98 protein-coding genes and 1 pseudogene (1 of these 99 running past the window's edge) are annotated in these 115343 nt (G+C 42.3%); 53 read left to right on the plus strand and 46 right to left on the minus strand.

Going from position 1 to position 115343, the window contains the following annotated elements; translation table 11 throughout:
- Both JWG45_RS03785 and JWG45_RS03790 read left to right on the plus strand, forming a co-directional pair.
- Nucleotides 1–1005, plus strand: a 1005-nt coding sequence (locus JWG45_RS03785) for a GAF domain-containing SpoIIE family protein phosphatase (protein WP_205278457.1), incomplete at its 5' end; no start/stop codon positions are given.
- A gap of 134 nt (nucleotides 1006–1139) precedes the next feature.
- Nucleotides 1140–1811 (plus strand): response regulator, encoded by a 672-nt coding sequence (locus tag JWG45_RS03790; protein WP_205278458.1) that lies wholly within the window; start codon nucleotides 1140–1142, stop codon nucleotides 1809–1811.
- A 13-nt stretch (nucleotides 1812–1824) separates the two neighbouring features.
- Here the strand turns inward: JWG45_RS03790 and JWG45_RS03795 are convergent, their stop codons facing one another.
- Nucleotides 1825–2295 carry a MarR family winged helix-turn-helix transcriptional regulator gene (locus JWG45_RS03795; protein ID WP_205278459.1) on the minus strand — a complete coding sequence of 157 codons (471 nt, stop codon included), beginning with the start codon at nucleotides 2293–2295 and terminating at the stop codon, nucleotides 1825–1827.
- Between the two features lie 107 nt (nucleotides 2296–2402).
- On the opposite strand from JWG45_RS03795, the gene JWG45_RS03800 reads away from it, so the two are divergent.
- From JWG45_RS03800 to JWG45_RS03815, 4 genes are read left to right on the plus strand one after another with little or no spacing between them, the layout of a single operon-like run.
- Nucleotides 2403–3242 carry a sterol desaturase family protein gene (locus JWG45_RS03800; protein WP_205278460.1) on the plus strand — a complete coding sequence of 280 codons (840 nt, stop codon included), beginning with the start codon at nucleotides 2403–2405 and terminating at the stop codon, nucleotides 3240–3242.
- Nucleotides 3243–3300: 58 nt separating this feature from the next.
- Nucleotides 3301–3738, plus strand: coding sequence for a Spy/CpxP family protein refolding chaperone (locus JWG45_RS03805; protein WP_205278461.1), 438 nt, complete (start codon nucleotides 3301–3303; stop codon nucleotides 3736–3738).
- On the plus strand, nucleotides 3728–4279 hold the full coding sequence (locus JWG45_RS03810; RefSeq protein WP_205278462.1) for an RNA polymerase sigma factor: 552 nt from the start codon (nucleotides 3728–3730) through the stop codon (nucleotides 4277–4279). Before JWG45_RS03805 ends, JWG45_RS03810 begins: the two co-directional genes overlap by 11 nt.
- Nucleotides 4272–4541 carry a hypothetical protein gene (locus tag JWG45_RS03815; RefSeq protein ID WP_232380507.1) on the plus strand — a complete coding sequence of 90 codons (270 nt, stop codon included), beginning with the start codon at nucleotides 4272–4274 and terminating at the stop codon, nucleotides 4539–4541. The genes JWG45_RS03810 and JWG45_RS03815 overlap by 8 nt, the downstream gene beginning before the upstream one ends.
- A gap of 748 nt (nucleotides 4542–5289) precedes the next feature.
- On the opposite strand, the gene JWG45_RS03820 is transcribed toward JWG45_RS03815, so the two are convergent.
- From JWG45_RS03820 to JWG45_RS03830, 3 genes are read right to left on the minus strand one after another with little or no spacing between them, the layout of a single operon-like run.
- Nucleotides 5290–6162 (minus strand): efflux RND transporter periplasmic adaptor subunit, encoded by an 873-nt coding sequence (locus JWG45_RS03820; RefSeq protein ID WP_205278463.1) that lies wholly within the window; start codon nucleotides 6160–6162, stop codon nucleotides 5290–5292.
- 2 nt (nucleotides 6163–6164) lie between these two features.
- Nucleotides 6165–8471: an ABC transporter permease gene (locus tag JWG45_RS03825; protein WP_232380508.1), complete on the minus strand. Its 2307-nt coding sequence runs from the start codon at nucleotides 8469–8471 to the stop codon at nucleotides 6165–6167.
- A gap of 29 nt (nucleotides 8472–8500) precedes the next feature.
- Nucleotides 8501–9229 (minus strand): ABC transporter ATP-binding protein, encoded by a 729-nt coding sequence (locus tag JWG45_RS03830; RefSeq protein ID WP_205278464.1) that lies wholly within the window; start codon nucleotides 9227–9229, stop codon nucleotides 8501–8503.
- Nucleotides 9230–9365: 136 nt separating this feature from the next.
- On the opposite strand from JWG45_RS03830, the gene JWG45_RS03835 reads away from it, so the two are divergent.
- The 5 genes from JWG45_RS03835 to JWG45_RS03855 all read left to right on the plus strand — a co-directional run bounded on the left by JWG45_RS03835 (nucleotide 9366) and on the right by JWG45_RS03855 (nucleotide 13567).
- On the plus strand, nucleotides 9366–10499 hold the full coding sequence (locus JWG45_RS03835; protein ID WP_205278465.1) for a helix-turn-helix domain-containing protein: 1134 nt from the start codon (nucleotides 9366–9368) through the stop codon (nucleotides 10497–10499).
- 93 nt (nucleotides 10500–10592) lie between these two features.
- The gene (locus tag JWG45_RS03840) at nucleotides 10593–11483 is read left to right on the plus strand and encodes a YHYH protein (protein ID WP_205278466.1); all 891 of its coding nucleotides are present in this window, start codon (nucleotides 10593–10595) and stop codon (nucleotides 11481–11483) included.
- Entirely contained in the window at nucleotides 11470–12027 is a 558-nt protein-coding gene (locus JWG45_RS03845) for a toxin-antitoxin system YwqK family antitoxin (RefSeq protein WP_205278467.1), read from the plus strand. Before JWG45_RS03840 ends, JWG45_RS03845 begins: the two co-directional genes overlap by 14 nt.
- An 11-nt stretch (nucleotides 12028–12038) precedes the next feature.
- Nucleotides 12039–12752, plus strand: coding sequence for an SCO family protein (locus tag JWG45_RS03850; RefSeq protein WP_205278554.1), 714 nt, complete (start codon nucleotides 12039–12041; stop codon nucleotides 12750–12752).
- 461 nt (nucleotides 12753–13213) lie between these two features.
- Entirely contained in the window at nucleotides 13214–13567 is a 354-nt protein-coding gene (locus tag JWG45_RS03855; protein ID WP_205275763.1) for a single-stranded DNA-binding protein, read from the plus strand.
- A gap of 145 nt (nucleotides 13568–13712) precedes the next feature.
- Here the strand turns inward: JWG45_RS03855 and JWG45_RS03860 are convergent, their stop codons facing one another.
- Complete coding sequence (locus tag JWG45_RS03860; RefSeq protein ID WP_205278468.1) at nucleotides 13713–14552, minus strand: bile acid:sodium symporter family protein; 840 nt, start codon at nucleotides 14550–14552, stop codon at nucleotides 13713–13715.
- Between the two features lie 214 nt (nucleotides 14553–14766).
- Here JWG45_RS03860 and JWG45_RS03865 point away from each other — a divergent pair, with 214 nt between their 5' ends.
- The 8 genes from JWG45_RS03865 to JWG45_RS03900 all read left to right on the plus strand — a co-directional run bounded on the left by JWG45_RS03865 (nucleotide 14767) and on the right by JWG45_RS03900 (nucleotide 22142).
- On the plus strand, nucleotides 14767–15330 hold the full coding sequence (locus tag JWG45_RS03865; RefSeq protein ID WP_205278469.1) for a phosphoribosyl-AMP cyclohydrolase: 564 nt from the start codon (nucleotides 14767–14769) through the stop codon (nucleotides 15328–15330).
- Nucleotides 15331–15387: 57 nt separating this feature from the next.
- The gene (mltG, locus tag JWG45_RS03870; RefSeq protein ID WP_205278470.1) at nucleotides 15388–16404 is read left to right on the plus strand and encodes an endolytic transglycosylase MltG; all 1017 of its coding nucleotides are present in this window, start codon (nucleotides 15388–15390) and stop codon (nucleotides 16402–16404) included.
- 327 nt (nucleotides 16405–16731) lie between these two features.
- Nucleotides 16732–16989, plus strand: a complete 258-nt coding sequence (locus JWG45_RS03875) for a hypothetical protein (RefSeq protein ID WP_205278471.1) — start codon at nucleotides 16732–16734, stop codon at nucleotides 16987–16989.
- 333 nt (nucleotides 16990–17322) lie between these two features.
- Complete coding sequence (locus tag JWG45_RS03880; protein WP_205278472.1) at nucleotides 17323–17637, plus strand: hypothetical protein; 315 nt, start codon at nucleotides 17323–17325, stop codon at nucleotides 17635–17637.
- Nucleotides 17638–17716: 79 nt separating this feature from the next.
- Nucleotides 17717–19162, plus strand: coding sequence for a sugar phosphate nucleotidyltransferase (locus tag JWG45_RS03885; RefSeq protein WP_332476239.1), 1446 nt, complete (start codon nucleotides 17717–17719; stop codon nucleotides 19160–19162).
- A gap of 41 nt (nucleotides 19163–19203) precedes the next feature.
- Nucleotides 19204–20241 (plus strand): NAD-dependent epimerase/dehydratase family protein, encoded by a 1038-nt coding sequence (locus JWG45_RS03890; RefSeq protein WP_205278474.1) that lies wholly within the window; start codon nucleotides 19204–19206, stop codon nucleotides 20239–20241.
- Nucleotides 20238–20942, plus strand: a complete 705-nt coding sequence (locus JWG45_RS03895; RefSeq protein ID WP_205278475.1) for a glycosyltransferase family 2 protein — start codon at nucleotides 20238–20240, stop codon at nucleotides 20940–20942. Before JWG45_RS03890 ends, JWG45_RS03895 begins: the two co-directional genes overlap by 4 nt.
- Nucleotides 20943–20945: 3 nt before the next feature.
- Complete coding sequence (locus JWG45_RS03900; RefSeq protein WP_205278476.1) at nucleotides 20946–22142, plus strand: AZOBR_p60025 family cell surface glycopolymer formation protein; 1197 nt, start codon at nucleotides 20946–20948, stop codon at nucleotides 22140–22142.
- 683 nt (nucleotides 22143–22825) lie between these two features.
- Here the strand turns inward: JWG45_RS03900 and JWG45_RS03905 are convergent.
- Nucleotides 22826–25816 (minus strand): DUF2339 domain-containing protein, encoded by a 2991-nt coding sequence (locus JWG45_RS03905; protein ID WP_205278477.1) that lies wholly within the window; start codon nucleotides 25814–25816, stop codon nucleotides 22826–22828.
- 222 nt (nucleotides 25817–26038) lie between these two features.
- Between JWG45_RS03905 and JWG45_RS03910 the strand changes: the two genes are divergently transcribed.
- Nucleotides 26039–27715 (plus strand): acyl-CoA dehydrogenase family protein, encoded by a 1677-nt coding sequence (locus JWG45_RS03910; RefSeq protein ID WP_205278478.1) that lies wholly within the window; start codon nucleotides 26039–26041, stop codon nucleotides 27713–27715.
- A gap of 598 nt (nucleotides 27716–28313) precedes the next feature.
- Nucleotides 28314–28850 (plus strand): hypothetical protein, encoded by a 537-nt coding sequence (locus JWG45_RS03915; RefSeq protein ID WP_205278479.1) that lies wholly within the window; start codon nucleotides 28314–28316, stop codon nucleotides 28848–28850.
- 92 nt (nucleotides 28851–28942) lie between these two features.
- Here the strand turns inward: JWG45_RS03915 and JWG45_RS03920 are convergent, their stop codons facing one another.
- Together JWG45_RS03920 and JWG45_RS03925 are read right to left on the minus strand one after the other, a co-directional pair.
- Complete coding sequence (locus JWG45_RS03920) at nucleotides 28943–30091, minus strand: adenylate/guanylate cyclase domain-containing protein (RefSeq protein WP_205278480.1); 1149 nt, start codon at nucleotides 30089–30091, stop codon at nucleotides 28943–28945.
- 239 nt (nucleotides 30092–30330) lie between these two features.
- Nucleotides 30331–30645 carry a hypothetical protein gene (locus JWG45_RS03925; protein ID WP_408611596.1) on the minus strand — a complete coding sequence of 105 codons (315 nt, stop codon included), beginning with the start codon at nucleotides 30643–30645 and terminating at the stop codon, nucleotides 30331–30333.
- A gap of 94 nt (nucleotides 30646–30739) precedes the next feature.
- On the opposite strand from JWG45_RS03925, the gene JWG45_RS03930 reads away from it, so the two are divergent.
- A complete protein-coding gene (locus tag JWG45_RS03930) occupies nucleotides 30740–31150 on the plus strand; it encodes a DUF5360 family protein (RefSeq protein WP_205278482.1) in 411 nt (136 codons plus the stop codon).
- A 128-nt stretch (nucleotides 31151–31278) separates the two neighbouring features.
- Nucleotides 31279–32838, plus strand: coding sequence for an SDR family NAD(P)-dependent oxidoreductase (locus tag JWG45_RS03935; protein WP_205278483.1), 1560 nt, complete (start codon nucleotides 31279–31281; stop codon nucleotides 32836–32838).
- A gap of 471 nt (nucleotides 32839–33309) precedes the next feature.
- Here JWG45_RS03935 and JWG45_RS03940 read toward each other — a convergent pair whose 3' ends face one another.
- Entirely contained in the window at nucleotides 33310–34611 is a 1302-nt protein-coding gene (locus tag JWG45_RS03940) for a UvrD-helicase domain-containing protein (protein ID WP_205278484.1), read from the minus strand.
- Nucleotides 34612–35029: 418 nt separating this feature from the next.
- On the opposite strand from JWG45_RS03940, the gene JWG45_RS03945 reads away from it, so the two are divergent.
- The 3 genes from JWG45_RS03945 (at nucleotide 35030) to JWG45_RS03955 (ending at nucleotide 37178) form a co-directional block, all read left to right on the plus strand.
- Entirely contained in the window at nucleotides 35030–35362 is a 333-nt protein-coding gene (locus tag JWG45_RS03945) for a hypothetical protein (protein ID WP_205278485.1), read from the plus strand.
- A 96-nt stretch (nucleotides 35363–35458) separates the two neighbouring features.
- Nucleotides 35459–36103, plus strand: coding sequence for a DedA family protein (locus JWG45_RS03950; protein ID WP_205278486.1), 645 nt, complete (start codon nucleotides 35459–35461; stop codon nucleotides 36101–36103).
- A gap of 46 nt (nucleotides 36104–36149) precedes the next feature.
- Nucleotides 36150–37178: a hypothetical protein gene (locus JWG45_RS03955; protein ID WP_205278487.1), complete on the plus strand. Its 1029-nt coding sequence runs from the start codon at nucleotides 36150–36152 to the stop codon at nucleotides 37176–37178.
- Nucleotides 37179–37226: 48 nt separating this feature from the next.
- Here the strand turns inward: JWG45_RS03955 and JWG45_RS03960 are convergent, their stop codons facing one another.
- Complete coding sequence (locus tag JWG45_RS03960) at nucleotides 37227–38372, minus strand: DUF1577 domain-containing protein (protein ID WP_205278488.1); 1146 nt, start codon at nucleotides 38370–38372, stop codon at nucleotides 37227–37229.
- A gap of 662 nt (nucleotides 38373–39034) precedes the next feature.
- Here JWG45_RS03960 and JWG45_RS03965 point away from each other — a divergent pair.
- The 5 genes from JWG45_RS03965 (at nucleotide 39035) to JWG45_RS03985 (ending at nucleotide 46685) form a co-directional block, all read left to right on the plus strand.
- Nucleotides 39035–39364, plus strand: coding sequence for a hypothetical protein (locus JWG45_RS03965; protein ID WP_205278489.1), 330 nt, complete (start codon nucleotides 39035–39037; stop codon nucleotides 39362–39364).
- A 40-nt stretch (nucleotides 39365–39404) separates the two neighbouring features.
- The gene (locus tag JWG45_RS03970; RefSeq protein WP_205278490.1) at nucleotides 39405–41633 is read left to right on the plus strand and encodes a carbonic anhydrase; all 2229 of its coding nucleotides are present in this window, start codon (nucleotides 39405–39407) and stop codon (nucleotides 41631–41633) included.
- A gap of 127 nt (nucleotides 41634–41760) precedes the next feature.
- The gene (locus JWG45_RS03975; RefSeq protein WP_205278491.1) at nucleotides 41761–42144 is read left to right on the plus strand and encodes a hypothetical protein; all 384 of its coding nucleotides are present in this window, start codon (nucleotides 41761–41763) and stop codon (nucleotides 42142–42144) included.
- A 103-nt stretch (nucleotides 42145–42247) separates the two neighbouring features.
- On the plus strand, nucleotides 42248–43603 hold the full coding sequence (locus JWG45_RS03980; RefSeq protein WP_205278492.1) for a TolC family protein: 1356 nt from the start codon (nucleotides 42248–42250) through the stop codon (nucleotides 43601–43603).
- Entirely contained in the window at nucleotides 43569–46685 is a 3117-nt protein-coding gene (locus tag JWG45_RS03985) for an efflux RND transporter permease subunit (RefSeq protein WP_205278493.1), read from the plus strand. Before JWG45_RS03980 ends, JWG45_RS03985 begins: the two co-directional genes overlap by 35 nt.
- A gap of 83 nt (nucleotides 46686–46768) precedes the next feature.
- Here JWG45_RS03985 and JWG45_RS03990 read toward each other — a convergent pair whose 3' ends face one another.
- Nucleotides 46769–47689 (minus strand): lipase family alpha/beta hydrolase, encoded by a 921-nt coding sequence (locus tag JWG45_RS03990; RefSeq protein WP_205278494.1) that lies wholly within the window; start codon nucleotides 47687–47689, stop codon nucleotides 46769–46771.
- 1041 nt (nucleotides 47690–48730) lie between these two features.
- Between JWG45_RS03990 and JWG45_RS03995 the strand changes: the two genes are divergently transcribed.
- Nucleotides 48731–49249, plus strand: a complete 519-nt coding sequence (locus JWG45_RS03995) for a hypothetical protein (RefSeq protein WP_205278495.1) — start codon at nucleotides 48731–48733, stop codon at nucleotides 49247–49249.
- 66 nt (nucleotides 49250–49315) lie between these two features.
- On the opposite strand, the gene JWG45_RS04000 is transcribed toward JWG45_RS03995, so the two are convergent.
- The gene (locus JWG45_RS04000) at nucleotides 49316–50209 is read right to left on the minus strand and encodes a hypothetical protein (protein ID WP_205278496.1); all 894 of its coding nucleotides are present in this window, start codon (nucleotides 50207–50209) and stop codon (nucleotides 49316–49318) included.
- 99 nt (nucleotides 50210–50308) lie between these two features.
- Entirely contained in the window at nucleotides 50309–51133 is an 825-nt protein-coding gene (locus tag JWG45_RS04005) for a hypothetical protein (RefSeq protein ID WP_205278497.1), read from the minus strand.
- A 262-nt stretch (nucleotides 51134–51395) separates the two neighbouring features.
- On the opposite strand from JWG45_RS04005, the gene JWG45_RS04010 reads away from it, so the two are divergent.
- A complete protein-coding gene (locus tag JWG45_RS04010; protein ID WP_205278498.1) occupies nucleotides 51396–52619 on the plus strand; it encodes a hypothetical protein in 1224 nt (407 codons plus the stop codon).
- 283 nt (nucleotides 52620–52902) lie between these two features.
- Here the strand turns inward: JWG45_RS04010 and JWG45_RS04015 are convergent, their stop codons facing one another.
- Both JWG45_RS04015 and JWG45_RS04020 read right to left on the minus strand, forming a co-directional pair.
- Nucleotides 52903–53724 (minus strand): hypothetical protein, encoded by an 822-nt coding sequence (locus JWG45_RS04015; protein ID WP_205278499.1) that lies wholly within the window; start codon nucleotides 53722–53724, stop codon nucleotides 52903–52905.
- Between the two features lie 395 nt (nucleotides 53725–54119).
- The gene (locus tag JWG45_RS04020) at nucleotides 54120–55193 is read right to left on the minus strand and encodes a PA0069 family radical SAM protein (protein WP_205278500.1); all 1074 of its coding nucleotides are present in this window, start codon (nucleotides 55191–55193) and stop codon (nucleotides 54120–54122) included.
- Nucleotides 55194–55633: 440 nt separating this feature from the next.
- Here JWG45_RS04020 and JWG45_RS04025 point away from each other — a divergent pair, with 440 nt between their 5' ends.
- From JWG45_RS04025 to JWG45_RS04035, 3 genes are read left to right on the plus strand one after another with little or no spacing between them, the layout of a single operon-like run.
- Nucleotides 55634–55921 carry a metal-sensitive transcriptional regulator gene (locus JWG45_RS04025; protein WP_205278501.1) on the plus strand — a complete coding sequence of 96 codons (288 nt, stop codon included), beginning with the start codon at nucleotides 55634–55636 and terminating at the stop codon, nucleotides 55919–55921.
- Nucleotides 55922–55936: 15 nt separating this feature from the next.
- On the plus strand, nucleotides 55937–56146 hold the full coding sequence (locus JWG45_RS04030) for a heavy-metal-associated domain-containing protein (protein WP_205278502.1): 210 nt from the start codon (nucleotides 55937–55939) through the stop codon (nucleotides 56144–56146).
- Nucleotides 56143–58377 (plus strand): heavy metal translocating P-type ATPase, encoded by a 2235-nt coding sequence (locus tag JWG45_RS04035; protein ID WP_205278503.1) that lies wholly within the window; start codon nucleotides 56143–56145, stop codon nucleotides 58375–58377. The genes JWG45_RS04030 and JWG45_RS04035 overlap by 4 nt, the downstream gene beginning before the upstream one ends.
- A gap of 104 nt (nucleotides 58378–58481) precedes the next feature.
- Here the strand turns inward: JWG45_RS04035 and JWG45_RS04040 are convergent, their stop codons facing one another.
- Nucleotides 58482–59102 (minus strand): glutathione S-transferase family protein, encoded by a 621-nt coding sequence (locus tag JWG45_RS04040; RefSeq protein ID WP_205278504.1) that lies wholly within the window; start codon nucleotides 59100–59102, stop codon nucleotides 58482–58484.
- 256 nt (nucleotides 59103–59358) lie between these two features.
- Nucleotides 59359–60678 (minus strand): hybrid sensor histidine kinase/response regulator, encoded by a 1320-nt coding sequence (locus tag JWG45_RS04045; RefSeq protein WP_205278505.1) that lies wholly within the window; start codon nucleotides 60676–60678, stop codon nucleotides 59359–59361.
- Between the two features lie 168 nt (nucleotides 60679–60846).
- Here JWG45_RS04045 and JWG45_RS04050 point away from each other — a divergent pair.
- A pseudogene (locus JWG45_RS04050) lies at nucleotides 60847–61558 on the plus strand (PAS domain-containing protein).
- 206 nt (nucleotides 61559–61764) lie between these two features.
- Nucleotides 61765–64029, plus strand: coding sequence for a PAS domain-containing protein (locus JWG45_RS04055; protein ID WP_205278507.1), 2265 nt, complete (start codon nucleotides 61765–61767; stop codon nucleotides 64027–64029).
- A 21-nt stretch (nucleotides 64030–64050) separates the two neighbouring features.
- Here JWG45_RS04055 and msrA read toward each other — a convergent pair whose 3' ends face one another.
- Nucleotides 64051–64644, minus strand: a complete 594-nt coding sequence (msrA, locus tag JWG45_RS04060; protein WP_205278508.1) for a peptide-methionine (S)-S-oxide reductase MsrA — start codon at nucleotides 64642–64644, stop codon at nucleotides 64051–64053.
- A gap of 147 nt (nucleotides 64645–64791) precedes the next feature.
- Between msrA and JWG45_RS04065 the strand changes: the two genes are divergently transcribed.
- Nucleotides 64792–66048 (plus strand): NAD(P)-binding protein, encoded by a 1257-nt coding sequence (locus JWG45_RS04065; protein WP_205278509.1) that lies wholly within the window; start codon nucleotides 64792–64794, stop codon nucleotides 66046–66048.
- Between the two features lie 459 nt (nucleotides 66049–66507).
- Here the strand turns inward: JWG45_RS04065 and JWG45_RS04070 are convergent, their stop codons facing one another.
- Entirely contained in the window at nucleotides 66508–67350 is an 843-nt protein-coding gene (locus JWG45_RS04070) for a class I SAM-dependent methyltransferase (RefSeq protein WP_205278510.1), read from the minus strand.
- A gap of 276 nt (nucleotides 67351–67626) precedes the next feature.
- Here JWG45_RS04070 and JWG45_RS04075 point away from each other — a divergent pair, with 276 nt between their 5' ends.
- A complete protein-coding gene (locus JWG45_RS04075; RefSeq protein ID WP_205278511.1) occupies nucleotides 67627–68199 on the plus strand; it encodes a hypothetical protein in 573 nt (190 codons plus the stop codon).
- A gap of 162 nt (nucleotides 68200–68361) precedes the next feature.
- Nucleotides 68362–68892, plus strand: a complete 531-nt coding sequence (locus tag JWG45_RS04080) for an SET domain-containing protein (RefSeq protein ID WP_205278512.1) — start codon at nucleotides 68362–68364, stop codon at nucleotides 68890–68892.
- A 25-nt stretch (nucleotides 68893–68917) separates the two neighbouring features.
- Here the strand turns inward: JWG45_RS04080 and JWG45_RS04085 are convergent, their stop codons facing one another.
- Together JWG45_RS04085 and JWG45_RS04090 are read right to left on the minus strand one after the other, a co-directional pair.
- Nucleotides 68918–69517, minus strand: a complete 600-nt coding sequence (locus JWG45_RS04085; RefSeq protein ID WP_205278513.1) for a DUF2179 domain-containing protein — start codon at nucleotides 69515–69517, stop codon at nucleotides 68918–68920.
- Between the two features lie 197 nt (nucleotides 69518–69714).
- Nucleotides 69715–69909 (minus strand): hypothetical protein, encoded by a 195-nt coding sequence (locus JWG45_RS04090; RefSeq protein ID WP_205278514.1) that lies wholly within the window; start codon nucleotides 69907–69909, stop codon nucleotides 69715–69717.
- Between the two features lie 580 nt (nucleotides 69910–70489).
- On the opposite strand from JWG45_RS04090, the gene JWG45_RS04095 reads away from it, so the two are divergent.
- Nucleotides 70490–71680 (plus strand): serine hydrolase domain-containing protein, encoded by a 1191-nt coding sequence (locus JWG45_RS04095; protein WP_205278515.1) that lies wholly within the window; start codon nucleotides 70490–70492, stop codon nucleotides 71678–71680.
- Between the two features lie 232 nt (nucleotides 71681–71912).
- Here JWG45_RS04095 and crcB read toward each other — a convergent pair whose 3' ends face one another.
- The 14 genes from crcB to JWG45_RS04165 form a co-directional block, all read right to left on the minus strand.
- Nucleotides 71913–72296 carry a fluoride efflux transporter CrcB gene (gene crcB / locus JWG45_RS04100; protein WP_205278516.1) on the minus strand — a complete coding sequence of 128 codons (384 nt, stop codon included), beginning with the start codon at nucleotides 72294–72296 and terminating at the stop codon, nucleotides 71913–71915.
- Nucleotides 72297–72309: 13 nt separating this feature from the next.
- Complete coding sequence (locus JWG45_RS04105) at nucleotides 72310–72735, minus strand: hypothetical protein (RefSeq protein ID WP_232380520.1); 426 nt, start codon at nucleotides 72733–72735, stop codon at nucleotides 72310–72312.
- Nucleotides 72736–72996: 261 nt separating this feature from the next.
- Complete coding sequence (gene prfB, locus JWG45_RS04110) at nucleotides 72997–74100, minus strand: peptide chain release factor 2 (RefSeq protein ID WP_205277097.1); 1104 nt, start codon at nucleotides 74098–74100, stop codon at nucleotides 72997–72999.
- 53 nt (nucleotides 74101–74153) lie between these two features.
- Complete coding sequence (locus JWG45_RS04115; RefSeq protein WP_205278517.1) at nucleotides 74154–74999, minus strand: hypothetical protein; 846 nt, start codon at nucleotides 74997–74999, stop codon at nucleotides 74154–74156.
- Between the two features lie 3 nt (nucleotides 75000–75002).
- Complete coding sequence (gene purD, locus JWG45_RS04120; RefSeq protein ID WP_205278518.1) at nucleotides 75003–76283, minus strand: phosphoribosylamine--glycine ligase; 1281 nt, start codon at nucleotides 76281–76283, stop codon at nucleotides 75003–75005.
- Entirely contained in the window at nucleotides 76273–78921 is a 2649-nt protein-coding gene (locus tag JWG45_RS04125) for a valine--tRNA ligase (RefSeq protein WP_205278555.1), read from the minus strand. The genes purD and JWG45_RS04125 overlap by 11 nt, the downstream gene beginning before the upstream one ends.
- Before the next feature lie 89 nt (nucleotides 78922–79010).
- Nucleotides 79011–79442 carry a DUF1801 domain-containing protein gene (locus JWG45_RS04130; RefSeq protein WP_232380509.1) on the minus strand — a complete coding sequence of 144 codons (432 nt, stop codon included), beginning with the start codon at nucleotides 79440–79442 and terminating at the stop codon, nucleotides 79011–79013.
- A gap of 74 nt (nucleotides 79443–79516) precedes the next feature.
- Nucleotides 79517–80299, minus strand: a complete 783-nt coding sequence (locus JWG45_RS04135; RefSeq protein WP_205278519.1) for a TetR/AcrR family transcriptional regulator — start codon at nucleotides 80297–80299, stop codon at nucleotides 79517–79519.
- Between the two features lie 426 nt (nucleotides 80300–80725).
- Nucleotides 80726–81052 (minus strand): hypothetical protein, encoded by a 327-nt coding sequence (locus JWG45_RS04140; RefSeq protein WP_205278520.1) that lies wholly within the window; start codon nucleotides 81050–81052, stop codon nucleotides 80726–80728.
- Between the two features lie 57 nt (nucleotides 81053–81109).
- Nucleotides 81110–82687 carry a cytidylyltransferase domain-containing protein gene (locus tag JWG45_RS04145; RefSeq protein WP_205278521.1) on the minus strand — a complete coding sequence of 526 codons (1578 nt, stop codon included), beginning with the start codon at nucleotides 82685–82687 and terminating at the stop codon, nucleotides 81110–81112.
- Nucleotides 82662–84200 (minus strand): spiro-SPASM protein, encoded by a 1539-nt coding sequence (locus JWG45_RS04150; RefSeq protein ID WP_205278522.1) that lies wholly within the window; start codon nucleotides 84198–84200, stop codon nucleotides 82662–82664. Before JWG45_RS04150 ends, JWG45_RS04145 begins: the two co-directional genes overlap by 26 nt.
- Nucleotides 84201–84249: 49 nt before the next feature.
- A complete protein-coding gene (locus tag JWG45_RS04155) occupies nucleotides 84250–85284 on the minus strand; it encodes a putative peptidyl-prolyl cis-trans isomerase (RefSeq protein WP_205278557.1) in 1035 nt (344 codons plus the stop codon).
- 83 nt (nucleotides 85285–85367) lie between these two features.
- Nucleotides 85368–87446 carry a methyl-accepting chemotaxis protein gene (locus JWG45_RS04160; protein ID WP_205278523.1) on the minus strand — a complete coding sequence of 693 codons (2079 nt, stop codon included), beginning with the start codon at nucleotides 87444–87446 and terminating at the stop codon, nucleotides 85368–85370.
- Between the two features lie 573 nt (nucleotides 87447–88019).
- Nucleotides 88020–89237 (minus strand): aspartate kinase, encoded by a 1218-nt coding sequence (locus JWG45_RS04165; protein ID WP_205278524.1) that lies wholly within the window; start codon nucleotides 89235–89237, stop codon nucleotides 88020–88022.
- A gap of 179 nt (nucleotides 89238–89416) precedes the next feature.
- On the opposite strand from JWG45_RS04165, the gene JWG45_RS04170 reads away from it, so the two are divergent.
- A complete protein-coding gene (locus JWG45_RS04170) occupies nucleotides 89417–91222 on the plus strand; it encodes a sodium:solute symporter family protein (RefSeq protein ID WP_205278525.1) in 1806 nt (601 codons plus the stop codon).
- A gap of 174 nt (nucleotides 91223–91396) precedes the next feature.
- On the opposite strand, the gene JWG45_RS04175 is transcribed toward JWG45_RS04170, so the two are convergent.
- Nucleotides 91397–91885: a DUF4442 domain-containing protein gene (locus JWG45_RS04175; RefSeq protein WP_205278526.1), complete on the minus strand. Its 489-nt coding sequence runs from the start codon at nucleotides 91883–91885 to the stop codon at nucleotides 91397–91399.
- Nucleotides 91886–92512: 627 nt separating this feature from the next.
- Here JWG45_RS04175 and JWG45_RS04180 point away from each other — a divergent pair.
- Nucleotides 92513–95314 (plus strand): TonB-dependent receptor plug domain-containing protein, encoded by a 2802-nt coding sequence (locus tag JWG45_RS04180; protein ID WP_205278527.1) that lies wholly within the window; start codon nucleotides 92513–92515, stop codon nucleotides 95312–95314.
- A 112-nt stretch (nucleotides 95315–95426) separates the two neighbouring features.
- Here the strand turns inward: JWG45_RS04180 and JWG45_RS04185 are convergent, their stop codons facing one another.
- A complete protein-coding gene (locus JWG45_RS04185; protein ID WP_205278528.1) occupies nucleotides 95427–96038 on the minus strand; it encodes a Tll0287-like domain-containing protein in 612 nt (203 codons plus the stop codon).
- Between the two features lie 179 nt (nucleotides 96039–96217).
- Here JWG45_RS04185 and JWG45_RS04190 point away from each other — a divergent pair, with 179 nt between their 5' ends.
- Nucleotides 96218–96967, plus strand: coding sequence for a YebC/PmpR family DNA-binding transcriptional regulator (locus tag JWG45_RS04190; protein WP_118970549.1), 750 nt, complete (start codon nucleotides 96218–96220; stop codon nucleotides 96965–96967).
- Nucleotides 96968–97069: 102 nt separating this feature from the next.
- Nucleotides 97070–97564, plus strand: a complete 495-nt coding sequence (locus JWG45_RS04195; protein ID WP_205278529.1) for a crossover junction endodeoxyribonuclease RuvC — start codon at nucleotides 97070–97072, stop codon at nucleotides 97562–97564.
- A gap of 546 nt (nucleotides 97565–98110) precedes the next feature.
- Here the strand turns inward: JWG45_RS04195 and JWG45_RS04200 are convergent.
- A complete protein-coding gene (locus tag JWG45_RS04200; RefSeq protein WP_408611597.1) occupies nucleotides 98111–98596 on the minus strand; it encodes a rhodanese-like domain-containing protein in 486 nt (161 codons plus the stop codon).
- A 335-nt stretch (nucleotides 98597–98931) separates the two neighbouring features.
- Here JWG45_RS04200 and JWG45_RS04205 point away from each other — a divergent pair, with 335 nt between their 5' ends.
- Nucleotides 98932–99798, plus strand: coding sequence for an alpha/beta fold hydrolase (locus JWG45_RS04205; protein ID WP_205278531.1), 867 nt, complete (start codon nucleotides 98932–98934; stop codon nucleotides 99796–99798).
- A gap of 463 nt (nucleotides 99799–100261) precedes the next feature.
- Here JWG45_RS04205 and JWG45_RS04210 read toward each other — a convergent pair whose 3' ends face one another.
- The 3 genes from JWG45_RS04210 to JWG45_RS04220 all read right to left on the minus strand — a co-directional run bounded on the left by JWG45_RS04210 (nucleotide 100262) and on the right by JWG45_RS04220 (nucleotide 102607).
- Nucleotides 100262–100798: a hypothetical protein gene (locus tag JWG45_RS04210; protein WP_205278532.1), complete on the minus strand. Its 537-nt coding sequence runs from the start codon at nucleotides 100796–100798 to the stop codon at nucleotides 100262–100264.
- A 275-nt stretch (nucleotides 100799–101073) separates the two neighbouring features.
- Nucleotides 101074–101847, minus strand: a complete 774-nt coding sequence (locus JWG45_RS04215; RefSeq protein WP_205278533.1) for a type III pantothenate kinase — start codon at nucleotides 101845–101847, stop codon at nucleotides 101074–101076.
- A gap of 1 nt (nucleotide 101848) precedes the next feature.
- Complete coding sequence (locus tag JWG45_RS04220) at nucleotides 101849–102607, minus strand: biotin--[acetyl-CoA-carboxylase] ligase (RefSeq protein ID WP_205278558.1); 759 nt, start codon at nucleotides 102605–102607, stop codon at nucleotides 101849–101851.
- Nucleotides 102608–102886: 279 nt separating this feature from the next.
- Between JWG45_RS04220 and JWG45_RS04225 the strand changes: the two genes are divergently transcribed.
- On the plus strand, nucleotides 102887–103606 hold the full coding sequence (locus tag JWG45_RS04225; protein WP_205278534.1) for a DUF1554 domain-containing protein: 720 nt from the start codon (nucleotides 102887–102889) through the stop codon (nucleotides 103604–103606).
- 543 nt (nucleotides 103607–104149) lie between these two features.
- Here the strand turns inward: JWG45_RS04225 and JWG45_RS04230 are convergent.
- Both JWG45_RS04230 and JWG45_RS04235 read right to left on the minus strand, forming a co-directional pair.
- Nucleotides 104150–105475 (minus strand): thiolase family protein, encoded by a 1326-nt coding sequence (locus JWG45_RS04230; RefSeq protein ID WP_205278535.1) that lies wholly within the window; start codon nucleotides 105473–105475, stop codon nucleotides 104150–104152.
- Nucleotides 105476–105519: 44 nt separating this feature from the next.
- A complete protein-coding gene (locus JWG45_RS04235) occupies nucleotides 105520–106380 on the minus strand; it encodes an acyl-CoA thioesterase (protein ID WP_205278536.1) in 861 nt (286 codons plus the stop codon).
- 250 nt (nucleotides 106381–106630) lie between these two features.
- Between JWG45_RS04235 and JWG45_RS04240 the strand changes: the two genes are divergently transcribed.
- From JWG45_RS04240 to JWG45_RS04255, 5 genes are all read left to right on the plus strand, one after another.
- Complete coding sequence (locus JWG45_RS04240; protein ID WP_205278537.1) at nucleotides 106631–107245, plus strand: TetR/AcrR family transcriptional regulator; 615 nt, start codon at nucleotides 106631–106633, stop codon at nucleotides 107243–107245.
- A 177-nt stretch (nucleotides 107246–107422) separates the two neighbouring features.
- Nucleotides 107423–107818, plus strand: a complete 396-nt coding sequence (gene msrB, locus JWG45_RS04245; RefSeq protein WP_205278559.1) for a peptide-methionine (R)-S-oxide reductase MsrB — start codon at nucleotides 107423–107425, stop codon at nucleotides 107816–107818.
- 117 nt (nucleotides 107819–107935) lie between these two features.
- On the plus strand, nucleotides 107936–108832 hold the full coding sequence (locus JWG45_RS04250; protein WP_205278538.1) for an esterase/lipase family protein: 897 nt from the start codon (nucleotides 107936–107938) through the stop codon (nucleotides 108830–108832).
- Nucleotides 108833–109460: 628 nt separating this feature from the next.
- Complete coding sequence (locus JWG45_RS22105; protein ID WP_232380511.1) at nucleotides 109461–109754, plus strand: membrane-binding protein; 294 nt, start codon at nucleotides 109461–109463, stop codon at nucleotides 109752–109754.
- Between the two features lie 18 nt (nucleotides 109755–109772).
- Complete coding sequence (locus JWG45_RS04255) at nucleotides 109773–110351, plus strand: tetratricopeptide repeat protein (protein WP_205278539.1); 579 nt, start codon at nucleotides 109773–109775, stop codon at nucleotides 110349–110351.
- On the opposite strand, the gene JWG45_RS04260 is transcribed toward JWG45_RS04255, so the two are convergent.
- The 3 genes in view from JWG45_RS04260 to JWG45_RS04270 are tightly spaced (each overlapping or abutting the next) and all read right to left on the minus strand, a layout consistent with a single transcriptional unit that may run on beyond the window.
- Nucleotides 110348–111037 (minus strand): hypothetical protein, encoded by a 690-nt coding sequence (locus JWG45_RS04260; RefSeq protein ID WP_205278540.1) that lies wholly within the window; start codon nucleotides 111035–111037, stop codon nucleotides 110348–110350. The genes JWG45_RS04255 and JWG45_RS04260 overlap by 4 nt on opposite strands.
- Nucleotides 111034–114168 (minus strand): efflux RND transporter permease subunit, encoded by a 3135-nt coding sequence (locus tag JWG45_RS04265; protein ID WP_205278541.1) that lies wholly within the window; start codon nucleotides 114166–114168, stop codon nucleotides 111034–111036. Before JWG45_RS04265 ends, JWG45_RS04260 begins: the two co-directional genes overlap by 4 nt.
- Nucleotides 114126–115343 carry the 3' portion of an efflux RND transporter permease subunit gene (locus JWG45_RS04270; protein ID WP_205278542.1) on the minus strand. It continues 1896 nt past the right edge of the window, so 1218 of the gene's 3114 nt are visible here — the last part of the coding sequence; the start codon falls outside the window, past its right edge — the gene reads right to left on this strand; it ends in the stop codon at nucleotides 114126–114128. The genes JWG45_RS04265 and JWG45_RS04270 overlap by 43 nt, the downstream gene beginning before the upstream one ends.

A 115343-nucleotide genomic window follows, 5' to 3' on the forward strand; every position in this document is an offset into this window, starting at 1 on the left:
AATTATCTACTCCCTTTGAACATTCTTTCGATGTTGGACGCGCCGATTCTTATGGATGGAAAACTTCTCGGAATCATCTGTAACGAACACGTAGGCAAACGGCACTCTTGGACGTTAGAAGAACAAACATTTGTCGGTTCCCTCTCGGATATGATTCCGAGAATTTTTCAAGCGGTGGAAAGAAAAAAGGCCGAGGAAGAATTAAAAAAAGCGAATGAACGTTTGGAAAACACGGTGCGGACGAGAACCAAAATTATTATGAGTCAAAAGGAAGAGCTTGAACATCAGATCAAGATGGCCAAAAAAATACAGGGCGCTCTTTTGCCGGCTACTCTTCCAAAGTCCAAATATTTGGATCTACAATATCTTTACGAACCCATGATGGAACTCGGCGGAGATTTTGTGGACTTTCTCTACGACGAGGAACGTCTGACTCTCGGTTTTTTTATTTGTGACGTTTCGGGTCACGGAGTTTCTGCGGCATTGCTCGCTTCGATGGTGAAGATGTCTTATTCGAATTGGGGATCGTTTATTCAAAATCCGGAGTACGGTGTGGCTCATATTTATGAATCTCTCGCCGGAAAATTTGCGGGTCATTTTATTACCGCGATTCTCGGAACTCTAAACGTCAAAACCGGAGAAGGAAGAATGACCAACGCCGGTCATTGTCCACCCGTTCTTCTGAGCAGGGGAAAAAGGCCTCGCGTTTTTAATCAAACCGGCGCTTTGCTTACCGACTTGATTCCGCTCAAATTGGAAACGGTGCCGTTCCATTTGAATCCCGGCGATCGTCTGGTTCTTTATACGGACGGAATTATTGAAGCTTTCAATTTGAACCGGGAGATGTTTACCGAGGAACGTCTTCTTTCGAATTTGGATTCTTCCGAAAACGAAACTCTGGAAGGATTGTGTAAGAAAGTTTTTTCCGAGGTGGATCGTTTTATGGGAGTCGGTCACGAAGGTTTTTCGGACGATCTCACGCTTCTTGCACTGGAAAGAAAATAGAATTATAGTTAGGCGCCTTGATATTATTTTGAAACGAGTTTTCAAAGATGATACAAGGTTTTATCAAAATCAATGTCAAAAAGAAAAAGTAAGCGAAGAATGTAAGTTTACTCTTTATCGGAGATTAGAAAGGAATGAAAATCGTACCGAACTATTCGATTCTTCTTGCTGAAGACGACGAAAATAACGCCGAACTTCTTATTCGTCATCTGGAAAGATATAATTTCGAAGTGGATCATGTCGTCGACGGCTTTGCAGCGGAAATCAAACTTAGGAAACGGCGTTACGATTTGATTCTTACCGATAATAGAATGCCGAAACAAAGCGGTCTTAGTCTTTTAGAAAGAATTCCGGAAATCAACCGCACGACTCCAATTATTTTTTTAACCGTTAGCAATGAAAAGGAAACGATCATTCAAGCGGCACATAACAAAAGACTTGTCGCTTATCTTTTGAAACCGGTCGATACACAAGTCCTGCTGGAAAAAATCTGTCAAGGCTTGGGGATTCGTACGGATTCTCTCATCGATAAAAAAGCGTATCCTTTCGAGATGCATCCTTTGGACAAATCCGGTCACGGAACAGGGGTCGAGTTGAAGGGTTGTCCTTACGGAAAAAGTGTCGAAAAGTTAGTGCAAGAAATTTCATTTTTTCTAAAAGAACTTCCGAGTCTACGAAGTATTGTCATCAAAGTGAACCCGGAGTTTTATTATATCAAGAATGGTGAACAGTTGCTTTCCACTCTTGTGGATCGCCTCGCTATCAAATATGAAATCAAAAAGGAAGATATCAGCATTCTTAACTGACGGTGAATATCGCTTACTTGTTTTTAGTCCTTGTTCTATCGGTGTGTTTTTGAATCAAATTTTCCCGCATCCGGTGGAGGATCCGAAAAAGTTCGGATCTATCCTTCGTCGTCGTTCCGGAAAAAAGCCAGAGGTGTACCTTGCGGGAAAGACGTAGGATCTCCTTTCTTGCGAGGACTCCCGATTCGGTTAGATTTACCAAAGTGATACGCAGGTCTTTTTCCGAAGGGGTTCTGGCTATAAGTTTTAGATTTTCAAGACTTTGTATGATCGGAGTAATCGAAGATTGGTTACGGAGAATTTTTGCCGAGATGTCGCGCATGCTCTGTTTTCTTTTCGACAAAGCGCATAAAACGGCGCCCTGAGCCGGTAGAAGTGGCTGAACCGGAGATTTTTTATATTCGATTTCGATTTCGTTCAGGATCGAATCACGGAGTCCGGTGATCAAAAAAAGGATCAAGGACGAATCTATTCCTTCCCGCATTCGTATACCTCTCAAAAAAAGTTGACATTTTGAACGAACTTAGCCTGCGTATGGGAGGAAGGCAAGATTTTCCTTTGGCCCCAAAGTATTTAAGAAAGGTGGCTTATATGGAAATTAATTTCCTATTTTTGGGTGATTTGACTTCTACGCAGAGAAGTTTAATTTTGATCGCAGGTTTTGTCTTCGCTTGGTTCTTGGAACTCGTCTTTGGACTTCCTAAAAGTCTGAAAAATAAATTGTATCACTCGCGGATCAATCTAATCTTTTGGCTTACGACTTTTGTGATAAATCTGATTCTGGCCGGATTGATCGTAACGATCGTATCGTTTTCGATCTCAAGGGGCTACGGAATTCTCCAGATTTTCGGAATACAAGGATGGAGCGCTGTGTTTTTTTCGATTTTATTTTTGGACTTTTTCGCGGTTTATCTCACTCACCTTTTGGAGCATAAGATTCCTTTTTTATGGCGCTTTCACATAGTGCATCATTCCGATGTTTCGGTTGACGTGAGCACCGCGCTCCGTCATCATCCGGGCGAAGCACTTTTGAGAGCGTTTACAACCGCTTTGGGAGTGGGAATTTTAGGAGCGTCGATCGAGATTCTAATTTTATATCAGACTCTTTCCGGTTTATTCGCTCAACTCACACATATCGATACACGTCTGCCGAAACGTTTAGAGCGTTTTTTTTCCTTGGTCCTGATTACCCCGGGTTTACATAAGATACATCATCATTTTAAACAGCCCTATTCGGATCGAAATTATGGAAATATATTTTCTTTTTGGGATCGTATGTTCGGAACTTTTTCCATTCACGAAATCCAGGAGGTCGTCTACGGAATCGATATTTTGAAAAAGTCTGAAACTCGAGAAAAAAGTATCATGAGCCTTCTGAAATTACCTTTCGTTTACGAGAATGAAATTCAAAACGATCCTAGTTCTCTTTAAAAAAATGGAACCTGAGTTTGGAGATTTGGTCAGAGGATTAGAAAATGGGAGGAATCCAATGAAAGGATTTTTTAAAGTTTCCGGTCTGATTCTTGTGGTAGCTGCGTTGTTTGCGGGCGGATGTAGATTTTATAAGTCTCCTGAAAAAAGAGCAGAGTTTGTAGTAAAAAAGATCAGCTCCGAATTGGATCTAAACGATTCTCAAAAGAAAGAACTTAATCGTATCAAAGACGAGATTCTGTCTAAGAGAAAGGAACTAAAACTCGAGGGGCCTCGTATTCCTGCGGAAGCTCTCGCAGAGTTTCGTCAGCCAACCTTGGATGAAAAAAAGATAAACAAATCGTTTGAATTGGAGATGAGTAAAATGACGGAGATGAGACAATTTATGACAAAAAAAGCTGTTGAATTTCATACGATTCTCACTCCGGATCAAAGAAATAAATTTGTGGATTTGATTACAGAGTTTCAAAAGAAACATCATCACCATGATGACTGAATCTGAATTTACGGATATCGTCAGTTCCACTAGGGACATTGTCCTCTCTGCGATCGAAAAAAACCTCGCAGAGAGGTTTTCTTACGCGATCGATGATGTGGCGCAAGAAACTTATTTCCGTGCATACAAAGCCTTAAAAAAAGATCAATTCCGCAAGGAATCAAAAATGAGCACTTGGCTGTACGCGATCGCCAGAAACGAATCCCTGAGAATGAACGATAAACTGAAAAGAGAAGAAGAACGCGCCGATAAGTTAGCCCGCTCGAAAAAACCGGAAGACTTTATCACTGGAAATTCCAACATGAATGGAAAGTCGGGTGATGCCGAAAATAATTCTCTGGAAGTGATTGGATTACTCCGTTCCCTTTTAGTCAAAATCCCAGATAAATACAGAAGGGTTTTGGAATTCTATCTGGCGGGTTATACCGAAAAACAAATCGCCGAAACCATGGGCGTAAAACCGGGAACGGTAAAGTCCAGGGCCGCGCGAGGAAAAGAGATGATGAAACGGGTCGGAACAAAGGAGAAATTTTATGAATAACCGTAATTCCTCTCCTATGAAGGGAGAAATTTTAAAAAGAAAACAGGATCAAGATTGGGTGAAACATATTTCGTCTAACGTGGTTCGAAGAGATAAAAAAGAGACGAGAAACAAAAGAATCCTCGGCGCTTCGCTGGTTCTTTTTTTGAGTTTGAGCTCTTATGTTGGGTTTTGGGTTCAGGATTCTTTTTTGGATTCTCGAGATCAGGACTTATTAAGTATTGGTGTTTTTGAGGAATTGGAAGAGGCTTTCAGTCGTTGAGGTCGGAAGCATTGTTTCGGTTTCCGTGACTGTTTTGCGCAAGGAAAGGTCTTTCCGGCGTTTGATTTCTTTTCGGAGATCCGAAATCCTGTTTCAAAACAGAATTATTGTATTCAAATTTATGAATGTGTTTTGATTCTTTGGATTTACTTTTTTCTTGGGGTGCGATGATTCCGGACTTTCCGAGCATGCTGCAGGTTTTGCGGCCGCATTTGTAAGAAAATACGGTTTCGATCTTATGCGGGAGCCGACTGACTTTACGCTCCCGTGTCCACAACCTTTTTTTCAGGAGAAGCTCTGTAGGAACAAATGAAGGGTTGTCTTAGATCATTCTCGGATTCTTTGCCCTTCCGATTCTTTGGTGTAAAAAAGTCCAGGGATTGAATTTTACTTATGTCTTTCTTTTTATAGGAGAATTTGGGGAAAGGGCGAGGGCGCTCCAACTCATTCAAGGGTTGAGGAGATTTTCTTGGGACTGCCCTCTTCAGAATGATCTTGTCGTAGCTCCGACGAGAGGAATTTTAGTTGCAGAAAGTGTGCTTTTCTGATAGAGAAAAGCCTGCCGAGGTTTTTCCCGCCACCGCTCCCCTCCACCCAAGTTCAGGGCGGGGCGCGCGCCTTTTACAGTTGAATTGTCGTAGTTCCGACAGATTTTTTTTAATTTTATCTTTAATCTTCCTTTTTTTGATTCGAGAGTTGTATCAAAAATTATAATTTACTAATGTATGGTTTATATCTTTTTGATTTTTTATCGAATTTTCGCCCCTTCTTGAATCCCTTCGCCCGGATATAAGATCACTTCGTCTCCTTCTTTGAGGCCGCCGACGATCAATGCGTTTTCCCCGCTTCTGGCTTCCATTGTAACTTTTGTTTTTCTCGCTTTGTTTTTCAAAACTTGAAAGACGAACCAATCGTCTCCTTCCCGAAACAAAGCCGCGGTAGGAGCGATTGTCTGGTTTTCTTTTTTATCGCTTATGATCTTACAACGAACTTGAAATCCTTCTCCCATCGTAGAAGGAGGATCAAAATCGACAATCGCTCTTACTCTTTGTTCTTCCACCCCCAAGGATGAAATTTTTGTAAAGGCGGCCGGTTCCACCATTCTCAATTTGCCTTCCAATTTTCCGCCGCCCCAACCTTCGATTTCCACCGGATTTCCGGAATGAAGATGAACCGCTTCTTGTGTAAGAACTTCCACAGAAATTTCCAAACGATCCGTGTTTCCGACTTCGAGAAGAGGGGCCCCCATTTCGATTGGACCTTCGCTTTCTCGTATCACTTTGAGCACCTTACCGCTGATAGGCGACTTTACGGACCGATCGATGTCCCATCTTACGATCGCAAGGGTTTCCCCTTTGTTTACCGATTCTCCTGCGTTCTTATGAATCCTTTTGAGAACTCCGCTTACTGGAGAATAGATCGTAAACTTTTCCTGAACTCTCGTGATTCCTTCCTCTTCGATGATCTGCTGATAAGTTCCCTTTACGATCTTTGCAGTCTCGGATACCACCGGTTTTGGTTTTAATAAAAACCATAAAAGTAAAACGAGAATCCCGATTCCGATTGCAACTTTGAATTTTTGATTCGAAACGATCGCCTTCCAATCTTCCTTCCAATTCATATCTATTCCCTTATCTTTAGGATCGATAAAAGATCCATGGTTTTGATTTTTGAATACAAAATAAAATAACTCAGCACGGAAGTCGCTAATGTCATAAGAATTGCGACAGCGTAGGTTTTATACGAGATAATCAGCGGAATTTTGAATCCTTCGGTTTCTACGGTCGTCATCAATAGATACGCGAACGCATATCCAAGTACACAACCGATCGGAAGAGAGGCTAGGATCTCGAATCCCAATTCTCCCGCTAAAATTCTAAATACTTCGTCCCTTGTAAAACCGAGAATCCTTAGGCTTCCCAGCTCGAAAATCCTTTCGGATAAGGAAATCATCGCCGTATTATAAACGACACCTATCGAAATGACGGAAGCGAATATAAAAAGAATCACCGTTGTCGCGAGTGTGCTCCGGGACATTGTATCCGTAAATACTTTGAGACTTCCGGCACGTGTGGAAATTCCCGAAATTTTCGGTACATCCTTCAATCTCGATAAAAGTCCGGCTTCTTCCTTTGCGTCAGTTCTGAGCGCGATAAGATTCACACTTTCACCTTCGCCTAACAATTGATTTACGGAGTTCAGATCCATATAGGCGCCTTGGCCGAGAAGTTCTTCCACAAGCCCGTCCACTCTCACCGTTGTCTTCTTGCGATTTCCTTCCAAGACTTCCATCTGAATTTGAGAGCCGGTTTTGATTTTTAACTTTTCAGCGACTCCTGAATTCAAAAAAATTCCGGAACTTGGAGGAGTGAGAATATTTCTTTTTTTTCCCACGAGTCTTCTCAGTTCCGCATCGTTTGGAATTCCTTGAAGCGCCATTTCCTTGGAAAGATGCCCCGTACGGATCCGGATCGGAATCATTCTGTAACCTTCTGCGGAAAGGACGGCGGGATCTTTTTGAAGATTGTTCACAGCCGTTTTGGAAACCGGTCCTAAAAAGGAAACCGTGATCGATTCTCTTTGTAGAAGATCGAATTGGATTTCGATCATCGCGTTTACGGCGTCCCTTGAAAACATCCCTAGAACCATAATCATTACGGAAGTCGAAATTCCTAAAATCGCTATCAAAGTTCTCACCGGTCTTCTCGTTAGGTTTCTAAGAATCATTCGGGTTTGTGTTGAAAGGGACTTTGTATAAGACTCGATCCAGTTTTTTTTAAAACTCATCGGAACCGGTGGACGCATCGCCTGAGCAGGATCCAATTTTAGAACTCTTAGGATCGAGTAGGTGGTTCCTAACGCACCCGAAAGAACTCCGATAAAAACTCCCAGAAGTCCGAGGGAAGGATTGAAAATAAAAACGAGGTCTGGAAATCGATAAAACTCGGCGTATAAATTTTTCATCGCATCTCCGAGCCAGATTCCGACCATAACCCCAAAAACGGATCCAAGACCGCTGATCACGGAAATGATTTTGAGATAATGCAGAGCGATTTCTAGATTCGAATATCCTAATGCTTTCAGGGTGGCGATCTGCTCCCGTTCTTTTGCGATGATCCTCGTGGAGACGATATGAAGTAAGAATGCGGCGACCCCGAGAAAAATCATCGGCAAAGAATAGGCCATCGTTCTGAGTTGTTTGAATTCGTCTCTGAGAAAAGAATGGGAAGGAAGTTTGTCCCGGTCGTAAGAGCCGTATCCCCCGTAGGGTTCCAAAATTTGATCCATTCTTTTGAGAACCGAGGTCTTTTGGGCCCCGGGTGCGAACGTGAACACCGCGTCGTTGAACGCACCGACCATTCCAAAGGCGTCCTCCATTCCCTTTCGATCCATCCATAGAATTCCGAAATGTTTATCATCGGGAAGAGGATTGGTTCCTCGGAATATATAAACGTATTCCGGAGACAACGCGACTCCGGTAACCTTAAGAATTTTTTTTTCACCTTGCAGAATCCCGACGATCCGATTTCCGGGAACGAGTTTGTTTGCGATCGCAAAGGCTTCGCTTAACAAAACTTCGTTGTTCCCTCTGGGAAGCCGACCCAAGCGGAGATGAGGAACGTTGATTCCTTCGGATAAGGAAACGAATCTTCCGGACGTCGGAAGGGTTTCATTCGGAATATCTAATACGGCTTCTTGGACGATTCGAGAACGGATCGTTCCGATTCCGGGAACGTCGACAAGATTTTGAAGAACGGATTCGGGGGCCCTTTTTAAGGAGACAAATCCCTGTGCGAAGTATGAGGAAGAATAGAATTTTTCGCGCGCCGAAAAAAGAGAATCGTATGCGCTTCTCGAAGCTACAAAAACCCCCACTCCTGCGGCGACGACTAAGGCGATCGTGATCCCCTGAGCTTTGAGAGATTTCATTTCTCGAAAAACTTTTCGATCGAGGGTTTTCACCAGTTCAATTCTCGGGTCGTTTTTTTACGGGAATTCTTTTTGTTGGAAACGATGGTTCCGTCCCTCATCTCTACGATTCGATCGGCCATCTGCGCGATTGTCGCGTTGTGCGTAATTACAACAGTTGTTGTTCCCAATTCCAGATTTACCTTTGAGATCGCGTCCAAGACGACTCTGCCGGTTTTGAAGTCCAGAGCACCGGTCGGTTCGTCGCAGAGAAGAACGTCCGGCCGTTTGGCGATGGCTCTTGCGATCGCGACCCTTTGTTGTTCTCCACCGGACATCTGTGCGGGGAAGTGATCCTTTCTTTCGATCAGTCCGACGAGTTCGAGCGCTTCCTCGGAGGTCATCGGATGAGAGCTAAGTTCGGTCACCAGGGAAACATTTTCAAGCGCAGTAAGACTCGGAATTAAATTATAAAATTGGAATACGAATCCTACGTGGTCCCTTCGATAAAGGGTAAGACTTTGATCGTCGCTCGAGAATAGGTCGTGATCTTGGAATCGCACTTCGCCGGAGGTGGGAGTGTCGAGTCCCCCTAAAATGTTCAGAAGAGTGGATTTGCCCGAACCGGACGGCCCTAAAAGAACCACAAACTCTCCGGATATGAGTTCCAAATCTACGTCGTGAAGCGCGGGAACTTCGATTTCTCCCATCTTGTAGATCTTACCGATTTTTTTGGCTTCGAATACGATCTCGTTTTTTTTTCGATTCTTTTGGATCATCGCAGGAGGCCATGTTGCTTTTTTTAAGAACTTCAGAAAAGAAAAATAATTTTCTTAGGACTTGATTTACATCATCGAAATTTTATCCTTTCCTTAATTCATTTTGCAATCTTTACAAAAAGGAAATTTTTCATTCATGCCTCCTGTTGGTCCGTCGCATCCTCCCGGTTTTCCAATTCCGGCGATTTCATTGACAATCACCTTTTTTGCGATTTTTGTTCTTTGGTTCAAAAGGCATCGATTTTCCTTTGATCGATGGTTCGTCTTTTTCCTGTTAGGTCTTAGCTGTCTTCACTTCGCTCATCTATTGAGAAGAGGTTTTGGAAGATCGTATTTCGATTTTTTTCATATTCCTCAGCTCCTCTTGGGGCCATTATTCTTTCTTTATTTAAAGGATATCACCGGTATCGGAGTCAGGAGAAAAGATTGGTTTCATTTTCTGCCGTATCTTGTTTTTGTTTTTTTATTCTTTCTATTTAGAATCCAAGAAGAATCGCGTTGGTTGTCGGACTTTTTTTTCGGTCCGGCGGGATGGGTTTTAAAAAGGACAACTTTTGTTTCTTTGCTTTTCTATTCTATCTTTAGCTATTGTAGAATTTACAAATTGGAAAAAGAGCCGATCAATCCGGCGATCGAGTCGTTGCAGTTTGGATGGTTGAAACTGCTGATCGTTCTCGTTTTTCTAATTTTGATCTATCAAACCGTATTCTTTTTTTGGAATGAACTTTCGGATTCTTCTTTGGAAGGAAATCTGCCTCCGATTCGAGGATACGATATTCTGATCTTTACGATTTTATTTTCTTTATTCGGGGTTCGTCAGAGTATGATTCATTCCGCCTGGCTTCTCGGACAAAACGATTCTGTCCCCGCCGTTAAAAAGAGAAAATACGAACGATCCGGTTTGGAATTCGGAAAGTTAAACGAATACGCGGTCTCTATAAAAGAATTTATGGATCTGAAAAAACCTTATCTCGACTGCGAATTCTCCTTAGATCAATTGGCCGAAAGTTTGAAAGTTCCGAGGGCGCACGTCACACAGGCGTTAAACGAGGTCCTGGAAACGAATTTTTACAATTTTATAAACGAATATCGAGTTCGGGAATTCATTCGACTCTTGGATACGATTCCGGAGGAAAAAGCCGGGGTTCTCAATTTGGCCTTCGACGCGGGGTTCAATTCCAAATCCACGTTCAATCAGGCGTTTAAGAGGATTATGGGAACTACTCCTTCGCTCTACATCTCCGAAAAAAGAGAAAAAAACGAGTCTTAGCCGATTGGTTCGGTCGACGATTTTCGTCCACTGCCTTATACTCAAGTGTCAATGGAACAATGCGCCAAGGCGCTTGACAAAAAAGGAGAAAATATGATTCAAAAAACGATTCTTATTCTTATATTGAGCCTTTCCTTTCTACTTTGTAAAAAGGAAGAATCGAACGACGATTTGACGATCGCAACTTTGGGAGTGATCGCGGCCAGCGGGTTTTGTAACGGAACTCTCGCGACTACGGGAGTTACGGTTTCCAAAACGACCGCTACGATCGATTCATCCTCCGGTTGTGTGACTGGCGTGACTACTTGTATGGACTCGGCTCTTCCGGCTTGGATCAAAGATAATTTTAAATGTTCTACGGCTTATGTTTCAGGAAATTCTTACATCTTTAAATCTCAAAACGTTCCGAACACCAAGAGTTACTATTACGGTTCCACTTCTCCTTTGTTTGAAGCGCTTCCCGGCGGTAACACACCCGCGGGAAATAATTCCGTTTCCAGTCAAAAAATAACCTATTCGATCCCGTCGACCCCGACCCAAGGAACTGGAAAAGTCGGAACTCAGAGCGGTTATGTTTCCATAGGAATCACCGTGAACGGGCTTGCAATTTTCAACAACGCGGCCAATCCACCGGATACTTTAGCCGTGGAAGCGCTTACCTTTGATAACTTCGGAGGACATCCTCAAAACACCGGAGTGTATCATCATCATGCAAGCGTTTCGAAGGTGAGTAACAACGACGCGAATCTAATCGGAATCATCTTGGATGGATACGCGCTTTACGGAAAAAAATGCGACTCGGGTACCGCCGCGACCGGAGACGATTTTACTCCTGTTTTGGATTCCTTACACGGTCATACCGCCGTTACGGTTCATTTTTCCACTCCTACCTATCATTACCATTTTGCTCCGGACGCAACTGCGGGTATCGATACTTTGATGGGATCCTTCTTTTACGGTACCGTGGGAAGTGTTTCGAACTAATTTTCCTTTTGTCCTTGGGATTCTTTTGACGTTCGTCTTTTCGAGTTGTCAAAAAAGTTCGACGGTTGATTTCTCCGATCCGGGTCTTGTGCGGGCTCAGGATCGGGTTTTCTATTTGAACAAACCTTTTGAAGGAATCATTCGAACGGAGATTCCGGCCTTAGGGGAAACACAATTCGCACATTACAAAAATGGAATGGAGGACGGAGAATTTATTTCCCGGAATCAAAGCGGTCAAGTATTGGAAAGAAGAAGATTCGAAAAAGGACAAAAGGTGGGGATTCATAGGGCTTGGTTTCCGAACGGAAACAACCGTTTCTATTCCGAATTCAAAAACGGAAAATACACAAACGATCGGTGGGAATGGCACGATAACGGCAAACCCTTTCTCTATGAAAAATACGACGAGGACGGGAAAATCCTCGTTTCAAAAAAATGGAATCGAAACGGTCAGATTTATATGAATACGGTGATAGCAACCGACGGAAGTTCATTCGGACTCCCGGGAAGCAAAATCTGCGAACCTATCAAAAAATCGGAATGAAAAATAATATGATGAGAATCTTATGTACTATTTTGATTTTTTTCTTTTCGATCGGTTGTGACGAAAAGAAGGAAACATTCTACCCCGAACTTACTTATTCTTCTTCTCCAAAGGACGGAATTCTCCCGTATTTTAAAGGTGATGTGATGGATCCTTTTTGGCCGGAAGAGAACGGAGTATTCCCTTCTGATCTCAAAAAGCTTCCAGAGTTCTCTCTTGTTTCGCACGAGAATCAGGAATTCAATCTCAAAAATCTTGGACAAAAATACACGTTAGTCGTCTTCTTTTATGCGAAGTGTAAGGGGATTTGTCCGATGATCACTCGGAACATGTTGACTTTTTTTCCTAAGATCGCGGATCAAAAGGACGTGCAGATAGTATCCATTTCGGTCAATCCCGAAATCGATACCGTGGATGTTTTAAAAAAATTCCGTTCTCTGTATAAAATTTCTCAGAGTCAATGGATTTTTTTGACGGGTTCTAAGAAGACAATTTTCAATCTTGCAAGAAATCAGTTTGGCGCTGATATCAAAGTAATCCAAGGAAAGGACGATCTGAACGATTTCGTTCATACGGAAAATGTTTATCTCATCGATCGAAAGAATTTTCTTCGCGGAGTTTATCGCGCTAAAGGATCCGGCGATTTGGAGAGACTTCGGATCGAATTGAATACCCTAAAAGAAGAAGACCGAAAAAATTCTTCCATTGCGATTTCCAAAAAATAGAATCCGAGAAAGTTTTTCCGGCGTAAAAGATTCCGAATTTTATCGAGTTTTAGACCTTGTCGCAAAACCAAAGAATTCCACTTTTGTAAGACCTGGAAAGTTGGAAAGTTCGTGGTAAGAAAACAGGAGTTCCGACAGATTGTTTCTCGAAGCGACTTCGGAGCTTTTGAAAAGGCTTCTTGTGATCCCAATTCCTATGGGAGTTCCTACATTTGAGTTTTTGGGAAAACTCCGCATTCAGACGTTTCAAAGCCCGGTTTTGAATTTTTTTTCGAGACGATACTTTGTCGGAGGAAGAATTCCAAAATTCTAATATTTCTAAGGGAGAAAATCCCAAAAGGACGAACCTCAAAAAAAAAGAATTCTTTCTAAAAAAAATTCTAAAATTCGCTCCGCGTTGATCGGCTCAGGAACCGTAAGAGGCGAGGGGGAAAAACTCCCTCGATTTGAGGAGAAAAACAATGAAAAACCTATCGCATATCATTCTGGACGGAAATCTTACAGCAGATCCGGAACTCAAAACTCTCAACAGCGGAAAAAGCGTTGCAACGTTTACTCTTGCAGTGAACCACGATTACAGATCGACTCCGGATCATCCGAGCGAGGTTTCTTACATCGACGTGGAAGCATGGGAGAAGCAGGCGGAGAACTGCCACGAATATCTCAAGAAGGGGAAAAAAGCGACCGTGATCGGAGAGCTCAGGCAGGATCGTTGGAAAGCACAGGACGGAGGCAATCGAAGTAAGATGAAGGTCGTCGTTCATACGGTTCGTTTTGACGGCTTACCGGGAAGAAGAGAAAAAGAGGCGGCTTAAAATTCTGAAGGGGGAGAATCGAAAGATTCTCCCCTGCGATTCGAAAAGATTCAAAATTAAAAATTCTACGATCTTTGATCGCGACAAAAATTCACATCCTTCTCTCGAAACCTTTTGTATTTAAGAATCGCACTTTTCAATCTGATCAAACATTCTTCCAGCGTCTCCAAAAAAAAGAAGCGGGAAACGCAGCTAAATACATAATAAAACCGTAAAGTAGAATCGTGATCAAAACCCGAGGATCTCCCGTCTGTTCATTCGCTAAAAAAAGGGCGAGAGAAAGATTTCTGATTCCGCTTACGATTCCGATGCTCCTTCTATCTTCTGCTTTTTCTCTAAACAAAAAAATTCCACTCGTAAAGGAAAAAACCGAGACAAGAAAAATCGTCGTCCAGACGAAGGGGCCGAATTCTAAAATTTGTTCCCAATATTTGAAAGCGAGATAGAGAATGGAAAATCCGAGCGCCAGGTTGCTAATTCGGACAAGATAGGGGGAAACTCGAAACGCAATGTTTTCTTTTGTCTTCCGAATCCAAAATCCGATTCCTAAAGGAAGGCCGAAGAAGATAAATCCGATCGCCAATAATTTGGGAAGAACCCGGAGCGCTTTTTCGAGTTCAAAGAGGGAACTTCCGGCATAAAGCGTTATGAGAACGGGAGCCGTAAAAAGACTCATAAAATTCAAAAGACTCAACATGGCCGCGCCGGTTCCGGGAGCTCCCTTTGCTTTTAAGATAAAAAGTCCCGCGGAGGCGCCTCCGCCCGAAGAAGCGCAGAGAAAGATTCCCAAGCTGATCGCCGAAGAGAGTTGAAAAACTTTGCAGAGGATAAATGCAAGGAGAGGAAGAAGGAAGAGATTGATAAAACAAACTCCAATTCCGATCTTAAACATTTTCTTTGTGGAATTCAATTGCTCTGAAGTGAGTTCGAGCCCGAGAGAACTCATCGAAGATAAGGCCAGAAGAATGAGTGCGGCTTCTAACATGGATTCTCCGTAGTATTTTTTCTTTCTATAAATTGCAATCAAAGATGCGGAAGTAGATTCTCCCGAAGTCCAAGAAAAGAGGGAGTTCCTACTTTTCTAGAAACTACGATCGGATTTCGGTCTTTGCCGGAAGGAGAATCTAAAAATTTCTGTAAAGCTGGACTGGAACCGAATTCCAAAAATCCTGGTTCAGAGTCGATTCTCCAAAAAATATATGAGTTCCCGCAAAATAACAGTCCTCCGAGTGCAAGCTCCGAAAAGAACAATTTCTTCTTTAACTCGTTTTCAAGAAGAAGAATTGAATGATTATAGAAAAACCCTTCCTTCCGGAACTCGGGAAGAAGTGGATTGCGACGAGGATACGATTCTTTTTCTTCATTCCAGTTTTGATCCTCTGGAATTTCTGAAAACGAAGGAGGTCCTACATCTTCCGGATGGAGAAATGATTCCCGTCGTTGCGATCGATCCGAACGGAGAAATTTTGATGCAGGCTTTCGGGAACGAGGAAAGTCAGAGATTGACCTTGGAAACCGGATTCGCCCATTATTTCAGCCGTTCTCGGAATCAGCTCTGGAAAAAAGGCGATACCTCCGGACATACTCAGAAAATTCTTCAGATTCTTTCCCCAAAGGACCGTTCCTTTTTGGTCTATCAAGTGGAGCAGAAAGTGGCGGCCTGTCACGAAGGATACTACAGTTGTTTTTTTAGAGAAAGAATGTCAGGAGGAGAATGGAATCCGCTTCCTGTCCCAAGAAATTTTCTTCCAGAAAAGAGCTAAAATTGCATTCTGACCTTGAACTCTCTTAAAAACCGGTCGAAGGAAATATAAGAACTTATGAATTTTAAAAAACTTTTGATTTTCGCGGGACTCTTTGTAGGAGCTCTTCTTTTGATCGCGGTTACGACTTTTTTTGTCGTGGATGAACTCAAGGGAGGAGCCGTAGGTTCCGGCCAAACAAAGTTGGATCTCCTCATCGAATCCGGAGATACTCCGGGAAAAATCGTAGAAACTCTCTCCACTCACGGGATGATCAAGTCCTCGAAATACTTTCTCTATCTCGTTCGTTTTACAAGAAGCGCAGGAAAGATCAAACAAGGTCTCTATGAGATCAACGATGGAATGGATTCTCGAAAGATTCTCCAAGTGATCACCGAGGGAAAGGTAAAACTCGTAAACTTTACGATTCCGGAAGGTTATAACAATCGTCAGATCGGAGATCTTCTTACTTCTAAAAAGCTCATCTCGAAACGTCAGGATTTTTTACTCGCTGCGAGCGAACCCGAACTCTTGAGAGAATTTAAAATTCCGGCAACTTCTGCGGAGGGATATCTATTCCCGGAAACATACAGTATTCCTATCAACTTTCCGGTGGATAAGATCGTAAGAATGATGATCAAAAGATTCTACGTTCGTATTCAAAAAATCGAAAAAGCTAAGAATCTTTCTCCCGCAGAACTTCATAAATTTGTAATATTGGCTTCGGTAGTCGAGAGGGAAGCTAAGAGAAACGAAGAAAGACCTCTGATGGCGGGAGTTTTTAACAATCGTCTGAAAAGAGATATGCCTCTCGAATCCTGTGCGACGATTCAATATCTTTTTGACAAACCTCACAGTAGAATCTTTGAAAAAGATCTAAAGATAGTTTCTCCCTACAATACCTATTTGAACAAAGGTTTTCCGCCAGGTCCGATTTCAAACCCAGGTTTTTCCGCGCTCGAAGCCGCGTTTTATCCAAAAGAATCCGAATATCTTTTCTTTCTCTTAAAAGGGGACGGTTATCATTACTTCGCTAAGACCTTGAAAGAACATTTGGAAGCGAAGAAAAAATACATAGACGTTCTTTACGACTGAGTAAAGAAGAATCATTCTTCAAGGCTTTCGATCGGGCTTGAAGAATGATTTTTGAGAAGTATAAGAATCATCCTAAGAATTTTTGGAAACCGTTCTCCATTTCAGAAGCCGAAATTCTTTTTCTATGAATTCGTAAAAATAGGTTTTTTCCGAGATCGAATCTCAAACGGACTTGAAGTCCGTTTGCAACCTCTTTTGGGAAGGAATGTTTTGTAGGAACAATCAGTGTAGGAACTCCCAATTTTAAGAGATTTGAGTTCGGACTCTAAAATTCTTCTGTACAGAAAAGGAATTCTCAGGCCGAATTCAAAAGTAGGGAATTCAAAAATGACCACTCCTGATTTAGAAATCAAAACAGTCACGCAAGAGTTGATGGAAGTTCAGAAGGCTCTGAATGTATTCCGAGAAAAACAGAAGAATCGCGAATCCGTAGACGACGCGGCGATTGAGTTCGTTACAAAGGCGGACCTTGTCATTCAGAGGGCTGAAAGAAAAGAAATCCTTTTGACGGAAGACCAAAAGAGAAAGATCAAGAACAATCTTCTTCGTATTCGGGCTTCTCTCGTTCGGAATCAGGCATCGTAGGAGTTTTTCTTTCTAGAATTCTTCTCAGACATTTCTTTCTCTGAAACAAAAGTTTGGAAAGAATCGCGAGATCCTTCTGAAGAGGAACGTTTTTAGGAGTTCATACAAAGCCCCTTCGAATGTTTCCTTTTCAATGGAGAATTTCCGTGTTTCGGAAAAAAAAATCTCCAACATTTCCCAGCGAACCTCCGTCAAGATCGGAAAAACTTCAGCACCCAGCTTTCCTTGATTCGAGATGTCCGGTTGGTCCACCAATTTTCAAAGGAAGGTTGTCGGAGTTCCGACGAAACACTTCTGATTTTATCCTTACCCGGAGCTTATTTGAATTTCCAGATGAATTTGTCGGAACTACGACAAATTTCCGTAAAAGTCGTGCGCCCCGCCCAAATTTCGGGTGGAGGGGAGCGGTGGCGGGAAAAATCCGGAAACTTTCCTCTATCACAAAATTCTAATTTTGCAAGCAGAAATCCCCGCGTAGGAACTCCTACAAAACCCTTGTCTCGGGACGATTCCCGTTGCAGCCCCTTTCAACTTCTGAGTAAGGTGATGACTCCGATGAGGGCGGGGACCGCGGCTTTCACAGAAATGGTGTCCTTGTTCCTACCGCTTCTTCGAAAGAATGAGTTCATTTTTAAATACGCTTCCTAATTTTCTGACTTCCATTCTCCCGGAAGCTTCCTCCAAATCCTTTTTGACACCGCAAGCCTGTAAAAATAGCCTATCTCCAGTGGAAAAGATTGAAGTTGGAGTCATCGCCGCGGCGGGTAAGGGGACCAGGGCCTATCCTAGGACATCCTACATTCCGAAGCCTTTATTTGAATTTCAGGGAAAGACGATCCTGGAAAGAAACGTGGAACTCATGCAGACCACCTTCAAGGTCAAAAAGATTTATGTCCTCGTCGGACATCTCAAAGAAATGGTTGTCTCTGAAATCGAAAAGATTCAAAAGAATCACCGCAACGTAGAAATCATTCCTTCCCCTTGGACGACCAAGGGACTCGCGAGCGATATCGCTAGTTTAGAATCTCAGATCCATTCTCCTTTTATCACGATCTTGGGAGACGAGTTTTACTTTCATCCCGATCATAAAAAATTCTTAAATACGCTTCAAAAACATCCGAAGCTAATCGCTTCCATCGGGGTTCAACAGACTTCTCTTCTTTCTCGAATCCGTAAAAACTATTCCGTGGAACTCAAAGGTGATCGGATTCTCGAACTCGTCGAAAAACCTTCCGATCCTCCGAACGATCTTCTTGGCCTCGGAAGTTATCTCTTTACACCCGCGTTTTTTGAATACTTCAAAAAAACTCCTCCTTCTCCTAAGAGTGGCGTCATCGAAATCACGGACGTCATCGACTTTATGGCGAAGGACAGCGGAAAGGTTTTTGCGACCGAGTTGGACGTGGAATATTTCAATATCAATTCCATGCAGGATTACCACCACGCCGTTTACGAAATTCGTAATGAAGAATTTGCTCGTTTTAAAACGACATTGATCATTCCCACAAAAAACAACGAACGTTCCATCGCGGACGTCATCGTCGATTTTAGGGGGAAGGTGGACGAGGTTCTTGTCGTAGACGCCGGGTCCACTGATAGAACATTAGAAATTTCTAAAAAAGAAAAAGCTAAAGTTCTTCACTGCGACGCGGAAGGCGCCTCCGACGTTTTCGGAAAACAAATTCAAATGGGAATTCACTCCGCATCCGGGGATATAACGATTATCGTAACTCCGGACGGTTCTTATCGTTCCAAAGATTATCCTAAGTTATTGGAATATCTAAAAGATTCCGATATGGTCATCGGAACTCGTACGACTCGGCAGATGATCGAGCAAGGTTCCAATCTTTTACCCGGAGTTCGTGTCGTAAATCTGATTCTCGGAAAACTCATCGAAGTGTTTTGGTGGGGAATGGAGCCGCGTTTTACGGACGCGATGTGTTCTTACTTTGCGATCTGGAAGGATTCCTATTTTAAAATCGAAGAACGTCTGGAAATGAAAGATCAGAGAATCATTCCCGAACTTATGATGGAAACCGTGAGATCGTATATGCGTTGTATCGAAATCCCGATTTCTTATTATCGCCCGATCGAATCCGTAAAAAAGAAAATGACGCAAGAGTTTCTATCTATCGTTCGGCTTATGATCCGTAAAAAATGGTTCGGCAACTAATTTAGAATTTTGTAATTATAGAATATGGAAAAGGGATGTTTATGGCAAAGAAAGTTTTAGTAACCGGCGGATGCGGATTTTTGGGTTCTCACGTTTGTGAATTGTTTCGTAAACAAGGCTGGGACGTGATCAGCTATGATAGTATGACCAAATACGAATTGAAAAGAACCGGTTACGGCACCGAAGCCACGAGAGAATACAACTGGAACTATTTACAAGCGCTCGGAGTTACGATGGTAAAAGGGGATATCCGAAATCTCGAACATCTTCTCGACCGAACCACCGGTTGCGATTTTATCGTTCATACCGCGGCTCAACCCGCGATGACGATCTCTTGGGAAGATCCCGAATTAGATATGACGACTAACGTTGTAGGAACTTTTAACGTCCTCGAAGTCGCACGCAAAAGAAATATTCCCGTAGTCAATACGAGTTCGATTCACGTTTACGGAAACTCGATCAACGATTCTCTCAAAGAAGGAGCGACTTCTTACGAAAGAACTCCCGTTGCAATCGGTGAAGAACAGCCGGTGATGGTGGGAGAAATTTCTCCTCTTCACGCTTCTAAGATGAGCGCCGAACACTACGTGAGAACTTACGTGGACATGTATAAAATCAAAGCCGCTTCCTTTCGTTTTACCGGAATCTACGGCGAGCGACAGTTTGGCGGAGAAGATCACGGCTGGGTCGCGAATTTCGCGATTCGTTCCGTCTTTGGTTGGCCCTTGAGAATTTTCGGAACCGGAAAACAGGCTCGCGACATTCTCTACGCGGCTGACGGAGCGGAGAGTTATCTTCGCTGGTTTGAAAATCCGACTCCGGGCGTTTTTAACATCGGCGGCGGACCGGATCATAAAATTTCTTTATTAGAATGTATTCATCTGATCGGAGATATCTTGGGTAAAAAACAAGAGATCCAATTCGACGTGGAAAGACCCGGCGATATGCGTTATTTTATCTGTGATATCACAAACGCAAAAAAATTCGGATTCAACCCGAAATTCAAACCGAAAGAAGGTGTGGAAAGATTGATTCGCTGGATCGAAGAAGACAAGTCCGTATTCGAAGTTAAAAAATGAAAAACCTGGTCGTAATCCCGGCCTACAACGAGGAAGAAACCATCCGAGAAGTCGTAGAGCGCGCTCTCGCTTATTCGGATGTTCTCGTCGTAGACGACGCTTCGAAAGATAGAACTCCCGAGATTCTCAAAGAACTCATCAAAAAGAATCCGAAAAAACTTTTTACGATCCGTCACGAGAAGAATACTCACATTCCCGGCGGGATTCAGGACGGGATGAAGTTTGCCGTCGAAAAAAAATACGATTCCGTGGTCACGATGGACGCGGGTCTTTCCCACGACCCGGATAAACTTCCGGAATTCATTCAGGCGGACGCGGACCTTGTGATTGGAAGCCGCGTGACTTCGGACGGTGTTCCACTTTACAGAAAACTAATATCCTTTATCGCCGCGAAGGTCATGAATTACTGCATCTCTCCGGGAATTTTCGATCTTTTTGGATATCGTTTGAAAGATTGTACTTCCGGTTATCGAAAGTATTCCAAAAGAGCCTTTACTTGGATTGCGGAAGCCAAGTTGGAATCGATCGCCTTCGACTTTCACATGGAAGCTCTTTCCATCGTCGCAAAAAATCGAGGAACGATTTCCGAGATCGGAATTCACTACGTCTTCTCGAATTCTTCTTTCAATCGAAGAGTATTGAAACAAGCGATTCGATTCGCATTAAAACTTCTCAGAAGAAAATTAGGTCTGGTTGGTTAGAATATGAAATTGGAAACCTGGCTTCAAAAACTCGATTCTCCCTTAAAGGGACTTTTGATTCTTATTTTTCTCTATGGACTTGTGACGCTCGCGCTCTGGTCTCGTTACGAATGGAATCCTTCTTCGATGGTTAATTTCGGAGAAGAGTTTATCAAGAAGAATGAAGCGGAATCTCCGAGTGGGGTTGTGGCTTTCAAAGGAAAAGAAGGCGACCTAGGCGCCGGTTACGACGGACAAATCTTTTACTATTATTCCAGATCGATTTCCAATTTGAGTTTCGAATGGCCGGTCGGTTTCGACGCAACTTACAGAGCCCCGAGAATCGGTTATCCTCTGCTTCTTTCCGTCTGGGGAATTTTTGGAAAGTGGGGAAACATCGCGGGAATGTATATCCTCAGTCTTTCGCTTCTTTATCTTTCTTATCTATCGTTACGCGTTCTTTTAAAAGAAAAATCACACTGGGCGATTTTGTATCTGATATCCCCTTTTACCTTAGCGAGTTATTCGGTTCTTGTGAGCGATACGATCATGGTTTCCTTGCTCGTCCTTGCGATTTATTTTTATCAAAAGGAATGTTATATTCCTTTTTACATTCTTTCCGGCCTCGCCTTGGTGACTAAAGAACCCGCGTTATTCTACCTTTTCTCCTTGGGACTTGCGGCATTATCTAAAAAAGACATTAAGAAAATGTTAATCGTTGGTTCAACTTTGCTCGTTCCCGTTCTCTGGCAAGTGTATCTGAAATATACGCTTCCGAATTGGACTCCGACGAGGCTCGCGGTCTTTATGATTCCTTTTGAGGGGATTTTTAAATATCTTTTGGAGTTGGCGGGAAGTTTTACGAGCGGCGGCGGATTGAAACAGATCGTTCGATCTTTTTCCAAATTCCCTCTCGTCCTTCAATTTCTGACGATGTTTTTGATCCCGCTGACGGGATCTTGGAAGAAGGGGATTTTTTACAAGGTCGGATTTTCTTTGGTGATATTGATGATCGCGATTGCGAACCACTATCACTTCTGGTCCGAGTATATCAACACGATCCGTCTTTTTACGTTTGCGATTCCATTCTATCTTTTTATCAAAGCCGAAGACGAGAAGATTGTCGATCGACCATTCTTGATCTTATTCTTTATCAACCTGGCTTTGATCCTCGCGCGACTGACGATTCTTTATAAGGTTCAAGACTACGGAATTCGATAATTCTTTTCATTTTGGGAATTCTTTTTCGACAAGAAATTCTGAAGATGAAAATTGAGATTCAAAATTCTAACGGATTGAAAAATCCGAGTTCGCCCGAATTCGGTGAAAAGAAATTTGCTTGTGATAGGAACTTTCGAGGGCGAGATTTCGAATTGTCGCTGCAATCGGTTTAGTTTTGATTCTCCCTAAAACCGTTTCAAATACCGTTCCACAAGAATGCCACTAAAAGGTGAATCCGTGTGTTGACCTCAACAGTCGAAGACAATTTGAAAAAACGTCGAAGCCGGCGATAAGGTCGTTGAATCCAATTCGAACTGGGTGGAAATCTATCCGGTGCGCGGAATTGTATTTATCAAAACGAGTAAATTAAGAAATTCTTATAAATACTTTGATAAAGTGATAAAGATTGAACTCAAGAATGGGATTTTTTTCAACCGAGGGATCGGTTTCGTTTCGGTTGAAAATCCGGAATGGAAGAAGAAAGGATGTGTAATGATTTCTATCAAGCGCCTAACCAGGGTTAAGAAAACACGCTCAAGCCTCGGATCCTTTTGCACGGAGTTTAGGGAAAACGATCCAGTTCAAGTTTTGGGTCCTCATTTTTGCAAGGAAAGAATTCCTGTGAAATTTATTTTAAACAAGAACGCGGATTTTAATCCCGCGTTCGAACTCGTTTAGGCAGCTTAGACTTTTTGTTTAAAAACCCTGTAAGTCAAAAAGATCAAAACGGCGATTCCTAAGAAAAAAAGAAGTCGGATGATCCAAGTGGAAACGGGAGGTTCTCCGATCGAATATCCGAAATTTTCATTCACTCTTTCCTCTTTGATCGCAACTTCGTTTGGAACGGAAGTTTCCGTAAACGTTTTTGCAAAGTCGAATTCCGGTCCTTGTGCGTAAGGGTTTCCGTAAAAAATTCTAAGATTTTGGGAATCCGGATTTCCATTTTCGTCCGTATCCAAGGGAAAAACGATTTCCTCTTGAAGAATATAAATTTCAATTCTTTCCAAGGTTAGGGAAGGGTCGTCTCCGTCGAAAATTTCGAATTTGAGTTCGGATGCGATCGGATCCGCAAAGATAAAATTCGTACTCGGAGGAATATTCGGTTTTTTTAAAATATGATTTTCGGTCAAAAGACTAAATTCTTTCGAGCTGTCTTTGAAAAATATCTTAACGTTTCGGTCGAATTTTTCCTCCTTCAGATGGAGAACGACTCGGTGAACGGGCACTTTTATCGGATTTTTAAAATAGATTACGGAGGATCTTGTATCAGGATTGAAGCCGAATTCTAAATCGGATCTTTCCAAAACTTTTTTGAATTCCATTTTTTCGAGCACCGGCTTGTAGATCGCTTTCGAAAACGTAAACTCCGCGCCGGAATCGGTTTCTATTCGGACATAAGTTGTTTCCTCGTTGGACTCGAATTGAATTTCATTGGATGTTTCTCCGCCAAGGTAACTGTAGATATTAAAACTCGTTTGGATGCCTCGGTCTTCGGGATCTTTTCCCAGATAAATCGTTCCTCTTACTTCGTATTCGGGAGGGCCTTGCGCGATAATCTTCGTATAATGCGTTTTAGGCGGGCTCTTCGGAAGTTTTAAGACGTAGACGTTTCCTTCTTCGCTTTTTACCTTGAAGAGAAGTTTGGCGGAAGTTTCTCCTCCTTCAGTCGACGCTTCGATTGTATTACGGGTAATAAAGGGGATTGTTTTGCCGTTTTGAACGATTCTCCTGTCGTTGACCCCGGAATGTCTTACGATGTCTTCGTCCAACTTTATCTTCCCATAAAGGTTTCCGTCCTCGGTCTTTTCGATTTTCGGGATTTGAATTTCCTTATAATATTTATAACCTTTGGTATTGATCGTTTCCGCGGATAAGGACGAAAACGAGGATGTGGCGCCGATAACAAAGAGAAAAAGCGCCAAACCGGAGATGTTCTTGGAGATGGAGAGCTTGTCCTTGAATTTCTGATAAAAAAGACTCACCAAAAAGAATCCGACCCCGAGAGTAAAACCCGCGATGATTCTTACGATGAGACTCATCGTCCATATATCATAAAAATATAATTTTCCTACCAATAGGGAGGCCACAATGATTCCTACGATTCGGAACGATTTGAAATCGTATCGAAATCCAACAAAAAGAAAGAGGAAAGCGTAGAATGCAAGAACATAAGAATATCCTAAAATTCTATAGTGTTCGTCGCGGATCGCAAAATGGACGTCGACCATCGTTCCCCAGATTAAGGTGATAATTCCCATATAAATAAAGCCTCTTTCAAACCGGAAATCGGTTTTGTTTTTTCGAATTTGATAGGTTGTAAAAAGAAATAGGGACGCGAGGACGTAGAGCGCGAATCTTTCGTTCAAAAGAAAAATTCTATCTATATCTTCCATTTGATTTAGAAAGTAGAGTCTGAACAATGCGACCGCCCAAATTGTGATCGAAATAAGTTGAAAGGACGTCTTCTTTAGGTTAACTACTAAAATCGAAACGGCGCCCGCAAGCATAATCCAGGAAAACGTAAGCCAACTTCCTTCGGAGAAGTCCGTCAAGGACGCGAAAGTAAATCCCAGAAGAAGACAAAGGTTGATCGTTTCAAAATTGTTTTCCCGTTTTTGTTGCGATAAGAATTCCGAGTTTTTTCCGTAACGATCGATCATGACTGCGAAGAGGAGTGCGCCGAATAGGAAAAAATGAGCCGTTAGATTCGGATAGAATTCTTGCAGCTGATTGTATCCGCTATAACCGAAGAAGAGGGAATTGACGACTTGAAAAAGTGGAAACAAAATAGGATTCAGTTTTGGAAAAACGCCGCCCGAACCTTCGATCTGATCGAGCGACTTAGGTAGAAAGAAAAAGGTTCCGTATAAAAAGAGGAGGAAGGACGCGTTGATGAATAAAAACGGGACGATGAAACCGCTCTGACCGATATTTTCCGCGGACCAAAAAGTGTAGAGGGTAAAGTTTGCGATTAATAGAGTTAATGAAGATACCAACCAAGGTAGTTTTCTCAAAATTAAGAAATGAAGAATATTCAAAAAAATTAAATATCCGAAAAGGAACTGATACGAATTCTCACCTTGCGAAATCAGAACAGGCGACAATACGGATCCGATCAAACCGAAAATATAAAGTATTTCTTTGCGGATCCAATACGCCAGTCCGGAGGAAAATACGCTCAAAAAAGAAAGATAGAGAAACGTTTCCGAAAGAGTAAAAAGATCGTAGTAATAGTAAGCGCCGAACAAACTCAAATAGACTATGGAAAATCCGGTTCCCAAAACAGATTCGGGTAGAATCCGATATCCTTTAACGTTCAGTCGAAGTCCCGTAAAAGAGATTCCGAATCCGATCGACATACCGATTAGGATTCTTCCGGATTCGTTGACCCAACGATTGTCGAAGGCATATTTGATAAACCAGATCGTAGCAAGAAGAATGGAGAAGAGCCCGACTTTTCCTAAAAGGTTTCCTCCTAAAAAAAGCTCCCATTCGGGGCTTCTCGTTTTTTCGACCGACTTTTCTATCTTTGTTTCGGAAGAAGTTTTTTGAAGGGGAGGTTGAATCGTTTCCCCTTCGGTTGGATTGGAGGAATACGTCGCGATTTCTTTTTTGAGAGAAACGACTTCTTCTTCGAGTTGATCTAAACGTTTTTTTATTTTCTCGATATCCAAGTAATACCTTCCATCCGAAGCATTCCGATAATTTCGCTAATTCCTCCGATGGAAAGCAAAATAACAATTTCTCTACTGTCTTTCTGACATAATGAAGTTTTGGCTTTGATCTTAAAGCCTATTCGGTTCTTGAGATTGTTCCTCAAAAAGCAAATGACAGGGGGAGAAGTTGTGATTTTCTAGTGATCAGATTCGAATTTTTTACATCAGGATTAAAAACCCATGAGCGCAACCAAGACCGCCGTTGATCAAGCGACCGCGAAAAAAGCTCTTTCCATCTCCGCAGGAGTGATTGAGGACGTTACAAAAGCCCTTGCTGCACGTTGCAGCGTAAACGGAAAAGTTTCCGTAGAGAAGATGGACGCAAACCAGCTCGTCCAGTATCAAATCGCATGGCTTACAGCCGAACAAAAGATTGCAGAAAAGTTTGTTGATTACGCTTGGGATTCTTCCCTGGGAACCGGAGATCTCGAACAAGAGATGGCAGTCGTCTTTGCGGCTGAAACCGTGAATCACGTTCGTTCCGAAATCAGTTCTCGTCCTGCGGAATACGGAATTAAATCTTCCGATTTAGTTTCCAAAATTTACAACGAGGAAATTAATAAATTTCTCGAAGACGCGATGGCGATCGAGAACTACAATGAGATCGCGGATAAGATCGTTTCCAAAGGTCACTTTGGAGCCTACGGTCTTGACGACGATCACGAGATGTTCCGCGAAACCTTTAAGAAGTTTGCGGAAGACGTTGTGATGCCTCATGCTGAACACGTTCATCGACACGACGATATCATTCCCGAAGATATCATCGGCGGACTCAAGGATATGGGATGTTTCGGTCTTTGTATTCCCGAATCCTACGGTGGAATTCAACCGAACGATAGACCGGATAATCTTTCCATGCTCGTTGTTACCGAAGAACTTTCCCGAGGCGGTTTGGGAATCGCAGGTTCTTTGATCACTCGTCCCGAGATCATGTCCAAGGCTCTTCTTAAGGGTGGAACACAGGCCCAAAAAGACAAGTGGCTTCCTCTTCTTGCAACCGGAGAAAAAATGGCGGGGATCATGGTAACCGAACCGAACTACGGTTCCGACGTTGCCGGCGTATCCGTTACCGCAAAGCCGTCTAACGGTGGTTGGGTGATCAACGGTGTTAAGACTTGGTGTACTTTTGCAGGTTATGCAAATCTTCTTCTGATTCTTTGTAGAACCGAGTCGGATCCTTCTTTGAAACACAAAGGACTTTCCATTCTTCTCGCGGAAAAACCGAGCTTTCCTGGTCACGAATTTACTTATACTCAGCCGGAAGGCGGAAAGATCGAAGGAAAAGCGATCGGAACGATCGGTTATCGCGGTATGCACTCCTTCGAAGTTTCCTTTGATAATTACTTTGTTCCCGCAGAAAATTTGTTAGGCGGAGAGGAAGGTAGAGGAAAAGGATTCTACTTCCAGATGGAAGGTTTTGCGGGTGGAAGAATTCAGACTGCGGCTCGCGCTCACGGTGTGATGCAAGCAGCTTTGGAAGCCGCTCTTCGTTACGCTCAAGAAAGAGCCGTTTTCCAAAAACCGATTTTCGAATACAATCTTACTAAGTATAAGATTGCGAGAATGGCGGTGATTCTTCAGGCTTCTCGCCAATATTCAAATTACGTTGCAAAACTTTTGGACGATCACAAGGGACAAATGGAAGCGACTCTGATTAAATTCTACGCTTCTAAAGTTGCTGAATGGGTAACGAGAGAGGCGATGCAGATTCACGGAGGAATGGGATACGCTGAAGAATATGCGGTCTCCCGTTACTTCGTAGACGCTCGAGTGTTCTCGATCTTTGAAGGCGCCGAAGAAGTGATGGCTCTGAGAGTAATCGCAAAATCTCTTATGGACCAATACGCGGCCGGTTGATCTGAAAAGATAAAATCGAAAAAGTCTATTCAAAAAATGGAATGGACTTTGAGGATAAAAGGCGGAGTGATCCGCCTTTTATTTTGAGAAGACGTAAATTCCTTTTTTACCGGCTAATAAATCGGTTTTCTCTTCATCGAGGCGGCGGCCTCGGGACGGTTTTTTCAGCTTTGTAACATCGGTTACTTCGATGAAAGAAAGGGCAAGTCACAAGGTAACCCATGTCTCCGGTCTGAAGTGTTACCTATGTTCCAGTAAGGATCTTGGGTGGAGGGTGGAAACGAACGGGGAAATTTTACTGTATCACGAAAATTGCATGTTGTCAAGTGTCGCCGTTGTCGGATTTTCTCTGTCGGAATTCCGACAACTTTTCCGTGAAACTGGCACCCCCACCCTTGTTGGGTGGAGGAGGCGGGTCCGCGGGGAAAACTCCGAAAATCGTTCTTTATCAGAAAATAATGATTCTTTCAAGAGAAATTCCTTTTCTTACGTTTTGTCGGAACTCCGACCAAAAAAATCTCGGTTGACTTTTTGTCTTTCTGCTTGTCAGAGCGATACTTTTCTTGATCGTGATTCGACCGTAGATCCTATTCTCACGATGAAAAATGTCCTACCGGATAAACTAACGAAAAAAAGAAAAAGAAATAAGGTCGTCTATTCTTACGATCGTTTTAAATTTTCTTCTTTGATTGGAATTTTTATCTCTTTGTTATTTCTTATTACGCTTCTATCAGACTTGATCGATTTTAGAATTTCGGAAAATCCGATTTGGCTGATCCCCGCTTTGTTTATTCCGGGATATATACTTTATACTTCGGTTCACTACTCTTTTAATTCTACGAATATACTGATCGATTCTTGGTTTGTGATCGTTTATCCTTCCCCCATTCCGACGAGATGGAGAAAGAAAATCAGGACTAAAAGCATTCGTAACGTTTTTACAAAATCGATTCTTGTATCTTCTTCGGATAGTTCTCCCGAATATAATATCTATTCCGTTTGTTTTGCGTTAGATGACGGAAAAGAAATCGTCATTCTGGATAAGATTGATGATTTCGTTCATGCGAAAGCGATCGAAAAACTTTTGGCGGAAGAATTGAATACAAACTCAGACCGTGTTTCTGGAGCGATCTGATCTATTTTCAGATACCTTTTGGGGATGAATCAAAACTGAAAAGGTTACTTAGTGAATTTCTTGCCGGAATCATCGCGTGAGTTTGCGGATTTTCACTCCTTCGGAGAGAAAATATTTCTTTCTCCCGTAATTCCTTTTAAACTTCTTGCTCCCAGAAATTCGAACTGATCCTTTCCGATTTTTTCGGCAAAATTTTCGGTCGTCAAAATACTTTTTCCGAAATCTTTGCAGAGAGATTCGACCCGGAACGCTTGGTTGACGGCGTTTCCGATCACGGTAAAATCCAAACGATCTTTGGCTCCTACGTTCCCGTATACGACGTCGCCTACGTTAAGCGCCATACCCAAATAAATCGGAGTATCCGGATTTTCCTCGTTCCAATGTTTTACTGAACTTTTGATTTTGGTCGCGGCGTTGAGAGCCGAAATACAGGCTTGATGGGGATCTTCTTTTGCGGGGAAGATAGCGAGGATTGCATCCCCTATAAATTTTAGAATTTCACCTTTCTCTTCTTGAATCGGTTGTGCTGTTAATTCAAAATAGCGGTCCAAAATTTCTACGATTCTTTTCGGAGAATTGTTTTCACTCAAGGAGGAGAAGTCTCTCAGATCCGCGCAAAGGATCGCGGCGTAGATGGATTCCCCAGTTCCTCTTCGGAACTCACCCGCTAAAACTCTTTTGGACGCGTTTGGTCCGAGATAAACTTCCAAGAGTTCGTTCACTGCAAACTTTCTGGATTCTAAATCCAAACGTAAGGATAATACGCTTAGGATAGAACGAAAGGAAACAATCTGTTCCTCGGTAAATCCTTCGGGTGCGTGTGTCGTCCACGAAACCACACTTCCAATATTGAGGCTGAAGGTCGCGGGAAAGATGCAGTAATCGGTGGCTCCCTTTTCTTTCAAATCGACGCAGATCGGATAAGAAAGGTCCGCATCGGGACCGACCAATTTACAACGTATGAATTCTTTTTTTCCTTCTCGAATCAGGTAGATCGGACTGTCGATGTACTGCGGCTCACTCAAAGCGCCGTGAGGAATTAAGAGCATCTGAGTTTCCTCTTCCTTTGTCCAGATGATAGACCGAACCATCACTTCCGGATGCATCGTAGGAATGCTCGTAAAAAATCTGGAAACAGGAATTCCGAATTCGATCAGTCTTTGATTGAGTCCTTCCAACAATTCTTTCGTTTCTAAGTTCCTGGATTCAGGACCGGCTAACCAATCGATAATTTCTTTCATTCCAATTTCTTCTTCTTTTTCTATTTTTGGTTTTTGTCTTAGACCGTTCTCTTTTCTCTTTAGGTCCATAAATAAAAAATCGATCGCTCGTCTTTGTGTAAAGCGAGATTATAATTCGATTCAAACTTAAAAGAAGTGGGGAAAAGGAATTTTAAGAAGTGAGAGAAGTTTTATAAAATTCGATTTACAGAGAATAGAGTCTCTGCAAATCGAAATCGGATTTTTAAAAGTTTATACTTTCAATTTTCTCCGGGAAAGCTGGTCACATACTGAATTTTTATGTCAGGAAAACTTGTAACAAACTGAACCTTTGTATCGGGAAAAGAATTAACGATTTCCCATTTTCCGCAAGAATCCGGAAACGAAGTCACTTTTTGAACTTTCAGGTCCGGAAAGGAAGTTACTTCCTGCACTTTGACGTCCGGAAAACTCGTAACAATTTGAATCTTTCCATAAAGTTTTTTCCCGTTGAAAGTACACCCGGATTGAACGTTGCCTGCGTAGACGAACCCGGCTCCTATCGTCAGACAAATCAGAAAAGCGATCATCAACATTTTCTTTGTCATTTGAATACTCCTTTTGGGTCATTATCTAATCTTGGAAATTTATTATTGAAACTATTTTTTAACGAACGGACTCAAAATAGTAATGAACAACTTACTCCCTGGACTTTTCCTTTTTACGGATATCGGCTTTATCCTCTACTGGATGATCACCGGTTTTCAATGGATTCCTGAATCGTATCTTTTTAAGGATTATCACGATCCGATTCTTTTGGATTGGAATTGGTCCTTTTTGCCGTTGGATCTACTGGTTTCGATTAGTGGATTTTATAGCCTTTATCTCAGAAAACGAGGACGTTCCGAATGGGAGAGAATGGCGTTGATCTCCTTGGTTCTTACGAGTATTTCGGGATTACAGGCCGTTGCGTTTTGGAGTTTTAGAAGGGACTTCGATCCTTCTTGGTGGATTCCCAATCTTTATCTTTTGCTTTATCCGATTTACTTTATCTATCGACTTGTATTCTTACCTTCAAGAAAAGCGGAAGGAAATATCTAAGAAGAATACCTAAAAGGAAGGGTTCTTTTTTCCTTTGAAATTGAGTTGCTCAATCGACTCTTCTTTTCGGTATAGTTTAAACGTAAAGAAGAATCTGACTCTTCTCTTTTTGAATCGAGCTATCATTTATGAACCAATCTCAAGACAATTCGAATACGGATCCAAGTTCGGAAGATATACAACGTTGTATTCGTCTTTTGGAAATGCTTGCGGAAAGACCGGAGCTTCTTACTTCGATTCCCGAAGAGGAACGAATCGCTCTGATGATCGTTTCCGGAAAAATATCCCGTCCCGATAGAAATGAAATTCGGATTCGAAATAAGACCATCAAACGTTCGAGAAGAAAGGAGATGGTTACCCAGGAAAAAAAAGCAAGAGCTCTGACCGGGATTCGAGTTGCGAGAACGGCGACCGTGTTCAAAGCCCCGTTGCAAATCGCCGATCAAACCGATATCTGGAAGAGCAAGGACGCGCCGGAACTCTCGTCCCCTCGAAATTGTTATGTCTGCAAAAAGGAATATACAAAACTTCATTTTTTTTACGATTCTATGTGTTTGGAATGCGGAGATCTGAATTACAAAAAAAGATTTCAGATCGCTTCTCTTCACGGTCAGGTTGCGTTGATCACCGGTTCCCGATTGAAGATCGGATATCATTCTACTTTGATGCTTTTGAGAGCGGGAGCAAAAGTAATCGCTACGACTCGTTTTCCGGTGGATGCGGCGCTTCGTTTTTCGAAGGAATCCGATTTCAAAGAATGGTCGGATCGACTTCAGATTTTCGGATTGGATCTCAGACATACCCCGAGTGTTGAACTTTTTGCGAGTTATATAGAGGAAACGATTGATAGACTGGATATTCTAATCAATAACGCTGCGCAGACGGTAAGAAGGCCTCCCGGCTTTTACGCGCATCTCATACAGGCGGAACAGACGGATTTTCAGGACTTATCTCCCGACGTACGCAACCTTTTGAAGTTGCACCAGGATTGCAAAGAGCGTCTAACGTCATTCGGAGGTCCGAACCTTGCGAACGAGACCGCGCTTCCGGTAAGTTGGAACGGGAAAATTCCCGGAGTGGGAATTCGATCCTCTGCTCAACTTTCGCAGATTCCGTATTCGCACGATAATTCTTTCGAATTGGAAACCGTGTTCCCGGAAGGACAGATGGACGCGGATTTACAACAAGTCGATCTAAGAAAGACAAATAGCTGGAGATTGAAATTGGGAGAAATCCAAACTTCGGAAATGCTCGAAGTCCAACTCGTAAACGCGGTCGCTCCTTTTGTTCTTTGTAATCGTCTGGTTTCCGTTATGCGGAGAGAAAATACGGGTCAGAAACATATCGTAAACGTATCCGCTATGGAAGGAAAGTTCCATCGTTTTAAAAAGGAAGACAGGCATCCTCACACGAATATGGCGAAGGCTGCGCTAAATATGCTGACTCACACTTCGGCGAGCGATTTTGCAAAGGACGGAATTTATATGAACGCCGTCGATACCGGTTGGGTTACGGATGAAGATCCCATTGAGCTCTCACAGAAAAAACAGGATCTTCACGACTTTCAACCTCCTTTGGATATCGTGGACGGCGCGGCGAGAGTTTGCGATCCGTTCTTCGACGGAATTCTGACCGGGAAACATTGGTGCGGTAAATTCTTAAAAGACTATTTCCCTATTGATTGGTGATTTTTAGGCTCTATTGATATTTTAGAATATTCTAAAATAATTATTTTTATTTCTTTTGCTCTCTGTAAATGACGGTCCTTTTTGGATCGATTTCATTTTTGAACCCGTCCCAAAAAATCATAACCTGATTCAGAAGTTGAGAGAAACTGTAACGGGAATCGTCCCGAGAATAGTGGTTTTGTAGGAACTCCTACACGGAATTTTTAACTTGCAAAAAGTGTAATTTTGTGATAGAGGAAAGTCACCCGATTTTTCCCACCTCCGCTCCCCACCACCCAAGATCAGGGTGGGGCGCGCGACTTTTACGGAAGAATTGTCGTAGTTCCGACAGATTCTCTCTGAAGATTCATAGAACTCCTGGGTAAGGTAATGAAAAGCCTGTCGGGCCTCCATCGAAACGATAAAATGTAGGAACTCTTACAAAAATCGATCGTAAGATTTCCAAATAGGATCCAATTGCGAAAAAATAGATCATAGTAGATCCTCAGGATCGATCGTTTTTAATTTTTTAAAATATCGAAAGAATTCGTTTTCGATCGTTTCCCTCCTCGAACTCTTAGCGGCGCCTAACACCAAAAGGCGATCCTCAGCCCTGGAAAGCCCCACATAAAGAATTCTTCTTTCTTCCTCGATCGTTTCCAAGGGAGAATCGGGTCTTGCGTTCCAACCGTCCGAAAGATCTACAAAGACCGTATGAAATTCCAAACCTTTGCTCGCGTGAATCGTCATCAGAAATTCTTCCGGGATTCCTGCTCGTAAGTATTCTCCGATTCTAAAATTGGAGCGGCACAGAATTTTTACTTTTCCTTGAGAAGAGGCAATCGCTCGGATCAAATAGGGTGCGAGGTCAGCGGTTTCTTCCATCGGAATTTTTCCCACCAATGAGTTTCCCTTTCTGAAAGACAGAATCTTCTTTTCGAGGCGATTCCGATTTTTTTGAATCGGTATGTCCGATGCTTGAATGATCTCCGGAAGGGAACGATAGTTTGTGTTTAAAAAATGAATCACGGCTCCTGAAAAGAATTCTTTGAATTTTAAAAACGGTTCAGGTGTGGCTCCGCGAAACGAATAGATACTTTGCGAATCGTCGCCTACAACCGTGATCGAAGCGCTTTCCGATAAACATTGCAGAAACGATAGTTGTTCCAGATCCGTGTCTTGAAATTCATCGACTAGAATTTTCCTAAGATTTTGTTTTGCCGGAAAAGTCCATTCCTCACCGGATTTTAAACCGTTGAGAAAAAGTGTCACCAAGTCCTCGAAATCCAAAAGAGAGTTTTCCTTTTTGTGGAGTGCATAAGAATATTCTAATTCTCTTAACAATTTCGGAAAATTCTCCCTTATATAACTTACGTTTTCGGCCCAAAAAAGTTCGTAAGGAATTCCCCCTACGAGGAATTTTTCTTTTTTTAAAAAATCCCGGTAGAAGATGTTTTTTTCCCCGGGTGAAAGAATTTTGGGTTTTTGTGTTTTAAATCTGGGATGCCACCGACTGAGCGCGTAAAGACAGAAGGCGTGAAAGGTCTGCACTCGAATCGAATCCGATCCGGTCGTTTTTCGAATTCTCTCCGAAATTTCCCTAGCGGCTTTTTTTGTAAAAGTCAGAACCAGGATCGATTCTTCCGGAAATAATTTATCTCTGAGAATCCGTTCCACGATTCCTACCATGGTGCTCGTTTTGCCGGAACCCGCCGCCGCTACGACTTGAACGAATCTCGCGTTTTCTTCGATTACCGTTTTCTGGGCGGCGCTGTATTGAATTTTTGATTTCATCGTTTTCTCCCTTTTTTACGGTTCCCGAAGGAGAACAAAAGAGGGGTGAAATCGTTTCTTTTTTTGGGAAAACGGGTTCCTTGTAACGAGGAAAGTGTTTTGGTAAAGATTCTAAATTCTAAGGAGAAATTTCTTCGGCTCCGGATCGGTGAAATCCATTCCTTTTTTGGATGTGTTTCCCTAAAACTTTTCTAAGGATTTGTCATCGAGATTTTTATTTTATCAGATAAGCTGAATGGAAACAAAAGCAGACTTTATAAATTGGGTTGAATTTTTCGTTTTGTCGAATGGGGGCGAGACGATCTTCAGAAAATCGTTTTGATTTGGAAAAAGGCTGTACTTATAAAAAAAGAAAATCAAAGTGAGGATAGATCGATTCTGATTCGAATGATTCTCCAAAAAAAGGATAAAAGATAGAATGATGACCCAGAGCCCGATCCATATTCTTCCGAGAAAAAGAACTCGGTTTCGTGCGACGGTAGCGTCGATTCTCAATCATAAAAATCCGGAACAATCCAGGATCTTATTGCAGGACATTTGTCTCCTTATCTCCGGAAAACCGATCATCCAATCCCAACTATTTTATCTTTCCCGAAAGTTCGCTTCTATGGATTTGAAATCCGGAAACGAAGTGGAATTTGACGCGAGGATCAAACCGGACCGAAAGGGGCTTTCTTCCAATTCGATCCGTCTGAACTATCCTACCAAGATATTTCGTTATAACCCGGGAAAGGAAAGACTTCTGTTTTAAAGCTTTTACGCGTTTGACTTGCCTGCTTCTTCCGAAATTCTATCCTAAAATATTCAAACACAGTGATCCTAGCTCTTTGAGAGCAAGGGAGGAACCTTGGAAACCCTTAAGTTTTTTCTCGACTTCTTTTTGAACTTAGAAACCCATCTGGACACGATCATTCAGACGTATCAGAGTGGAACCTATGTTATTCTTTTCTTAATCATTTTCGCGGAGACCGGTCTCGTCGTGACTCCGTTTCTACCGGGAGATTCTCTTCTTTTTGCGGTCGGCGCTTTTATCGCAAGGGGCTCTTTGGATCTTACGAGCACTCTTGTTCTCCTGATTATTGCCGCCATTTTGGGCGATACCGTAAATTATTCCGTAGGAAATTTTACCGGTGAAAGGATATTAGAAAAAGAGAAAATTCCACTCATCAAAAAGGAACATTTGCAAAAAGCCCACCGTTTTTACGAAATTTACGGCGGAAAAACGATTATCATCGCACGTTTCATTCCGATTATTAGAACTTTTGCACCCTTTGTCGCGGGAATTGGGACCATGACCTATGTTAAATTTGTTGCATATAATGTGGTCGGTGCGATTTTGTGGATCTCAATTTTTATCTTGGGCGGTTACTTTTTCGGAAACTTGGATTTTGTGAAAAGAAACTTTAAAATCGTTATTTTCGCAATCATTCTCATCTCGGTGATGCCCGCGGTCATCGAGTATCTAAAGGAAAGAAGAAAGGGTAGAATTTAGTTTTTTTTTCGAATCAAAAAGACCCGCCCGGATTTGTAGGTAAGCAGTGAACTTAAAAGAAAGCTTTATTACTAAATTCGCGGCGAGCGTCGTAAAACCGAGATTCGAAATCTGGTTTGCGGTTGTTTTGATTCCTGAAAACAAACAGGCGTTCTGGGTCCGTTATACAACTCTCAACCCAAAGGGCAAATCCGGTCTTTATCCTTCTGCGGTTCTTTGGGCTTCCTTTTTTGATATTCAAAAACCTGAAAATCATCGAACGGCGGTACAAACTTTTCCTTATCAAAAGATTTCAATCGGAGAGGATTCGATCGAATTTCCAGGCGCCTCCGTCGGTCCAGATCACATGAAGGGGGAAATTGTAACCGGAAAAGGAGAAACACTTCGTTGGGATTTTGAATTCAGACATAAACTGGAACCCGCCGGGCATCTTCCCCGTTGGCTGGATCGATCGCCGATTCCTAAAACAAGAAGTATTGTAAGTTCACCCTTTACGGAAGTTTCGGGAATGATTCAATTAAAGAATCAGAAATTTACATTTGAAAAAGGGAATGGACATTTCAATCATATCTGGGGAACGAACCGAGTCGCCGAGTTATTTTGGACCTTTGTTCCCAAATTCGATCAGGATCCTGAAAATTGGTCTTTGGAAATCGTCACGGTTCGTCCACAACCTTTGGCTCCGACCCTGACGTTTGTAACGCTCTTAAAAGACGGGAATCCGATTCATCAGCATTCGTTCTTTCGTTCTTTGAGGAGTAAGACGATCGTATCTTATCCGAAACTTACGTTTCGAACTCGTCTGGACGACTACGAAATTTTTGTGGAAGGAGAGATGGACCCAGTGCAAATCGGTTCTTATAATTATCGGGATCCGGACGGAAGTCCCCGCTATATTGAACAGAGCGATATCGGAAGTGTACGTTGTGTGATTTTACACAAAGGGAAGGAAAGAATTCTTACTTCCAAAAACGGAGCCGGAGTGGAATTTCACGGAATGAAACCCTGGAGAATCGATCACAATTATTTGGATCCTTACAGCGAGGATATCAAGCGGGAACAAGAAGGAAAATGATTCAGAAAGCTCGGTTCTCTTTTAAGAATTAAAACTCATCTCAAATTCTCAGAGCGCTTCTTTATTTAGGAGCGTGACGTTCTTTTCGTAGCGGATCCTTTCTCCGGGCAAGTCCGATTTGCCCGTAAGTTCGATTCCTAAAATCAAATGATCGTTCTCGTCTTTTTTGATCCAACGGATCAATCCGTGAACCGTAAACGGCGCCTGCATACGGAAGAATATGTCGAAAACAAAACCATCCTGTTTTGGTAGGGTTTCGATCAAATGCGCTTGATCGATTTTTACTTTGATTCCACCACGAGAAGCTTCGAGGATTTGAAAACGTTCCGATGTTTTGATCGTATTGGATTCTTTGATTCTTTCCACCATATCTTTCGATAAGATTTTCAGTTCTTCCGCGTATTGTTGTGTAAGGTTTTGTTCCTTACTCTGAATCCAAATATAACCGATCGGAATTTTTTCGTCCGTGTGATTTGTATAAATAATCGGAACTATCAGTTCAGAAAGAATTTTCTGATCTTTAAAACTTTTGAGACAGGACGCGAGATCGTCGTCGATGTCCTTCTCATATTCGAGTCGCCCTGCAGAAGATTTTTTATAAGAATCCGGATCTTGAGTATTTTCTATCAGAAGATATTTCTGGGTTTTTTTGACGATTTCGAATTTGCGATCCAGGCCGGCTTTGAACGTCTCGATTTGGACGATATCTTTGCTCCTTTGTTTGAGACGATTCTTATAATCCTCAAAGTTCACTTTTACGAGAGTCGGAACGTTGAACATATTCGTCTCGATGATCGTTTTGGAGGAAACGACGTTCGTGACGTAGACTTCCCCCGGTTTTACGAGGAAGCGCTGGTGTTCTCTGTTCTTTTTTGCGATCGCTAACTTTTCAACCTTGAGGGTAGCGTGCGATTTTTCCAGTTTTTGGACGAGTACACACTCCAATTGAATGTATTTGGCAAGAATCATAAAGAGAACAAATGAATTTTCTCCGGAAGAACCTTCGGGATTCAGAAGTTGAACCACAATCTTATCCCCTCCTTCCAAAATTTTCTTTATGACAGCCTTTTGATCAAACGGATCTATTTTTAAAGTGAGTTCCTTATCAAAAAGATATTTAGTAATGACGTGATTTTTCTGTTCGATGGAAGTTATAATATCCATCTCCCGTTTTCCTTTTTGTAAATATTCCATAGTCATTGTATCTTCGCTGAATGTGAGAGTTCGATTTTTAACGGATTTTGCAAACGAAAATTTATTTAGTCAAATTATAAAACGATAATGATATTTATGATTGTATCAGAAGACGGATTCTTTTTTCCTAATACTACAGAATTGCATTTCTTCCGTAAGAACGTCCTTTCTTTGGAAAGAAAAAGACTTAGAATTGTCATAAAATAATTTCCAAGAAGACTCAGGAAATCCGAAGGAGTGATTTTGAGGGTTTTAAAAGAAAAATGTTCGATCGAGGAAATTCAAAAGGTGTTTCGTTTCCTAAAAGTTTATCCCAAGATCTTCTAGGCAAACCGCGCCGACGTTCGTTCGTTTCGTAATGGAAAACGCGGGAGTTCCCGCAGATTCGGTTCTTGTAGGCGGTCTACAAACTTTTTCACAAACGGATTCTTGTTCAATTCCGAAGGGAGCTCCTACATTTTAGGTTTAGGACAAACTCTTAAATTCTTTTGAATGAAGGGGATTTTGATCGGAAAGAGGGAATCGATCTGGGAGGAAATTTTCTTCGATTCGGGTAGTCCGTTTTCCGACCATTGAAAAAATGGACACAATTCGGATACGGAACGGTCTAAGCTTCGAGAAAAAGATTTTGATTTTGATTTTAATATTCTAAGATGCGTACATTGAAATCCATAAAACACAGAAAGATCAGCGCCATTCTGAGCATTTTTCTGATTCTCTCCTGTTCGGCTTTGTTGATTCCGATTCTGGATTCCGGAAAAAATGCCTCACCCATTTCCGCCTCGAGCGAAGCCTCGGAAACAAACGAAGGCGAAAAGGAAAAAACTTCCGAGCTGAAATTGGAGGATTTGAATTCTTCCGATGATTCGTTTTTTCTGGGCGCTCCCTTCGAAACCGTTTCTTATTACGACCCTTCCGATTTTATTCTCCCCCAGCTCTATTCTAAAATAGAAAATCCTCCGCCAGAAAAACTCTCCTCTTCTTCGATTTAATCTATTTCGAATAAACCGGTTTTATCCGGTGGGAGTTTTTATGAATTTATTGAATTCTTTTCGCAATGTCTCGTGGAATCACGCGAGGCATGATGTTTCGGCAAGTTTGGTGGTTTTTTTAATCGCTTTGCCTCTTTGTATAGGGATTGCATTTGCTTCCGGCGCTCCGATTCTTTCCGGACTTATCGGTGGAATCGTCGGCGGTTTGGTGGTCTCCTGGATCAGCAAATCACCGTTATCCGTGAGCGGACCGGCCGCCGGTTTGATAGCGATTGTTTTCGATTCGATTCAAACCCTCGGCAGTTTTAACACGTTCCTTTTTGCGCTTTGTGTTGCCGGAATTCTCCAGATCGCATTAGGTTTTTTGAAAGCGGGAATCATCAGCAGCTTTTTCCCTTCATCCGTTGTTAAAGGAATGCTCGCCGCGATCGGAATCGTATTGATCCTGAAACAAATCCCGCACGCAGTCGGTTATGATCAGGACTATATCGGGGATATGGATTTTTTTCAGTTGGATCGGGAGAACACTTTTTCCGAGATCTGGATGGCATTTATCCGTTTTACGCCGGGGGCAATTCTCATATTCGGTGTTTCACTCTCTTTCCTTTTGGTATGGGAAAAATTCGAGCTTCATAAAAAATTCTTAATTCACGGTTCTTTGATCGCGATCATGGCCGGAGTTTTGTTAAATGAAGTATTTCGTATATTCGACTTTTCTTTTGCTGTAGGCCCAGAACATTCGATTCGTCCAATCCGTTTGGACGGTGTTACGGATTTTTTTACGGACGAATTTTACCCTGATTTTACTCAGTGGAATAATCGGATGGCTTATTTGATCGCGGTGAAACTCTGCGTCGTGATGAGTCTTGAAGCCTTGTTCAGCTTGGATGCAATCGAAAAGTCGGATCCGGAAAGAAGAATCGTTTCCAAAAACCGGGAATTGGTGGCGCAAGGAACGGGAAATCTTATCTCGGGGATTCTCGGAGGACTTCCGATTATTTCAGAAGTAATCCGGAGTTCCGCGAATCTACAAGCAGGCGCCAAAACACGATTGTCGGCTTTTTTGCACGGCTTTTTGATTTTTGTCTCTCTCATTCTTATTCCGAACTTGATCTCGAAAATCCCGCTAGCTTCTTTGGCCGCGGTTCTTTTGGTTGTAGGTTATAAACTTACGGATTATAGAATTCTTAAGGCGCAATATAAAAAGGGGACGGATCAGTTTCTTCCTTTTATCGCTACTTTGATCGGAATCGTTTTTACGGATATCCTGATCGGGATCGGAATCGGTTCCGCGTTCGCGATATTCTTTATCATGAGAAGAAACATTCTCAATCCTTACGAGTTTAATAAAAAGGAAAAGGCTTACGGCGTGGAAGTTCGTATCGATCTTTCGGAAGACGTCTCTTTTCTAAATAAATCGAGCATGTTGTATAAACTTGATCAAGTGGCGGACAATTCGCATTTGATCATAGACGGTTCCAAATCCAAGTATATCGATCCTGACGTTTTGGAGATCATTGAAGACTTTAAGATTTCTGCAAGTGCGCGGAACATAAAACTTGAAATCATCGACGTGATTACTCCGTATGAAAAGATCAAAAATCGGCCTTTTGATCTCGTCGCACAACAAGATTATCAAAAACTTTTTGATAATAATCGGATTTGGGTGGAAGAGAAGTTGGCTCAGAATCCGGATTATTTTAAGAATTTGGCCCTTGGTCAAGCTCCCCAGTATTTGCTGATTTCCTGTTCCGATAGTAGAATTTCGGTCAACGAGATGACCGGAACCAGCGCCGGAGAACTTTTCGTTCATAGAAACATCGCCAACCTCGTAATCGATACGGATATGAATTTGATGTCGGTCCTTCAATACTCGGTCGAAGTCCTAAAGGTTAAACACATCGTCGTTTGCGGTCATTACGGTTGCGGCGGCGTTAAAGCAGCGATCGACGGAAAGTATCACGGCCTGATCGACGCTTGGCTACGAAACATCAAACAAGTCTATCGAATGAACCGTAAAGAGCTTGGTTCGATTCTGGATGAAGAAACCAAACACCAACGTTTGGTTGAACTGAACGTGAGAGAACAGGTTTATAATCTTTCGATGACGACGATCGTTCAAAATGCGTGGAGCAAGGGAAGCGAACTACAGCTTCACGGTTGGGTTTATGATATCAAGGAAGGAAAGATTCTCGATCTCAATATCGATATAGATAAAGATTTTCAAGACTACGATATCTTTCGTTATCAATTTGAAACTAAAGTATAAAAGATAATCCTGCAAAAGAGAATGCGAAACGATCTCATCCGATGTCGTTTCCATTCTCGCTAAAGGCCTTAAGTCATAGACTAACTTTTTCCATTGACAAGCGACGAGGCGCAGTAAGCTGTACTCTATGAGTTCGGCAATTTTCAAAATATGGATAGCTCTTACGATACTTTCCATATTTATTTTGATCTTTGATTGCGGACCCGTTTGTGAACTTGATTTTAGACTTGAGGATTCGGCGAAAGGAATCCAGTCTTCATCGCCTTGTCATCAGGAGCAAAATTCCGAAGAGGCTCCCGGTTGTGAATGGGACTTCGGTTCCATCGCACTTTCAGAAACCGATTCCGAATCTTTTAAACTCTTAAAGGAATTTTTTCCTCTTCATTATCGATCCGGAGATTTGCTCTTTTTTTATCTTCCAATTTATTATATTAGGAAATTCTTATTCGATGATTATCAAAAAGATAATATCACTCTTTTGATCTTACCTACCGTTCGTCTCCTTATTTAAGAATTGCTGCGATTCCATTTTCTCCCGAAAAAAGTCTTCACCGCTTCGTGGGTTTGATTTCGAAAAATCGGGAGATCGATTTTTATTTCGAGGAGGTATCTTTATGAAGTTGAAACGGACATGTTTCCTTTTATTCGTTTTTAAACGTAACTTTCAAGATTTTCGGAAAATTCCACTGCAAAGGAATGTTGTTTTTCTTTTTTCATTTTTATTCCTGATCTCGACTTCGTCTTCCATCGATTCCGATTCTTCCAAAGAGTTGGATATCTCGTCTATTCTTAGTTTGGCGGAAAAGAATTCTCCCTTGCTTATTTCACTCAACGCGGATCTGGAAGCCCTTTTTTATCAGAGAAAACAACAGGGGAAAACTCAAAATCCTTCGGTGACGATGGATTACGGACAGAGAACCGCAGCCGGGGAAGTCGGTTCGGAATACGCGATGCAATTCGAGCAGCCGATTTATTTTCCGGGGCGTAAGGAATTACGCCAGCTTTTAGTGGATAACGATTCTCGTATCAAGGAGATTCAATTGTCCGAAGCAATCAACTCGATTCGTTTTAACGCTCTCAAATTCGCTTACCGATATTTAGTTTCCGCGAGTAAAAAAGACCACGTCCAGGAAAGACTTCGAAGGCTTTCTATCATTGAAAGTTATATTCGAGCAAGGCCGTTCATCACTCCTCAAGCGAAAACTGATCTGTTTATCATTCAGAGAAAAATTTTAGCGCTTCGAAAACATTTTAACGATTTAGAATTGGACGCGAATAAACAATACGAAGCGATGAATCTCTACCTTATGTTGGAAACTGCACCATCCGTTAGAATTCCTTTTTTTTCGGAAGGTGTAAGGTTCGATTTTAAAGAACTTCAGGAAAAAGCGGTTTCAAGAAATTTAACACTTTTAGCGGCAAGTAGCGAGATTGATAAGGCAAAAACCGAACTCAATATCGCCAATTTGGAAAAGTATCCGGACTACTCGATTGTCAGTCAGGTTGGAGAGGATCGATCCGGAGTTGCCAATCGATTTTACGACGTCGGTGTTAAGTTTAAACTTCCCGTTTGGGATCAATTTCAGAATAAAGTGTCGGCGGCGGAAACAAATATCAAATCTAAACAGGGGCTTTTTAATCATCAGGAGAATCTCGTAAAAACTTCGTTTAAACAGGCGTTCTTGGATTACGAACAATCAAAGGTTAATCTTAAACTATTTAATCTATCCAAGTTAGACGAAATTGAGCGAGATCTGAATTATGCGGACGTCGAGTTTAGGAAGGGAAGAATTCTGATGATGAGTTATCTGGAGCTTGAAAACCAACTTCACGAAACTCATCACTCGATCCTCGACGCTCAGATCGCCCACGTGGAAGCGCTTTTGAATTTGCTCTACATCTCGAATGAAAAAGAAATTATAGGAACTTTTAAACATGCTGTCCAGACTTTTGAATATCAGCTTAAATAATCCGATTCTTTCGGTCGGAATCATTTTTTTCCTATTTATTTATTCCTTTTTTACGCTTCGTGAAGTTCCTATCGACGCGGTTCCGGATATCACGAACGTTCAGGTTATCGTGACGGTGAAAACCGGATCCTTGGATCCTGAACAGGTCGAGAAAGTGGTAACGTTTCCATTGGAAACGGAACTTATGGGAATGCCGAATTTAATCGACGTTCGATCCGTATCTAAATTCGGACTTTCTAATATATCTCTTGTCTTTAAGGAAGGGACCGATATATATCAGGCGCGGGGAATGGTTCTGGAAAGAATCGCAAGCGCAAAAGAAAAACTTCCGAAAGGAATTTCACCCACGATCGTTCCCAATACGACCGGACTCGGCGAAATTTTCTTTTACACGGTGGAGGCGAAACCGGGTTCTAAGTTAGCCGCTCTTCCTGAAAAGGATCGGCTTCTTTTTTTGAGAACGGTTCAGGATTATACCGTACGTCCGCAGTTAAAAGCTCTTGTACCAGGGATCGTGGAAGTCGATTCCAACGGGGGGTATGAAAAGGAGATCCATATCGATCTCAATCCGCATAAGATGAAAACCTGGGGAATCACAATCGATCAATTGACGAGCGAGTTGACCACGATCGGAGAAAGTTTCGGAGGCGGGTTTATCGAAAACGATGGTAAGGTTGCTATCGTTCGCGCGTATGGAATCAAAAAAAGTTTAGGCTCCTTGTCGCAAGTGACCGTTAGGCGAACCGTTACCGGTCAACCCATCCGAGTTTCCGATATCGCTCAAGTGAACGAGCACGGCAAACAAAGATTAGGCGGAGCGAGCGCCGAGGGGAAGGAAATCGTATTGGGGACCGCGATGATGTTGCGGGGCGAAAATAGTTATCAAGTGAATTTGGATTTGAACCAAGCTATAACTCGTTTGAATCTTCCGGAGGACGTTCAGGTAAAGATTCTATTAGAAAGATCTTTTTTGATTCATTCCACGATTAAGACCGTGTTAACAAATCTGATCGAAGGTGCGATTCTCGTAATTCTAACTTTATTCTTTATTCTGTTTAACATTAAGGCCTCGATCATCGTGGCGATGATCATTCCGGGATCGATGTTGCTTACGGCGATTTTTATGAAATTTTTCGGTATCTCGGCCAACTTGATGAGCTTAGGGGCCATCGATTTCGGATTGCTCGTGGATGCTTCGATCGTAATCACCGAAAACGTTCTCACTCGATTTGAAAGGGAGAGCTACTTAAACAAAGAAGAAAAAATCAAAGCGATCTCTCAGGCTTCTATCGAAGTTTTGAAGCCGGTTTCGTTCGGGGTTGTGGTGATCATGCTCGTTTATCTTCCGATTCTTACGTTGGACGGAATTCCCGGAAGAATGTTTCGACCGATGGCGGAAACGGTTTTGTTGGCGCTGGGATTTAGTTTAATCTTAGCCGTGTTTCTATTGCCTCCGCTTCTTTTCTTTTTTATTTCTCCGACGGGAAATCATAAGGATAAAAAAATCAAAAAGAGTCGTATCGTAGAACTTTATTCGTCTTATCTGCCGCGCCTTTTGGATCAACCGAAGCCGATCGTGATCGGATCGGTTGTGTTCTTTATATTGACTTTATTTATTTATTTTAGAATGGGAACTGTGTTTCTTCCAAAATTGATGGAAGGTGATCTGATGTTGGTCGTTGTGAGAGAAGGGGACATCAGCATCGAAGAAAGTCTGAGAGAACAAAAAGAAGTCGAGAAACTTCTGATGAGCTTTCCCGAAGTTCAGAGCGTTTTTTCAAGAATCGGAACCAGTTCGGTAGCGAACGATCCGATGGGAACATTCAATGCGGATACGTTTATCATTCTAAAAAAGGAGAACATCGCCGACTTACTCAAAGAAAAAAATTGGGTAAAATTTTTAGATCGGATTCACGTTCAAGTTCAGGAACGGTTTCCCAACTCCGAACTCACTCTGAGTCAACCATTGGAGGCTAGGTTCAACGAACTATTGGAGGGGAGTCGTGCGGATATCAGCGTGAGAATTCTCGGAAAAGATCTCAATATTCTTCTGGAGTTGCAGAGTAAACTGAGGGATACTCTGCACAATATTCCCGGCGCAGCGGAAGTCGAGTTGGATCCGATTATGGCTCTGAGAAAATCGAAAGTAATCGATATCACTCCCGATCCGGATAAATTAAAATATTATAATATTTCTCTTCCTGCATTTAACAGCGTAGTGGAATCCTCCATGAGCGGATTCGAGCTCGGAGGATATTACGAAGAAGAAGTCAGATTTCCGATCAAAATTTGGTTATCGGAGGATTTTCGAAATCAGGAATCTGAAATCGCAAACATAGGAGTTGGCACACTCGACGGTGGAATGATTCCGATCAAATTGCTCGCTTCGATTGATAAAAAAGACAAGGTGATGACCATTTCTCGAAATCGTTCCCGAAGATTCGTCGCGGTCTCGGTAAATCTTAGAGGAAGAGATCTGGAAGGTTTTCATACGGAAGCGAAGGAAAAAATTTCGCAGATGGGAATTCCGAAAGGATACACCGTTTTTTGGGGAGGACAGATTGAAAACCTCGCCAATGCAAAGGAAAAACTCGCGATCATTCTACCTTCGACTTTTTTGATGATTTTTGTGGTTTTGTATCTCGGTCTTCGCTCGGTCCGCCAGGCATTGCTCGTATTCTTTTGTGTTCCTTTTGCTCTAACCGGCGGGATTTGGTTTCTTTTTTTGAGGGGAATGGACCTCAGTGTTTCGGCCTTTGTCGGTTGCATCGCGTTATCCGGAATCGCGGTCTTAAACGGACTCGTAAAACTGGATACGATTCATAGAATACGGGAGGAGAAAAAACGATCCGTAAGGGAAGCGGTCTTGGAAGGAGCAACAAGTAGAATTCGACCGGTGATCATGACCGCGCTCGTCGCGTCTTTCGGATTTTTACCGATGGCATTCGGTTCCGGTTTGGGTTCGGAGGTTCAAAAACCTTTGGCGACCGTCGTGATCGGAGGAATAATTTCCTCCACGCTTCTTACACTCGTGATTCTTCCCGTATTTTACTACTGGTTGGAAAAGGGTTCTGAAAATTAGAAAAATGGAATATTCTTTGGAAAGAGAAATGCCGATATTCTTCCCGCAATCTTTCGATTACGGGAAGAAAAGAAGGAAAGTAATTACTGATTACTTTTCGCGTTAGACGCCATCTTTAAAAAGTAGGCGTTTGTATCATACCAAAGTTGACCAAGATACAACGCGTTCGTCGCTTCCAAGTGATCGACGCCGGTTGTCAAAAGAGGAATGGAAGGCCCGCCTTTCCACGTTCCCCATCTTTGAGAAGAATCCGGAACCACACCGTCGTTAGCAATGCTCATTCCGTAAAAAGGAGCTCCGATCGCACAAATTGGGTAGATAATCCCCATCGCCGGGTGTTGAATCAAATCGGGAACCGAGATCGTAGATCCGTAAGAATAATATTTTACTCCGGATACGTTCGGAGCCGCTGCGTTCAGAGCTTTCAAACCGTCGGTTGTAAGAAGTTTTAAAGCCGCAGTCGCGTTCTGGCTCGAATCGCCGTAAACAAATCCTATTACGGTATTGAGCACTGTGGAAACATAAGGAAGAGCCCAGCTCGGAATTACGGTTGCCACGATGTTTGCAACAGGACTTCCTCGGTGAGGTGTATTCAAAGTCGTGAGGGTCGCCACCTTTCCGCTCATAGAAAGATTTGATACCATATAACGAGCATCCAATCCACCTTGAGAATGTCCTATGATATGAACCTTACCGGTGTAGTTGTTTGCGGCCATAGCCGTTAGGATTGCGTTCTTCAATTGTGACGCTCTGTTAGAACTTGAGTTCAGGGCGGTAACGGAAGGTGTGAGAACCGTCGCACCTTGATTTCTTAGATAGGCCGCGTTTCCACCCCAATAATCCACCACTGTGGAACCGTTTCCCCAGCCGAATAGACCGTGAGCTAACACGATCGGATAGGATCCAGAAAGGGGTTTACTGGAAGAACCGCCTCCGGAAGCAGAAAGAACGCTTGTTAGAAAAAAAACAAGCAATACGCTTAAAATTCTCATCACTTTTTTCATTTATATTTACCTCAAGCTCTTTGGAAAGAGCGCAGGACGAAAGATAATAAAGGAGAAACATCGTTCAAGAAAAAAATGTTAAGCGAAGTTGATTCTTGCTGATTTTTATAAAATAACGTACGTTTGTTATATAAAGATCATAAGAAAAATAATGAAATACGAATATTCTTAAAAATGAATACTTAAGCGATCTTTTGATCGAAGAATTTCTGTTATTCCGAAGTGCAAAAGAAATTCCGTGAAGACTCGCACGGGACCAGTAACAGAAGAGTCGATTGAGGGGCATGGAAAAAAAATCCTAAGAAGAATCTGGAATCTACGAAGTCCCCATCCTAACTTTTCAGAATTTCTTACTGATTGTTTTTATGTTCGAAACCGTCTTTCGAACATGAGTTCGAATCAAGCCATAGGGAGCCCATATACAGAGTGTTGGGAGCTTCTAAGCGATCTGAAAGAGGTTTGCTGGAAGGGCCTCTTTTCGACGCGTATGCAAACGTAACGTTTGTTATTAAAAACGCGAGAACCGTTAAGATTCTTAAATTCACTTTTTAATTTTTTAGAATTCTTATATATAAAAAATAGAATATACTCTTTGATGGAGAATCTTGGATCCTAAGCATTGGATCGTTATTGCCAGTGATCTTTGAGAAGTTTTTCCCTTCTTTGTCGATTTGCCTTTGATCTGTTTTTAATTTCTTTTCTTAGGAGACGATATCTTTCGGTCGGTTTTGTCTTGTCTATCCCCTGGGTAATCGTTCAAAGGGAATCGATGAGCCAGGGATTCCCGATCCAAAATTAAGGAATATTTTTATAACTAAGAGCGGACTTTTTTCGAAGTCGCTTTTTCCAAAAATAAAAAAGGATCGACCTTTCCATCCTTGATACATAATCAATGAAGTGTTTCTGAATTAGAGTCGTCTTTTTATTCGGATTCGAATCAGAGTTTCAATTTTTCTTACGCGTCTCCGTTTCGAAGGAAGTGTTTTTTTGAAACAGAAGTAAATTCAGAAATTCTAAAATACCAATGAAAAGGATATTGTTTTGATTTTTTCAACCTCTCTGTTTTTAATTTTAAAATTTGTTCACGTTGCCTTCGGAATTTTTTGGGCAGGCGCCGCCTCCGTGATGGCATTCTTCGTTTTACCGGCCGCGAACGCTTTGGGTCCGGACGGAGGTAAGATGATGCAACAGATCGCCAAAACGAATTCTTATCCGATCGTTTTGAATACCGTGACCTCAGGGACGCTCCTAACCGGTTTTTTGCTCTATTGGAATCTATCGGGAGGTTTTCAACCGGAATGGATTTTTTCGAGATACGGAATTTTGCTCGGAATCGGAGGATTTTTAGGCGTGATCGCTTTTTGTTTCGGTTTATGGATCAATCTTCCCACTGTGAAAAGGATCACCGAGATCGGTCAATTTTTTCAGAAAGCAGCGCCGACTCCCGAGTTGATCGCCGAGTTGGGAAAGTTAAAGAATAAATTTTTGCTTTCTACTCGAGTCATCGCCCTTTGTGTAGGTTCCGGAATTTTGCTTATGGAATTTGCCCGATATCTTTGATCATTTACGATATTTTAGGAAATTCTAATTTTTTCTCCGGCTTTGCGAGGAGAGAGATTTCAAATTTTAAGGACCGCTACAGTCCCTGATTTTTTTCGGATTTTGAATTTTTGGAAGATCGGAAAATGATAAAAATGGATTCGGTTCCATTTTCGTTTGATTCCGATCTGTAGGACTGATTCCTACTGAACCGAAGGAGGTCGGCGGATAAAAACATAGGGGAAACTCTTTCGTTTTTTGAAGAACCGACTTTTCTTTTTGGAGCGTATAAACGGATTCGTTAATTTGAATATAGATTCGATCCGATTGATTCGACCAGCGCAAGCGATACGAAGGAGTTTCCTTCCACTCGAGTAAAGGAACCCGAGCCGTAAGTTGTTGCGAACCTTCCTTGGTTCTTGAAATCCAAAGCAGTTCCGGTTGTAGAAATTCCAAGTCCTCATCGGTAGACGCGGTAATCATAACGACTGAATTTCCGTTCGGAGAAGGGGTGAGTTGTAAAACGACATGGCCCGGCCTTAAATCTTTTGAGATCGAAATTTCTCTTTTCTCGTTTAGATTGAAGGCTCCCGGAATTCTTGCAAAACTTCCGTATTGATCGTCTTTTCCTCCGATCCAATACAAAGCTCCGGTCGCGGAATGATAGTAAACAGTTCCCGGTAAAATCCAGGACGAGAAAGGAATCTCTTCCACCGCTTTCGAAGATCGATCAGGATCAAAGATCCTTATCACAGAACGGTAATTTCTTTTTAGAGTTGTTCCTGAAAGAGGATTCCAAGAATCCTTTTCTTCATATAAAACTTCGGTTTGTACGATTTCCTTTCCCGAAGAGGACCATCCTCTTTCCAAGGATAACGAGGAATTCTTCCAGATCAAAAAAGAACAAGAGGGAAATAAGAAGAACGAAAAAATACAGAACAAATACTTCCGGATTTGATTGGAGAACGTTTTATATGTCATTGGGTTTTTCAAAACGTCGCAAGTTTAAGAATAAGAAACGGAACGGATGACGGCAACCCCGCTCGATAGAGCGGAGCTGCACTCATTACTAAAGTTGAATTATCTCCAACCTTCGTTTTTCAGCTCACTGTGGTTGAGATACAATCCCGAGGACCCAACGGATGGAGCTCTGGTATGTCCTTGAAACTGAGTGTAAGTTACATTCGAGTTAAAAGGCCAGATCCCTTCGCTCTGAGTCAAAGAAGATTGGCATTTGCTCACACCGCCCGCCTTGTTATAAGCGCAGGAAGAATGATAAGCGACAGCATAATCGTCTTCACCCGGCAGAATTGCGGAAGCTCCGAACATTCCCTTATATCCAGGAACTTGGTATACGGTTACTCCCGCGGTGTTGTTGTGGTTATACGCACCTCTCGCAGTGGAAACGATCAAAGACTTGTCCATCGCGTTTCCGCCAAACCCGAAAGTGATTCCGTTGAGAGCCGAAGCGAGTTCGGATCCGCCGGATGCAGCAGCCAGTGCGGTTACTTTTGTGAAATTGTAACCTTTGCTGGAAGCGCTTGCTCCCAAGTTTGCGAGCCAATATTCGGTCACGTAACAACCCGCGCTATGGCAAACGATTTTGCAGGAATTGGATCCTTTGCAATATGTGTTTACCACGGTCGTAAAGTTAGTCTGCGCTCTTGCGGATCCGTAATTTCTCGGATCCGAAGTTCCATCGTAACCAACAAACACCTTTGCTCCGGAAACAGAATTTACGCTGCTTCCCCAGTAATTATTCACATCCACAGTTCCGGTTCCGTTGTGATTCTTATCAGACTTTCCGTGTACGAACACGGTATAAGTTTGAGCGGAAAGAGTTCCCGCTAAAAGAAAAACACAAAGAGCCAGTCCCATCATCAGCTTTGTTTTCAAATTACTCATCTTTTTCACTATTCTCCATTTCTTAGGGGAAAAGAAATTCCTCTCCCGCTCTAAAAGTTTGACTCTTCCAATATTAAGTCAAGTGAAGTATCGAGATTTATAAATAACGAATAAAATAAATAAATATTCTTTAAAGAACACGAATTATAAATAAATACAAATTTGATTGCTCTCCTTCGGAAAGAATTTAGGCTGAACTACGAAAAATAATCCCTTATTTTGCGTTATGTGCTCGTTAGGAGAGGGATAAAAAAAGGAATTCATGAAAATCGGAAACAAGTATGTGATCTATGGAGTGATTGTGTCAACAATCCTGATTCTAACGGCGTTCGTTTTCTGGCCGGAGGAAGGTGGGGCGCCTTGGTTTCAGTCCGATGGCCAAAAGAAAGAAAGGGCTGAAAGAATGGCGAGGAATTCTCCGCCGGGGGGAGCCGGCTCTTCCTTTGATGGAGACAACGGGGGCGGGTCTCTCCAAGATATAGACGATTCCATTCCTATCGAAAGAATATTAGAAGATTATAAAGAATGGTCTCAGTATCCTCCGAGTTCAAGACCGCTTTCCAAATACAACGAGGATTTGATTCGACCTTCTTTTATACAAACGACCGCGATCCCAATGGCGGATAACGCGGATTCTAAAGAACCGAACGGTTACAGTTGTCAGTTACAACCTCTGACCTGGGCCGTGATCGGTTCCCAGGATCAGATGAGAATCGTTTTTGATTGTAAAAACCCCGAAGGAAAAAGAATTCCGATCGAGATCAAAGGTTCTCGGATGTGGAGGGAATTTGACGGAGAGAAGTTTGGAACGTTAAGTCCGGACGTCGGTGACAATGGAGTGAACGGGGACGATATTGCAAAGGATTTGCTCTACACGTTTCAATGGAAGCCGACTCAAAAAGATTGGGGGGACATGATTCTCGAGGTCGATTTTCGTTACGGACCCGGTTATAAAAAAACAGGGAAACTGAATACTTCCTTTTATTCCTCGCCCGGAAAACCCGCCGAATTGAGCGGCGCTTTTTCGGATACGACGAGCGACGGCTCGCTTGTGGTTCGCGTGGGCATCAACGTTTACTCGGCGGGGAATTATCACGTGGAAGCCAATCTCAAACACGCAGAAACGGGAGAATACATCGCTTGGGCGACTTTCGATTCTAAACTCCCTTCCGGTTACGGCGAGGCTGAATTTTTATTCTACGGTAAATTGATTCGAGATTCCGGTTTGGACGGTCCTTATGTTGTGTCGGATATAAGAGGTCACAGAGTCAATCTTGCGGTGGATCCCGAATGGTTTAGTCAAGGGGACGCGGGGCTGAAAAAAATTCAGGCGGCGAAAACTACGGAGCCGGACCGAGAGCTCATTCTCCCGTATAAAGATTTTTTTAAGACGAAGTTTTATGACGTGAAACAGTTCACTTCCAAAATCTGGGATAGCAACGAGAAACAAAGAAGAATCAAGGAACTGGAGAGCATGGAAAGATAATAAAAGGTTAATTTATAAAAATGAAATATATTTTATGTTCGAATCGGGTGGATCGGATCGTTCTTTCTGGTTTGGATCGATCGAAAATTTTTCTTTTGTAATTGGAATCTACGTTTGTCCGTCGAGTCGAAAGTGCGGGATGCGAAGAACGAGATTTATCGGCGAAGAATGATAAAGGCCGTTTTTTTGGAAAGGATTCTCCGAAAGAGTGAATCGTTACGATCAATCCTCACAACTCCGCTCTCGTAAAGAGCGGAGTTTCTTTTTTAAAAGGAAAGTCGAATTATCTCCAACCTTCGTTTTTCAGTTCACTGTGGTTGAGATATAATCCGGAAGCCCCGATGGAAGGAGCTCTGGTATGTCCTTGAAACTGAGTGTAGGTTACATTCGAGTTAAAAGGCCAGACGCCTTCGCTCTGAGTCAAAGAAGGCTGACACTGGCTCACTCCGCCCGCTTTGTTATAAGCGCAGGAAGAATGATAAGCGACAGCGTAGTCGTCTTCCCCCGGCAGAATTAAAGACGCACCGGCCATTCCCTTATATCCGGGAACCTGATATACGGTTACTCCCGCGGTGTTGTTATGGTTATACGCACCTCTTGCAGTGGAAACGATCAGCGCCTTGTCCATTGAATTTCCGGCAAAACCAAAAGTTGCACCGTTCAATGCAGAGGCCAATTCAGATCCGCCCGATGCAGCGGCCAGCGCGGTTACTTTGGTGAGATTGTATCCTTTGCTGGAAGCGCTTGCTCCCAGGTTCGCGAGCCAATATTCGGTTACATAACAACCCGCGCTGTGGCAAACGATTTTGCAGGAATTGGTTCCCTTACAATATGTGTTTACCACGGTCGTAAAGTTAGTCTGCGCTCTTGCAGAACCGTAACTTCTCGGATCCGAAGTTCCGTCATAACCGACGAATACTTTCGCTCCGGAAACCGAATTCACACTTGTTCCCCAGTAGTTGTTTACGTCGGTCGTTCCTGTGCCGTTGTGATTCTTATCGGACTTTCCGTGAACAAACACGGTATAGGTCTGAGCAGAAAGGGATCCTGCCATGAACAGGGCACAAAAAATCAGCCCAATGCTCTTCGTTTTTTTTATTTTCATTCTCTTCACTATTCTCCTGATATATAATTTAGGAAGGAGTCCGCAGCATTGTTCAAAACTTACGCAGGTTTAGTCAAGCTCAAGTGGAATCTTTTTTAAATAACGGATAGAATAAAAACATCCTTCCTATTTTTCATTTTTAAAGTTGAGACGTTTCTATTTTGAGAAGAACGACGTTCGTTAACTGCGGAATTTGTTTCTGCGATTCTGCTCGAAAAGAATTCGTGCTTATCGATCGATGTTCGATCGTAAAAAAATGTCTTTTGATTCTTGTTTTTGTTAAGCGAAGTGGAGAATCGACTTTCTTTTGTTGAATTTTTGTCTTTCGTATCTATAGAGCCACAATGGTTTCTTTCAGATCAAAGTTTAGAAGAATTTCATTTTTATAAAAGAATTCAGAGGCCTGGAAAAAGATTCTCTCCTTTTGTTAAGCGAAGTCGGTGGGTTTCAGGTATTCTGAACAGTTTTTTGTTTAAGGACATCGAATCTTCGAGTTGTAATCGCTTTCTCGAGAATCGAAACCGCTTCCAGAGCATTTCGGCATACGGTCCCGTTCCGATCATCCTGCTTGAATAAGCGGAATCGTAGAGTTTACCTCCCCGAGCTTGTCGAATTAATTTTTCTATCTTTTCCTTTTTGAGAGGATAATTCTTCTCCAACCAATCCAAAAAGAGAGGCGCGACTTCGAACGGGAGTCTCAAAAAGACCATTCCTGCGGATCTGGCCCCGGATTCCTTTGCGGATTGAAGAATGGTTTCGAGTTCGTTGTCGTTTAATCCGGGGATCATCGGTGCGGCCATAACTCCGGTAGGAACTCCCGCTTCCGCGAGTTTACGGATCGTTTCGAGTCTTCTTTCCGGGCTGGCGGTTCTCGGTTCCATTTTTTTCCAGAGTTCGGAATTCAAAGTTGTTACGCTGATGTAAACTTTCGCTAAATTCTGAGATGCCAATTTTTCCAAAAGGTCCAAGTCTCGAATGATCAGAGATGATTTTGTGATCATCGCAACGGGTTGTCTAAATTCCCAAAAAACTTTTAGGAGTTCCCGCGTGATTTCCAATTTTCTTTCCATTGGTTGATAAATATCCGTAACTCCTGCGAGCTGAATCGTTCGAACTTCCCCTTTTTGTTTCGCGAGATACTTTCTCAGAAGTTCGGGTGCATTTCTTTTGGCAAAAATCTTGGTTTCAAAATCGATTCCCGGAGAAAGATCCACGTAAGCGTGATTGGGTCGTGCATAGCAGTAGATACATCCGTGTTCGCATCCTCTGTAAGGATTGATGGAGCGGGTAAAACCGAGATCCGGACAGTCGTTTTCGGTTACGATTGTTTTTGCATGTTCTTCCAGGAGAATCGTTTTGGGGGAGAGGAATTCGTTCGGATCTTCCGCGTTTTTTTCCCGGGAAATCGTTTCAAACCGTCCCGAGATTTTTGATTCCGTCCCCCGGTTGATTTTACTTGATCCTAACATCTTGTCTCGAACTTGAGAATATTCCCGTCGCATAATAAGTAAACAAAAATTAAGTAATCTATAGTTTGAAAAGATTGAAAAATCGGAGAATTGAGAGTGGCGATTTCTTCCCAATTAGAACCGGTTCAGGGGCCGGGGCGGATCGCTTTGCTTACTTCGCGTGAGGAGAGAATGGAACTTTGTCGAACCCTAGGCTGTGGTCGATATTTCTCACTCCTTTCGTAATAAGCAAGAATCAAAACCTATGTCGTATCCGGAGAAAAAGGTTTAGAGTTGGATACGGAGCATCGGCTTTTGGGAAGAATCCAACCTTTCCGTATCGCCGAATTTTTTCGAAGTCTGTATTTTTAAAAAAAGTCCCTGATATATTTTTTTATCGAACGAGATTTTTTTCCTGATTTTTTATAAAAATACGTCTATAGTATAGGGGGGTATGGTATATGAAACCGAAACTAAAGCTGCATACGGATCCTAAGGTTAAAGGAAGTTTATCCTTGAGGCTCAAAAAAATAGAAGGGCAAATCCGAGGAATCCAAGGTATGATCGAAAGGGAGGAATATTGTGACGACGTTCTCAATCAACTCTCTTCCGCTAAATCCGCTCTGGACGGAGTCGCCAAAACCCTTCTTAAAAGCCATATTGAAACTTGTGTCGTGGAAAGAATTAAGGGAAATGATCCCGAGATCTTAAACGAGTTTATGACCACCGTGGACCGTATTCTTAAATAAACCTGGAGGAGAATTATGAAAGAAATCAAATTAGCGGTAGAAGGGATGACTTGCAATCACTGTCAGCATACGATCGAATCGGCGTTAAAAGACATCGGGTTTTCATCCAAAGCGAGCTTTGTAAATAAGGAAGTCGTTTATCAAGGAGAAGGGACCGAAGATGAATTGACTAAAGTTAGAGCCGCGATCTTAGAAGAAGGTTACAATCCGGGTGTTGTCAAATGAGCGCGCCCGTGTTAACGGAATCTTCCGATTCCGCAATTACCCTGGATCTGATCGGAATGACTTGCGCCAACTGTGCTCTTCGCATCGAGAAAGGTTTAAAAAAAGTTCCCGGCGTTAAGGACGCTAGAGTCAACTTCGCAATGGAAACCGCAAAGGTGGAATTTTCCTCTCTGGTTTCGGAGGAAGTTTTATTGGACAAAGTGGATTCTCTCGGATACAGAGCGCTCATTCACGAAGACATCGTCGTCAACGGAGAAGCCGAAAAAGCTCACGAAAAGGAATTTAAAAAACTTAAGTTTAAACTTTTAACTTCCGCATTGTTTTCAGCCCCTTTGCTTTTGGCCATGGTCGGACACTTTGGAGAAAACAAACTTTCTGAATATTTGCATTTCCTAATGAACCCTTGGCTTCAGTTTGCACTGGCTACTCCGGTTCAGTTTTGGATCGGTTCCTCATTTTATTTGGGGGCCTTTCGGTCCCTTCGAAACGGCGGAGCGAACATGGACGTTCTCGTCGCTCTGGGAACGTCTGCGGCGTATTTTTACAGCTTGAAACAGTCGTTTCTTTCATTGAAGGAACACTTTCACGGAGATATCTTTCTCTACTACGAAACTTCCGCCGTTCTGATCACACTTATATTGTTCGGAAAATTCTTAGAACATCTCGCAAGGGGAAAATCTTCCAAAGCGATTCAATCCTTGGCCGGACTCCAACCGAAAACCGCAAACATCATTCGCGAAGAAGAAATCCAGGAGATCCCTCTGGCCGCGGTGAGAGTGGGGGATTTGCTCCTTGTAAAAGCCGGAGAAACGATTCCAGTGGACGGGCTCGTCGAAGAAGGAAGTTCTTCCATCGACGAATCGATGTTAACCGGTGAAAGTATTCCGGTAGAAAAAACGATCGGCAGCTTTTTGTTCGGGGGTTCGCTTAACAAAAACGGAGTTCTTAAACTCAGGGCTTCTAAGGTGGGAAAAGACACCCTTTTGTCCGGAATCGTAAGGGTGGTGCAAGAAGCGCAAGGATCGAGGGCGCCGATTCAAAGGATCGCGGATCGTATTTCGGGAGTTTTTGTTCCGATCGTGATCGTTATCGCGGCCTTTACTTTTTCTCTCTGGTATTTTTGGCTGGAGCCTGGTGTTTTTTCAGGAGCTTTAGAAAAGGCGATTGCGGTCCTTGTGATTGCGTGTCCTTGCGCCCTGGGTTTGGCGACTCCGGTTTCGATTCTTGCAGGTTCGGGTAAAGCCGCCACTCAAGGAATTCTGTTTCGGACCGCAGAAGCATTAGAAATTGCTCATAAAGTGAATACCGTGGTTTTTGATAAAACGGGAACCTTGACACACGGAAAGCCGATTCTTAAGAAAATCGACGTCTTAAAGTCGGGTGACGAGAACCAACTTCTTTTACTCGCGGGCTCTGCGGAACAAAACTCAGAACATCCTCTTTCAAAAGCAATCGTCGATTCCGCAAAACTCAAAGGACTGACACTACCGATTCCTGAAAAATTTGAGACCATTCCCGGAGGAGGAGTTTTTGCGGTTGTGAATTCGAAGGAAGTTCTTTTGGGAACGGATCGCCTCTTTCGAGAAAGGGGGATCGATCTGGATTCTAACCTTCTGAATTTAAAAACACAAAGAGAAGCCGAGGGCGCGACCGTCGTTCACCTCGGCGTGGATGGAATTCACAGTGCCGTTTTTTCACTCGCGGATACGGTCAAAGAATCCACTCCCGCTTCGGTCGCTAGATTGAAGGCTCTGGGTATGGAAGTCTATATGATCACCGGAGATAATAAAAGGACAGCAAATGCGGTTGCAAATGTTTGCGGAATCGATCATGTCCTTTCTGAAATTCTCCCGGAAGGGAAGGCGGAGGAAGTGAAAAAGCTGATGGATTCCGGGAAGGTGGTTGCGATGGTAGGCGACGGGATTAACGATGCACCTGCATTAGCGGTTTCTAATTTAGGAATTGCGATGGGAACCGGGACCGACGTTGCTATGGAGTCTTCGGACGTTGTCATCATGAACGGAGATCTTGCTTCGATTGCGAACGCTTTTCTTATGAGTCGAAGAACGGTTTACAATATCCGTCAAAATCTTTTTTGGGCATTGGTATACAACGCGCTCGGAATTCCTTTTGCCGCGGCCGGTTTTTTGGCGCCTTGGATCGCCGGCGGAGCGATGGCATTTAGTTCCGTCTCCGTGGTTCTTAACGCTCTTAGGTTGCAAAGAAAGTAAATTAAGAAAAAAGAATATTCCCGGTATCGGAATTACGATCCCGGGAATATTCTTAGGTTTTCTAAAAAGTTAAAATCGCTGATTTCGCAAACAAAGCAGATCGATTATTTTAAAGCTCCGTCCATCCATTCCTTGTAAGAATAGAGACCGCTGATAGTGGCGATGTAAGAATTTGCAGTAGAATTTAGATCGATTCCGTATGTGAGAAAACGCCCAACCACCGGTGCGTAAAATGCATCGGCGATTCCGAACTGTTTCCCGAAAAGAAACGGTCCTTTGAAAGTATCTAGACATTCCTTCCAAATGGATTCGATTCTTCGAATGTCCTTCCAGGCTTCTTCCGGAAACGATCTTCCATGCAATTTTTCGGCGAGGTTCATCGAAAGATTCTTTCTAAGATCGGTGAATCCTGAATGCATTTCCGATACGATCGATCTCGCGAACGCTCTTGCCGCCTTTTCTTTCGGCCAGAGATTTTTTTCGGGAAAAGTTTCTGCTATGTATTCAACGATGCTCAAGGTGTCCCAGACCTTAAGATTTCCGTCCACGAGAACGGGTACTTTGCCCGCATTCGAATACAGTTTGATCTTTTCAAAAAATTCCGGTGTGTTTAATACAAGTGAAATTTCCGTAAAGGGAATTTTACTTTCTTTTAATAGAATCCAAGGACGCAAGGACCAAGAAGAGAATTTTTTATCGCCGATTACGAGTTGAAGGTCTGCCATAAAACCAAACTCCTGGAACTGAAGAATCTTGAAAATTGAAATTCTTTTGTTCTAAGATTCTGAATGAAAGCAAAATATTCTTTTAGAAGACATTGTTTAATTTGTAAGAAAATTTCCATTCTATGATCCAAGACTTACGGATCCTAGGAAATTTTCGTGCAGTCCGGTACGTCGTTCGCCGACTTCGGGAAACATTTGGAAAGGGATTGTTGATCGGCTTCGGTTTTTGACGTCGACCTCGTCTGAAATAGCAAAACTAATATTTCAGAGGAAGGGACAAGGACGCCAAAACCGTTTCGACCGGAAATTCGGAAACTGAATGATCTAAAATATTAGATATTTGGAATGTTCCTGAATGTTTTCGAGCCACATAATCTACGATCGTCAAACCGAGTCCGGAAAAAAATGTTTCCATAGGCAGGCTTTCGTAAACAAAACCGGTCAGCCGATAAAAAGGCTGTTTTACTAAGATTTCCTTATCCCTTGGTACTCCGGGAATCGACTTTGGATCGAATTCATTTTTGATAGATAGGTTTAACATTCCGTTTTGGATTTTATCATAGATCAGGATTTTCGAATTCTTACGGGAATACTTGACGGCGTTTACGATCAATTCTTCCAAAATCAACTGAATCGAATCCTTATCTACTTCGATTTGTAATGTGTTGGATTGTAAGGATTTATGAAATGAAATTTCCAAAGATTTTTGCGTTAAAAGGTCTTCCATCTTTCCATTGGCGTTTTCAACGGTGAGATGGATCAGGTCGAATAGATCGGAAATGTTCGCCGTATTTTTTTTATTTGCAATGTCTCGATTGAGAATGTCCATACTCTTTTCCAAACATTTAAGAGTATCGTGAACGGTTTGATTGTTTTGAAAGAGAAGATCCGCAATATCTTTCGGCAATACGCAGGTCTCCCCATCGAACGTAGCCGAAGTCTCCAGAATTTCGATCAGACTTACGATGGCTCCGAAACCTCCTCCGCTTAAAAAAGTTTGCTTAATGTTGTTCAAAGTTACTTTGCTGATATCCACCGTTTTTTCAAGATCGGACATCCAGGATTGTTTGTATAAGATCCAATCCAATTGGGCGCGAAGTCTCGTTTCGGTTTCCTCCTGAAGCGCTTTTTCCACGGCTTTCTTTTGAGTATATTCGACGATTCGTTTCATACAATGTCCGAAAATCCGTATGTCAACGGGTTTGATCAAATAATCGAGAACACCCAGTTTCATTACTTCAATGATGGTATTCGGTTGGTTGTTTCCGGTTTGAACTAGAATGATCGGGTCTTCTAAAAAATTTTTAATCTCCCGGATGAAGTCTTGTCCTTTGATAAACGGGGTTTCTAGATCCACGATAAACGCTGCGTATTGATTTTTGCGGGCGGCGTCTAAGGCTTGTTTTCCATTGGCGTAACCTTCGGCCGCGATTCCTAACGTTTTACAGATTTGAAGTAATAAGACTCGAATTTCTTCCGCGTCTTCTAAGATGAGAATCGGATCCCTTAAAGCGATGGGTTGTTCGATTGAAAATTGTTTGAATTGATTTTGGCGAATATCGATTGTCTTTGTCATTTGTCTATTACCTAACTAATTAAAGTTCCTGATTTTTATCAATACCTGCACTCGGTTTCTTCCAACGGATAGAATTGACGGAGGAGAAAGATAGTTTCATACTAAGGTAGTATTTAAACTGAAATTCTCACTCTTGATAAAAGCTAACCCCAATGCTACTCAAGGGATATGGAGGGAATATATGTCAATCGTGGAAAATCAGAATCAAATAAAGAGCGAAGATTTGTCATCGATCTTAACTTCTTATTTTTATCAATATCCGCACGCGATGTTTATCACGGATAGAGAAGGAAAGATAGAATTTATCAATCCCGTTTTTGAAAGTTTATCCGGGTATAAACGAAACGAATTGATCGGCAAGAATCCGAGATTCTTTCAATCTGGAAATCACGATTCTGAATTTTATGAAAATTTCTGGAAAACGATTTTATCCGGTAAGGAATACGAAGGAAGTTTTCTTAACAAGAACGGATCCGGTGAGACCATCTCTTGGAAGGAAAGAATTACTCCGCTCCGAGATGAAAAGGGAGATATATCCAATTTTCTCTGTAGAGTAGATCTGCCTCACGATATACCGACATTCTCTATCGGGGGTCAGACTTCCGATTCCGGAGCGTCTCCAATCAAGGTAAAAGAATCCCTTTTTCCAAAACTCCAAAAAGAATACGGTCTTACATATCAAGAGGCGAAAATCTGCGAACTCCTTGTCGCCGGACAAACAAGGGAAAGTCTGGTACAGCAGCTCGGCGTTCACTCCGGGACTTTGAAGAATCATCTCAAAGCGATTTATCGTAAGACGATTGAAAGGGATTTGGCAGAACCGGGTCAAGGAAGAGATAAACTGCAAAGACTTACCGTATTTTTGATTCGTCTTTGTTAAATTTCGAATTTTTGCGGATCGCCTTTTCGCATTAGAATACAACGTTCTTCTAAAATCCCTGAAGAACGTTTCCTTTCTTTTTTTAACCCGTCTCATTACTTTAGGGCGTGGACAAATTTCAAAATTTATCGTATGACTTAAATTCATACTTTCCGAATTTGCCTTTCGTCTCACCTATTAACAATCTCAGTACGCGTAATATTTCAGTGAAGGAAAAATTAGATCTTAAGTCGACAGCATTCTCTTTTTTGGAGAATAGCTCGATGCTCGTTTGTTTTGCGTCCGGAAAGGGCGAAATCCTTTACTTGAATCGATCCGGATTGAGTATGTTGGGTATTTCCGAGGAAGAAGCCTTAAAAAAAACGATCTTCGAACTCCATCCGAAAGAACATCGGGAAAGAATTCTTTCCGAAGCGATTCCATGCGCTTTTGAAAACGAGCAATGGAGCGGAGATATTTTTCTTTCGTCGCCTAACAGTAGTATACTGGTCCGAGAAACGATCCGCATTCAAAAGGACGAGGAAGGGGAAATCGAATCCATCGTTTTGACGGCGGAGGACGTTCTTAAATCGCAATCCAATTCTAAAAGTTATACATCCGGCGAAATCCTTTATTCCACGCTGTTATCTGCGGTGGAAGAGGGGATTCTATTTGTGGACAGCACGGGTACGATTTTGAGGACGAATCGAAGTCTCGAAAAGATGCTCGGACTAAAAACGGAATCCATCATAGGTCATTCTTATCACAGTTCGATTTGGAAGACGGTTTATCCGGACGGAAACGTCACTCACATGGAAGAATCTCCGATACACTACACTTTGAGCACAGGATTGCCAGTTCGAAGGGAAGTGTTGGGTTTTGTAAAATCGGACGAGAACGTTCTCTGGGCTCACGTCACTACGGTTCCGCTTTTCGATCCGGAGGAGGATCGTATGATGGGAGTTGTGGTCACGATTTCCGATATTACAAAGGAAAAAGAAAGCGAGGATAGGTTAAAACAACTGTCTATGGTCGCTTCCCAAACTGGGGACGCCGTTTTGATCACTGATCTGGAGGCAAAGATTCTTTTTGTCAACCCGGCTTTTGAAACGGTTACCGGATATCGTTCCGAAGAAGCGATCGGTCGGTTTCCTTCTTTGCTTAAATCCGGAATTCATTCACCGAAGTTCTATCAAGAAATGTGGGACGTTATTTCAACGGGAGATACTTTTAGAACCACGATCACCAATCGGAAAAAGGACGGAACTTTGTTCCATTGTGAACAGACGATCAGTCCGTTACGCGACACAAAAGGTAGGATTCTTTATTATGTATCACTTTTGAGGGACGTAACCGAGAAGATGGAATCCTTTGAAAGACTGAGGTTGAGCGAAGAGAACTATCGTGTTCTTTTTGAAAACTCGATCGAGGGGATTTTTTCCAGTTCTTTTGACGGAAAATTGATACAAGTAAATCCGGCTATGAGCAAGATCACCGGATATTCTAAAGAAGAATTGTTGAGTTTGGATTTGGAAAGGGATCTGTATTTTCACTCGGATCAAAGATCATTTTTTCTGAATATGATTCTTCAGGATTCTAAAATTGAAGGAGAGGTGGTACAATTCAAGAAAAAAGACGGATCCAAAATTTACGTCGAAATTTTCGGGGTGGCAAATTTCGATTCCGCGGGAAATTTAAAACAAATCGATGGAAGAATTATCGACATCACTCCCAAAATCTTAGCCGAAGAGGAACGGAGCTTTTACGAAAAAAAACTGAGACAATCTCAGAAGTTGGAAGCGCTCGGTACTTTGATCGCGAGCGTCGCTCATGAAATCAACAATCCCCTTATGTGTATTTTAGGATATTCCCAGATTCTAACTTTGGAAATGAAGGACTCGGCTCATCTGAAATTTGCCGGAATCATAACGGAAGAAGCAAAACGACTTTCTTCGGTTGTGACCAATCTTCTGGATTTTTCCCGAAAGGAATCCGAAAGTTTTCAAAAATCGGATATAACTCGAGTTGTTGAGTCTGCGATTTCTCTTTTGGAAAACGTATTCGAAAAAAACTATATCCTTTTGGAAACGGAGTTTCAACTCGATTTGCCGTTCGTTGAAATGAGAGAACAATTGATTCGACAGGTTCTGATCAACCTTTTGATCAATTCGAAAGACGCCCTGAACTTAAAGTTTCCCGAAAGGAATTTAAATAAGAAAATTATAATACGATTGGAAACCTGCGTTTTGGAATCGATCCCTTATATCAAGTTGATGATCGAAGATTCCGGACAGGGAATTCCTCCCGAAATCCTAAAACAGATCTACGATCCTTTTTTTACGACCAAAAGAGAACAAGGCGGAACGGGACTCGGTATTCCGATCAGTCAGGGAATCATCAAAGAACACAATGGATTCTTTACGATACATTCGGTTTACAAACGTTATACGATCTGCACGATTCTTTTACCCTTAACTCAGGAAGAAAAATAAGAGCGGTTACGGATTTGATTCTTATTTTTTACCCCAGAGTTTTTCCAGATACGACTCTCTTCCCGATCCTTTTCGATAGGATTTATAGTGATCCGGATTGGTCTTATAATAATTTTGATGATAGGCTTCGGCGGGATAAAAGGAAGTAAACTGAAGAATTTCGACTACGATCGGAGCTGAAAATTTTCCGGACTTCTCTAATTCTTTTTTGGATTCTTCCGCGGCTTTCTTTTGCGCTTCGTTGTGAAAAAAAATTCCGGTCCTGTATTGACTACCTCGATCGGCGAACTGACCTCCGTTATCCGTGGGATTGATCTGTCTCCAAAAAATTCGTAGAAGTTCCGAGTAACGAATTTTAGAAGGATCGTATTTGATCTGAACGGATTCTCTGTGACCGGTTCTTCCGTAACCTACGTCTTCGTACGTCGGATTGATTTCCTTTCCTCCCGCATAACCGGAAGTAACGGAGATCACTCCGGGTAAGGATTCGAACGGACCTTCCATACACCAGAAACAACCGCCGGCGAAAGTGGCCTTTTCGGTTTTTGAAACCGCACCGAGCGGAGAAAGAAACATTCCGAGAAAGAAAACGATAAAAGCCTTGGAGTAGTACATTCTACCCTCCTTAAGAACGGAGTTCGTTACTTCGACCGATCGGTTACGAAATCGGAACCGAAAGTATCCCGTTTTTTTGTTTTTCATTTCGAAAGAAAAAAAATTCCTATGTTTTCTTTTCCGGATTCTAATTCTAAGAGTTACAATATGAAAATTGCAATCTTAGGAAGTGGAATCGCGGGACTCAGCGCTTGTTGGTATTTGAGTAAGGAACACGAAGTTGTTCTTATGGAACGTCATTCACTTCCTGGAATGGATGCGCACGGAACGGATGTCGCACTTAAGGATCGTATTTTTCGATTCGACGTTCCTTTCAGAGCCTTCAAACAAAACTATTATCCTTGTCTAATAGAGATGTATCAAGAAGCGGGAATCGAATTCAGACCCGTGGATTATTCTTTTTCGTTGAGCGAAAGAGACGGAACCACTTACTTTCAATTTGCGACCTTCGGACTCGGGGGAAATTTTTATCCCTTCGTTTCCCCCGTATGTTTTAAAACGGGAGAATCCAGAAGAATTTTCGGAGATACGATTCGATTTTACAGAGAGTCCGCGGAACAATGGGCGACTCTGAAAGGAGAACAACTTACGATTTCGGGGTTCCTTCAAAGATTCGGTTATTCGAAAGAATTCGAAGACAAGTATTTAGTTCCTATGTTTGCGACGATCAACACTTGCACTCTCAAGAGCGCTAAAAATTATCCGGCAGAGGCGGTGATCAGTTATCACGCGCAGGGTCTGAAGTTTCTCCGATTTTTAACTGCGAGCCACGGAACCAGGGACATCACAACTCGTCTTTCTGTGGGAGCAAAGGAAGTTCGTTTGAAGTCGAATCCAAGAAAGATCGAACTCAACGGTAAGAAAGTTTTTGTGAACTTCGAGGACGGAAGAGAAGAATTCGATCGTGTCGTAGTCGCAACTCCCGCCAACCAAGCGATCGGGCTTCTTCCTGATGAGATGAACCGCGAAAAACAACTTCTTTCCTCTTTTCGTTACGAAGAATCCGAGATTCTTATGCACACGGATTCTTCTTTTATGCCCAATAAAAAAAGTCACTGGGCTCCTCTTTGTTTTACTCTTTCACCCGAAACCGACAAACCGTCTGCGACGATCCGACTCAACAAGGTTCTTCCCGAGATCGGAAAAGAGGAAATCTTTCAGACTTGGAATCCGTTGGAGGAACCGAAGGCGGGAAAGTTGATCTCTCGTTCTCGTTTTGAAAGACCGGTGATCGATCTCAAAAATCAAAAAACCATCGAAGAACTCAAAAGCCTTCAGGAACAATCCGGAAGAAAGGTCTGGTTCTGCGGTTCCTATGCAAGATATGGAATCCCCCTTTTAGAAGCGGGGGTTTCCACTTCCTTGGACGTAACGCGTTGGGTCAACGAGTCGATGCGTTCTTAATTCGGATTTTTTTTATTCAAAGAAGACGCTGAGAAAGAAGGGGATTTTGTCGGAGTTCCTAAAACGGAGAACAAGGTTTTGTGTTCGGGAAGAATGGGATTTTTTGATAAGGCATAATCTCCCGAGGTTTTTCCCGAAAGCCAACATCTGGCCCAGGTTGCCTGGCTCTTAAAAAAATCCGTCGTAGTTACGACGCTCTTCCGTAAAAATCGCGCGCCCCGCCCTGAACTTGGGTGGAGGGGTGCGGTGGCGGGAAAAAATCCGGAAATTCTCCTCTATCACAAAATTCTAATCTTGCAAGCACAAACCTCCGTGTAGGAACTCCTATAAAACCCTTGTCTCGGGAAAACTCTCGTTATATTTCCCCTCAATTTTGGGGGTAAGGTTATGCAAGTTCAGGGTGGGGCGCGCGACTTTCGCGGTGGGCCATCGGAGTTCCGACAGACTTTTTTTCAGACTTCAATTCATCGGCTTTTCCGCCGAGTAGAGGACGAATTGGAAGTATCGTTTCATTCTTTCTCCCCCTAAGAATTTTCCGAAGCTTCCATACTTCGCCGCTATCTTTTCGGGGATTTCCTTCTGGTCTTTTTTTGTTTTTTCTTTTAAGAATTTTGCAAATCCGCCAAAAACGTTCTCTTCTAAAAATTCAAATTTTTCGGTTTTAAAGCCGGTTCTTTCGAGAATTTGAAAAAGAGAATTCGGAGTCACTCGGTTACGAAGCGGAATTCCGCTGAGCTTGCAGACGAAACTTCGAAACCAAGAATCTAAAATTCCAAAACTTCCATCCCTCAAAATCAACTCCGCAGAAACCAAACGTCCTTTCGGCTTGAGAACACGAAACGCCTCCTCGCAAAATCGGACTCGATCCGGAAAAAAGTAAGCACTGTCGAGACACAAAATTCGATCAAAACTTTCTTCTGGAAAAGAAGAGATCGTCTCCTCCAAAGGGGCGCAGATCAACTTCGGCAAAACTTCCTTCCTTTCTTGGAACAGATTTTCTGCGAATTCGACCTGAACAGAAGAAGGATTGATTCCTGTAAGATGAGAAAATGGAAGTGAGAATTCCTCCTTCCAGACAAAGAACTGGTCTCCGCAACCGAACCCGAGATCCAAAACTTCCTGCTCCGGTCTTAAGTCGGCCTTCTTTCCTAAAAGCAAAGCTAACGTCCTGCAAGCGGTCGGGTAGTCGTCCGTGTCTTTCCAAAAACCGAAATTCGCCCAAGAAGAATTCTTAGGATTGAGATGGAGATGGGTCAGAGTGTCCGGGGCTTCTTCGAGTCCGGAGCGTTTTGTGGAGGACATCTTAGAAAATTCTTCCCTGATAAAAATGTTTCATAGAATAGCTCCAATTGGCGATTTGAGACACTATAGAAAACGAGGTCTTTGTGGACCGAAAAAGAAAGATAATGAATTTAGATTTCATTTGATAAAATGCTATACATATATTTAGTCCATCCGATATGTATTTTAGAACTTCGTCCTTTACCGGAGTTCGTTTTAAATTCTGTACAACTTTCGATTCTTCTTTTTTAAATCTCCAGAAAGAAGAATCCGGAGTTTGCAACTCTTGAGAGAACCATGTTGTTACTAACGCTTTTAGATCCGACCCAAGCAAGAAGCAATTTGTTGTTTCGCTGGAAAAAGAAACTCAATCGTAAAAAGGTCTATCCGGTTCTCATCTTTCCGGATGGTTCTTTGAGTTTGGAAAGGCTTCACGGACTCGCAAAAATCGCATCCAAGCAAAAGTTTTTTTCCTCCAGTCCCGTTTTCTTTTATGCGGAATCCGTCTTGAAGGCCGGATCTTTTCTTCTTTCGGATAATATTCCTAAGGGAGAAAAAATTCTTCCGATCTTTGTGGACTTCGGTTCTCTTTCCAAGGATAGAGAGGGGCGGGACTTCGAGGAACAGATTTTACTTCTTCAGGAGAAGATCGGAGTTCGTTTCTCTGCGGTTTGTTTTTTCGAAACCGGGAAAACACAAGCCGGACTGGAAAGATCGGGCAACAGAAACTGGCTCTTTCACAAGTCCTCACTCGTTTTGGAGCTTTCAGGTTCCAACTTCAAAATTCTTAGGAAGGATTTACCCGAAGAAGAAGGTGAGACCTATCTGGAACCGTGGATCCCTTCGGGTTTGCTTGAGAATCGTTCTTAAGAAATTTATTTACTACTTGGAAGAGAGTCGTATCGGACTTGGAGCCGAGAGAGGAACTTGCATTAAATATTACTCGATTTTAGTATTTTAATTGAAGTTTTTTTTATCCCATTCTTGATAGATAAAAATTTTGCCTTAGGCAATAACGCAGGGATCTTCTGCATGATCGAGAAACGAATCAACAAATTCGGGGAGAACGGAACCTTCGCGACGAAGACCATCCCCAAAGGAACTCTGCTGTTCAGTTACAGCGAGTGGATCGAGGATGAAGAGTTCGGATGGAAAGTTCTGACGGTTGAAGAAGCCGAGTCTCTTCCCGATTCCGAGAAGGACATCTTCATGAAATATGGATACGATGTGGATTTTGGAATCGTCACCGGACCAACCAGCGGTGAATACGTCATCAACCATTCCAACTTCATGAATCATTCTTGTGATCCCAATATGTGGTATGACGAGGACGACAACATCGTCGCTAAGAGGGAAATTCTCGCCGGAGAAGAACTTACGATTGATTACGCAAATTTCGTAGTGAACTTCGACCAGACCTTTGAGTGCGGTTGTGGATCTGCCAATTGCAGAAAATTCATCCGAAAAGACGATTGGAAACTACTGATCAACGAATATCAGATGCACTTTCCAAAATTCATCCAAAAAGAAATCAAAAAGCTCTACGTCAAAATTCCAGTTTAGATAGAAAGACTTAAAACGAAAAATCCTACTTTCTGACTTTCAAGATTCTTTCCAGGAGCCCTTTGCTGAGAAGTCCTGGAGAATCTTCCGAAACCGCTGTGTTGGTGCTCCTTGCGTTTTCTATCGAATAGAAAACGTCGGGCTCCACTTCTTTTACGATCACCATCGCTTGGCGGATCTTCTTTCTTTTTAAAACGGTAAAGACGATCTTTACCGGTCCTCTGCTTCCTTGTCCGTCCATCGTAGTGACCCGATAACCCGCTTCCGAAAGTTTGGCCGCGATCGCTCCCCCGTTTTTAGGAGAGATGATCCGAAGAAGAGAAAAGCCGATCGCTAACTTTTCTTCCAAGATCATTCCAATAAAAGTTCCTGTGGCGAAACCTCCTGCATAAGCGAGATAACAGAACGCGTTATTGAGATTTTTGATAACTTGTGTAATGACGATCACCCAGAGAAGGACTTCTAAAAATCCTAGAGAAGCGGCGATCGCTTTTTTTTCCCGGGTGAGAAGAATGACCCGGATCGTTCCGATCGAAACGTCTGTGACCCTGGACAAAAAGATAAAACACGGAAGAAGAACGTAATCAAAGACCGGATTACCGGGAGAAGGAAAGCTCAGTTCCATACAAGACAAGGATTGTTCGGTAAATCCAAAACGTCGAGGAGAAATACACGATCCGAAAAGAGCGTTTGGAAAAGACGTAAGATTTCTTTTTTCTCTCGGAGACTTGAAGTTCGATTTAGGCAAAATTTTTTCCATAAGAATTTTATACAGGATGAGCAAGATTTGTTTTGAACAATTCAAACACTCGATGATATTTATTAAAGATAGAAGTTGATAAACGACTTGTGGAATACTTCGAATTCGGAACCGAATTTAAAAAGAAATCGAGGTTTTGTTGAAGTGACTTTTGCAAAAAAGAATGGAAATTGATTTCCATTCTTAAATTTGAATTCAAGATTTCCTTCCGTAACTCGATACGCGATTTCCGTGTTTCTTTTTTCTCTAATCGCCATTCAAGTGAAACTTCCAATGCCAGGAAAAAAGATATTTCTTCTTTGTTTTTTATTACTTTGTAGACGACTGCTCGGAGATTTATCTTTGGAAAGAAAAGCCGGGTTTATGGAACGGGAAAGATAACTTGCTAAAATAATCCGGCTCCGTAAAAGGAACGGGTTGTAACGTTATTTTAGAACCCGTTGTCGAAGTTCCTACGAACTCGGAATGGAGAAAATAGAATGGAAAGAGGAGATTCGATTTCTGATCTAAGCGATTTTCTTATATGAATCGACGAAAGGTCAACTCGGGTCTCCCGTAGAGGAGGCTTAAGCACTCTTCCCTCAGCACTCGACAAAATTTAGGAGAAAAAACTTTTTTGTTCCTGATCGAAATCCTCTGAAAAGGAATCGTGTAGAAAGAAGACGGAGGTGGATTCTTATAAAGAAATCCTTTCGAGGTCGTTCTATCCGATCAAAAACGGAAATCAAATTTCGCTTGAGAAAACCAGATTCAAAGAAACAATTCCGGGATCAAATCTCGAAATCGAAAGTCCAAGAGTAGGGTCTTAATTTCAAAAAAGGAAATCGAATTCTTCTTATGTTTATCTTTTTAAAAAGGTCTCTTTCCACATTCGTTCTCGTTCTTTTTTTAAGCGCCGAATGTAAGGGGTCGCCGACGGTTCGAGATTCGGCAAACGTTTGTTCGCAACCGAAGGCGGATTTTTTTTGGCAAACTTCGAACGCGAAAGAGTCCGGCTTTGACTCGGAAAAACTCTGCAACTTACTCCAAGAATCCATCTCTGAAAAAAACGGCTATCATTCATTTTTGATCGAACGTCACGGAAAACTCGTCATCGAGATCTATCACGATGGAGACGATAAACCTCTGAGCCTTCGATACGGCCTCCGTCTTCCTTTTGACGGCAAATCCACTTTCGACTTACAGACGTTACACGACGTTCGATCTGTAAGCAAAAGTGTCGTCTCTCTTCTTTTCGGGATTGCGGTAGAAAAGGGATTGATAGAAGGAATCGATTCTTCCGTACTTTCTTCGTTTCCGGAACTCGGGATTTCGAAAACGGATCCGCGGCAAAAAATAACTTGGAAACATCTTCTTTCCATGAGCAGCGGTTTGGATTGGGAAGAATGGAGATCCGGTTTTTTCTTTAGCGATGAAACCCGTCTGTATTGGAAAAAAAATCTCGTCGAGTTTGTTTTTGATCGTCGAGTTTCCGAAGTTCCGGGTACAAAATTCAATTACAACGGAGGTGGGACTTCGATACTTGCCGAAATTCTAATGAAGAAAACCGGTAAGTCCCTCGGAGAATTAGCGGGAGAATGGCTCTTTCATCCGATCGGGATCAAAGAGTTTGAATGGGTGGAGGATCGGCATAAACGCGCGCTCGCCTTCGGTGGTTTACGTCTGAGACCGAGAGATATGTTGAAGCTTGGAAGATTGATTCTGAACGAAGGAGTTTGGGATAAGAGGCAGATCGTTCCGAAGCAATGGATCCAAGATTCTTTAGAATCTCGGATCGATACGAACGTAACTCTATTTCGAAACGACGGAAGTTCCTTAAAATATGGTTTTCAGTGGTGGATTGGCGAGACTCGTCTTGCAAATCGAAACGTAACTTGGAAAGCCGCGCTTGGAAACGGAGGACAATTGATCTACGTGATTCCCGATTTGGATATGACCGTTGTGACGACTGCGGGGAAATACGGTTCTCCAAAGGTGATCTTCGAAATAGGAAATCTTTTGGACAAGATCATCGCTTCAACAAATTGATGAGCGAAGTTCCGTTCTATACTTTCGATCTTGTAGGAGTTCCGACTTCTTCCGTGAAACTCTCGCGGCCCCCACCCTAATTGGGTGGTGGAGGTGGGCCTTGTGGGAAAATTCCGGAAAATTCTCCATATCACAAAAACATTCTTCTTACAATCAGATTTCCTTTTCAAAATTTTGTAGGAACTCCTACAAGTCGCCTAAAAAAGCCTTGAAAAAAAGCAGGGAGACTTCCTCAAAACCACTTTACGATCCAAACACCTGCGAGTGCGAACCCGATCCCACCTAACACGCTTAGACCAATATATGCAAAAAATAGAATATAGTTACCCGTTCTCAACATCTGAAGGCTTTCAAAAGAAAACGTAGAAAACGTGGTAAATCCCCCGCAAAGACCGGACGCGATGAAAAATCTCCATTCCGGATTAATTTCCGGAAGTTTTTCCGAGATTGCGTAGATAACTCCTAACACGAGTGAACCCAAAAAGTTGGCAACCAAGGTTCCCAACGGTAATTTGAAACCGAGTATTGTTCCGAACCAATATTGTAAAAGATAACGTAAGACGCTTCCTATGGCGCCGCCGATTCCGATTAAAACAAGGGTTCTTTCCAAGTTCATTGTTCTTAACTTTTTAGGATGAGACGTTAGGCGCGCTATCTTCCTTTTTTCGTTCCGTAAAATATCGATAGATCTGGTAGATTCCCACTCCTAAGGTCACGATGGAGTCGTCTACGGGCCCTGGAAGAAGATTGGGTGCGATCCAATAGATGAGAATGATGATTATCGGCCAAAAAATTCTGAGGGTTTCGATAGGTTTTGAGTCTTTGATCGAAAACCAAATTCCGATCAGCAAGGAAAGAATTGTGGCAACGATAATCCCTCCAAAAAGAAGAATGTGTTTTCCCGCAAGAATCATCCAATCCTCGACGGACGCCGCCTTTCCATAATCATCTTTTAAAAGAAAAATTGTAATTCCGATAGAAGTGAAGAGGGTTACAAAAGGAGTTAACATTCCCCAGAGGCAACCGTATTTGATTTTTTTGGTAAAAAAAGACATATTCAACTCTCCTAATGTATTGGATCGTAGACTCGTTCTCGAAGCTCTTTGAACTCAAGTGTGATCGAGATCTACGGGCAGAGACCGGTCTTCACAATGCTCGCCGAACTCAGCGGCACTGTTTTCTATGAGCGCTTGCGGTAGGGATCAGAGCGACGCGGAACGCGGTCACGAAGTGACCGGAGCGTAAGCGAAGTCGCGTCAGAGCCCGGTCCTGCGCAAATTCAGTAAGAAGTTTTCGCAGGAACCGCCCCGAGGATCTTATAAAGTTTTCAGATATGCAAGGATAAAAGGTTCTATTTCTCCGTCCATTACGGCGGCTACGTTTCCGGTTTCGTGATCCGTTCTATGATCTTTTACAAGATTGTAAGGATGGAACACATAACTTCGAATTTGCGAACCCCAGGAAATATCTTTTTTCTCTCCCGATTTTTTTTCCAATTCTTCTTTTGCCTTTTCTTGTTCCATCTCATAGAGTCTTGCTTTCAACATCTTAAAAGCAGTGTCTCTGTTTTTGATCTGAGATCTTTCGTTCTGACAAGCGACTACGATTCCGGAAGGCATGTGAGTGATTCGAACAGCAGAGTCGGTCGTGTTGACGTGCTGACCGCCCGCGCCGGAAGAACGATAAACGTCCACTCGAATGTCTTTCTCTTCAATCTTGATATCGATGTCGTCGTCTATCTCGGGACTTACGTGAACGGAAACAAAAGACGTATGTCTTCTCTTGTTTGCATCGAAAGGAGAAATTCTTACCAATCGATGAACTCCGTTTTCTCCTTTTAAAAATCCGAAGGCCCAGTCTCCAACCACGTGTATCGTCGCGTTTTTGATTCCAGCGCCGTCTCCGGCTTGTATGTCGACTAAAGAATATTGATATCCTTTTTTTTCAAAGAATCTCATATACATTCTCAGAAGCATCTCGGCCCAATCCTGGCTTTCGGTTCCACCCGCTCCGGGATGGATATTGATGAAGGCAGATTTGATGTCTTCAGGATTTTTAAGCGCGCCTAACAATTCGAGCTCTTCGAATTTTTCCTGGAGTCTTTGATACTCGGAGGATAGCTCGCTTACGCCGTTTTCCCCTTTTTCGTCCAAAGTCATGTCCACTAAATCAGGAAAATCTAATATATCTTGTTGAATCGAAAACCAAGGCGTAAGCTTTTTTTCGAGTTCGTTTTTTTTCTGGCTTACGATTCTGGCTTCCTCGGGATTATTCCAGAGGTCGGGATCTTCCGCTTTCTCGCTAAGAGACTTGAGTCGGTCTTTGTCCTGTTCCAAATTTAAGAGTTTCCAACGATTCTGGAAATTCTCCTGTAATTCTTTGGAAACTCTTTTGAGTTCTTTTGCTGATTTTACTTCCATATTATTTGCTTTTTATCGATTTGATATTTTCCAAACGTTAAGCGCGTTTGAATTTATTGAAAAAGAAAATCTTCTTTGTTCTCTCTTTCTTGTTCCCAGGAAAAAACGGTATCACGCAACTGGGGAGTGTTGCCTTCCACCGTCGCCACCAAAATGAATTCTTCTTTTTTTCGGAATTCTTCCGGATTCTTCTTTAGAATGAGTTTGCCGGATCGAATCAGATCCAAGACGTGAAGTAAGAATGGATCTTTTTCCGTTCTTGAAAGTTCTTTCATCGCAGTATAAAAAGGAGTGATCCCTTTATGAAACCAATCCACGATTTCATTTTTACCGGAAGGCCAGAGTTGAGAAAGTTGAATCGTCTCTTCCCTCAAAAGCGATTTGCCTTGAAACGGTTTTTGAAGATGTCTGCACTGAAAATAAAGTTCGTGATTGATTTCTCTCGGAAAAGTTTTTCCATAACCCGAACCGATCCATTCGATCCAGGCCTTTTTTTCCTTTGCGGGCAGGGAAGGGATTAGAGCAAACAGATAATTCTGATTTTTGAATATTCGAGAAGTGGAAAGATGATCCAACACTTCGTAAGGGATCATGTATTGACCTTTCTGCCATTCTAAAACCAGAGGCACTTTTTCTATATCCAGATATTCTACCGGAGTTTCGGCCCTTACAACGTCTCCGAATTGCGTGAGAATGTAGATAAACGAAAGGAGCTCTTGTCGATTCATCTTTCGAATCAGAGCATCCGGATCTAGATTTCTATGAAGAGCGTGCCTGAGTAAGTTGTATTGTTCGACGGGGAATTGTCCCGGAGACAATATGATCCCAAGAAATTTTTCCATCTTCTTGAGGCTATGTCGATCCACGAGATCCAGGTTTCCAGAAATCAAAAATGGCATAGGTTAAAGGGCTCTGTGTCCGATGTCTGTTCGATAAAACGTTTTGGGAGCCTGGATTTTTTCCAGGAAGGAATAAGCTTGAGATACCGAACTCTTTAGATCGGATCCATAGGCTACTACTCCCAGAATTCTCCCCCCGGATGAAAAAACTTTTCCATCTTTTTTTAAAGTTCCCGCGTGAAAAAGATAAGTGTTTTGACCAGTCGTTTCGGGCAGATTTAAGGAAATATTTTTTTCATAAGAATCCGGATATCCCTGTGCCGCGAGGACTACTACTGTGGCTGCGCCTTTTTTTACCGAGGCTTGGATCCCTTTGATCTTGCTTGTGGAAGCTGTATAAAGAAGTTCTAATAGATCACCGTCTAACATTGCGAGTACACATTGTGTTTCGGGATCTCCGAATCTACAATTGAACTCTACAACTCGAGGTTCTCCATCGGAGGAGATCATTAGTCCCGCATAAAGAAGGCCTCTATAAGGATGTCCTTTTTTACGAAAGATTTCAAACATTCTATCGAAGACTCTTTCTTTCACTTTTTCCAAGATGGAATCGGTTACGACCGGTGCGGGACAATAAGCTCCCATCCCTCCGGTGTTCGGTCCTTCGTCTCCGTCATACGCTCTTTTGTGATCCTGGGCGGCCGGTAGTAAAAAATAAGAATCTCCGTCTGACACCGCAAAGATGGAAGCTTCTTGTCCATCCATAAACTCTTCGATTACGACTTGGTTACCGCTTTCCCCGAATTTTTTATCCTCAAAGATTTCTTTGAGGGCGTTGATCGCCATTTCTTTCGTAGTGGCAACGGTGACTCCCTTCCCGGCGGCCAGTCCGTCCGCTTTGATTACGATCGGAATCGTTTTTGATTCAAGGTATTTTATAGAAGTTGAATATTCGGTAAACGTTGCGTATTCCGCGGTGGGAACGTTCGCTTCCACCATCAGAGATTTTGCGAAATCCTTGGAGCCTTCGACTTGTGCGCAATAAGAATCGGGTCCGAACGTAGGAATTTTGAGTTCGGCCGCCCAGTCCGCAAATCCGGCTACGAGAGGATCTTCCGGTCCGACCACGATGAAATCAAAAGGATTTTGTTTTAAAAAAGCCTGGACCGATTCCTTTGATAAAACGTTAAACGAATTGGAACGTAGAATCTCGTGATCCGGAAATCCGCCGTTTCCCGGAAACACTTTCAATTCGTTTAACAAAGGGGATTTTCTGAGATGAAAGGCGATTGCGCTTTCTCTTCCCCCCGAGCCTATAAGAAGAACTTTCAACTTAGCCTGCAAGGTTTTGAATCCCTTTTTTTAGAACTTCCACCTTATCGATTAAGGTATTCAACTTTTCTCTTTCTTTTTCAACGACGTCGGGTGCTGCTTTGGAAAGAAATCCGGGATTTGCCAGTTTGGTTTCTAGTTTCTCTTTTTCGATCTCGGACTTCTGAAGTTCTTTTTCGAGTCGAGCCTTCTCTTTTTCAACGTCGATCAGACCTTCCAGAGGAAGAACGATTTCACCTTTTGTAAAATGGGAAACCGAATCCGTTTTTTGAACATCGTAAGCCGCTTCGACTTTGATCGATTCCAATCTTGCGAGTTGCAAAAGAGAAACTTCGTTTTCTTGGATCGCGGATTGGGCTAAAGAATCGGCGGATTTTACGATCGCCTTACACTTTTTATCCGGTGTTACGCCGTTCTCAGCGCGCATAACGCGGATTCTGGTTACGATTTCTTGGAGAAGATTGAGTTTCTGTACTCCGAGCGCGTCAGACGAAATCGGATACGCTTTAGGATACGGGGTCGTAGCGAGAAATTGATCCGAAAACACCGAATGAACTTCTTCCGTGAGGAACGGCATAAAAGGATGCAAAAGTCCTAATGCACGAGTGAGAACGTCCACAAGAACTTGTTTTGCTACTTCAGCCGATCGTGGGGAAACTTTTCCGTAGGCTCTTGGTTTTACGAGTTCGATATACCAATCGCAGAAATCTCCCCAAACAAATTCATAAATCGAAGCTGCCATTTCGTAGAAATGAAATTTAGAATGAGCCTTGTCGTATTCTTCCAGACAATGATTGAATCTGGAAAGAATCCACTGATCCATCGGTTCTAGATCTTTTTCGATTTCAGGCGTGATCCCGGTGGGAGTAAACGATTCTTCCAAGTTCATGAGAATAAAACGGGAAGAATTCCAAATTTTATTACAGAACGAACGATAACCGTCTAACCTCGATTCGTCGAAAAGAATGTCTTTCCCTTCAGGAAGGGTTGCCGCTAAGAAAAAACGGAAAGAATCAGTTCCGTATTTTTCCATCATAATGAGTGGATCGATTACGTTTCCGATCGACTTGGAGAATTTTTTTCCGTCCTTATCTCTGACAAGACCGTGTATGAGTACTTTATGAAATGGTGGTGCTTCCATAAATTTCATTCCCATCATTATCATTCTGGAAACCCAGAAAAAGATGATATCAAAACCCGTAACAAGAACAGAAGTAGGGTAGTATCTTTTTAGATCCGCGGTTTGTTCCGGCCATCCCATGGAAGAAAAAGGCCAGAGCTGAGAAGAAAACCAAGTATCAAGTACGTCAGGGTCCGGTTCCACTTCTTTGGATCCGCAAGAAGGACAAGTTGTCACGGGAGTTTCCGATACTTCGATGTGTTTACATGTTTTGCAATGATATGCAGGAATCTTATGACCCCACCAGAGTTGTCTGGAGATACACCAATCTCGAATGTTGTTCATCCATTCGAAAAAAGTTTTTTCCCACATCTTCGGAACGAATTCGACCTTACCCGACTGAACTGCCTGCACCGCTAAATCGGCGAGAGGTCTGATTTTTACAAACCACTGAGTGGAAAGATAAGGTTCGATCACCGCTCCACCTCTGGAGTTATGTCCGACCGCGTGAACGTGATCTTCTATTTTTTCGATGAGTCCCTTTGCTTCCAAGTCGGCTACGACTTTTTTACGAGCTTCAAAACGATCGAGACCTTGATAGACGCCTGCGTTTTCGTTCATCGTTCCGTCTGGGTTCATGATAAGAAGCGGCTTGAGTCCGAGTCTTTGTCCGGCTTCAAAGTCGTTCGCGTCGTGAGCGGGCGTGATCTTGACTAGTCCGGATCCGAATTCTTTATCCACGAATGAATCAAAGAGAAGAGGGATTTGTCTGTTTGTTAGAGGCAATTCTAAGATTACATCTTTCAAAGACGAATAACGTGCGTCTTCGGGATTCGCGCAGACTGCGACGTCGCCGAGCATAGTTTCCGGTCTCGTAGTCGCTACTACAACATATTGATCCTTTTTTCCGTGGATAGGATATTTGATATGATAGAGTTTTCCTTTTGTCTCTCTGAATTCCACTTCGAGATCGGAGATCGCAGTTTGAGAGGCGGGGCACCAGTTGATGATTCTTTCTCCGCGATAGATCAGGCCCTCGTCGAAAAGTGATTTAAAAACTTTGAATACTGCTTTGGAAAGACCTTCGTCGAAAGTGAATCTTTCTCTGGACCAATCAACGGATTCTCCCAAGAGCCTTTGTTGACGAGTGATCATTCCACCGGAATGTTCTTTCCAATCCCAGACTTTGTTTTCGAATTCTTCTCTAGTGAAGTCGGTGCGTTTTTTTCCTTCTTTTGCGAGTTCTCTTTCGACGACCATCTGAGTCGCGATTCCCGCGTGATCCATTCCCGGAAGCCAAAGGGTCGATTTACCTTTTTTACGTTCGATGCGGATAAGAATATCTTGGATCGTATGATTGAGTGCGTGACCGATATGCAGAGATCCCGTGACGTTCGGTGGAGGAATTACTATAGAGAAGGACTCTTTAGAGTTCGGATTCGGTACAAAGGACTTCTTCTCTTCCCAGAGTGAAATCCATTTACTCTCGACTTCTTTCGGTTCGTAACGATCGCCTATCTGTTTTTTCATGGCCGTAAAAAACAGATTTTCCTGGATTTTCCCGGGGTCAAGAGGATTCAAACTGATCCACCTTTTAGGCGGGAAAAATTGATTCGGCCTTACTTTTTACGATAAGCTGATTTTGTCTCAAAGAGCTTTTTAGAAATAGATTTTCTACGGGACTCGGCCTTTTCGTTTGGAATTCTCAACTTCGTTTTGGGTTTGAGGGCGGATCGTATGGAAGACTGAATTGCTCTGAGAGGAAAGACGTCCTTGTCTCTGACATTGAGACAAGTTTTTCCGAAGAGCAACTTTGGAAATTTTTTCTTGAGTTCTTTTAAGGAATCCGGACGACAGAGATAGATCGAAATATGATTCTTTTGGGAAGCGAAAGAGATCCAGTTCTCGTCGACTTGATACGTGGGGATTCTAAATTTCATAGATTCTTGGATATCCGGAAACGTATCAATGAGCCAAGTGCGAAGAGAAAGAAGTCTTTCCTTTCGGATCAGGGATTGGGATTCGATATAATGATGGATTTCCGAAGACATAATAAATGTCGGAATCGGAATAAAAGAAAAAAGATGCATATTCGTTTTAGGCTTTGTAAGAATCAAAATGAAAATTACTCGGCCTTTCCTCCTTTCAGAATCGGAAACTGGAGAGGTTTTTGTTTCGCATGATTTTGGGTTTGATTTTGTTTTTCGAATTCTTGCGAGAACTTCCGCAAATTTTCGGCGGAAGAAATGATTTCCTCCTTGGGAAACGGAAACGCCGAAGGATTTTTAATTCCGAGAATCATAGAAAAGAGATCGTGGGAATTCCGTCCGTTTTCATAGATTAAATCCGGGGAGATATCCTTGAATCCCAACATATAGAGCGCGAACTTCTCGTTCTGGACGTTTTCGATGGAAAGAATCGATTCGGCCAAGAATTCCGCGGGCATTGTGTTGGAAAAAGATCCGTCCCTTTGACCTTCTTTGATGAGTTCGGTAAGGAAGAGGATATCTCTTTTGATCATTTCTTTTTCGAGTTTTGCTTTGAGAGAAAGATTTTCGGGAAGATAAATCGCTTTTAGAAAAAAGAACACCATCTCCGGATTTTTGTTCACCCAGTCAAAGTGAAGTTCGTGTATAATTTTAAGTTTGTCTAATGTGTTTTTCGGGTGTTTGGATTCCACTTCCGAAAGAAGCCCTAAAGTAATTTCATCGGAAAGAGTGGTCGTCAATTCCACAAGGAGCTCTTCCTTGGAATTGAAATGGTGATAAAAAGTGCCTTTGGCGATTCCGAGTTCGTCGATGATATCGTTGACCGACGTAGAATCGTATCCCTTAGAAAAGAAGAATTTTCGAGCACATTGTAGGATGTCCTCTTTTCGCGCCTTTCCCTTTTGTTTGTTTAGATTCACTTTTCCCATAAAACCGACCGACCGTCGGTCAATTTTTTGAACATTTCGGTCTTTTGGTCAATCAGAAATCGCAAGAAACGCGGGAACTCCCTCGATTTTCCGGTTTTTTCGGAGCGATCTTCCGGCCTGAAAGCGGAAAAACCGCAGATTTTCCCTTTCAATTCGCCTTTGTTGATCAAAGGATCTTTTCCGTTGTTTTGGAAAGCCTACTTCAAAGAAGGAATTCTTGGGTCCGAGTGAAGTCGATCAAGGGTTTTTGGGGGAGATCCTACATTTGAGCTTTTTACTTGCGGAACGTAGAATTTTAGAAAAGAGGCAGTTCACCTGGAGTTCCACAACCCAACCGGAGCATCGTAAACCTTAGCCAAAAGTCGAGATGAACTGCAAAGAGAATCCGTTTTGCAAAAATAGGTTTTTTAGGAGTTCCTACACGGGGATTTCTACTTGCAAGATTAGAATTTTGTGATAGAGGAGAATTTCCGAAATTTTTCCACCACCCGCCCCACCACCCAAGATCAGGGTGGGGCCCGCGACTTTCACAGAGGACTGTCGGAGTTCCGACTGTTTTTCGTCCGATTGAGTCGGCTTGTAGATAAAGATATATCTTGAAAGGGCGGGCGATTTTACCGAAAAAGCCGTTGGAACTCCGACCTGTGCCGTGCACTCGGCGAAACTCGCTTTGCAAGTTGGAACCGTGAGGAATTTCAAAAAAACAGACAACACAACAAGACGGAGATATTTAAGGGAGTTCAAAGAAAGATCAGAGAGAATGAATGTTCCGAACCCGCGCCAAACAAATCCAAGTTCGATTTAAGCATTTAAGAATTTTTTGATTTCGCTTAACAAAATAGAATATCCGTTTCCGGAAACATTCCTCATACTTTTTTTCAAGTCCAAATTTTTTCCGAAATCGGGAGAACCGAGTTCTCCCGCAAAAGGAATTCCGTATTCTTCTTTGCTCAGGATCGAAAGCGCGGAATGGACGGGGCTAATGGAAAAACTCGCGATCTTTTTATCAAAGAATGCGGCTTCAAATAAGGATTGTCCAAAATAGCCGATAAAACCGCCGGATTCTGCCAAAAGGTTTTGAAATTGAAACGTAGGAATTCTGGATAAGAATTCGATCGTATTCCGATCCGAACTTTTACCTCCGATTCTCACAACCTTTGAAAAACCTTCCTTGGATCTTATCGTTTCCAAATAGGAATCTAAAGAAGACACAAATTTTTGCTCCAGATTTCCCGCATAACAAAGCAAATACGAACCGTCCTTTCCGACCAAAGAGTTCAATCTCGGCGAGATCAGGATTCGATCAAGAGAAAAATCCCCTTTGAGGTTCGGATGGGGAAGAATCTCGAAATGACCGTATTTTTTTCTCTCGGGACCGAAATGATCCAAAAGAAAAATTTTAGTTTTAGAATATTCTAAAATTGGAATATCTCTTGAATCGACGATGACAAGGTCAAATTTTCCTTCTTTCGGGAGCTCTTTTATCCATGTCATCCGGAATCCATCAGCTGAAAGAAGAGAGAACAAAATTCTGGAACGTTCAAAGTGGCCGCTCCCGAACAAAGCGGGATCTCCCGCTAAAAGACCGATCTTTTTTTGGGAAGAATTTTGTCCTTTCGGAGTTTCAAAGCGGATTTGCTCCACTTCTCGATTGCCTTCGAAAATCCGAGGAGAATCCTGAAACAAACGGATGACTTCCCTGGCGCCGAAAAAGGGATTTTGATCGTTTAAGTTTTTAAAAACTTCGGAGGTCGTTTCGAAATCTTTGGGTTCGTCGATCGTAAGCCTGAGATTCGGAAGAATCTTTTGTTCTTCTTCGTTTAACAAAGGTGCGAGTTTTAGGATTCGAAAACGATCCGGATTTTCCTTGATATGAAGACTTACGTGTTCTCTGTGCCTTTCTTCCAAAACGTTCGGGGCCCAGGCAAGAGCTTCTTTCGTAAAAATTTCACCTCCCATTCCCAACGGAAGATTCACAACGTGAGCCAGATCCGGTTTCGAATACTCAAACGTTTGTAAAAGCTGATCCAGGTGAAGAGTATCATAAAAAGGATTGTCTCCTGTCAAACGAAGGATCGATTCCGCTTGAACCGTCTTTGCCGAGTTTAGATAACGTTCTCTTACATCCGAAAGACTTCCTTCTATAAAGTTGTATTTTCTTGCCTTCAGAAATGTTCGAAGTTTGTTGTCGTTTTCCGGGATCAGATAAAAGATTTGTTCTTCCGGAAGGAGCGTTCGAATTCGATCTTGAATTCTATCAAGAAGAGTTTTTCCCGAGCCGAACGGAAATTCTTTTAATACCTTACCCGGGAGTCTGGTAGAATCGGTTCTGGCTTGGATAAACGCGAAAATTTTAGGCGTTGAAGGTATACCATTCATCGCAGGTTAAACAAGGAGCGCCCGTCGTTTCGTGTTTTCCGTTTAGAGAGTTGTTAAACGAAGGAAGTCCTCTTTGCCAAATGTCTATTAGATTTTCATTGTGAAGATTTCCGAATTCCTTTCCGGGAGTTTGTCTGCAAATCGAAACGATTCCGTTCGAGTTAACAAAAAGATCCCGGTTGAGATGCCAACAAAATTCTCTCTGAATCGGAGTCAGATCCGTGACTCTTTTTTCGGGCATTAAACCCGCGAATCGATTGTATTTTTGAAGAATGACTCCGTAACCTTGTCTTTCGGTTTCGTCGACCCAGGCTTCCACTTCGTCCTCGACTTCTTGTATCTTTAAGAATTGAAGATGGATCCGATTTTTAGGAAATACTCTTTCCAGCTTTTCCAAGTTGGAAAGAATTTTCTCAAGTTCTTTTCTGCCGTAAAGGTTCTTATATCTTTCCGGATTGCGAGTTGTCAGATTTACGATCCAAGTGATCTTTTCTTTTTCATCGTCTGAAAGTTTATCCAAGAATTCTAAGATCGGATCCAAATCGGAATAGAGCGCGGTTTCGATCATCAATTCCTGCAAAAGAGTAAACGAGATCGTTTTTTTTACAAGCTCGGCGAAATGAGGATGCAGAAGCGGTTCTCCCATTCCTCCAAAACAAACGCTGTATTCATTGGAAAAAGAAGTCTCTTGTTGTTTGAGAAGATTCTCCAAAAAATCGGACGTAAGAAAATCGCCGTCGTGATCGTTTGCACTAAATTGTCTCGGACAAAAAGTACAACCGAGTTCACAACCTCTGTAGACTTCGAGTTCTAAGTAAGAAGGGCCGGTTCTGAAAACTTCGGGCTGACTTTTGATCCAAGGAAGAATTTCCGAATACGACCAATTTTCCTTTGTTTTGAGAAAACCCCTGACTAAGTTTAAGGATCTTCTGTTCTTTAAAGAGAAATCCAAACGATATTGCCTCAGATCCGGAGCTTGATAAAAAATTTCCACGTCGTAGTGATTGATGTTTTTGAGAAGATATTCCTGAGCGGTGGTTTTGATCGTTTCAGGAAGTCCGTTTGTGAATTCCCTTGATAAAATCGCGGGGACGATTCCGGCGGGAAGGTTTTCGCTGTAAGAATATTGAGAAAGATAACGGTCGTGTCTTTCGTACAATTCTTCGCTCAGATTCTCGTCCAAACAAGGGAAAAGACCCGAAAAATAAAAAAAAGATGCGTCGTCCCAGTCGGGATCTTCCGTTCTGGAACCCGGTAGATTTTCGGCTATTTTTTTTAAAAAAACAACTTCGGTTTCAGATTCTAAAATTTGAATATTCAGAGAATTGTATGTATTTTTGTTTTCTTTGAATGGCCAAGAGTTGAAAAAAACACGCGACGACGGGAGGATTTTGGAAAGTTTTAAGAGGGAAAGCCGAAGTAAGTTTTCTCTTTCGTCCGTGGATAAGGACCGAAGAAGAGAAATCGTTTCGACGTTTAAAAATACGGCGGAATGAGAAATCGGAAATTTCATGTCTCGTTTTGAATATCGGCTCTGCTTTCGAATTTCGAAATACTCAAAATCAATCTACGTGAAAAGTCTCTTCTTTGAGAGTGATTTTGTTTTCTTTTCTATAGTTTTCATCGAAGATTTGGATCGGGATTTCGGCTCTGGATTCTTTCAGCCATTTGTGAAAGGTATCCTCCTCTTTGTCTCTATAGAGAATGTTTTGGATCCCCCCCCGAAGATTTTCCATCGGAGTCGCCCTTTTCCCTTCGATTTTTAAAATACAATATCGTTTTCTTTCGTCTCGAAACACGTCGGAAAGTCCTCCGTTCGGAAGCGGTGCGGCGATCGTCGCCGTGATCTTACTGTATTTGTAAAGGTCGAAGGAAGAAATCCATTCCACCATTCCTCTTCTGGATCGAAGCGTCGGATCGTTTCTGGGAGAACCGGCGATCAATGCAAAAGAAGAAGGATCTGCGAGAATGGATTTTCTGATCTCGGAAACTTCTTTAAAAAGTTTGTTTTCTTCTTGGACGGAATCGTTTTCGGGAGCGATGGCGATGATTCTATAACGAATTTCGAATCCTACCTTATCCTTGTTTTGATTATACCAAGTTCTGATTTCCTGTTCGTTCGGAGGAGGAACTGCGATCTTTAACTGAAGAAGTTGTCCCTTTTTGATTTGATACGGAAGTTCGGTAACCCAAAGTTCGAAGGGCATATTCGAAGAGGCTTCCATCGCTTTTTCGAATTGTTTCCGGCTTGTGATTCCCATCACTTCCATTCTTTTTTCGATTTCAGCTTCCACTCTTTGTTCGTTGACTTGAACGGATTCTTCCTCCGCAACTACGTCGACGATGGCGCGATCAATAAGAAAGTCTATGATTCTAGTTCGAAGGGATTTTCGGAAGTCTTCGTGTTTTAAATGTTTTTGGAGGCGGTTGTATTTTTCTCCGGCGTCATCCAAATCCAATTCGGAAATGGAAACGGTGCCGACCGTTGCGATGACTCGGTTGAGAGATTCCGCGGTTTGAACCGGAGTTTGAAAGAACAAGGAAACAAACATTCCTGCGGCGAGAAAGGATCTGGCGTATGTTTGTTTTGTCTTCATCCACGATTCTCCAAAGGTAAGAATACCTTTGATCTGTAAGATCTTCAGTTCTTTCCCTTGGTTCAACCGTTTTTCTAAGGCTTTTAGTTTGTTCTAAACTTTCCTATGAGCTGTCCTAATTGTTCTGCTTGTCCGTACATTTCTCCCGAAAACGAAGTGAGATCGTCCGCGCCGACCGCGATTTCCTGGGTTCCGTCCGAAATACTCACGATCGTCTTTGTGATTTCATCGGTGGCTCTTTTTTGTTCTAGAACCGCTTCCTCGATTTGAATGCTGAAGGTCATAAGTTCGTTCGCACTCTGGGAAATTTCTTTCGTATTCTCTTCCTGATTTTTTACGGACGAAAGGACGTTCTTTGCGTAACGATCGAATTCTTCCACTTGTTCCCTGAGTTTGCGGAGAATGGTTGAGGCTTCGGAAACTTTTGAATTTCCGTTGAATACGGCGGTGTTCGTAGAATTTACCAAGGCCCCGATTTCTTGTACGCTCGTGGAAGTTTGAGAGGCGAGTTTTCCGATTTCTTCGGCGACGACCGCAAATCCTTTACCGGCTTCTCCCGCTCTAGCTGCTTCGATGGCCGCGTTGAGTGCGAGGAGATTTGTTTTTTCCGAGATCTCGGTGATGATGGAAAGAATTTCCGTAATCCGGGAGGCGCTTTCGCCTATCGCGCCCATCGCACTGGTGGAAGCGATCATTGCGTTTTCTCCCGTGATTCCCTGTTCTTTCGATTGAGCCGCGAGTTGGACGAGTCCTTGCATTTCGTTGTTGATGTTCGTAATTTGTTCTTTGAGACGATCCACGTTCCCGTCGATTTCTTTCATACTGGATACCGCCTTTTCCATCGACTTCCCGACGTTTTGCGCCGAAGCAGCCAATTCTTCGACCGCCGCCGAGGATTCTTCCGCCGCGGAAGCTTGTGTCTGCGCCACATCGGAAAAACTTCTGGAAGAATCCGCCATCTTCTGGGAAGTATTTTTGAGTTTAGAAGCGGAGGCTCCGATCTCACGGACTACTTGGAGAAGATTTTCCCGCATCTGATTCATGGAGTCGAGTAAGGTTCCGATTTCGTCTTCTTTGTCGTGTTCCTGTTCCGCTACAAGATTTCCCTTTGCAATTTCTTCTGAAAAACCGATGGCTTTTAGAAGTCCGGAAGTAATCAATTTTTGGAATATGAAATTCAGGCTGAGAAGTACCACGATCAAAATCACAAGAGTGGAGATAAAACCTCGAATCAAAATGCCCGCGATATCGTCTCGATAGATAGAATCCGGAATGCTGACCTGCATCACCCAAAATCTTTTTTCTTTTCCGATATGAAACGGAAAGAAATAATGACTGTGGCCGTTGGAGCTGGAATTGAATTTTTTTCCTTCCTGACTTTTGACAAGATAAGAATCGAGTTCCTCCTTTTCAGGAATGGACTTTCCCACTAAACTTTTATCCAAACCGTTGACCGCATAGATTCCTTTGGGAGAGAGGAGAGTAACGTAGCCTTGATTTCGAAAGGGCCTTGTATCGCCGATGAGAGTCTGCAATTCTTCTAATTGATAATCTAAACCCGCGGCTCCGTAATAATTTCCATCAGTGCTGATCGGAACTACCAAGGAAATCATAAGAATGTTGATCTTTCCTTCGACTTCGTAATAATACGGATCGGTGACCAGGGGAGAATTCGTTTTTTTGGGAATCTGATACCAATCTCCGTCCGGACCGGGGTTGTCGTAATTTTTCGCGGCTTCTAAAACAATCTCCTCTTTTGTTTTTCCTCTGTGAAGATAAGGAATGAATCTTCCGGTCGTGTCGTGTCCTTCCGTATTTTTAAATTGAGAATCTCTTCCATCAAATCCATTCGGTTCATAGGCGACCCAGGCGCCGTAGTAGTTTTCATTTCGTTTTAATATTTCTTTGAGAGATACGATGACTTGATTTCTCGTCGGGGTTGCATACATGAGAGGAAAACGAAAGCCTCGGATGAGTGCCATCGTCGTGTCTAGATGATCCTTCACTTCGAAAGTCCAACGTTCCGCAGTCACATTGGAACTGTTGATGACTTCGCTTTTGAGATTCTGATAGGCGGTATAAGAATTTGTTCCGGCCAAAACCGTAAAACCGACAAAAAGAACGATGGAAAGATAAAGAGAAATGCGAAAACGAATGCTCATAGGAAGTCTCCGGAATCGATACTCAAGAAATGGGAAAGGGTAATTAAAAGAGGATCGCACGAAAAGCTCGAGCAAAATATTGCCAAATTATAAAAAATTCCTCATTGGAAGGGAGAAGGTTGTTTTACCATCTATGTCACATCGAAAAAGAACTTTTTTTCCGAACGGTGAAAAGTGAAGTCTTTCTCTTCGATTTTGAGTTTGCTAGAATGATCGGGGCTGGTCGGAGCTTCGTCGGAGGCGGGTCTTTTATACAATGGATTCTCGAATGCAGGAGAGAATGGAGTTCCCACAAAGATTGGGTTTGCAAAGGGAAGCAGGAGGGCATTTGTCTTTAAGAAAAGGTGTTCTTTTTGAAATTCTTCTTTTCCTAAGAATGAGGCCTTTCTCGGAAAGAAGGAGATCCTACTTTTCTAAATTTTACAAACAAACTTAAAACGTGAAAAGAAAGACTGGAAACCGAAAACGTTTACATCGTAAGAAGAGTGTAGGGTCGAATTCGCTGACCAAAGGTGGAAAATCAGATTCTTCCCGGATTCTTAAAAATCCGGGAATTCGATAGGGGATCGGAACTTAGTTGGAAAGACCGAAGACGTCGTGAATCTTATTGATCGCGATCTTTGCCTGGTCTTCCGGAATTACACAGGAAATTTTGATTTCGGAAGTGGAAATCATTTCGATGTTGATTCCATTGTCCGCGAGCGCCTTAAACATTCCAGCGGCAACTCCGACGTGAGATTTCATTCCGACTCCGACCGCGGAAACGATCGCGATACTTTCGTTGATCTCCGGTTCTTGCGCACCTTGCGTTTTCGAAAAGGATTGAAGAATCGGCTTCGCGTCCAAAACGTCCTTTTTCGGAATCGTAAAGGAGATCGTATTGATTCCGTTATGCGGAGAGGACTGAACGATCATATCGACTAGAATATGTTTCGTGCTCAATTCTCCAAAAAGTCCAGCCGCTAAACCGGGCATGTCCGGAACTCCGGCAATCGTGATTCTTGCTTGATCGCTTTTCGCGGTGACTCCGCTGACTTTTAATTTTTCCATAATTTTATCCTCGCTCACCACAAGTGTTCCCGGGTTGTCATTGAAGCTGGAACGGACGTGGATTACAACGTCGTAATTCATTCCCAATTCAACGCTTCTGGAATGAAGAACACCCGCGCCTAAACTTGCAAGTTCGAGCATCTCTTCGTAAGTGATCTGTTTATGCTTTTTTGCGTTAGGAACCACTCTCGGATCGGCGGTGTAAACTCCGTCCACATCGGTATAAATTTCACATTCTTTTGCACCAAGCACCGCGGCTATGGCGACTGCGGAAGTATCGGATCCGCCTCTTCCTAAAGTCGTTATATTCTCATCCGCGTCGATTCCTTGAAATCCAGCGATGATGACAACCTTTCCTTCTTCGAAAGCCGCATCGATACGAGAACGATCGATCATCTTGATCTTCGCGTTTGAAAAATTTCCGTCCGTAAGAAGTTTGATCTGAGAACCCGTAAAGGAAGTTGCGGGAACTCCAATCTCCCAGAGGGCCATGGCGAGAAGGGCCGTTGAAATTTGTTCTCCCGTAGAAAGGAGCATGTCCATCTCGCGTTTCGGAGGATTCTTGGAAATTTTACCCGCGAGTTCGACGAGCTCGTCCGTGGTATGTCCCATTGCGGAAACAACGACCGCGACTTGTTGACCCTTGTCATGATAGGATTTGATTCTTCTTGCAACGTTCTGGATTCTTTCCGGGGTTCCCACGGAAGTTCCGCCGTATTTCTGAACGATGATATTTGCCATAACCTGAGGGTCATATTTTTCTTTTAAGGCAAGGGATCAAGAGAATTCGATTTTGATTCTCCGATTTTGGAAAGAGGGTTTCGTTCTCAGGGAAAGACTCAAAACTGACGAAAGTTTTATCAACACCGGGGAAGAACGAAGTTTGAAATATTTCCCATTTTACGTTCAAAGAAGAAAACATGTTTAGTATCCTTGATTGGTCCATTCTTTCGATTTATCTCCTTTTTGCATTCGGCGCGGGGGTTCTTCTTTCGCCCAAGGCCGGTAAAAGTCTGGTTTCTTATTTCGTAGCCGACCGAAAACTTCCCTGGTGGTGGCTCGGGACATCGATGGTTGCCACAACTTTCGCCGCCGATACTCCTCTCGTGATCACCGGTTTTGTCGCGGCGGATGGAATCTCAGCGAATTGGTTTTGGTGGAGCTGGGCGATCGGTTATATGGCAATGACCGTTTTTTTTGCGGGAAAATGGAGAAGAATGGAAGTCCTCACCGACGTCGAGTTTGTCGAACTTCGTTACGGCGGAAAACCCGCGATGATCTTAAGAATGGTCAAAGCGTTCTATTTGAGTATATTAGTAAATTCGATTGTACTCGGATGGGTTTTTAAGGCGATGTCCAAAATCACGGGACCGTTTTTGGATTGGAATGAACTTCTCGGTCCTGAAAATTTTTCTACGATTCAAAGTTTATGGCCTTCGTTTTTAGTATTCGATTCTTTGAATAATACGATTACGGTTTTGATTCTTTTTCTTGTAGTCGTGATCTACAGTAGTATGGGCGGAATCCAAGGTGTGATTCTTACGGACCTCGTGCAATTTGCTCTGGGAATGGGAGGAGCGATTCTATTTGCGGTCTACGCGGTTTTGAGTCAGGGAGGAATTTCCGGTCTTCTTTTGAAGATGGAGGAAGTGTATCCCGATAAACACGAATCTATTTTGAGTTTTTGGCCGGATTTTCAGGACGCGTCTTTGCCGTTTACGGTTTTTCTAATATTCATAGGTGTTCAGTGGTGGGCTCAATATTATTCGGACGGTTCCGGATATTTGGCGCAAAGAATTCATACCGCGAAGAATCCGGAAGAAGCCGAAAAGGGATCTCTCTGGTTTAACATCGCAAACTTTATCATTCGAACCTGGCCTTGGGTTTTGACCGCGCTCGTAACGTTAGTCGTCTTTCCTCTTCACGATCCTACTCGTTACTTTGCGGAAGGACAAATCGTTGGAAGCGATCGAGAGATGGGTTATCCCGTTTTGATGAAGCTCATTTTACCCACTGGGGTTTTGGGGATCGTCTTCGCGAGTTTGATGGCCGCTTTTATGTCGACTGCGGACACACATATCAACTGGGGAGCGAGTTATCTCGTAAACGATTTCTATCTTCGTTTTATTCATCCTTCTGCGAGTGATAAGACATTGGTGAGAGTGAGCCGGATTGCGGTAGTTCTCATGTCCATCATCGCGATCTTAGTCGCAACTCAGATTCAATCCATCGCAAGCGCTTGGAAATTTTTGCTCGCCTTTGCTTCGGGAATGGGATTGCCTCAGATTTTAAGATGGGTTTGGTGGAGGGCGAATGCGTGGACGGAACTTTCCGGAATGATCACGGCTTTGATTTTATCTATGATTCTTTATCCGACTTTTCCGGAAGTAAGGTCCGAATATCTTCTTTTCTGGGTGGCGATGGGTTCGGTCGTCGTATCGATCGTCGTAACATTGCTCACGCCTCCGGTTCCCAAGGAAACGTTAGACGCCTTTATAGAAAGAGTGAATCCTTTCGGATTTTGGCAGGGAAAAGAGAGCGAGGTAAGACTGAAAGAATTTAAGAGCCGAATTTATCTATGGATCTTGGGAACATCGGCCCTCTTTTTCGGAATGTTTTCTCTTGGATACTTTCTTCTTTTACAACCTTGGCAGGGTTTGATTTCTCTGATCGGATTTGTTTCTTTGGGAAGTTTGTATTGGAGAAAAGGATTTAGTAAGAATTAAGAATCGAAACTGTGGGGAGTTCCCACATTGCTTTTAGTGGAAAACTTTGAAACTGCGGGAGTTCCCACATTGCTTTTAGTGGAAAACTTTGAAACTGCGGGGAGTTCCCACAAATAAGTTTTTCGAAACATTTCACTCAAAGCCGAATTTGAAGATCGATCAAAAGTGGGGCTCTCACGCCGATCTTCTTTTTAGGAGGTCCGATTTTTTACGGACATAAATCGTCTTTTCCACCTTAGCGACCACGTCCCCATTTTTCTCTTGGATCATGATATTGAGATTGAAAAAAGTTTTTTTCTTTTGTTCGCATTCTCCCGTAATTTTATTTAAAACTTCCGGAAGAATTTTGAAATCGGCAAAAACATCCTGAGAAGTTGCCTTCACGTATTCGATCGAGCCGTTGATATCCCAGAGAATATAATTATCCCCCAAATTTTCTTTGAGCATGAGGAGGGGGATCGGATCGACAAACGCATAAAGAGCGCCTCCGAAGTGAGTTCCCATCAAACCTCTGGTCTTGCGATTAAACGGGAGTTTTACCCTCATCTCTCTGAGATCGTCCGAAAATTGAAGAATTCTTCCTCCACATCTCCAGTAGATCGGATATTTTAAAAACATTTTCCATTGGAAGAATTGGGTTTTCCAGGAAGAATTATTTTTCATCTTAGTTACCATAATTAGTTTTACATAAAACTAATTATGGTTTGATGTCAAACAAATAATTAAATCAAAATCTGATGGGAACAAAAAGGATCGCTTTGGCGGGATGCTTCTTTTTTGAAAAATATTCTCTGTCAATCTCGAAACAAGGCCGGCATTTGTTACGACAAACTTTCCCTTGTAGAATTAAGATTTGATTGCGGACTCCCTCTCCCTGGTTCGCAAATGGAAATGAAGTTTTCATTTTTCTTCCATCCGACTCGGGGCTCTTCTCAAAAAAATCAAAACGTAGGAACTCCAATAAAATGAGAACTACGATAGATTTCTGAGAAAGTTTAGAACCGCTCTCGAAAAGAGATTCGTAGGAACTCCCTCTTTCTTCTTCCGAGTCAACCTGATTCTCTTATGTGCGCTCCTCTAAAATTTTGGATAGAAGGTTCTTAGGAGCGGGAGCTTAATTCCATTTTTGTTCCGCCTTTTTTGGTGAACGAAGTGGTTGGGTTGGGCTTTTCGTTCTTCAAGTTTCCTTGAACATTCCGAACTTATAAATCCCCAGGAATTGGTTTTTTACGGAGAATAATGGATTGAAAAACAAGTCCCCATTTGTTTTTTGAAGTTTCCGGTAAAGAAATGAAAATCAATACAAGTGAAACATTCAATCGATTCTTTTCTTTTTTAAAGACGTTCTTTTCGTCTCAACATTTTCAAAATGAGATTCATTTTCGCGGTGTTTTTGTTTTTGTTTCTTTTTTGGGATTTTCCTCAACCCCTCTTTTTGCCGAAAAACCATTACAGGTGGAAGTCGTGATCACGGAAGAATCCGGAAACAACGCAGTGGCGAACACCCCCGTCGTATTTCAAGAAATCGGAAAGTATCTGATAACGAACGGAGAAGGAATCGTAAAAGCTTCCTTCCCCGGACCCGGAACTTACAATCTAAGAATTATGACCGCGGAGCGAGTATTCAAAAAGAGCATAACTGTCGAATACGACGGCCAGAAAAAATTTCTTTTTATCCGTAAACCGGTCGCCGGAGAAATCAACGTCGTCGGGGACAAGGATCTGGAATCTCTCTCTCGATATTCGCTTCAACAGGAAGAGATTCGAAGATTGCCGGGAGCGCAAAACGACGCTCTCAAAGCGATTCAAACTCTTCCGGGGATCGTGGCAGTCCCTCCGATCGGACTTTCCTCTTCTTCGTTTAACAATCTTGTTAATAGCGTAGGAAATTCGAATCCGTATTCCAACAGTGAAAGGGGATTTCTTGTTATGCGAGGGGGAGGCGCCCTTGCTAACGGTTATTATCTCGACGGATTTCCGATGTCTTATCCGTATCACCTCGGAGATCAGTCTTCCGTATTAAATAATAATATTATAAAGTCTTTTAATATTTATTCCGGCGCTTTTCCGGTTCAGTTCGGTTTCGCCACGGGCGGTATCATCGATATACGGACGCCGGACGCGGTCGCAAAAACATTCTCCATCGTAAACTTAAATACGTTTCTTTCGGACGTCTATCACCAGAATAAGATCGCCGAGAATCTTTTCGCGATCGTTTCCGCTCGAAAATCCTATCCGAACGTCGCCCTTTTGAAACTCTATCCTGACGGAATTCCTCCAGACGCGAAATACGCGGACTACGAAGATTATCAGGCGAAGTTTAATTGGAAACCCGGAAACAATCATACGTTTAACGTTCTTCTTTTTGGAGCCAAAGATAAACAGAAATATACGAAGGCGCAAGACGACTTTGAAAATAGTAAAAAGGAACTTCTCGGACTTTCCACAATTCAGAACGCCGCTTCTGGTCGTCCGCCGATCGGTTTGGAAAGATTGTTCCGAACTTCAGGATTTCGTTATTCTTACAACAATAAGTCTTGGTTTGAGACTTCTATTTCCATTTCCAATAATTACTTTCGAGAAAACTTCGAAGTAGATTTTAAGAATCCGCTCACCGCAGAACAGATTTTCGGGCTTTCCAACGTAACGACTCAAAATCTAAACTTCGTGGAAAACAACACTCGGATCACGCTCCTGGAAAGGTATCTAACGTTTCGTTTCGGAGGGCAACTTCGTGAAAAGACGATTCAACTTCAGGGTGAAGACATCAAGTCGTCTAACGCGACTTTTTTGGATTTTTTCAACAGTCTTTTGGATTCCAACCGTCAGTTCAGGGCTCTCATAGAAGGAGATCAGATTCATACGAGAGAGATTGCCGGTTTTGCGGAATTGGAATTTAAGATCGGAGGATTCAGCGTTCTTCCCGGATATCGTCATGACTATTATGATAAGGTTCACGAAAAGAAAGACGCATTCCGAGGAAGGGCGGAATACGAAATTCTTAAAACCGGAACTAAATTTTTGGCGGGAACCGGGGAACACTACAACGCGCCGCTTCAGATCGAACAATTCTCCTCTCGCTCCGGAAATCCGAATCTAAAGATGGAACATTCGATTCATTCTTCCGTCGGAATCGAACAAAGAGTTACTTCCGATTATTTGATCAAGGTGGAAGGTTTTCACAATCAATACTCCAATCTTGTAACGCCGGATGCTTACATCCAGGATCCGTATCAACCTAACAACGAAAAACGAGACATCGTCAATCGTCCTGACGATGTGAATAAAAATCCTTTGATCGTAAGAAATATGAATTATTCGAACGCGAGGGACGGATTCTCCAGAGGTGTGGAAATTTTTCTAAAGGCGAACCAGGGTTCGCATAGAAGATTTTTCGGTTGGATTTCTTATACCAATTCCATTTCCAAAAGGAACAACCATCAGCCGCAGCTTACGGAGGACGAGGAAAATGATCGCGCCAGAAACAATAGAAACCGGAAGCTCCAATATCAACTTCATGAAGGCGGAAACTATCTCAATTACTACGACGACGGAAATTTTGAACTTCTCGTGGATAACGATAAACTTCTCCTCTACGATTACGATAGAACACATATTTTGAATATAGTCTTCGCTTGGAAAATCGGTCAAGATTGGCAGATCGGAAGCAAATATACTTATCTTACCAACGTCCCGATCACCCCGATCGTAGGATCCGATAAGGCCGCTGGAATCGCCTCCACGGGAATTAATCTCTACAATCCTAAATACTCGGACTATTACAATTCGGGAAGATGGCCCGACTTTCATCAACTCGACATTCGGATCGATCGTTTTATGAACTATCAGTGGGGATACGTGAACACCTATTTAGAGTTCATCAATTTTTTTGGAAATCGAAATCAGATCAGCGAGTCTTTTAACAATTTCGGTCCGTATTCAAGGAGTTCTTCCACAAATCCTTTGACGGGAATTACTACTCCGAGCAATCCGTCTCCGATCTATAACTCGAATTATATAGAATCTACCGCGTTCGGAGGTAAAGTGAAATACTATCCTCTGATCAGCATCGGTATACAGATCAAATTTTAAATTCTGAAAACTAAAAAATTGCGTTTGGAAGGATGAAATTTCCGGATCCGTAGAAATTTTCACATTTCAGAATATTCTAAAAATAGAATATAGATAAAACTTCGGAAAACGATCACCAAGTCGCGGAAAAGGCGCCTCTAAGATCCCCGAGTTTGTATCCGGTAGCATGGTCATTCGGATAGAGTTCGGCGATTCTTTTTGCAACCGCCGGGCTGATATCTTTCGGGCCTCCGTGACATTTAAGACAGGTCGGATTTTCCAAGACGATCGGTTTGAGGATTCTAACTTGATTGCTCTCGTTGAGGATTACGGTGTAAGGAGCCATTCCAGTTTTGCTAGCCTCGGCCCATTCGTTAAAAATGCGAGCTTCCCATTCTTCCGGTTTGTGATCCGGGTTTCTAGGTTTTTCGGAAACTCTCCGAATTCTCATCGCAGGAAATTCTTCCCTTAGATCTTTTTCTTTCTGAGGAGAGATCGTTCTGCAAACTTCGAGAGCGCCTAAAACTCCCTGTTTTTGAATCGCAGTCTGCAGATTTTTTTGGAGGTCGACCTGAAAGTTCCCGATGAGATTGAGGAGAATTTCCTTTTGCTCTTGGTTTTGGCTTCGATCACAGACAATAAAAAATTGCACAAAGAGAAAGAACGCCAGAGCTCTCGCGAGGAGATTTTTTCCGAAAAGAAATGGAAGAAGATTCTTTTTAGAATCCGTTGAAAATGAGTCCATTTGTCTATTCAAGCAGGGGAATGGAGAAAGAAAAGAATTTTACGATCTTCTTTCCGAACGAATTCATTTCTGAAAAGGATGGACAGAATGTCTTTTTTTTGATTTCTGGAAAGTATCATCCTGAATCAACTTCGTTTGATTCCAGTCATCAAAAAGCAAATCTTAGGGGATAGGAAAGCATGTCCGGACATTCGAAATGGGCGACGATCAAACGTAAGAAAGACGCGATCGATTCAAAACGTGGAGCCATATTTACTAGAGTAGGAAAAGAAATCACAGTCGCGGCAAGAATGGGCGGAGGAGATCCGGAGGGGAATCCAAGACTCAGACTCGCGGTCTTGAAGGCCAAGTCAGTGAACATGCCCAAAGACAATATAGAAAGGGCGATCAAAAAAGGGACGGGAGACTTAGAAGGCGTTACCTACGAGGAATGTCTCTATGAGTGTTTCGGTCCGGGTGGGATTGCGATTATGGTTTCCGCCGTCACCGATAAGAAGTCGAGAACCACTCCCGAAGTGAAAAGTATTCTCACAAAACTCGGAGGGTCTCTTGCGACTTCCGGTTCCGTGAGCAGGCTCTTTGAAAAAAAGGGAGTGATCGTTTTAGAATCTTCTCAGATTAGCGAAGACGAGCTTGTGGATCTTGCCGTAGGAGCTGGCGCGGAAGACGTGGTCAACGAAGGAGAAGTTTTTCGGGTAATCACGGCTCCCGACGATTATGAAGCCGTTATGCACGCTTTGAACGAAAAGGGACTTAAATCGGAAGAATCAGAAATCCGTTATATAGCGCTGGTCAGTTCCGAGATCGCCGACAAAGAAACGGCGGAAAAAGTGATGAAACTGATCGATCAATTGGACGGCCACGACGACGTTACTTCGGTGACGTCCAACTTCGAACTCGCGCCTTCTCTCGAAAAAGAATTTGAATGATTCTTTGTTGAATTCCAAAATTCTTCTCTTTCTTACTTTTGAAGGAAGAGAAGAATCGAACTCCCTTCTCAAAAAAACGATCTTTTTTTCGGAAAACATACAGTGAGAATCATCGGAATCGATCCCGGTTCGCATAGAGCCGGTTATGCGGTATTGGAAAAAGTTTCCTCTCAGATTCGAATTCTAACTTATGGAACCGTCGAAGTTCCTTCGGGAACTCCGAGTCCGGAAAATCTTCTTCTTTTAAAAAAAGGACTCGACGAAGTTTTGGAGAAGTTTAATCCCACGATCGCTTCGGTCGAAGAAATGTTTTTCGCAAAAAATAAGAAGACGGCGTCCCGAGTTTTTGAGTCCAGAGGAGTTCTTCTAATCACATTAGCGGAAAAGAATATTCAAATTTTAGAACCAACCGTTTCCCAGATCAAAAAAGGAACTACCGGAAGCGGAACCGCGGACAAAAAACAGATTCGCCACGCGCTCAAACTCCTCCTGAACATAGATCTTTTAAAAGGACACGACGATTCTTGGGACGCGGTCGCCGCCGCTTACGTCGGACTTTCCATGAGTTCGAGCCCGTTGTTTCGAATTTCAAAATAGAAAAGTGGCGTTCGTTTTTTTCTATTTTTCGTATATCCGTGCATAAATTTATCGTTTAGAATCGGGAGTTTAGGAGATTTTTTCTTCTTAATCGGTCTCAGAATCAAGAATCACTCCTACTCAAAGAGCTAAAAAAGGTTTTCTCCTTTTTTCACAGGAGTGATGGTCATTTTGAAGAATGCCGATTTAGATCCTTATCTTTCAGAAAGAGGGACCTCGACGAAAACGTTTCGAGAATGGGTTTTGTCGGAGTTCCTACAAATTTTCGAATTGAAAAATCTCATTGTCAGATGAACGTTTTTGTGATAGAGGAAAGTCTGCGGATTTTTCCCGCCACCCACCCCACCACCCGAAAATCGGGCGGGGCGCGCGACATTCACAGAAAGATTGTCGGAGTTCCGACAAAGGCACTCTGAACTGAAAGCAAATTATGATTTAAGGACTTCTGCGGAGCCGGGTCAAACTTCGAAAGACGAATCCAAGAAGTCGGCTCAAAAAAACACCGGAGCAAAAAACGGAAATGAAACTTTCCTTCACGTCCCTCTCCTATTGAACTTCGGATCCTTCGAACGGGAGTTTCGTCTTTTCAACGTCCAACAATGGACCGAGTTCGTAGATATTCTTGTAACCGTAAACTTTTAGAGAAACAAAGGTGGAAAGATTCAAGGAAGCGGCCGGGCTTTTTGCGGCGAATGCTTGCGGACTACCTTCAAAGTTATTATTGCAGTAGATCAAAATTTTCGTTTCGAAACTGGGAACGATTTCCGCAAGGGATTCTTTCGTAAACTCGGTAAAGGGTAGATTGATGGCGCCTTTGATATGTCTGAGTTTGAATCTGGATTCGCTCCTCGCATCCAAAAGAATCACGTCCTTTTCGGAAATCATAGTTAGGAATTCTTCTTCCGTGAGTCGTTTTGTCTCCCTTTCTTGTGCGGAAGAGTTTACGGTTTTCTGAAATTGATCGTAATCGATCAGGCGATTGGAGATCGAATTCCGAGGTTTTAATGTAGTTTTTCCTTTGCCGATGATCATACTGCTACAACAAATCATTAAAATAAGAATCACGAAATTTTTCATAAAAAGTTCCTGGAAACCCTTTAAACTTTTAAATTCAAGAAATTCTCTGTCAATTCCGTTTTGGTAAATCGAAAAGAATCAAAATGAACGGAGGCCTCCGTTTTTGAATGACAAGAATCAAATCCGATCTTAGAAATTAAAATTCTATTGTGTTTGATTGTAAAAATAATTTTGATTCAATCGAAAAGGACGGATAAAAAATTGAGGAATCCATTCTTTCCTTTCGAAAAGTAGTTTTAAAGAAAACGAGCTCCAAAAATGTAATTTGAAAAGACAAAACACATAACGTTATGAAAAAAAATTCACTTCAAGGCTTTGTAAAATCAAAAGAATGGAATCTACGATACATCGTGGAAGGGAAGGGGCCCGATGTATTCGTGATCGGAAGCGCTCTTTACTACGATCGAACGTTTTCCAAAGAAATTCGAAAAAATTGTCGCATGATCTTTGTCGATCACAGAGGTTATGCCGGTGGAAGTACCTCCGCAAAAAAGGAGGACTTTTCTTTAGATATCATCTTGGAAGACATGGAACTCGTCCGAAAGGAGCTCGGTCTAGATCGAATCGTCTTAGTCGGCCATTCCGGACATGGTTATATGGCGCTCGAATATGCTAAAAGATATCCGGAGAATGTGAGCCATCTGGTGTTGATGTGTCTGACTCCCGATTTATCGAAAAAAAGTCATGAACTCATAGCGTCTCATTTTCAAGAGAATGCGTCCGAAGATCGAAAGAAATATTTAGAGGAAAGAATGTCCAGATTGCCGGAAGCAATCGCGAGCGATCCGAAGAATGCATTCAAGTTATTTAATATATTTTCCGCAGCCAAGAGCTGGTACGATTTCAAATATGATTCGAGTCAACTTTGGGAAGGTATGGAAATCAATACGTCAATGTTCGATCATGTTTGGGGAGAAGTTTTCCGGGACATCGACATTAAACCCGGTATAGAGAAGATCAAAATGCCCGTTTATCTTGCGCTCGGAAGATACGATTATCTGATGCCTCCTGCATATCTCTGGGATCCGATTCTTCCTCTTTTCGAAGATCTGAAGATTCAATTTTTTGAAAAGAGCGGTCACACTCCTCAGTTTGAAGAGCCGGAAGCCTTTGATCGTGAAATTTTATCTTGGTTAAAAGAAAAGAAGGCCTTTTGAGTTTCGAGAAAACTTCGGATGAGGAAGAGGTCCGATTCTACAAAGCGGATTTGACGCGGACAATCTTTCGCATTCGAAGTTTTGCTGAGTTAAAATTTTGCCTATAGGAAAAATCGAAATTCGGAGGGCCTTACTCCGAGGCATAAACTTACACACAAGTTGAGAGGTGGATACAATGAGAATCGTCCTAAGAAAAGGTATTTTGTAGGAATTCCTACATGAGAATTTTTTCTTGCGAAAAGTTTGATTTTATGATAGAGGAAAGTTTCTGGAATTTTCCGCCACCCACCCCACCACCCGAAATTTGGGTGGGGCGCGCGAGTTTCACGGTGGGGCGTCGTAGTTCCGACGGATTTTCGTCCGACTCAGACAACTTGTGGGTAAGGTTTATGCCCGGACGGTTGTTGAAATCTTTTTGATCGGAATGAAAGTTCGAAAAAAGATAGAATCCAGTTTGTTCCATTTACGGACGAAGATTCGCAGAAAACCAATCCTTTTGGGAAGAATCTATTCTTTGTTCGAGAGGAACTTTTTTTTCGAATTTCTCCTGGGCGCGCCGAATCGAAGCGCTGATCATTGGATGAGAAATCGCATCGTTATTGACGCGAAATTTTTTCATTACTTCTGCGATGTTTTCTCCACCGAGGGTTCGAAACAGCTCTTCGTCTAACGATGAAAAAACGGTAGCTTCCTTGAGTTGAAGTTTTAAAAATAAAGCCTGTTCCGTCTTTCGAAGCGGATAGTGTTCGCAGAAAATCAGAGATCGTTCTTGAAGATCAACGAACGAAATTTCATTCGCATACGCTATGTTTGGTGAGTTTTTCTCTAAACCAAGGGCGGATCGAAATTCTTCCAAAGATTCTACAAACCAAAAAAGAAAGAGATGGTTTTGATTCCTGCGAAGGACGCGGCGACATCTGTCCAGTTTCGCTTCTCGCGAGATCCAGATCTGGTCTTTTACGGGGACCGAAGGTTCTTTGGATTTAAAAAGATTGAACATCTTAGTACGAAAGTTGAAGTCAAATTCTTAAGAGACAAGAACGAATTCGATTCTTCTTTTTGTCGAATTTGATTTTTAAAATAATGTTCTCAATTCTAAAAGAAGCCCCTCGATAACATCCTGTAAGTTCGGAATAGAAACGCGGGAGTTCCCACATTCGGGGTTTTGGGTCATTTTCAAAATTCTCATATAAGAATTTAAGAACCCGAAAAGAAGATTCTTTCTTTCCAATTTGCAAAAAATCTTTTTAAGAATTCAATTCTTTACTAAAACGATCACGAGTTCATCTGATGAAGAATCTGCAAACCTCTGAGAGTCAAAAGAGGATCGATGCTATCAAAAATGCCCGGATGTGCGGCGTCGATCACGGTCACAAGTCCGCCCGTTCCGATCACTCGATAATCTTGTCCTTTGTCGCGTTTGATTTCACGAATGATTCCTTCCAAGAGCCCGATCCATCCAAAAAAGAATCCGGCTTGGATCGATTCGATCGTAGAATCCCCTAAAATTTTTTCCGGAGATTGGAAAACGATCGGAGGAAGTTGAGACGTATTTTTTGTGAGAGCGTCCATGGAAACTTTGAGACCGGGGGCGATAACACCGCCCAAGTATTCCGGCTTATCGCTTACCACACAAAACGTAGTGGCGGTTCCTAAATCGATGATGATGGATTTTCCGGGATTATCTACGACCGCCGCGGCCGCATTGACCAGACGATCGGCTCCGATTTCATAAGGTCTCGGATAGGAAATCGTAAAAGGAAGTTTCATCTGGTAGTTTACGTGAACCGCGTCAATCTTAAACCAATCTTGAAACATTCTATCTAAGATGGGGTTGAGGGTGGGAACCACGCTCGAATAAATTCCGCCCGTGATCGCCTCGTTTTCGATCTTAAATTCCCGTAAAAAACCTCGAAAGAACAATCCAAGTTCGTCCGAGGTTCTGTCTTTTCGAGTGACGGTTCTTTTGTGAAAAAGAGGAGAGGTCTTTCCGTTTTCAAAGATTCCGAAGACCGTATTTGTGTTTCCGACGTCGACAACTAGGAGCATTTTAGTTTAGAGAATGGAAATCGTCCGGACTGTCAATGAAATCCAGACGGGTTCCCGACGGAGTTTTTAGAATCAGAGAACCGTTTTCTCCCAGACCTTCTAAAATCGCCGTTTGAGAACTTCCATTCTCTTTATAACTTACCGATTGTCCTTTCCAAAGAAGGAGTTCGTTTAATAAAATCAGTTCCTTTTTTCTCCCTTCCGAATCCTTCCAGAGAAGGATCGCTTCGTTCAAAGTGGGAATGAGCTTTTCTATGATTTCGTTTTTTTTGCCGGCCCGATTCGGATTCGTATTGAGAAAACCCGCTTCGGTAAGGTGAGGTGGAATCGCTTCCTTCTTTCCATAAAGATTGATTCCAATTCCGATAATGAGAGTGACTGTAGAGCCGATGACCTCGGACTCTATTAGAATTCCTGCAACTTTCTTGTTACCGAGATAAAGATCGTTCGGCCATTTGATTTTCAGTTCTCTCGCCAATTCAGGATAGATGGAAAGAATGGCTTTGCAAACTGCGGTTCCGATAAAAAGAGAAAGTCCCGGTCCTCCGTCAAAGTTTTCCAGGCCGATTTTTCCGGAAAAGATCAAGGATTCTTCCCCTAAAACTTCCCATTTTCTTTCCCTCCTTCCCCGTCCCGCCGTTTGCTCTTCGGCGACGATCCAAGTTCCGTGTGGGAACTCCTCACTTTTGATAAGCGAATTGGTAGAAGTGACAGAATTTAGAAAAATCCCCTTTTCAGGTTGGAGAAATACGTTCGGCATGCCGGATACGGTGCTCTTACTTAAAGAATTCGCAAGAAGAAAACAAAGGTAAGAAAGTCGTATTATAAAACGAGGAACCGATTCATTGATCCAATCAGGAAACGAATTCTCCTTTTTCCGGGCTTTTTCTTTCAAAAAAAGATCGAATCGCCTAACAACGAAAGGACGGGTTTTTGTCTTTTTCACTTCTTGTAGAATTGTTAAACAAATCTATAAATTGTTGTATTTTTCTATAATTTGAATTGACACACTTTTTGTTTATATAACCAATTTTCAAATATGAAATTTAGCTCACATAAACAACTAACGTTTTTCCTTTCCTTTGTCTTCATTCTTTCCGTTTCTTCCTTTCAATGCAAACCGGAAGAGAAGAAGGAGGATCCGGCTTTTCTTCTCCTTTTGGGTGCGGGTGTCGTTGCTACGACTGCCGGTACCGGAACTACGACGGCATCTGATGCGAAGTTACGCGTCTTTGTTACGGCCGCAACGTTTAACGGTAACTTGGGCGGTATAAACGGAGCCGATGCAAAGTGCGCGGCTGATGCGAACAAGCCGGCCTCCGGAACCTATAAGGCGTTTATTACGGGAAACTCCGGTGCAAACGGGGTTCGTTATGCGTGTTTTAACGATAATGCCACGAATTGTCCGGACAATCCCGCGCCTGGAACGACGAATTGGGTTTTACAAGCGAGCAAGAATTATTACCGCGTAGACCAGGCTACCTTGGTCTTTACAACAAATGCGAATTCTTTAATCGCTACGATTCCTACTGTGGTCCAGGCTGCGGCCGCTTCTTATTGGTCGGGTTTCGTGCCTGCAAGTGCAACAAATTGGTCTTTGAACGATGCTTGCGGAGGAGCCACCACTTCTTGGACGGATGCAAATGGGGTTTCCAATGGATCGTCTGGACTTGCAAACGGGACTACGGTTACAAATGTCAAAGGGAGCGCTTTTACAAGTTGCAATACAGCCATTAACCTTCTCTGCATAGAGCAGTAGCTCTTAACGTTGCGAAAAACCTTTTTCTTGGAGATAGTCTTTTCCTAAGAATTTAAAAAGGGAAAGGATCCAGAACGCTTTTTATAGGAGTTCCTACACGAAAATTTTTTCTTGCGAAATTAGAATTTTGTGATATAGGAAAGTCTCCGGAATTTTCCCGCCACCGCTCCCCACCACCCGAAATTCGGGCGGGGCGCGCGACTTTCACGGAAGAGTTGTCGTAGTTCCGACAGATTTCTCTCAAGGATCAAAGAAATTTCTCCGAATTGAATTCTTTGTTTTTGAATCATTCTCCTCGACCTAATCGGATATTCGATCAGAGTTTCAATTTAAGAAAATCCTTCAGATCGTATTTGAAGAATGCGCATGGAATAAAGGAAGAGTAAAATTCTTCGCTTAATCTAAGTTGCTCGAGTAGATTTGGAAAAACGGGAATAAACACGTAAAAAAAGCCCCGATCGCTCGGGGCCTTTTTTTAGTTCTTTCGTTTTCGAAAAGAAGGTCTGTAAAAGCTTGAGTAGTTTATAAAATTCTAAACTAATATCAACCTTTGTATCTTTCGATCAACATGGATCCGGCGATTCCACCGTGAGCACACGCTGTGATCACAACTTTATTCGCTGACGGATCTTCTTTTAGGTCCATGATCGCGTTTGCGATCAAACGGATTCCAGTCGCTCCAAAAGGGTGGCCGATCGCGATGGATCCTCCGTTCGGGTTGATCTTCTTTGCGTCGAAAGATTTCTCCCAATCCCAACCGGTGTCCATTTTAATTTGTTCAAGAGCCCCTACTGCGGTTGCAGCGAATGCTTCGTGGATTTCGACGTAGTCGATGTCTTGAATTTTGAGACCGACGTCGGCGAGAAGGGCTTCGGTAGCCGCAGCTTGTCCGATTCCCATGTTGTTCGGATGAACTCCTTTCATGTTCCAACCGGAAACGACAGCTTCGATGGTAAGACCGAGTTCTTTTGCTTTTTCAACAGTGGTAACGATTACACCAGCGGCTCCATCGGAACGAGGGCTTGCGTTGAAGATGGAAACGGTAGGGCCGTGGGATTTTTTCAAATCTTTAGCGTATTTCGTTTTGAATTCTTCGAATTTCATTCCTGGGTTATCAAACATCAGCATCGCGCGTCCCATACGAGTTGGGTTTTCCACTAAACCTTCACGGAGTCCGACCGCTTCGTCGATCGCGAGTTCGTTTCCGTCTTCGTCTTTCATAGGAATGATGTACGGAGCATATCTTCCAGCTTTAGAAGCTTCTAATGCTCTTTTGAAAGATTCGAAAGCGAGTTTATCTTGGATTTCACGAGAAAGTCCGTAGTTTTGCGCTACGATCTCTGCGGTAACTTGCATACCGTAAGAAGTTTCCCCGTCTCCGAGTCCGTCTTCCAGAGTGTCTCTCAGTTCCACACCTTCGGGAAGATTGTCCGGAAGAAGTTTTTTCAACTTATCCAGAGATCCCGCTTTTTTGTTTAAACGAGCGTTCTTAACGATAAAAGGCATGGAAGTTTGAGATTCTTCGCCGATCGCGAGGAACACTTCGCCTTCGCCTAAAACGATTCTACGAGCCGCTTCCGCAACCGCTTCCATTCCGGAAACGCAGTTGTTTGCAACTGTGATACAAGCGATCTCGTCTCTCATTCCGACGAGGTTCGCGATCACTCTTGCTGAGTTAGGCGCGTTGCTAAATCCTTCTCCAACAACAACTCCGTCGATTTGAGACGGTTTGAGTTTGCTTTTCGCGAGAATGTCTTCTGCGACTATTTTTCCCAGGTGGTGTCCAGGATATGGTCCGAGGGCTTTCGCGATCTGAGCAAAAGGAGTTCTTCTTGGTGTACAAATAGCCAATGGCTTTGCTAATTTCATTTTCTTTCTCCAGACTTCAAATTCTTAATCAATCAATCCTATATTCATTTTTGAGAATATTCATAATTCTCAACATACTCCCCGACCAATCTTTGGAATTCTTCGGGGGCTTTTTTCGGTCTCGATTTCGAAAGTGAGACGACCAACTGCTCGTCCTGCACCGCGAAATATCGCAGACCGTTTTCCACGTCCGTAACCTCGTGTCTCATATAACTCCGGATCTTTTCAAAGGAATGAATCCAAGTGCTTACCCGAACTTTTCTTCCCGCGGGAACGGGATGGAAGAATCGAAAAACTCCTCCCATAAAAAACATCGTTGTATCCATTTCCACAAAACGATCCAAGGTCAGACCGGTTTGAGTGGAAAAAAACCATCGAGAATCCTCGACGATTCTCCAAAGATACGCGGGGTTGTATTCCCCGAAAATATTTCTCTCGCTATAGAGAGTGATCAATTCCGTATCCACCGTTTTGCAAGTCCCTTTAAAATCAGGAATCTGTGGAAACTGATCAAAACCGGAAATCTCCGATTTTTCACCGGAAATTAGATCAATCGGTTTTCCATTCTTATCGGAAACGGTGAGAGTTTTGATTTCCGCAGCAGGGGTTCCGGAGTCGGAATAAACTTTTTGATCCCAGAAAATTTTTCCTTCTTTTAAGGGGAAAGCCTTCGTTTCCGTTCTAAGGTTGGCTCCTTCCATTTGCTGAGCTAAGAATCGAATCTGAGATTCGAGGGGATGGATTGCAATTCCTTGAGAGAGTATTTCCCTCAAAGAAAAGCCGTTTTTTTCCAGAGCTCGAAATCTGCCTTCAAGACAGAAATTTTCGTAAGTCCTGCTGGTCACGTGTCTCTGAGTATCCAGGTCGGAAATGCGCGTCACGAGTTGAATTTCATCTGTGATCATTTCGTCCCTCCCTTTTTCTTTGTCGAGAATCTGACCTTATTTCGCGACCCATAGGGAGCGAAATTGCATTCACCTCAGCGTGCCTCCGGAAGATTCTGACCTAATTTTAGACCGGCCTAAAATTTGATCAAACAAAAAAATACAGAACGTTCGTTCTGTTTTTTTATAGAAGGCTTTTCAAATTCATTGACAAGAGTTTTTTCGGGTAGGAAGATAGTTATGTAAGAATCTCGGAATAATACCTTTAAATATGAAAACTCAACCGCGCAAAAAGAAAGAATCCGGAATCGGCGTTCGGGAAAGAATATTGGATACCGCGACCTCTCTTTTTTACAGACAAGGGTTTTCCAACACCGGAATGAGACAGATAATTCAAGAGTCCAATTCCGTTGCCGCGAGTCTTTACGATCATTATCCATCCAAAAAAGAATTAGGCCTTGCCTATTTGGCTCGTCAGGAAGAAAAAACTCTCAGCGATCTTCAGGGATTGATGGATCGTTATCCGGACCTCGCTGAATTCTTAAGAGCGTGGGTGATCTTAAAAGAAAAACAAATTCGTCACGGAGAATTCTTCGGCTGTCCATTTGCGGGATTTGCGAGCCAGGTGATGGATGCGGATCCGGAATATACGGAATTCTTAAAAGACATCGTCACAAAATGGACGAGGATGATCAGCGATTATCTACAAAAGGCGATCGGCTCCGGCCAACTCAAACGAAGTATGGACATTCAATACGTCGCGAGAAGAATGTTGATGGCTTATCACGGTTCGGTGACGATGTGGAGAATGACCCTGGAACTTCGATATATCCGAGAAATGGAAGATTCCCTACGAGAAATCGTCGAAGAATATAGAATTCTCTAAAGAAATTCAAATTCTCTTTTTGAGAAATCCATTCCAATCAGTAACCAGTCCAACATTCAGAACGAATCTCCGTGTATGGAAAAGAAAATTTTACTGACGCTCGTTTCTGTGTTATTGTTGATCGCGAATTGCGGCCCCGTGGACGGAGACGATAAGGAAAAGAAAAAAGGAGGAAAGATGAAATACGAAGTAAACAAATCGGAAGAAGAATGGAAAAAAGAACTCACTCCTGAACAATATAAAATCCTAAGACAAAAGGGAACCGAGATGGCGTTCACCGGCGCCCTTTACAATAATCACGATAGAGGAACCTATCTCTGCGCCGCTTGCGGATCTGCTCTCTTCTCATCGGAAACAAAATACGAATCCGGATCCGGATGGCCTTCTTTTTACCAACCTACAAAAGAAGAAGCCGTTGAAAAAGAAACGGATTCGAGTCACGGAATGACAAGAACCGAAGTGGTCTGCGCTAAGTGTGGAGGACATCTTGGACACGTATTTCCTGACGGACCAAGGCCGACCGGACTTAGGTATTGTATCAATTCCGCTTCCTTGAAGTTTAAGAAAGAATAAAAGAATCTCCCGATTTCCGGGGCGTCCCCCGGAAAAATTCCCTCATCCGTTTTTTGATTTTCAGCCTTGGCGAAGGGTAAAATAATACCTAAAACCGGAATCCACCGGGAGCAACCCATGAATGATCATCTCGCTTACGTTTCCGACAATCGTTCCGTCCGCAATCCTATTCTTCAATTCTTAGCCGAGATAGGGTATACGATTCTTTATCTTTGGCACGCGATCTTGGGGATTTTTACCGAATTAGAGGATTCTCCCGAAGGGGATAAACGTCCGGTGGTTTTGGTTTCCGGCTTTTTAGGAAGAACTCTTTCCTGGGATCCGATGCGGAAACATCTCATAGAGAACGGGCATCCCGTTTACGCAGTACCTCTCGGTTTTCAAATGGGAAACATCCGAAGTAAGAGTCAGATCTTGGAAGATTATTTGGTTCAGAAGGATATCAAGGACTGTTATATCGTAGGTCATTCGATGGGAGGACTGATCGCATCCGGTCTTACTTACAAGGGAAGAGATCGAGTGAAAAAAATCTTTATCGCGGGAACCCCCGTTCACGGAACCTATCTCGCATATATCGCTCCGATTTTTATCTGCGCTTGGCAGATGATGCCCGGCTCAAAATTTATTCGGGAAGCCGTGGAAATTTTCGAGAAGTTGCCTAACGTGCAATCGGTATTTTCGAAAAAGGACCAGATCATAATTCCTTCGGAGAATTCTCGTCTTGGACATTTCGACGACGTGGAACTTCCGGAAGCGGGACATCTCAATTTGTTTATGGGTCCGCTCGGAATTGAATGTCTTTTTGATCTCATTACGGCGGAGGAGAATAAGGATCCGAAACCGATTCCCAAAAAAGCGGAGACCGTAAAACAGGAATCGGAAATTCGGAGTTCCAAAACCATCGGTCCCAAGAAACAAGCGAGCACAAAAAAGAAAACTGTTTCCAAGAAAACCGCTCCTAAGAAGAAGTCAGCTGTGAAGAAAAAATCTCCGGTTAAGAAAAAGAAGAGATAGATAAACTTAGTTTTCTACGTGGGATAAAATTCGAATCATCGATTCTTCGAATCATCGATTTGAAAAATTAATGATTTTTGGGGGGATTGCAAAATAATATGCCCAGCCGTTTTTCAAATTGTAAACTTTTTGACTTATTTGTATTTAATTTCAATAATGGACTTAAGTTTACTTCTATCTAAATGTTTGATTATGCAAATTTGTAAGAATTTGAATGTAAGTGATTACCTTACTCTAAATGAAATACCTTTTTTTTTAAAGATGCACATCAACGGTTGTTCGGACTGTCAAAATTCAATCGTTGAATATTCGCTTAAAAATCACATACCCGATTCTGTTTTTGGAAAACCCTTCGAGAGACAGAAACTTCTCTGGCTCGGTCCCGAATTAGCAAATTCGGAAATACAATCTGAGGTAAGAAAAGGGAGAAGGGGCCGATCCACCGACGAACAAGGATTCGATGGAAATGAAGATATAAATCGATCGGAAGCGAGAAACCAATTTCAGAAATTGGTGTTTTTTTGTTTTAAGAATCGAAAATGGATATTAGCGATTGGATACGCTTCGATACTCATTCCGATTCTACAAATTACGTTTCAATTATTTTGAACCAGGCTAAAGAATTTATATGATAAGAATCGAATCTAATTCAATTAAAGTGAAACTTACAATCGCCGTTCTAATCTTAACAATCGCAGTTTCGTTGTGTTACTTTTTTTTCCTTAAGGGAAAATGCGACGGAAATTGTAAAAACGGTTTCGGGTCCAAGATTTATTGGGATGGAAAAAAATATGTAGGTCAATGGAAAGATGGAGAACAAGACGGATTTGGTGTTCTCATTGCAAAAGACCGTAAAATTATCTTTAGTGGGAAATGGCAAAGCGGAAACCCAACCGTCCCGAATGAGATAAGAAAGAAATGATTTAGGAAGAATTATTATATGTACAGAACAGTAAGACAAATAAAGAATATTTTTTTAACGGCAATGCTTTTAACTTTCATTTTTCCTTTTTCGTCCCATTGCCAAGATAAAGGTAATCAGGTGAATCAAGCACAAGCATTAAAGAAAAATCAAGAAGGTGTAGGTTATATTCAAACGAACCCAGAGCTTTCAATGAAACTTTTTAAAGAAGCACAAGCTCTGGATCCAAGAAATCCGGATTTTCCAAATAATATCGGAGTTGTTTTGCTTTCTCAGGGAAAATTCAAGGATGCGATTCCTTACTTCGTAAGAGCAACGGAGATTGATTCCAAGTATGTCAGAGGCTTTTATAACGAAGGGGTGTGTTTCCAGAATCTCCAAAAAAATGAGGAAGCAGTTTTGGCATATGGTAAAGCTTTGAAATTGACCGAGGTTCCAGAAGTATATTTTAACTTAGGAATCGTTCATACTCGATTGAATCAAAAAGAAAAAGCCATAGAAGCTTATCAAAAATTTATTAGTATTGCACCTGCAACTATGGCTGAACCAATCTCGGACGCGAAGGCTAAAATCAGAGCATTGTCTTCTAAGGACTAACCGGCCCAGGAATTAAGGATAATTAAAATCGAAGTACAATTCAGAAGAAGAATACCAGGAGCGAGCCAGGTTAGGATTGCTCGACCCGAATTTTGTTCATAGATATTCTTAAAAGCCTGAAAGCAAATTTTACCTTCCCAAAAAAAGGCGATCAAAAAGCAAGTCGCGCTAATGCCAATTTGTAAGAAGAATGTAGACGTGTCTTGACTTCTTAGTATAACTGGAAGTAGATCGTAACTCATTGAAATTAGACCTGTTAATAAAAGTATTGGCATCATTGTTAATAAGTTTAGTTTGAGCGTATCGAAAAAATTTCCTTTCCAATCGCCCAAAATCAAAAGTAAAACGGCTCGAATGCCCGCCGCTATAATCGGAATCAATAACCAGAATAACATGTAGGAAATTTTCGCGAATAAAATTTCCGTAGTAACATTTCGTTGTGGGAAGTCTCTCCTGTTTTGTTCAATTTTTTCTTCGTATTCTTTGGGAATCGTAATTTTTACTATAGGAGGACTAAAAGATTCATAGATGATTCTAGTTCCTATTAAGGTCAGGGTGATAATGATAAGCAAAGCTACAAACCCTTTGTAGGGGAGATTCGAATTTAAAGCTTCAAGGCTAGCATTTGACGCGAAAAAACTTTTTGGGTTAAAAAGTGTATTCTTAATATGGACTCCAATCTTCATCCGTTTTTTCTCCTAAGTTTTGGGATAATTCTCTGTAATATAAAAAGTCTAATTCGATCGAAATTAGTAATAATCACTTTATTGAAAGTTTTAGAGTATAAGTAAAAGGATAAAAATATGAAAGGTACGAAAAAGGAAAGTGAGATCAGCCCTAAGACAATCGTGATTGAAATTGTTTTTAGCATTGCGGAACCAGTTCCAAATATAAATACTTGTGGGGCATAAAATATCCCTACTAACAACCAAAGTTGAAAGAAATTTCCTATTAGTTTCGATATGAGTTCCTGGATATTTTTGGGAAGTTTTTTTGTCTCTTTGAATTCGAGTTCATTCTTCCAGTACGACAATTCTTTACTAAAAATAAATGTTTCAAAGAGAGCAAAAGTGGATATTAAAATCATTCCTATATAAACTGAGATCGTTATCGGTAAATCCATAATGAATAATGATGAAATAATAATGGTCAATGGTATCGGCAATGCTGAAAGTAATAATATCGGTTTTCTGAGTGATTCGAGATAGGAGGCTAAAATCATAAACAGAATGAGGGCAGAGAAAGAAAGAATCGAATTCATTTTTTTTTGATTAGAGATCACTTTCTCAAGATGTTCGCTGAATTCGATGCGATACTGGTCAGGTAACTTTACTTTTTTTAGTTTATCGAGTTTTGCTAATATTTCCGAGAGACTAAGGTTTGACACTCGTAAGCTGAATGATAAAACTCTTCTTTTGTTTTTTCGATAGATTCTAACCGGTGTTGTATCTCTTGCGATTGTGGCTACTTCCATAAGAGGTACGGACCTTCCGTCCTGGGTTGTAATCCTATAATCGCGAACATCTGCGAAACTATTTCTGAATTCAGAATTATACTGAATGCGAACGTCAACTTCTCTCCCTTCTTCAATGAATTTAGTGGCTACTCCGCCTTGGACGCCGTATCGAACCAATTTTCCGATTTCTTCGGAGGTAATTCCAAGTGATTCACTTTTGGATTTATCGAGTATAATTCGGACTTCATCACGAGGGGGTTTATAGCGCAATAAAACGTGTCTGACATTCGGAATTAGATTTTGTGCCGCTGAAGATGCTTCTCTTGTGATTTCGTCTAATTTTTGGAGATCGTCGCCAATTACATCTATTGTTATTTCCTTTAATAATGCTTCATCGTTGCTGCCCGCAAAATAGATGAATGCTGGTTTTATATCCCCGATAAATTCTTCCAATTCTTTCCCTATTTCTTCCGCATCGGTGATAGAATCATGAAATTTGACTACGATTGTTGATCGCCCAATTTCTACTCGCGAGTTGACTTCCTTGATAGAAGCTAATGTTGAAAGTTTGTTTTCAATTCTCTCTGTCGTGGAATTGATTCTTGAGAAACTGGTCCCAGATGGAAATTCCACGTTTCCAATAAGTTGTTTTTCTTCAATTTTGTTTACGAATTCGTGATTCGAATATATATAAGTTATTACTCCGAAAAAACAAATGCTCATGTAAAAGAATAAGAATAACTTCGGCTTGGTCCTTACTTCTTCTAATAAGAATATTGTTTTGGCGGTTATGTTTCTATTGATTTTTTGAAAATAATCGGTAAAAATCTGAATCCTAAATATGAATTTGATTTTTTTGGCTAAATATATTTCTAATATTGGAATCAAGGTTAAAGAGACTAAGAAACTAATAAAAAATCCTAACACTAAAACTAGCCCAAGGCCTCCGTACAATGTTCTTAACTCTTTTGTCGCGAACGAAATGGGAAGAAATATACCCAACACTAATAAGATAGTAGTAAAAATTTCTTTTTTTATGAAATTGATTCCAGAGAAGAAATGTTTGTTCTGAATAAATAATCTTGATGCAATAAAAACCGTAAAACCGCAACCGGTACTTAGGATAATTCCAACTATTGTTACTAAGTTGTAATCGATGTCCAAGAAGTATAAGAAAATTGAAACGATAAAAAACTGAAAAATTAGGAGAGTAACATTTACAATCGCGGTTAGTATTTCTTGAAAAAATATTGCTGAGAAAATAAGATAAAAGATTATTCCAATGAGTGCAGCTAAAATGAAATTCTTAATTGCCCCGACAATTGTATCTGCTTGATCATAAGTAATATCAAAGTGTAAGTTTTCGGTTTCTGCCTGCTTTAATTCTTTTTTTAATTTTGAGGAAACTTCCAATAAATTCGCTGTTCCTGACCTATAGACAAAAATGCTGACTGTGTTTTGTCCGTTCAGTCGCGCCGCAGTCGATTCTTCTCTATAAGAATAGCTGACTGAGGCCACGTCTGAAATTCTAATTAATTTTCCGGAAGCGTCGCTTCTCAAGGCGAGCGACTCTATTTGTTTTAAATTTCTTAGTCTTCCCTTTATGTAAATAGGTATTTGAGTAGAACCTTCTTTGATTTCACCGGAGGCATCGTTGTAATTTGATTCTTGCAAAATTTGCAGCAGTAAATCCATCCGAATATTATATTTGGACATTTTTTGAGCATCGCAAGCAATTAGAATCTCCCTTGGTTTTCCGCCGGCAATAATTACTTCGCTGACGCCAGAGATTCCTTCAATTAGCTTCTTGATTTCTCTATCAGATATTTCTCGAATCTCCATTATATTTAGAGAATCACTTTTCGGAGTAATGATAAAAGCCGGCTTTTGGGTGGGATCGTAATGAAGGATTACTGGTTTTTGTGTCTCTCTGGGAAATAAGTATGAGATCTGTTCTACTTTGTCTCTTACCTCGAGTGACTTTGCATCCAAATCGACTTTGGGATCAAACTGGATATGAACTTTGGACTTTCCTTCTTCCGAAGTTGAAAAGAGTTGTTCAATACCACCTAACGTTGATACTGTCTCTTCGATCGGCTTAGTTAGTATTTCCTCAATTTTCTCGGGACCGACTCCGAAATATTCAGTTTCGATAGTTAATCCTGGATAAGTCGTTTCGGGAAATAACGAAAGTGGTATAAATCGAAATGAAATCGTTCCGATTAAGAAGAGTCCGAGAAAGAACATAACCGTTCCGGTTTTATGTGTGAGCGCCAAGTTCGTCAGTCCGGACGGCGCTTCCACGTATTCCGGAATTGTTATGATATCAGGTGTTTTTTTGGACTTCTTTCTCGCTGCCATTTTAGAACGTAATAAAATGCAATTGGAACTAAGAATAATGAAAGCACAACCGAAGCGGCTAACCCGCTAATTACTGTTACAGCCATCGGAGATTGAAATTCTGTACCTTCTCCTAATTCAAGCGCTACTGGTAAAAGACCTAAAAGGGTTGTTCCATTATTCATGATAATGGGGCGGAGGACGACTTGCCCACTATTGATGATTGCTTCTTTCAGACTCATATTTTCTTTTTCTAATATTTCCACATATTCGTAAAAAAGAGCGGCATTATCAACTACGATCCCTACTAACAGGATGATTCCCGTAAACGTACTTATGTTGAAGCTATGACCGGTAATCATAAGAGCCGGAATTATACCGATTAAAATCAATGGAATCGTGCAGAGCATGATCGCGGGAATTATCAGTGACTCGAATTGTGCAGCTAATAGCATGTAAATCAAAATAACTGCAAGGAGAAATGCAAAAAGGAGCTCCTTCATTGACTCATCTATATTTTCCTTTTCTCCTCCGAAGTGAACTTTATAACCAGCTGGCAGATTTATCTTTTTTATATAATCTTCAATTTCGGATAAAACTTGCGACTGTTTAACTCCTTCTATATTTGCTGTTATACGATTTACCCGGCTTTGACCAATTCTTAAAATGGAAGAGTATCCTTTTCCTTCACGAATTTCAGCGGCCTGCATTAATGGAATTGCATCTCCAGATGGCGTCCTGATAATGATTCTGGATATATCGTCTCGATACTTCCGGTCTATTTGGCGATAGCGTAATCGAACGTCGAACTCTTCATCGTTAATTCTAAGTCTTGTCGCTACGTTTCCGCGTAGCGCAGATTTTAAGACGCCTGCTAAATAGGAATGTGTTAGTCCGTAGACGGACATTTTCTCTTCATCAAAATGAATTTGAAATTCTCTACTTTCTTCTTCCAGTGTACCTTTGGAATCCGTAACTCCTTTTATCTTTGAAATTTCCTTGCGAATGTTTTCGCCGATGTATGCTAAGGTTGGTAAATCATTCCCTTCTACTTCGAGTGTTATTGCTCTTGCATCGGGAGAGAGTATTTTTGACAACATGTCTTCTTCAGGCTGAAAATTGATCGTTATATTTGGGCCGTATTCTATTTTTTCTCTGAATCTTTGAATGAATTCTCTTGTTTTTTCCGATCTCTC

Origin of the sequence: Leptospira ainlahdjerensis, assembly GCF_016919175.1 — a bacterium.
Classification (GTDB): Bacteria; Spirochaetota; Leptospiria; order Leptospirales; family Leptospiraceae; genus Leptospira; species Leptospira ainlahdjerensis.

Excerpts from the sequence above, each read along its gene's own strand:
- JWG45_RS03790 (WP_205278458.1), top strand. The coding sequence starts at position 1,140 with ATGAAAATCGTACCGAACTATTCGATTCTTCTTGCTGAAGACGACGAA.
- JWG45_RS03795 (WP_205278459.1), bottom strand. The coding sequence starts at position 2,295 with ATGCGGGAAGGAATAGATTCGTCCTTGATCCTTTTTTTGATCACCGGA.
- JWG45_RS03800 (WP_205278460.1), top strand. The coding sequence starts at position 2,403 with ATGGAAATTAATTTCCTATTTTTGGGTGATTTGACTTCTACGCAGAGA.
- JWG45_RS03805 (WP_205278461.1), top strand. The coding sequence starts at position 3,301 with ATGAAAGGATTTTTTAAAGTTTCCGGTCTGATTCTTGTGGTAGCTGCG.
- JWG45_RS03810 (WP_205278462.1), top strand. The coding sequence starts at position 3,728 with ATGATGACTGAATCTGAATTTACGGATATCGTCAGTTCCACTAGGGAC.
- JWG45_RS03815 (WP_232380507.1), top strand. The coding sequence starts at position 4,272 with ATGAATAACCGTAATTCCTCTCCTATGAAGGGAGAAATTTTAAAAAGA.
- JWG45_RS03820 (WP_205278463.1), bottom strand. The coding sequence starts at position 6,162 with ATGAATTGGAAGGAAGATTGGAAGGCGATCGTTTCGAATCAAAAATTC.
- JWG45_RS03825 (WP_232380508.1), bottom strand. The coding sequence starts at position 8,471 with ATGAAATCTCTCAAAGCTCAGGGGATCACGATCGCCTTAGTCGTCGCC.
- JWG45_RS03830 (WP_205278464.1), bottom strand. The coding sequence starts at position 9,229 with ATGATCCAAAAGAATCGAAAAAAAAACGAGATCGTATTCGAAGCCAAA.
- JWG45_RS03835 (WP_205278465.1), top strand. The coding sequence starts at position 9,366 with ATGCCTCCTGTTGGTCCGTCGCATCCTCCCGGTTTTCCAATTCCGGCG.
- JWG45_RS03840 (WP_205278466.1), top strand. The coding sequence starts at position 10,593 with ATGATTCAAAAAACGATTCTTATTCTTATATTGAGCCTTTCCTTTCTA.
- JWG45_RS03850 (WP_205278554.1), top strand. The coding sequence starts at position 12,039 with ATGAGAATCTTATGTACTATTTTGATTTTTTTCTTTTCGATCGGTTGT.
- JWG45_RS03855 (WP_205275763.1), top strand. The coding sequence starts at position 13,214 with ATGAAAAACCTATCGCATATCATTCTGGACGGAAATCTTACAGCAGAT.
- JWG45_RS03860 (WP_205278468.1), bottom strand. The coding sequence starts at position 14,552 with ATGTTAGAAGCCGCACTCATTCTTCTGGCCTTATCTTCGATGAGTTCT.
- JWG45_RS03865 (WP_205278469.1), top strand. The coding sequence starts at position 14,767 with ATGAGTTCCCGCAAAATAACAGTCCTCCGAGTGCAAGCTCCGAAAAGA.
- mltG (WP_205278470.1), top strand. The coding sequence starts at position 15,388 with ATGAATTTTAAAAAACTTTTGATTTTCGCGGGACTCTTTGTAGGAGCT.
- JWG45_RS03875 (WP_205278471.1), top strand. The coding sequence starts at position 16,732 with ATGACCACTCCTGATTTAGAAATCAAAACAGTCACGCAAGAGTTGATG.
- JWG45_RS03880 (WP_205278472.1), top strand. The coding sequence starts at position 17,323 with ATGAATTTGTCGGAACTACGACAAATTTCCGTAAAAGTCGTGCGCCCC.
- JWG45_RS03890 (WP_205278474.1), top strand. The coding sequence starts at position 19,204 with ATGGCAAAGAAAGTTTTAGTAACCGGCGGATGCGGATTTTTGGGTTCT.
- JWG45_RS03895 (WP_205278475.1), top strand. The coding sequence starts at position 20,238 with ATGAAAAACCTGGTCGTAATCCCGGCCTACAACGAGGAAGAAACCATC.
- JWG45_RS03900 (WP_205278476.1), top strand. The coding sequence starts at position 20,946 with ATGAAATTGGAAACCTGGCTTCAAAAACTCGATTCTCCCTTAAAGGGA.
- JWG45_RS03910 (WP_205278478.1), top strand. The coding sequence starts at position 26,039 with ATGAGCGCAACCAAGACCGCCGTTGATCAAGCGACCGCGAAAAAAGCT.
- JWG45_RS03915 (WP_205278479.1), top strand. The coding sequence starts at position 28,314 with ATGAAAAATGTCCTACCGGATAAACTAACGAAAAAAAGAAAAAGAAAT.
- JWG45_RS03920 (WP_205278480.1), bottom strand. The coding sequence starts at position 30,091 with ATGAAAGAAATTATCGATTGGTTAGCCGGTCCTGAATCCAGGAACTTA.
- JWG45_RS03925 (WP_408611596.1), bottom strand. The coding sequence starts at position 30,645 with ATGTTGATGATCGCTTTTCTGATTTGTCTGACGATAGGAGCCGGGTTC.
- JWG45_RS03930 (WP_205278482.1), top strand. The coding sequence starts at position 30,740 with ATGAACAACTTACTCCCTGGACTTTTCCTTTTTACGGATATCGGCTTT.
- JWG45_RS03935 (WP_205278483.1), top strand. The coding sequence starts at position 31,279 with ATGAACCAATCTCAAGACAATTCGAATACGGATCCAAGTTCGGAAGAT.
- JWG45_RS03940 (WP_205278484.1), bottom strand. The coding sequence starts at position 34,611 with ATGAAATCAAAAATTCAATACAGCGCCGCCCAGAAAACGGTAATCGAA.
- JWG45_RS03945 (WP_205278485.1), top strand. The coding sequence starts at position 35,030 with ATGATGACCCAGAGCCCGATCCATATTCTTCCGAGAAAAAGAACTCGG.
- JWG45_RS03960 (WP_205278488.1), bottom strand. The coding sequence starts at position 38,372 with ATGGAATATTTACAAAAAGGAAAACGGGAGATGGATATTATAACTTCC.
- JWG45_RS03970 (WP_205278490.1), top strand. The coding sequence starts at position 39,405 with ATGAATTTATTGAATTCTTTTCGCAATGTCTCGTGGAATCACGCGAGG.
- JWG45_RS03975 (WP_205278491.1), top strand. The coding sequence starts at position 41,761 with ATGAGTTCGGCAATTTTCAAAATATGGATAGCTCTTACGATACTTTCC.
- JWG45_RS03980 (WP_205278492.1), top strand. The coding sequence starts at position 42,248 with ATGAAGTTGAAACGGACATGTTTCCTTTTATTCGTTTTTAAACGTAAC.
- JWG45_RS03985 (WP_205278493.1), top strand. The coding sequence starts at position 43,569 with ATGCTGTCCAGACTTTTGAATATCAGCTTAAATAATCCGATTCTTTCG.
- JWG45_RS03990 (WP_205278494.1), bottom strand. The coding sequence starts at position 47,689 with ATGAAAAAAGTGATGAGAATTTTAAGCGTATTGCTTGTTTTTTTTCTA.
- JWG45_RS04000 (WP_205278496.1), bottom strand. The coding sequence starts at position 50,209 with ATGACATATAAAACGTTCTCCAATCAAATCCGGAAGTATTTGTTCTGT.
- JWG45_RS04005 (WP_205278497.1), bottom strand. The coding sequence starts at position 51,133 with ATGAGTAATTTGAAAACAAAGCTGATGATGGGACTGGCTCTTTGTGTT.
- JWG45_RS04010 (WP_205278498.1), top strand. The coding sequence starts at position 51,396 with ATGAAAATCGGAAACAAGTATGTGATCTATGGAGTGATTGTGTCAACA.
- JWG45_RS04015 (WP_205278499.1), bottom strand. The coding sequence starts at position 53,724 with ATGAAAATAAAAAAAACGAAGAGCATTGGGCTGATTTTTTGTGCCCTG.
- JWG45_RS04020 (WP_205278500.1), bottom strand. The coding sequence starts at position 55,193 with ATGTTAGGATCAAGTAAAATCAACCGGGGGACGGAATCAAAAATCTCG.
- JWG45_RS04025 (WP_205278501.1), top strand. The coding sequence starts at position 55,634 with ATGAAACCGAAACTAAAGCTGCATACGGATCCTAAGGTTAAAGGAAGT.
- JWG45_RS04030 (WP_205278502.1), top strand. The coding sequence starts at position 55,937 with ATGAAAGAAATCAAATTAGCGGTAGAAGGGATGACTTGCAATCACTGT.
- JWG45_RS04035 (WP_205278503.1), top strand. The coding sequence starts at position 56,143 with ATGAGCGCGCCCGTGTTAACGGAATCTTCCGATTCCGCAATTACCCTG.
- JWG45_RS04040 (WP_205278504.1), bottom strand. The coding sequence starts at position 59,102 with ATGGCAGACCTTCAACTCGTAATCGGCGATAAAAAATTCTCTTCTTGG.
- JWG45_RS04045 (WP_205278505.1), bottom strand. The coding sequence starts at position 60,678 with ATGACAAAGACAATCGATATTCGCCAAAATCAATTCAAACAATTTTCA.
- msrA (WP_205278508.1), bottom strand. The coding sequence starts at position 64,644 with ATGTACTACTCCAAGGCTTTTATCGTTTTCTTTCTCGGAATGTTTCTT.
- JWG45_RS04065 (WP_205278509.1), top strand. The coding sequence starts at position 64,792 with ATGAAAATTGCAATCTTAGGAAGTGGAATCGCGGGACTCAGCGCTTGT.
- JWG45_RS04070 (WP_205278510.1), bottom strand. The coding sequence starts at position 67,350 with ATGTCCTCCACAAAACGCTCCGGACTCGAAGAAGCCCCGGACACTCTG.
- JWG45_RS04075 (WP_205278511.1), top strand. The coding sequence starts at position 67,627 with ATGTTGTTACTAACGCTTTTAGATCCGACCCAAGCAAGAAGCAATTTG.
- JWG45_RS04080 (WP_205278512.1), top strand. The coding sequence starts at position 68,362 with ATGATCGAGAAACGAATCAACAAATTCGGGGAGAACGGAACCTTCGCG.
- JWG45_RS04085 (WP_205278513.1), bottom strand. The coding sequence starts at position 69,517 with ATGGAACTGAGCTTTCCTTCTCCCGGTAATCCGGTCTTTGATTACGTT.
- JWG45_RS04090 (WP_205278514.1), bottom strand. The coding sequence starts at position 69,909 with ATGGCGATTAGAGAAAAAAGAAACACGGAAATCGCGTATCGAGTTACG.
- JWG45_RS04095 (WP_205278515.1), top strand. The coding sequence starts at position 70,490 with ATGTTTATCTTTTTAAAAAGGTCTCTTTCCACATTCGTTCTCGTTCTT.
- crcB (WP_205278516.1), bottom strand. The coding sequence starts at position 72,296 with ATGAACTTGGAAAGAACCCTTGTTTTAATCGGAATCGGCGGCGCCATA.
- JWG45_RS04105 (WP_232380520.1), bottom strand. The coding sequence starts at position 72,735 with ATGTCTTTTTTTACCAAAAAAATCAAATACGGTTGCCTCTGGGGAATG.
- prfB (WP_205277097.1), bottom strand. The coding sequence starts at position 74,100 with ATGGAAGTAAAATCAGCAAAAGAACTCAAAAGAGTTTCCAAAGAATTA.
- JWG45_RS04115 (WP_205278517.1), bottom strand. The coding sequence starts at position 74,999 with ATGCCATTTTTGATTTCTGGAAACCTGGATCTCGTGGATCGACATAGC.
- JWG45_RS04125 (WP_205278555.1), bottom strand. The coding sequence starts at position 78,921 with ATGAAAAAACAGATAGGCGATCGTTACGAACCGAAAGAAGTCGAGAGT.
- JWG45_RS04130 (WP_232380509.1), bottom strand. The coding sequence starts at position 79,442 with ATGTCTTCGGAAATCCATCATTATATCGAATCCCAATCCCTGATCCGA.
- JWG45_RS04145 (WP_205278521.1), bottom strand. The coding sequence starts at position 82,687 with ATGAATGGTATACCTTCAACGCCTAAAATTTTCGCGTTTATCCAAGCC.
- JWG45_RS04150 (WP_205278522.1), bottom strand. The coding sequence starts at position 84,200 with ATGAAATTTCCGATTTCTCATTCCGCCGTATTTTTAAACGTCGAAACG.
- JWG45_RS04155 (WP_205278557.1), bottom strand. The coding sequence starts at position 85,284 with ATGAAGACAAAACAAACATACGCCAGATCCTTTCTCGCCGCAGGAATG.
- JWG45_RS04160 (WP_205278523.1), bottom strand. The coding sequence starts at position 87,446 with ATGAGCATTCGTTTTCGCATTTCTCTTTATCTTTCCATCGTTCTTTTT.
- JWG45_RS04165 (WP_205278524.1), bottom strand. The coding sequence starts at position 89,237 with ATGGCAAATATCATCGTTCAGAAATACGGCGGAACTTCCGTGGGAACC.
- JWG45_RS04170 (WP_205278525.1), top strand. The coding sequence starts at position 89,417 with ATGTTTAGTATCCTTGATTGGTCCATTCTTTCGATTTATCTCCTTTTT.
- JWG45_RS04175 (WP_205278526.1), bottom strand. The coding sequence starts at position 91,885 with ATGAAAAATAATTCTTCCTGGAAAACCCAATTCTTCCAATGGAAAATG.
- JWG45_RS04180 (WP_205278527.1), top strand. The coding sequence starts at position 92,513 with ATGAAAATCAATACAAGTGAAACATTCAATCGATTCTTTTCTTTTTTA.
- JWG45_RS04185 (WP_205278528.1), bottom strand. The coding sequence starts at position 96,038 with ATGGACTCATTTTCAACGGATTCTAAAAAGAATCTTCTTCCATTTCTT.
- JWG45_RS04190 (WP_118970549.1), top strand. The coding sequence starts at position 96,218 with ATGTCCGGACATTCGAAATGGGCGACGATCAAACGTAAGAAAGACGCG.
- JWG45_RS04200 (WP_408611597.1), bottom strand. The coding sequence starts at position 98,596 with ATGATCATCGGCAAAGGAAAAACTACATTAAAACCTCGGAATTCGATC.
- JWG45_RS04205 (WP_205278531.1), top strand. The coding sequence starts at position 98,932 with ATGAAAAAAAATTCACTTCAAGGCTTTGTAAAATCAAAAGAATGGAAT.
- JWG45_RS04210 (WP_205278532.1), bottom strand. The coding sequence starts at position 100,798 with ATGTTCAATCTTTTTAAATCCAAAGAACCTTCGGTCCCCGTAAAAGAC.
- JWG45_RS04215 (WP_205278533.1), bottom strand. The coding sequence starts at position 101,847 with ATGCTCCTAGTTGTCGACGTCGGAAACACAAATACGGTCTTCGGAATC.
- JWG45_RS04220 (WP_205278558.1), bottom strand. The coding sequence starts at position 102,607 with ATGCCGAACGTATTTCTCCAACCTGAAAAGGGGATTTTTCTAAATTCT.
- JWG45_RS04225 (WP_205278534.1), top strand. The coding sequence starts at position 102,887 with ATGAAATTTAGCTCACATAAACAACTAACGTTTTTCCTTTCCTTTGTC.
- JWG45_RS04230 (WP_205278535.1), bottom strand. The coding sequence starts at position 105,475 with ATGAAATTAGCAAAGCCATTGGCTATTTGTACACCAAGAAGAACTCCT.
- JWG45_RS04235 (WP_205278536.1), bottom strand. The coding sequence starts at position 106,380 with ATGATCACAGATGAAATTCAACTCGTGACGCGCATTTCCGACCTGGAT.
- JWG45_RS04240 (WP_205278537.1), top strand. The coding sequence starts at position 106,631 with ATGAAAACTCAACCGCGCAAAAAGAAAGAATCCGGAATCGGCGTTCGG.
- msrB (WP_205278559.1), top strand. The coding sequence starts at position 107,423 with ATGAAATACGAAGTAAACAAATCGGAAGAAGAATGGAAAAAAGAACTC.
- JWG45_RS04250 (WP_205278538.1), top strand. The coding sequence starts at position 107,936 with ATGAATGATCATCTCGCTTACGTTTCCGACAATCGTTCCGTCCGCAAT.
- JWG45_RS22105 (WP_232380511.1), top strand. The coding sequence starts at position 109,461 with ATGATAAGAATCGAATCTAATTCAATTAAAGTGAAACTTACAATCGCC.
- JWG45_RS04255 (WP_205278539.1), top strand. The coding sequence starts at position 109,773 with ATGTACAGAACAGTAAGACAAATAAAGAATATTTTTTTAACGGCAATG.
- JWG45_RS04260 (WP_205278540.1), bottom strand. The coding sequence starts at position 111,037 with ATGAAGATTGGAGTCCATATTAAGAATACACTTTTTAACCCAAAAAGT.
- JWG45_RS04265 (WP_205278541.1), bottom strand. The coding sequence starts at position 114,168 with ATGGCAGCGAGAAAGAAGTCCAAAAAAACACCTGATATCATAACAATT.